The organism is Streptomyces cinerochromogenes, assembly GCF_014648635.1.
Classification (GTDB): Bacteria; Actinomycetota; Actinomycetes; order Streptomycetales; family Streptomycetaceae; genus Streptomyces; species Streptomyces cinerochromogenes.
Genome location: NZ_BMRM01000001.1, coordinates 285,011 through 399,677, shown reverse-complemented (window position 1 = coordinate 399,677; position 114,667 = coordinate 285,011). Strand labels below are relative to the sequence as shown.

The window sequence follows — 114,667 nt, the reverse complement described above, 5'->3', positions numbered from 1 at the left end:
TCGTCTGATCGTCTGATCGCCTGATTCAGCACCGAACGCTTTCGCGAGGCGGACCTCACTTCCCGGTCGGGAAGGCGGGTCCGCCTTTCGCGTGTTAACACAGGTAAAACCCGTCATCTTTCTGGAGGCACCCCACCATGACCACCTTCGTGGACCGCGTCGAACTGCACGTCGCCGCGGGTAACGGAGGCCACGGCTGTGCCTCCGTCCACCGTGAGAAGTTCAAGCCGCTCGGCGGCCCCGACGGCGGCAACGGCGGCCGTGGCGGTGACGTCATCCTGACCGTCGACCAGTCGGTCACGACGCTGCTCGAATACCACCACTCCCCGCACCGCAAGGCCACCAACGGCAAGCCCGGCGAGGGCGGCAACCGCTCCGGCAAGGACGGCCAGGACCTGGTCCTGCCGGTGCCGGACGGCACGGTCGTCCTGGACAAGGCGGGCAACGTGCTCGCCGACCTGGTCGGCCACGGCACCTCGTACGTCGCCGCGCAGGGCGGCCGGGGCGGCCTCGGCAACGCGGCGCTGGCCTCCGCCCGCCGCAAGGCCCCCGGTTTCGCGCTGCTCGGCGAGCCCGGCGACGTCCAGGACGTCGTCCTGGAGCTGAAGACCGTCGCGGACGTGGCCCTCGTCGGCTACCCGAGCGCCGGCAAGTCCTCGCTGATCTCCGTGCTCAGCGCGGCCAAGCCGAAGATCGCCGACTACCCGTTCACGACGCTGGTCCCGAACCTGGGCGTGGTGACCGCCGGCTCCACCGTCTACACCATCGCCGACGTGCCCGGCCTCATCCCCGGTGCCAGCCAGGGCCGTGGTCTGGGTCTCGAGTTCCTGCGGCACGTGGAGCGGTGCAGCGTGCTCGTGCACGTGCTGGACACCGCCACGCTGGAGTCCGACCGCGACCCGGTCTCCGACCTCGACATCATCGAGGAGGAGCTGCGGCAGTACGGCGGTCTGGACAACCGGCCCCGGATCGTCGTCCTGAACAAGGTGGACGTGCCGGACGGCAAGGACCTCGCCGAGATGGTCCGCCCCGACCTGGAGGCCCGCGGCTACCGGGTCTTCGAGGTGTCGGCCGTGGCGCACATCGGGCTGCGCGAGCTGTCCTTCGCCCTCGGTGACCTGGTCGGCCAGGCGCGCGCCGCCAAGCCGAAGGAGGAGGCGACCCGGATCGTCATCCGGCCCAAGGCCGTGGACGACTCCGGCTTCACCGTCGTACGCGAGGAGGTCGGCGGCGAGCCGCTGTTCCGGGTGCGCGGCGAGAAGCCCGAGCGCTGGGTCCGCCAGACCGACTTCAACAACGACGAGGCCGTGGGCTACCTCGCCGACCGGCTCAACCGCCTCGGTGTCGAGGAGCAGCTGATGAAGGCGGGCGCCCGCGCGGGTGACGGCGTCGCCATCGGCCCCGAGGAGAACGCGGTCGTCTTCGACTGGGAGCCGACGGTCATGTCCGGTGCGGAGATGCTCGGCCGCCGTGGCGAGGACCACCGCTTCGACGAGCCCCGGCCCGCGGCACAGCGCCGACGCGACAAGCAGGCGGAGCGGGACGAGTCGCTGCGCGAGTACGACGAGTTCGACCCGTTCGAGTAAGACGCCGGACCGGCCCGTCCGGGCAAGGCGCCGGTGCGGCCCGTCCGGGCAAGGCGCCGGTGCGGCCCATCCGGGCAAGGCGGCGGTGCGGCCCATCCGGGCAAGGCGCCGGTGCGGCCTGTTCGGATGAGGCGCCGGTGCGGCCCGTCCGGGTAGAGCGGCGGCTCGGCCCGTCCGGGCACGGCGTCGACCGCATCCGACGGTGCGGCACGCGATGGACCACGGTCCGCCGCGTGCCGCTTTTTTCTGCCCGCGACACCCGCCCTCGATAGCGCACTCGGTACCCGCCCGCCACATCACCCGGCGGCTGACCACCCTTCAGGAGCACGAGGGCGCCGAATCCCTGCGGTAGGACGCATTCCGACCTACCGTCAGAACCCGTGCGGCGCCACGGTGTTCTCGTGCCGTAACGCGTCTCCTGTTGTCTCCCTATTTGTCATGCCCGCGATGTACGCGGTTCAACAGGCGGACCGTCCGGCCATGGGAACTTCCGCATGTCCGACCCACCTGTCCAAGTGGCCACTGTGGCAAAGGGAGTCAGCGCATGACCGCACCATCGCCCGACCGCCGCCGCTTTCTGACCGCCGGGGCCGCTGTCCTCGGGGCCGCGGCCTCCGCCCAGTTGTGGCTGCCCGGCACCGCCCGCGCCGCCGAAACCCCGCTGCCCGACGGGGTGTTCACCCTCGGCGTCGCCTCCGGGGATCCGCTGCCCGACGGCATCGTGCTGTGGACCAGACTCGCCCCCGACCCGCTGAACGGCGGCGGCATGCCCGACGCGGTCTTCCCCGTGGAGTGGGAGATCGCCGAGGACGAGCGTTTCCGCCGTACCGCCCGCCGCGGCTTCGCCGAGGCCCGCCCCGAACTCGGCCACAGCGTCCACGTGGACGTCCGCGGTCTGCGCCCGGACCGCCCGTACTGGTACCGCTTCCGGGCCGGCACCCAGCTCTCGCCCGTCGGCCGTACCCGCACCGCGCCCCACCCGCACCAGCGGGGCGGCTCGCTGCGCGTCGCCCTCGCCTCCTGCCAGAACTGGCAGCACGGCTACTTCACGCCATACGCCGACATGCTCGCCCGGGACCCCGACGTCGTGCTCTTCGTGGGCGACTACATCTACGAGTCCGCGCCCTCGGCGACGGCCGTACGGCGGCACGAGGGCAAGGGCGAGCCGTACACCCTCGTGCAGTACCGCAACCGGTACGCGCAGTACAAGACCGACCCCGACCTCGCCGCGATGCACGCGAACGCCCCCTGGGTGGTCACCTTCGACGACCACGAGGTGGACAACGACTGGGCCGGCGAGATCCCGCAGGACCCGGACAAGCAGCCGCACGACAAGTTCGTGGCCCGGCTGACCGCGGCCTTCCAGGCGTACTACGAGCACATGCCGGTGCGCGCCACCGCCGTCCCCACGGGTCCGCACATCCAGATGTACCGCCGGCTGGAGTTCGGCCGGCTGGCCCGGCTCAACGTCCTCGACACCCGGCAGTACCGCAGCGACCAGGCCACCACGCAGGAGGGCGCCGAGTCGCCCTCGATGACCATGCTCGGCGCCGAGCAGAAGCAGTGGCTGCTCGACGGGATGTACGACTCCCCGGCCCGCTGGAACCTCGTCGCCTCGCAGATCATGATGGCCGAGACCGATCTGCTGCCCGGCGACGGCAAGCTCTGGTACTACGACGCCTGGGACGGCTACCAGGTCGAACGCAACGCCCTCCTGGAGGAGTTCGCCGACATCCGCAACCCGGTCGTGCTCAGCGGCGACCGCCACCTGACGATGATCAGCGACCTCAGGACGGACTACGCCGACCCCGACTCCGACGTGGTCGGCGCCGAGTTCGTCGGCACGTCCATCTCCAGCAGCGGCGACCAGGACCAGGACGCCTTCCACTGGCAGTGGGACCCGCTGATGGCGGACAACCCGCACTGGAAGTTCATCGACGCCCACCGCGGCTACCACCTGTTCGACATCCGCCGCGACGGCATCGACGCCCGGGTCCGTGCCGTCGACACGGTGCTGAAGCCGCAGGCGACGGCGAGCACCCTGGCCCGGCTGCGGGTGGAGTCGGACGAGCCGGGCGTCCGGCTGGTGTGACGTCCGGGTGAGCCTGGGACCCGTCCGGGTCCCAGGCTCCTCTCAGCCTGACCCCAGGCGAAACTCCTGCGGTCCGTCGACCATGGAGACGGACCGTACGACCCCACGCCCGGCCGGTGAGACGAAGGCCACGCCCCTGCCCGTCGGCACCCGGCCGCCGCACATCGGCCCGCACACCACCGGAACCACCGCCGTCCAGGGCGCCCTCTCGCGGCGAGGGAGCGGCTGCCCGAGCACGGCGCCGAGTTCCCGGCTTCCGGCGGCGGCACCGGCACGACCGGCCGGCCGATCGCTGGGCCGGGGCCGTCGGTGCGGAGCGGGTCACCGCGGTCGTGGTGGACGACCGCGACCGGGGCGGGCTGGTGCGCGCCTTCGAGACGCTGCCCGGACTGCCCGGGAATCCCGCGCGGCCGGTTCCGGACACCGCGAATCGGTCACTCACCCTGGCCGAGACCGAAATGCTGCGGAACCTTAATGTCGAATTCCACGGCAATGGCCTCCCCGGCGCGCCGTATTCCCGCCTTGTAGGGGGCGGAGCCGTGCCGCATATGAAGAACGCGTGCAGCCCACGTCCCGGGACGTGAAGATCCCGGCACCCCGCTGGGCGGTGGAGGAGGCCTGCGCGATCGGGGCCGAGCCCCGGATCGCGACGGAGGCCGCGGCTGGGGCGCCGCTGAACCCCGTTCGCGGGGACCTGTGGACTTACTCACAGCAAATTCACGGGGGTTCACAGGGCCCGCTGCCAATCACCAGGAGTGCCAGGTGAATGACAGGTAGCGCGCACATATGCAGCGGAGGTCACTCACCTTGCACTGCGGTTACCGGAAGTGGGACCATTTCACGGTTCCCTGTCGCCCCAAGGTAGGTCACCTGTGTCCCAGCACATAGCCAAGCCCCGTACCACCGCAGTGATCCTGGCCGGTGGCACCGGTCAGCGGGTGGGTCTGTCGATCCCCAAGCAGTTGCTGAAGATCGCCGGCAAGGCAGTCATCGAGCACACCCTGACCACCTTCGAGAACGCCGACTCGATCGACGACGTCATCGTGCTGATGGCCCCGGGCTACGTGCCCGACATCGAGAAGATCGTCGCCAAGGCGGGCTTCACCAAGGTGAAGAAGATCATCGAGGGCGGCTCGACGCGGAACGAGACCACCGAGCGCGCCATCGCCGCCCTCGGCGAGGGCCTGGCCGAGGGCGAGGACCTCAACGTCCTCTTCCACGACGCCGTACGCCCCCTGCTCTCGCAGCGCGTCATAGACGACTGCGTGGCCGCGCTGGACCGCTACCAGGCCGTCGACGTCGCCATCCCGTCCGCGGACACCATCATCGTCACGCGCACGCACGGCGAGGACGGCGAGTTCATCACCGAGATCCCGGACCGCTCCCGGCTGCGCCGCGGCCAGACCCCGCAGGCCTTCAAGCTGTCCACCATCCGCCGCGCCTACGAGGTCGCCTCCAACGACCCCAACTTCCAGGCCACGGACGACTGCTCGGTGGTCCTCAGGTACCTGCCGGACGTGCCGATCCACGTCGTCGCGGGCGACGAGTACAACATGAAGGTGACCCAGCCGGTCGACGTCTTCATCGCCGACAAGCTGTTCCAGCTCGCCTCCACCGCCGCGCCCGAGCAGAACGGCGAGGACGCCTACCGCGAACTCCTCACCGGCAAGACCGTCGTCATCTTCGGCGGCTCCTACGGCATCGGCAAGGACATCGCCGAACTCGCCGGGTCCTACGGCGCGAACGTCTACGCGCTCGGCCGCTCCACCACCGGCACCCACGTGGAGAACCCGGAGGAGGTCGACGACGCGCTCTCCAAGGCGTACGCCGAGACCGGCCGGATCGACTACGTCGTCAACACCGCGGGCGTGCTGCGCATCGGCAAGCTCGCCGAGACCGACAACGCCACCATCGAGGAGGCGCTGAAGGTCAACTACCTGGCCCCGGTGCAGATCGCGCGCTCCTCCTACAAGTACCTGGCGGAGACCAACGGCCAGCTGCTGCTCTACACCTCCAGCAGCTACACCCGCGGCCGCGCCGAGTACTCCCTGTACTCCTCCACCAAGGCCGCCATGGTGAACCTCACCCAGGCGCTGTCCGACGAGTGGGCCGGCGACGGCATCCGCGTCAACTGCATCAACCCCGAGCGCACCGCCACCCCGATGCGCACCAAGGCCTTCGGCCAGGAGCCCGCGGGCAGCCTGCTGTCCTCCGAGGCCGTGGCCCGTACCTCCCTGGACGTGCTGCTGTCGGAGCTGACCGGGCACGTCATCGACGTCCGCCAGCAGGACCCGACCGCGGGCGCCGCGCAGGCCTCCGGCTTCGAACAGGCGCTGGCCGCCGTGCTGGACCGTCAGGACGGCGTGTAATAATCAGAGGTAATTAGGACGTTGGGAATTCAGGCCTCTGCGGGTACCCGTTCACCGGGTATTCGCAGAGGCCTGTATCCGTACCCCACCCAATTACCGGCCTCTCTCGGCATTTCTGTACAAAACCGGCACTCCCCCCTCCCAGAGCAGGTTTCTCCGTGATATCCACCGCTATTCGCGTCGCCCGGGTGGGCAGCGCGGCCGAGCTTGCCGCGGCGGCCCTCGTGATGCTGGGCTTCCCCGCGCTCATGCTGGCCGCGCTCGTCCCGAGCGTTCCCGCCTTCGCGGCCCTGGCCGCCGTGACGTACCTGGCGGATCACTATCTGCACCGCAAGGGCAGCTACCTGATCAACCGCCTCAGCAAGGTCCGCGCGGGCCTGTCGATCCGCTTCCTGATCCGGCAGCTGCTGCTGGTTCTGCTGCTGGCCCGGCTGTCCCTCTCGGACGACCTGCTCTTCTACGGCGCGGTCGCCTGCTTCATCGCCTTCTACGGCCTCCAGGCCCCGCACGGTGCCCTGGTCACCCTCATCCGCAACCGCCGCCGGATGCCGGTCGCCACCCGCAACATCGACCTGAAGTCCCGCATCCGCATCCCGGACGCCCCGCCGCGCGGGCTGCTGCACCGCTCCGCGGAGAAGATGCTCCACCTCGACCTGTTCGCGGTCGCCGGCATCCTCCTCTCGGCCGAACTGGGGTCGGCCGGCTTCGGCTTCCTCGGCATCGGTCTCACCGTCGGCGGCGGCACCGGGTACGTCCTGCGCCTGCTGCCGTACGTGCGCGGCCGGCGGACCCCGCCGAGGGCCGACGTCGTCCTCGCCGCCGTCGACGACTGGCTGGCCGCCTACAAGCCCGAGACGGTCCTGTACTTCTCCGGCTCCAAGGACTCCGCGTACCAGGTCAACATGTGGCTGGAGACGATGGAGCAGCTGGACACCCGGCCGCTGATCATCCTCCGCGAGCGGGTCATCCTGAACAACCTCGCGCCCACCACGGTCCCCGTCATCTGCGTGCCCGGAGGGGTGCACCTGATGAACCTGGACCTGTCCACCGTGCGGGTCGCCCTCTACGCGGCCAACGTCGGCAAGAACATCCACCTGCTGCGCGTCCCCACCATGAAGCACGTCTTCATCGGCCACGGCGACAGCGACAAGCTCGCCAGCGTCAACCCGTACAGCAAGGTCTACGACGAGGTGTGGACGGCCGGCCGGGCCGGCCGCGACCGCTACGCCATCGCCGACGTCGGCGTCCGCGACGACGACATCGTGGAGGTCGGCCGCCCCCAGCTCGCCCCCATCCAGAGCTGGCAGGGCGTGCCGGAGGGCCCCCGCGGCGGAGCCGCTGACGAGCGCTGCCCGACCGTGCTGTACGCGCCCACCTGGGAGGGCTGGGACGGCAACCCGGGCAACACCTCGATCGTGCTCGCCGGCGAGAACATCGTGAAGAAGCTGGTCGCGGCCGATCCGCCGGTCCGCGTCCTGTACAAGCCGCACCCGTTCACCGGCACCGTCAGCAAGGACGCCAAGGCCGCCCACCAGCGCATCACCGCCCTGGTCGAGAAGGCCGCCGCCGAGCGCGCGACCGATCCGCGCTTCGTCGCCGACAAGGCGGCACAGGCGGAGGCGGCGTCGGATCTGGCCCGGATCGAGGCGCGGATCGCCGAACTGACCGGCAAGGGCGGCGCCAGGGGCGACGAGGCCGAGGCCACCCGCGACGGCATCGTGGACGTGCACCGGCACGAGGAGATCGCCCGGCTGCGCGCCGAGTGGAACGAGGCCTACTGGCGCTCCTTCCCCTCGTACGAGCACCGCGTCATCACCGGCGCCGAGCCGCGGCTGTACGACTGCTTCAACGTCTCCGACGCGATGGTCTCCGACATCTCCTCCGTCGTCTCCGACTTCATCGCCAGCGGCAAGCCGTACGCCGTCACCGACTCCGGCGAGCTGGGTGCCGAGGAGTTCAAGCGGCAGAACACGGCCGTGCGCGCCGCGGTCATCCTGTCCAACAGCGCCGCCGAGCTGGGCGGGCTGCTGGACGCCGTACGCGACCCGTCCGCCGACCCGCTCGCGGACGCGCGCAAGGAGCTGAAGCAGTACCTGCTCGGCCCGGACGAGCCGAAGTCGATCGACCAGTTCAACGCCGCGGTCGCCGACCTGGCCCTGAAGGCCGAGGCCCGCAACGTCGGCCAGCAGTCCCGGCTGGGGGCGGCGAACGCCGACGTCGCCGAGGCGGCCGAGCTGACCAACGCGGTCCCGGGCCAGCGCACCGCGTCGGCCGGGGAGACGGACGGCGTGAACGCCGTCTGACCGACCCAGCGAGACCACCGGGCCCCCGAGGAGCACTCCTCGGGGGCTCTCTCGTGCCCCGCTCTCCTCGATCCATCCGCCCCCGTTCAACGCTTTGCTGTGAGGTGCACCACTCTTTGCCTTCCGTAGGGCAACCGCTTGCGCCGGGCACCCGTCTAACACATTGCGATTGAGGTGATACGGGGGAAATATTCCGTGACTAGGGGGAAGAGTGACCGTCGTGACGCAGCCTGATGTGACTGTGATCATCGGGGCGTACGAAGCGATGCCGTACCTGGTGGAGTGCCTGGCATCCGTCGAGGCGCAGACCATCGGCCCGGCGCGCATGGAGGTCATCGCGGTCGACGACGGCTCGACCGACGGCACCGGCGAGTGCCTGGAGGAGTTCGCGGCCCGCGCCCCCATGTCCGTCACCGTCATCCGCCAGGAGAACTCCGGCGGCCCCAGCGGGCCGCGCAACGTCGGCCTGGGCAAGGCGACCGGCCGCTACGTCTTCTTCCTCGACGCCGACGACCGCCTCGGCCCCGAGGCCCTGGAACGCATGGTCGCCATGGCCGACAAGAACGGCACCGACGTCGTCCTCGGCAAGGTGGAGGGCGTCAACCGCAGCGCCCCGAAGTCCATGTGGGGCAAGACGCTGGACCGGGCCGACGTCTTCACCTCCAACATCAAGTTCACGCTCAGCGCGCAGAAGCTCTTCCGCCGCTCCCTGCTGGAGCAGCACGGCATGCGCTTCGACGAGTCGCTGTTCACCGGCGAGGACGCCCTGTTCACGCTGGAGGCCTACCTGCGCGCCGACGGCGTCTCCGTGGTCGCCGACTACACCTGCTACTACCTGGTCGGCCGCGACGACGGCAAGCAGGTCACCAAGACCGGCAGCTACACCCTCCGCTTCGACTCCGCGCGCGCCCTGATGAAGCTGATCGCCGACATGGTCCCGGCCGGCGAGAAGCGCGACCTCCTCATGGTCCGGCCGTTCCTCATCACGCTGCTGCCCCAGTTCGGGCCCAAGTTCCTCACCGACAGCGAAGAGGTCCGCCGGCACAAGTTCGAGCTGGCCAAGCCGCTGATGGACGCCTACTGGACGCCCGGCGTGGCCCGCCGCCTCAAGGTGAACGAGCGGCTGCGGCTGCACCTGGTCGCCATGCAGCGGCCCGAGCTGCTGCTGGACGTCGTCACGTTCGTCAAGGCGAAGAAGCAGGCCGCGGCCGTGCTGGAGAAGCGCGGCACCCGCCTGTACCTGATCTACCCGCACTTCCGGTCCAGGAAGGCCGGCATCCCCGACGAGATCTACCTCGCCGACCCGCGTGAGGCCCGCGCCTTCCTCGGCTACCGGGAGGCCGCCGCCAACTCCCTCCCGCGCCGCGTCCTGCGCAAGGCCCGGCGGACCCTGCGTCGCGTGCTGCCGGGGAAGGGCTTCGGAGCGGCGGCGGCCTGAGCGGCCGGGCCCGGGGTGGCCTGAGTGGCCGGGCCCGGGGTGGCCTGAGCGACCCGGACCGGGGTGGCCTGAGCGGCCCGGCCCGGCGTCATCACGGCGCCCGGGCCGATGGGCCCTGGACGGATGAGCCCTGGGCCGGTGCGGCCCGGGCGGACGCGCCTCCGGCGGATGCGCCGGGCCTCGTGCCGCCGCAGGTCCGCTACTGCTTGCCCGCCTGCAGCGCGCGCCGCAGGGGCCGGCCCACCACGCGCCGCGCGCGCCGGTAGACGGACGCGGCCGGGGCCGGCACCGCCGCCGCGGCCTTCTGCTTCGCCTTCTGCGCCTTCGCCAGCTCCCGCCGCAACTGGGCGTTGTGCCGGCTCAGCTCCGTCACCTGGCTCTGCAGCCAGCCGAACCGGCTGCTGAGCGAGGCCAGATCGGCGTCGTTCCACGGCCGCACGCCCGGCGGGAACGACAGCGCGCGCATCCTCTTGTCGAAGGCCGCCCCGCCGTCGCCGTGCGTGAAGGTGTTCCGCAGCCCGTTCTTGTCCAGGAACCCCACGAACCGGTCGAAGCGCTCCCCGTGGCCGCCGACCAGCCCGCTCGGATCGGCCTGCTCGTACAGCCGCGCCGGATCCGCCGCCTCCGGGTCCTTCGCGGCCTTGTCCAGCCGCATGTGCGGGATCTCGAAGTACCGGCACAGCTCCAGCGTGCGCGAGTCCCCGCACAGCACCGTCGCCGGCGTCCCCGCGAGCAGCGCCGCGATGTTGCCGTGGATGCGCGAGCCGAAGGAGAAGTCGAAGTCCCGCAGGTCGTCGATCCAGGTGATCGGGTCGACGTACACCCGCACCTTGCCCTCCCGGTACATCGGGTGGTCCGGATGCGTCGGCATCGCCGTCACCAGCGCGTTCGGGTCCGTCAGGTCCCGCCAGTGCAACTGCCGCGCGTCGCTGATGTTCTGCCCGACGAAGCACAGGTTCGGGTAGCGGGCGTGGGTGCGGCTGATGATCCGGTCCAGGCCCTGCTTCTGCACCGCGCTGTGCGAACCGTTCACCGCGATCCGCGCGTCCGAGGTCAGCTCCGGCAACCGCTTCCGCACGTCGAGGTCGCGGCCGTACAGGAACAGGGACGGGCAGCCGATGACCTCCACGTCCCGGAAGCCCAGGTCCCGCAGGTACTGCTCGGTGAACTCGCCGCGCACCCCGATCGAGGCGCTGCGCTCCAGCACCGCCGCGCAGAACTCGCGCACGGTCTGCTCCATCGGCTTCAGCCGCGCCGGGTCGTAGCTCAGTCCGGTCTGCGCGCCGACGCCCAGCACCACCACGGGGATCCGCAGCTTGCTGATCAACCGGGTCATGCGCTTCAGCCCGTTCTCGAAGGACGGCCGGAAGGCGTTGGCCAGCGGCACGACGAAGGCGTCGTACTCCTCGTTGATCCGGGCCGCCGCCGACACGTCGGTGCCGATGCCGTTCGAGACGACCTCGGTGCCCGGCGTTTCGAGGATCTTGTGGGCGGCGTCGCTGAAGATCAGATTGCCCGCGTTGGTGGCGATGACGTCCCGGTGGAGGGCCTCTTCGAGGGAGAGGACGTCGTACGGGCTCTTGCCCGACCGCAGCAGGATGCGGTTCACAGGGGGAACAGTAGGTGACACAAACTTCAACTTATGTTGGCGAGACCTTTTATTTCTACAGGCAACCAATACAACCTTTTTGCCGTACGCAAATGGTGAGCGAACGACTACGCAGCGCCTGTCCGGGAGGTGGACCGGCGCGCACCGACCGATCCACTTCGCGTAGATTGCCGGACAGGCAGCCGGAACGCGCGAGGGGACAGAAGGCACCGTGTCAAGGGCAAGGCAGGCCGTGGGCGAGGCCCGCAGGATCGTCGTCAAGGTGGGCTCCTCGTCGCTGACCACCGCCGCGGGCGGCCTGGACGCGGACCGCGTCGACGCGCTCGTCGACGTCCTCGCCAAGAGCCGGAGCGGCGGCGAACGGGAGATCGTCCTCGTCTCCTCCGGCGCCATCGCCGCCGGCCTCGCCCCGCTCGGCCTGCGCCGCCGCCCCAAGGACCTGGCGCGCCAGCAGGCCGCCGCCAGCGTCGGCCAGGGCCTGCTCGTCGCCCGCTACACCGCCTCCTTCGCCCGCTACGGCGTCCGGGTCGGCCAAGTCCTGCTCACCAGCGACGACATGAGCCGCCGCGCCCACCACCGCAACGCCTCCCGCACCCTCGACAAACTGCTCGCGATGGGCGCCTTCCCGATCGTCAACGAGAACGACACCGTCGCCACCGACGAGATCCGCTTCGGCGACAACGACCGCCTCGCCGCCCTCGTCGCCCACCTCGTCCACGCCGACCTGCTGGTCCTCCTCTCCGACGTCGACGGCGTCTACGACGGCGACCCCAGCAAGCCCGGCACCTCCCGGATAGCGGAGGTGAAGGGCCCGGAGGACCTCGCCGGCGTCGAGATCGGCAGCGCGGGCAAGGCCGGCGTCGGCACCGGAGGCATGGTCACCAAGGTCGAGGCCGCCCGGATCGCCGCCGCCGCCGGCATCCCGGTGGTGCTGACCAGCGCCGTCCACGCGGCCGAGGCCCTCGCCGGCGGCGACACCGGCACCTACTTCCACCCCGCCGGCAAGCGCTCCGCCGACCGCCTCCTGTGGCTCCAGCACGCCTCCACCCCGCAGGGCGCCCTGATCCTGGACGACGGGGCCGTGGACGCGGTCGTCAGGCGGCGCAAGTCGCTTCTGCCCGCCGGAATCGCTTCCGTGGAGGGCGAGTTCAGCGCGGGCGACCCCGTCGAACTGCGGGACGCGTCGGGCCGCGCGGTGGCCCGGGGGCTCGTCAACTTCGACGCCAGGGAGATCCCCCGGCTGATCGGACGGTCGACCCGGGAGCTGGCGCGGGAGCTGGGCGCCGCGTACGAACGCGAGGTCGTACACAGGGACGACCTGGTCCTGCTCCACACCTGACTCTCGCAAAACAGCTCGTAAAACAGGGCGTAAGGAACGCCCCCGGTGGGGGACGTTCCGTAAAACCCCCACGCGGAGCCCGGCGGCCTGCTCAACTTTGTCTCGGGGACATGTCGATGGGAACACGTTCCGTCAAGGGGCCATGCGAGCCATACGAGCCAGTACGAGCCATGCGCGCCGCGCACGCCACGCGAGCCGTGCGCGCCATGCAGGTTGTGCGCGCCATGCAGACCATGCGAGCCATGCGTGAAGGAGGCCGTCGTGAGACGAGTGCGCCCGGGGGCGGCGTCCCGCGGTGCTCTGACGAGCGTCGCGGCCGGGGACACCTATGAGGAGCCCAAGGACCTGCCCAGGCTGTGGCACGTCACCCTCAGCGTCTCCGGGGAGAAGGTGCCCCTGCCCGAACTGCGGCGGGCCCTGGAACAGCTCGCCCACGACCACCCCTTCCTGCTGACCAGCAGATATGCGACCGACCACGCGGAGATCCGGTACTGGGAAGAGGCCCGCGACCTGCACGACGCCGCCGCCGTGGCGCTGCGCCTGTGGGGCGAGCACCGGCAGAGCTCCGGCCTGCCGCCCTGGGAGATCGTCGGCCTGGAGGTCATCGACCGCGAGACCTACCACCAGCGCATCGCCGAGGGCTACGGCCCACCGCCGGCGACGCCGGTGGGGGTGCATCCGTTCTGAGCCGGGACGGGGAACCGGCGGATCCGGGGGTCCGGGAGCTGGGATTTGGGGGCCCGGGGGAGTCGGAGGGCCGGGGGATCCGGGAGCCGGGGCGTCGGCAGGGGCTTGGGCGGGTCGCGGGAGACGCGGGGCCGGGGTCGGGGCCGGGGCCGGCGGTCGATCTGGGCCGGAGTGAGGGCGAGGCGCGGGCGGAGGCCGGCCGGGCCGGGGCGCGGGCGCGGAGGCCGGGCGCGGAGGCCGGCGGTCGAGGCCGGGCGGGACGGGCCGGGGCGCGGGCGCGGAGGCCAGCGGTCGGGGCCGGGCGCGAGGCCGGGCGGGAGTGAGGGCCGAGTGCGGGCGGAGTGCGGGCCGAGGTGCGGGCCAGGGCTGCGGTTCGCCCGGTTTGGGGTATCACGGGGTGTCTCGGGGTGTGGGACGTCCGCTGAACCGCCCCGTCCCGCGCACTACCCTTCCCTCATGACCACGCTCTCGCCGTACGACTCGATGTCCCCGGTCACCCAGGCCGCCTACCGGGCCAAGGCCGCCGCCGCCGACCTCGCACCGCTCCCGCGCGCGGTGAAGGACGACGCGCTGCTCGCCATCGCCGACGCCCTGGAGGTCCGGACCGCCGAGATCGTCGAGGCCAACGCCAAGGACGTGGCCAAGGCCCGGGAGAACGGCACCAGCGAGGCCATCGTCGACCGGCTCACCCTCACCCCCGAGCGGGTCCGCGCCATCGCCTGCGACGTCCGCGACGTCGCCGGGCTGCCCGACCCGGTCGGTGAGGTCGTCCGCGGCTCCACCCTCCCCAACGGCATCGACCTGCGCCAGGTCCGCGTCCCGCTCGGTGTCGTCGGCATCATCTACGAGGCCCGGCCGAACGTCACCGTCGACGCCGCCGCCCTCTGCCTGAAGTCCGGCAACGCCGTCCTGCTGCGCGGCTCCGCCTCCGCCTACGAGTCCAACACCGCCCTCGTCCGGGTGATCCGCGACGCCGTCGGCGGCGCCGGGCTGCCCGCCGACGCCGTCCAGCTGGTGCCGGGGGAGAGCCGCGACTCCGTCCGCGAGCTGATGCGGGCCCGCGGCCTGGTCGACGTCCTCATCCCGCGCGGCGGTGCCTCCCTGATCCAGACCGTGGTCAACGAGTCGACGGTCCCCGTGATCGAGACCGGCACCGGCAACTGCCACGTCTACGTCGACGCCCAGGCCGACATCGACACGGCCATCGAGATCCTGATCAACTCCAAGGCCCAGCGGGTCAGCGTCTGCAACGCCGCCGAGACCCTCCTCGTCCACCAGGACATCGCCCCCGAGTTCCTGCCGCGCGCCCTGGACGCCCTCGCCGAGGCCGGCGTGACCGTCCACGCCGACGAGCGGGTCATGGCCTACGCCAAGGACTCCAAGGCCACCGTGGTCGAGGCGACCGCCGAGGACTGGGAGACCGAGTACCTCTCCTACGACATCGCCGCCGCGGTGGTGGACTCACTGGACAAGGCCGTCGAGCACATCCGGCTGTGGACCTCCGGCCACACCGAGGCCATCGTCACCACCTCCCAGCAGGCCGCCCGCCGCTTCACCCAGCTGGTCGACTCCACCACCGTCGCCGTGAACGCCTCCACCCGCTTCACCGACGGCGGCCAGTTCGGCTTCGGCGCCGAGATCGGCATCTCCACCCAGAAGCTCCACGCCCGCGGCCCGATGGGCCTGCCGGAGCTGACCAGCACGAAGTACATCGTCACCGGCGACGGACACGTACGCCGCTGACCCGCTCACCCGTCCGGGCGAGCCGGACGGGGTGCGGCCGGTGTCCTGAACGCCGTCTCACCAGGCAGACGAATTTCCATACCGTCTGCCCAAATTGACCCCCCAGGTCTACTCTGGACCCGTGCCGGAGGACGTGGGGGGCACGCCGTTCCCGGACGGCTGGGAGCCCGACGACGACCACGACCACGGGGTGTCGGACGACGAGTTCGCCTCCGTGGTCTTCGACGAGGCCTTCGTGCAGGCGGCCACGGTCCATGAGCCGACCGCCGTCGAACGCCTCCTGGCCGCCGCCCAGGCCAGGGCCGAGGCCTCCGAGGCGGAAGCCCGCCGCGCCCACGCCCGCGGCGAGCACTACGACGACTACGGCCCCGACGGCACCGCATTCGGCCAAGATCAGGACGACGACGAGCTGGACGACGCCCACGTCCTCGGCGACCGCCACGGCGTCTTCGGCCCCTACGGCAAGCAGGTCCGCTGGCACCGACCCGTGGCCTGGGTCCTCGCCGTCGTGATGGGCATCGGCATGGTCGCCCTGGCCTTCGCCGCCGTCTACCGGGGAGGCTCCTCCGGCACCCGCGACCGGGTACCCGCCCCCGCCTCGACCGGCCTGGAACAAGGCGGCGTCTCCCCGCCCGGCGCCCCCGCCGACCACTCCCGGCCGGCCGTCTCGGCGATCCCGCACGCGCCCTGAACGCCCGCTCCCGCTTGGTGAGAACCTGTCAGAAGTTGTCGCACGGCAGGGCGTTTACCCGGGCTCCACGAGACCTACTCTGAAGATATGGGCGGGCCTGGAGACCCACCGGAGGGGACACCCGAGGGCGGCCCCGGAGGTGCGGAGGACGAATACCGATCCGTCGTCTTCGACGAGTCGTTCGTCCGCGCTGCCCGCCTCCAGGAGTTCTCCGCCAAGGAGCGGATGGCCGACCACACGCCCGCCGTCCGCCGCCGCCCGCCCCTGCACCGCGGACTCGGCCGGCAGGCCCTGCTCCTCGTCCTGCTGATCGCCGTCGCCTTCGGCACCGCGATCTACATGGGCGTCCGTCACCCGTACGGCTCCGCGCAGACCCGGCGGCCCGTGGAATCCCTGCGGATCACGGTCATCCCGCTCGCCCCGCAGGGCAAGGTGCCCGGCGCCGCCGACGCCGAGAGCCTGTACGCCCGCAGCCCCGCCGCCCCGTTCGAGACCGGCGCCAAGGGCATACCCCTGCCGCCCTCGCGCAGCACCGCCCACTTCTCCGACAGCCAGGTGGTGACCGCCCTCACCACCGTCAAGGACTACATCGTCCGCTCCTCGCTCTACCCGGAGGTGCTCACCGGCCGCGAGGTGCGCCCCGCCCGGTCCCTGATCGACTCCGACCAGCTCGACCAGTTCGACCAGAGCTTCGACCACCCGGCGGCCGACGGCCGGCACGCGCCCACCGGCTGGGTGATCCGCATCGATCCCGCCCGGGCCCAGCTGGCCGACGACCGGATCCGTGTGCTCGGCTCCCTGGAGGTCACCGAGGCCGACTCGGCGACGCTGGAGATCACGGCCGACCACACCTTCGTCTACGCCCTGCGCCCCACCGGCGCCGCCGACGCCCCCGCCTCCCTCTTCACGGTCCGTCGCGCGCTGACCTTCCACCTCGACCGCGACGACCTGCGCACCCGCCAGGTCCAGCTGATCACCTCCTACGTCCAGGCGGGCCCCCTCGCCTGCGCCGAGGACTCCGCCGCCTACCTCCGCCCCCTCCTGGCCGGCCAGACAGCCCGCTCGGGTGCCCCCGCGGGAACCAACCCCTACGAGACGGACAGCCCCACGGCCCTGTGCGGGACGCTGGCCACGGGGGCTCAGCCGAGGGTGTGAGCGCTGCTGAAGGTGCGCGCGCCGCCGAGGGTGCCCGCGCTGCGGAGGGTGTGAGCGCTGCCGCAGCGGTCGGCGGTCCAGGCGTGGTCCCCGGTTACTCCTCGTCCCCGCCCGGGGCGTCCCCCTTGGCCGGCGGGGGGCTCCGGAAGCCGTCGAAGCCTCGGCGGACCCGGCCGCCGATGTCGCCCGCGCCGCCCGCGAGGTCCGTGACCAGCCTCATCAGCGGGTCCTTGGAACTCTTCACATCGCTCGCGTAGCTGGCCGCCGACTCGCGCAAGGAGTCGCTGACGGAGGTGTCCTGGTCCTCGCTGCGCCGCGGATAGTGGCCGTCCATGAGCCGCTGGTAGTCCCGCGACTCGGCCCACTTCTTCAGCTCGGCGGCCCGCACGGTGGTGAACGGGTGCGAGCGGGGCAGCACGTTCAGAATCTTCAGCACGGAGTCGCGCAGATCGCCCCCGGACTCGTACTCCTCGGCCTGCTCCAGGAACGCGTCCACGTTCATCTCGTGCAGATGGTTGCCACCCGCGATCTTCATCAGGCCCCGCATCGAGGCCCGGACGTCCTGGCCCACCAGCAGCCCCGCCCGGTCGGCGGACAGCTCCGACTTGCGGAACCACTCCCGCAGCGCCGTGATGATCGCCATGATCGCGAGGTTGCCCAGCGGGATCCACGCGACCTTCAGCGCGAGGTTCGTCAGGAACAGCAGGATCGTGCGGTAGACCGCGTGCCCGGACAGCGCGTGCCCCACCTCGTGGCCGATGACCGCCCGCATCTCCTCCTCGTCGAGCAGCTCCACCAGCCCCGTGCTGACGACGATGATCGGCTCGTCCAGCCCGATGCACATCGCGCTCGGCTGCGGGTCCTGCGTGACGTACATCGGCGGGACCTTCTCCAGGTCCAGGATGTAGCACGCGTCCAGCAGCATGTCGTGCAGGTGCGAGAACTGCCGCTCGGAGACCCGCACCGAGTCGGACAGGAACAGCAGCCTCAGGCTCCGCTCCGGCAGCAGCCCGCTGAGCGCCTTGAAGACGGTGTCGAACCCGCTCAGCTTGCGCAGCGCGACCAGGGCCGAGCGGTCGGCCGGGTGCTCGTACGCGCGCGAGGAGATCCCCGGGAAGCGCCTGCGCTGCCTGCTCGGCACCCGCTCGTGCCCCGTGTGCTGGTGGCCGTCGTCGGACATGTCTTCCCCCATGTGCGTATGAGTGCCCCACTGTGCCCCCGAGGCGGGGCCCAGCCTAGGCGGCGATACCGTGGACGGGCAGTACACCCGAAGGAGTCCCGCCATGGAGCACCACCCCGCAGCCGCCCGGCTGACCGAGGCCGCCGCCGGCGCCGTCCAGCAGCACGGAACGGGAAACCTGCTCCGCATCGTGCTGATCGTGATGGTCCTCGGCTGCGTCCTGACCGCCTGGTTCCTGCTGCGCGGTTACAAGCAGAAGGACGACTGACGAGTGGGGAAAGTTCCCCACCGCAAGGCAGCGGACGGCCCCATGGAGCCCGAGCCGCCGGCGCCCTCCGTCCCCAACGGCGGAGTCGGCGTGATCGCCGCAGCGCCGCCCGCTTACGATGAGCCGACATCTTTATTCCGCCCACACGCGATAGGTCCTGCCGAAGATGAGCTTCCACAGCGCCGCAGCCCAGTTGGTCACCCTTGCCGCCGAGGGCGAGGAGCACGGCGGAAACCACAACAGCCTGAACCCGGCCATCACCGGCGGCAGCGCCCTGGTCATCCTGCTCCTGCTGCTGTGGATCACCACGCGCTTCAACCGCGACCGCTGAGCGGGGACCCCGTCCCCGGCCGGACGTCCGAGACCGGGCCGGTAGGGTCTGCACGCATGGGAGAGCAGGACATGCCTACCGGTCCGGCGCACAAGACCGCCGACGACACGGTGAAGCATCCGCAGTACGGACCGGGCCACGGCCCCGCCCACACGGGCAAGCGGCGCCTGGGCGTCATGGGCGGAACGTTCGACCCGATCCACCACGGGCACCTCGTGGCGGCCAGCGAGGTCGCCGCGCAGTTCCAGCTGGACGAGGTGGTGTTCGTCCCCACCGGCCAGCCCTGGCAGAAGTCCCACCGCAAGGTCTCCCCGGCCGAGGACCGCTACCTGATGACGGTCATCGCCACCGCCGAGAACCCGCAGTTCTCCGTCAGCCGCATCGACATCGACCGCGGCGGCCCCACCTACACCGTCGACACCCTGCGCGACCTGCGCGCCCTCAACCCCGACACCGACCTCTTCTTCATCACCGGCGCCGACGCCCTCGGCCAGATCCTCACCTGGCGGGACTCCGAGGAACTCTTCTCCCTCGCCCACTTCATCGGCGTCACCCGGCCCGGCCACCACCTGGCCGACCCCGGCCTGCCGGAGGGCGGCGTCTCGCTCGTCGAGGTGCCGGCGCTCGCCATCTCCTCCACAGACTGCCGAGCGAGAGTCGCCAAGGGAGACCCCATCTGGTACATGGTGCCGGACGGAGTCGTGCGCTACATCGACAAGCGCGAGCTGTACCGCGGCGAGTGAGCCGAGAGGGGCACCGGTGAACGACCGATACGACGCGGGTGACGCAGGCTACGGCGCCGGCCCGTACGAAGTCGTCGGCTACGACGAGTACGGCCGGCCCGTGTACGGGCAGGTCCCGGCCCAGCAGGCTCCGCAGGCCCAGCAGGCCACCTACGACCCGTACGCCCAGCAGCAGGGCTACGGCTACGACCCCTACGCCACCGGCCGGCAGCCGGCCCACTCCTACGACCCCGGCCAGCAGCCGCCCGCCTACGACCCCTACGGCTCCCAGACCCCGTACGACCCGTACGCCACCGGCACCCAGGACGCCACCGGCTACGACCCCTACGGGCAGGCGGCGAGCAGTGGACAGCAGCCGCGGGTCGCCGAGCAGACCGCCTACATCCCGCAGCAGGCCGGACCGGCGGAGGACGTGCGGGTCCCGCAGGAGACCGGGCCCGACCCGGGCGAACCGGAGTACCGCACCGAGCAGTTCGCCTTCGTCGAGGAGCCGGACGGCGACTCCGAGGACGTCATCGACTGGCTGAAGTTCACCGAGAACCGCACCGAGCGCCGTGAGGAGGCCCGCCGCCGCGCCCGCAGCCGGATCATCGCGCTTCTCGTCGTCCTCGCCCTCGTCGTGACCGGCGGTGTCGGCTACCTCTGGTACGCCGGGAAGCTGCCCGGTCTGTCCTCCTCCGACGGCACGACCGGCAGCGGCACCTCGGTCGCCGCCCAGAAGCGGGACGTGCTCGTCGTCCACCTGCACAACACCGCCAAGGGCGGCACCTCCACGGCGCTGCTGGTCGACAACACCACCACCAAGCAGGGCACCACGGTCCTGCTGCCCAACTCGCTCGCGCTGACCGGCGACGACGGCTCCACCACGACCCTCGCCAAGTCCGTGGACGACGACGGCTCCTCCGGCACCCGCGACCAGCTCGACACGGTCCTCGGCACCAGCATCCAGGGCACCTGGCGCCTCGACACGCCCTACCTGCAGAACCTCGTCGAACTCGTCGGCAACATCGAGGTCGACACCGACACCGACGTGCCCGACCCGGACGCCAAGAAGAAGGGCGCCGCACCGCTCGTCCACAAGGGTCAGAACCAGACCCTCAGCGGCAAGATGGCCGTCGCCTACGCCACCTACCGCGCCGCCGACGAGTCCCAGAACGCCCAGCTGGAGCGGTTCGGCCAGGTCATGCAGAGCGTGCTGCGCAAGATGTCCTCCGACCCGTCGTCGGCCACGACCACCGTGCAGACCCTCGCCCAGATCCTCGACCCGCCGCTCACCGACAAGGACCTCGGCGCCTTCCTCGCCAAGCTCGCCGACCTCGCCAAGAGCGGCGACTACAAGACCGCCCTGCTGCCCGTGCAGGCGGACGGCACCCTCAGCGCGCAGACCAGCGACAGCGTGGTGAAGGGCATCCTCGGCGGCACGGCCAAGAGCCCCGACGCCGGCTCCGCGGTCCGGGTCTCCGTGCAGAACGCCACCGGTGTGAAGGACGACACGGAGAAGGCCCGCGTCGTGCTCCTCAACGGCGGCTTCACCTTCCTGGAGGGCGGCAGCGCCTCCGGCACCCAGGCCACCTCGAAGGTGCTCTACGCGGACGCCGCCGACAAGGCGGACGCCGCCGAGGTCGCCAAGACCCTCGGCCTGCCCGCCGGCTCCGTGACCAAGGGCAGCGTCTCCTCCGGAGCCGACATCTCGGTGATCCTCGGCAGCGACTACAAACCGTCCTCCTCCTGACCCCGGCCGCCTTCCCGGCGGGAGGGCGGCCGGGGCACCCCACGTGCTGCCGTAATCACGTGGGGTGCGCCGTGCGGTCCGTGAGACCCTTGATGACAAAAGACCGCCGACGGAAAGCCAAGTAGTGACCGCCACCGATCGTTCCCTTGAGCTCATCAACACCGCCGCCCAGGCGGCGGCCGACAAGCTCGCCCACGACGTCATCGCCTACGACGTGAGCGACGTACTGTCGATCACGGACGCCTTCCTGCTGGCATCCGCCCCGAACGACCGCCAGGTCAGGGCCATCGTCGACGAGATCGAGGAGCGCCTGCTGAAGGAACTCGGCGCCAAGCCGGTCCGCCGCGAGGGCGACCGCGAGTCCCGCTGGATCCTGCTCGACTACGTCGACATCGTCGTCCACGTCCAGCACAGCGAGGAGCGGGTCTTCTACGCTCTGGAGCGGCTGTGGAAGGACTGCCCCGAGCTGGAGCTGCCCGCCGATGCCAAGGCCACCCGGGGCAAGGCCGAGGAGCACGCCCGGGCCCAGGCCGCCGAGGCCGACCAGGAGCCGGGCGGGGAGTGGTGATGAGCGCCACAGGTGAGGTGACCGACCGCAAGGGCCGGGGCCGCCGCATCATCCTGTGGCGCCACGGCCAGACCTCCTGGAACGTGGAGCGCCGCTTCCAGGGCACCACGGACGTCGAGCTGACCGAGGCGGGCCTCGAGCAGGCCCGCCGCGCCGCGCGGCTGCTGGCCTCCCTGCGGCCCGACGCGATCGTCTCCTCGGATCTTCAGCGGGCCGTGCACACGGCCGCCGAGCTGGCCTCCCTGACCGGTCTCGACGTCACCCGCGACGAGAGCCTGCGCGAGACCTACGCCGGCGTCTGGCAGGGGCTGACGCACGAGGAGATCATCGCCCGGTACGGCGAGGAGTACGCCGCCTGGAAGCGCGGCGAGGCGGTCCGCCGCGGCGGCGGCGAACTGGAGACCGAGGTCGCCGACCGCTCCGCCCCCGTCGTGCTGCGGCACGCGGAGAAGCTGCCCGAGGACGGCACCCTGGTCGTCGTCAGCCACGGCGGCACCATCCGCACCACCATCGGCCGGCTGCTCGGCCTGGAGGCCCGGCACTGGGAGAGCCTCGGCGGCCTCTCCAACTGCTGCTGGTCCGTGCTCGGCGAGGGCGCCCGCGGCTGGCGTCTGCTGGAGCACAACGCGGGCACCCTCCCGGAGCCCGTCCTCGGCGACGACGACTGACCGTCCCCAGGGCCCCCGACCCCGGATTTCACTTTCTGGCAGGTCACAGGCTAAAGTTCTTCTTGTTCGCCCCGCCGAGCGGGAAGAACACAAGGGGCTATAGCTCAGTTGGTAGAGCGCCTGCATGGCATGCAGGAGGTCAGGAGTTCAATTCTCCTTAGCTCCACTGATCGACACTCTGTTGAGTTGTCAAAGATCGGTGATGAGGATCCCGTCCCCGTAGGGGGCGGGATTTTCTGTGTCCAAGCCGCTGCGTCCGGCCACTGTGTCCAAGCCGCTGGGTTCAGCTGCGGACGCCTTCCTCGACCTCCTCCCCGTGTACCGGCGGCCACAGCCGCTCCCTCTGCTCCCGCAGCAGCGCGATCTTCGTGCGCGCGTCCTCGTCCTCCGGGCTGTAGACCACGATCCGGCACTCGGGCATCCCGTCGATCGACAGTGACTGGGAGGTCATCCGCATCTCGCCGACCGCCGCGTGCCGGAACGTCTTCACCCGGGGTCCCGGAGGTGCCACCTCACCGCTCGCCCACAGCTCCGCGAACCAGGGGCTCGCCGCCGCCAGGCCGCGTATGTACTCCTCCCAGGCCGGCTCGCCCACGTGTCTGCCGTAGGAGGACCGCAGTGTCGCCACCATGAGCGGCAGCTCCTTCTCTCGGTGCACCAGCGGGCAGGCGCCGTCCGGCAGCGTGAACAGCGTCCACAGCACGTTGGGCAGGCCGATCCTGGCCGTCTCCGGCACCAGGAACAGGTCCCGGTAGGCCGCGTTGGTCGCCAGGACGTCGTACCGCGAGTTGTAGACCACCGCCAGCATCGGGTCGAGGGCGTCGATGATGCCCTGTACCGCCGGGCTGATCCGCCGGATCAGGCCCTCCGGGTCCGGCTGGAACGGCACCTCGGCCAGCCGGTACAGGTGCTCCCGCTCCGGCGGGTCCAGCCGCAGTGTCCGCGCGACCGCGTCCAGCACCTGCGGCGAGGCGTTGATCGGCCGGCCCTGCTCCAGCCAGGTGTACCAGGTCACGCCGACGCCCGAGAGCTGCGCCACCTCTTCCCTGCGCAGGCCGGGTGTGCGCCGCCGCAGGCCCGGCGGCATCCCCACGTCGGCCGGTGTGACCCGCGCCCGCCTGGTGCGCAGGAAGGCAGCCAGCTCCGGCCTGCGCCGCTGTGTCCTCGTCCCCATCGTCATCCCCCGTCGTTCCCCCGGTAGCCCGGTAGCCCCCGTAGCCCCGTCGTCCCCGTCTCATCGTCGGCACGCGGACCCGACCCTGCCAGGTGCTGGCAGTACCAGCATCGGCGGGCACTCGGCACCCGTACCGCCGCGTCGTCACGCTCGACGTCATGACGACGACATCCCGGACCGGTCCGGGCACCGAGCCCCTTCCGCGTCCTGCGATCAGTGAACCATCCACCACTGACAGTGACGCCCCGGCCGTCGGCCGAGCCGCATCAACCGTCACGGACAGTGAAGCACCCGCCACTGACAATCGGCCTCGGCTGCTGCTCGGCGTCCTGCTCGCCGCCCTGTTCATGGCAGCTCTCGACGTCTTCATCGTGAACGTCGCGGCCCCCACGATCGGTTCCGACCTGCACGCCTCCGGCGCCGACCTCCAGCTGGTGATCGCCGGCTACACCATCACCTACTCCGTGCTGCTGATCACCGGGGCCCGGCTCGGCGACCGGCTCGGCCACGGCCGCGTCCACCTCGCGGGGCTGGCCCTGTTCACCGCGGCCTCGCTCGCCTGCGGACTGGCGCAGGGCTCGACCGAGCTGATCGTGTTCCGGCTCGTGCAGGGGGCCGGGTCGGCGCTGATGATCCCGCAGGTGCTCAGCCTCATCCAGCGCACCTTCACCGGGGAGGCCCGGGCGCGGGCGCTCAGCGCCTACTCGGCGGTCCTGGCCGTCGGCGCGGCGGCCGGGCAGGTCGCAGGCGGTGTCCTGGTCAGCGCCGACCTGTTCGGCACCGGCTGGCGGCCGGTCTTCCTGGTCAACGTCCCGGTGGGCGCCGTGCTGCTCGTGCTGGGCCGGCGGGTCCTCCCCCTCGGCGCCGCGGGCGGCCGGGAGCGGGCCCGGGCGCTCGACCTGCCCGGCCTGGTGCTGCTCGGCGCCGCCGTGTCGCTGCTGACGGTGCCGCTGGTGCTGGGGCAGGAGGAGGACTGGCCGCTGTGGTCCTGGCTGTCGCTGGCCGGAGCGGTGGTGCTGTTCGCCCTGTTCTGCGGTTACGAGTCCCGGCTGGCCCGGCGCGGCGGCGCCCCGCTGATCACCCCCCGGGTGCTGCGCCACCCCGGCATCGGGAAGGCCGTCTTCCGGATCCTCGCGGCGATGTCGGTCAACGCCGGCTTCCTCTTCGCGCTGACCCTGCACGTCCAGGGCGGCCTCGGCTACAGCGCCCTCAGGGCGGGACTGAGCTTCGCGCCGACCGCGGCCGTTTTCGGCGCCGTCAGCCTGACCTGGCGGAAGTGGCCGGCCGCCTGGCAGCGGGCGCTGGCGCCGGCCGGGTTCGCGCTCACCGCGGTGTCCGTCGCCGTGGTCGGACTGGCCTTCCACGGCGGCGGTGACGGGGGAGCGGCTCTGTACGCGGGATACGCGGGCACGGGTGCGGGGCTGGCGCTGGCCTTCAGCCCGACGCTCACCGGCGCGCTGGCCACCGTACGGCCCGAGGACGCGGCGGACGCCAGCGGTCTGCTGGCGACGGTCGCGCAACTCGGACAGCTGATCGGTGTGGCCGCGTTCGGCACACTGTTCCTGAACCGGCTTGAGTCATTCGGGGCTCTGCACGCGTACACCTCGGCGGAGGCGTTCTCGGTGAGCGTCTGGGCGCTGGCCGGGACGGCCGCGGTGGGAGCTGTGTCCGGACTGGTACTGAGGCGTCGCTGACCGTATTGCTCCGGCCGTGGCAGAATCAAACGGCCGGAAGGGGGCGCGGCCCGACGGGAGGGAGTAGCGATGCCTGCGAGCATCCTTGAGGAGGTCGGCCACCTCCTCGGTGCGGCCTTGATACGGGACACGACCACCCGGCTGAGCTGCCCTTCCTGTGGTTCCGCGCATGTGGCCCAGGTTCTCGGCGACAACGGCGGAATCTCCTACGTGTGCACGGCCTGCGGCCACAGCTGGAGCTGATCGATGGGTGCACACCGGCGAAAGTGCGACTGGTGCGGGAGCGGTACTCCGATCGTCCGTGACATGGAGCCGATCAATCCCGACTACCAGTACTGGTGCGAGGAATGCGCGCGGGCGCTGATCATAAAAGGCGACCCGATCGAGACGTACCGGGAACTGGAGGGCGAGCCGATCTACGGCCGCCTCCTGGAGGAGCACTGCACGCTCAAGCGGTTCTACCAGTTCGTCACGGCCTGACACGGACCTCGCCGCCGGACCTCGGCAACGATGTCCGGGCCAGCGCGAGGAAGAGCGCACCGGTCGCTCCGTAGACCGCTGACAGAGCCAAGCCCCCGCAGCCCAGGTGCAGTTCGGGCCGGCCTTTCCCGTGCGGCACCCACCAGGGGGCGTACGAGCAGAAGACCAGCAGGGTGCCCACGGCCGCCGCCCGGTGCCGGCGTGTCCACAGCAGCAGCACCACCGGCACGCACCACACCCAGTGGTGGGTCCACGACACCGGGCTGATCAGCAGGGCGGTGACGGCGCAGGAGCACACCGCCCAGGCCCGCCGACCCCGCAACTCCGCCCGCACGGCCACGGCGAGCCCCAGGGCGGCCACCACGGCCGCGCAGGCCGCCCAGAGGGCTCCCGGGTCCGGCGTGTGCAGCAAGCGGGCCAGGAGGCCGCGCAGGGCCTGGTTGGCGGTCTCCTCGGCGTGCCCGGCCCGGCTCGGGCGGAACACCATGTCCGTCCAGAACCGCCAGGAGTCGTACGGCAGGACGGTCGCCGCTAGCAGTGTCGCCCCGGCGAACGCGACGGCCGCCCCGCGCGCGTGCCGCAGCCACGGCCCTCCGCGCCCGCCTCCGAGGCGGGCCACGACGCCCGTCACGAGCAGGTACACCGGGAACAGCGCGGGCGTCAGCTTGACCGCCGCGGCCAGCCCCAGACCCACCCCCGTCCAGCGGTCGTGCCCGCCGGGCGGCCGGCGGGTCAGGTCCCACAGCACCAGGACGGCCAGCAGCAGGTTGATCTGGCCGTAGCGCAGGGTCGTCCACACCGGCTCGCACCACACCGCCGGCGCCGAGAGCCACCAGGCGGTCTCCACGCGCGTGTGGCCGACGAGTTTCAGGGACAGCCGTACGAACACCACCAGCAGCGCGAGGTTGCCGGCCGTCACCAGGGGACGCAGGAGCGCGGTGTCCAGCAGGGGCAGCGGGGTGAACAACAGGGCCGCGAACGGCGGGTAGGTGGTGGGCAGGCGCGCGGCCGTCGCGCGCAGGGCGTACAGATCGCCGCCGGCCCGCACGGCGGCTCCCTCGGCCCGGTAGACCATCAGATCGATCATCGACACGTGCGCGGCCCGCTGGGCGGCCCAGAACGCCGTGAAGGACAGCAGGCACACCCCCACGGCGACCGGCATCCGGCGGCGGGCGGCGGGAGACGCGATCATGGTCACGAAGCCGACATTAGTGCCCTAATCGGGGCGAGCGAGAAACCGATTTGGTGCTGCACTGCGGGGCCTGTAATGTTTACGTCGTCGCCGGGGGAACCCGGAGAGACACAACAAGGGGCTATAGCTCAGTTGGTAGAGCGCCTGCATGGCATGCAGGAGGTCAGGAGTTCAATTCTCCTTAGCTCCACAGAAGTCGAAGGCGGATCATCCCACGGATGATCCGCCTTCGGTGTGTTGCCCACACATGACGTGCGCGATGCGCACACATGACGCGCGTGAACGGATCGGCGGGTCACCGGCCCGGATGACCCGCCGTTCCCTCGCGCTCAGCGACCGAGCGCCCGCCGGCCACGCCCCTGGGACAGAACCGGAAGGTTCCGCGACGGCGCCTGCCCGCGCGTGTCCTCCTCGATGCGCAGGGCGAGCGCCGGACAGCGGCGCACCGCGCGCAGCGCCTTCGCCTCCGCGTACCGCGGCACCTGCGCCTGGGCGACGGTCGGGAATCCGTCGGCACCCAGCTCGAACACCTCCGGGAGGATGTCCGCGCACAGTCCGTGCCCCCGGCACAGCGTCCAGTCGACGTAGATCTTCTGGCGGCTGGAGCCGGCCTCCTCGGGCTGTCCGCCACCCGGGATGCCCATGGGGGCCTTGCCGCCCTCGAAGAGCGGCAGAACGCCCTCCACGGGCCGTCCGCAGCCGTTCCCGAGGACATGCGCGGCCAGGTCGTCGGTGAAGGCCTTGATGGTCGACTCCAGGAACATCGCCGAGCCGTCCGGGTGCGAACACGCCCCGCGCCGCTTCACGTTCTTCGCGACCTGCTTGAGCGCCTCCAGGGCGGCCGGTCCGCCGCCGTTCAGGATGTCCTCCATCCCGCGCGCTGCGGCGGGCAGTCCCAGGTAGCAGGGCCCGCACTGGCCGGCGCTCTCTTCGGCCAGCCACTGCGCGACCCGCAACGACTCGCCCAGCGGGCACGTCTCCTGGCTGATCGGCAGGATCGCGCCCGCGCCGAGCGAACCGCCCACCGCGTCCAGCGAGTTGCGGGAGACGATCGCCTCGTTCACGGTCGCCGCGTCGATCCACTTGCCGTGATAGCCGCCGGTCAGCACGCCCTGCGGCACCGGCGGGGCGCCCGCCAGCTGCAGCACGTAGCGCAGCGGTACGCCCGTGGGGACCTCGATCACCATCGGGCGGGCCACCGCGCCGGACACGGTGAGCATCACGGTGCCCGGTTCGTCGTACAGGCCGGTGTTGCCGTAGCGCTCCGGGCCGATACGGGCGGCGATGGCCAGCTGCGCGAACGTCTCCGCGTTCGACAGCAGCGTGGGCGCGCCGCCCACGCCGCTCTGCGAGGCGCTGATCTTGCGACCGGGCGGGATCGCCGGGCCGCCGTCGATCGAGCGGATCAGCGAGGCGGCCGCGCCGGTGACCATGCGGACCGGATTGCGCTGCACCCACGCGCGTAGTGCCGATCTACGGCTGTTGCTCAGCCCTCGCTCGGCGAGCGCGGCCTCCATGGAGCGCTGCGTGGACTCCCGGGTGACGCCGATGACGAGGGTGCGCGCGCCGAGGGCCTCGGCGCACAGCAGCGCGCCGTCCAGGATGAGGTGCGGGGCACGGTTGATCAGCACCGTGTCCTTCCGGCAGGCCGGTTCGTCCTCGCTGCCGTTGACCACGACGACCGGCCGCACCCCGCGCTTGATCGCCGACTCGGCGACCGAGCGGAGCTTCTTGTGGAAGGGGAAGCCGGCGCCGCCGCGCCCCTTGAGACTGATGCGTTCGGCCAGCTGGGCGAGCTGTTCGCCGCCCAGTGGATCGAGCGGCCCGTGCACCTTCAGGTGCATGGGCAGATCGAGCCGCTCCACAAGGTCGAAGCCCGACGTGAGCTGGGGAAGCCCGACCACGCGGACTTCGGGGACGTCGGGCAGGGCCTCGTTCACTTAAAGCCTCCGGAAGGCGTGTTCCAAGGTTCGCCCGAACCCGGTGCCTCGTAGGACGAGCCGGGCAGCGTTTCGGTGGCGGGACCGCTGTTGAACGTGTCACTCGGGTTGTACGTGCCGTAGAGGCCGTTTGTCTCACCGGTGTCGTACACGTCACTTCCGCCGTATCCCGTGGCGCCCGGATTGCCATAGACCGGGATGGTGTAGCCGGTGTCCTGGAGCGGGTCGTACGCGGACGGCGGGGCCTCGCCGACCGGCGGCGGGGACGGGATCGGCCAGCTGCCCGAGGTGCTGGAGGGGCCGTCCACGCGCGGCATGGCCTCCGTGGGCTGGAGATCCAGCGGCAGGTCCATCCGGGCCGTCTGACCGGCCGCGAAGGGCTGCTGCGGGCGGCCCGGCGTGGAGACCGCGCGGTAGGCCGCCGCGAAGCCGGAGGCGGGCTCCGTGGCCGGGGCGGCCGGGGTCTGGTACAGCGGGGACGTCGTGGTCTCGGCGGGTGCCGGCCTCGGCTCGCGCCGGCCCTCGAAGCCGGGCAGCGCCGACTCGGCCACCCGGGAACGGCTCGCGTCCAGCTCGTCCAGCCCGGGCCGCTCCGAGCTGCCGAACAGGGCCACCAGCCGGTCGGCGACCTTCCGCTTGACCGGGCGCGGTGCGGCGCGCAGCGCGAGGGCGCCCATCACGCCGAGCAGCGAGAGGCTGTAGAGGATCACGAAGATCGGCTTGGCGGATCGACCCGCGTAGAGGCCGTGGACCAGCGCCGCGCACCAGGCCGGGTACGCCAGCATGTGCATGGCCCGCCAGCGGGCGGCGACCGGTGCCGGCGTGGCGAAGTTGCTGCGCAGGGCGCCGGTGATGCCCACGAAGATCATCAACAGGCCCGCCAGCGAGCCCAGTCCGATCAGGCCGCCGATTCCGGTGAGACCGAGCGAGAACGGGATGATCGCGGCGATCAGCTGCGTGTGGTCCAGCGCGATCTTCGTGGTGATGTGCAGCAACAGGAACGCGATCGAGGCGACCGCGGTCGTCCGGTGCACCGCCTGGCCGATGATCCGCTGCCGGGTGTTCAGGAAGATCCGGTCCTGTGCGAACAGGCCCCAGATCACCGAGCAGCTCAGCGAGACGAGGGACAGCACGCCCGCGCCGAAGTTCAGGAACTCGCGGAACTGGCTGCCTCCGACCAGCACGATCACGGGTATCAGCAGCAGGACGACAGCGGACGCCACCCCATAGGCCGAGCGGCCGGGTTTGGGGAGCGAGCTGGTACTACGACGAGGGTTCATGGGGGCAACTCCGAGCAGTTTCGGGAAAGCGGTCCCGCTGCCGCACTCTAGGTGGCGCCATACCGATCAGTACGGGGTTTGAGTTATTGCGTTGTTATCAACAGACAATGCGACGGGGGCGGTGTCCCATAGGGGACGGTACGCGAAGTAATTGCTGACCTTTGTTCAGTTCCGGGCGGGCTTCGTGACATGTCCATCAGGGATACGGAAGCGCCTCGCAGCTTGCTCAAGGGCTGCGGTACCCTAACGCCATGCGTGCCGTACGCCTTCTGCTTAGCGGGCCGCGCTGATCAGTACCGACCCCGGTCCCACCGTGAGGTCGGCATCGGCGCGGCGTCCCCTCCTGTGCGAGGGGCTTTTTCATTTCCGCAGGCAGAGACGATCGATGGAGCTTTGAGGATCATGAGCGAGACGAACCCCGCTGCCACCGCCGGCGTATCGGCGGAGGCCGCGCCGCACCGCTACACGGCCGCCCTGGCGGCCGACATCGAGGCACGCTGGCAGGACTTCTGGGACGCCGACGGCACCTACGCGGCCCCGAACCCCACGGGCGACCTGGCGGACGACCCCGAGCTGGCCGCCAGGCCCAAGAAGTTCATCATGGACATGTTCCCGTACCCCTCCGGTGCGGGCCTGCACGTGGGCCACCCGCTGGGCTACATCGCCACCGACGTCTACGCCCGGTTCCAGCGCATGACCGGCCACAACGTCCTGCACACCCTGGGCTTCGACGCCTTCGGCCTGCCCGCCGAGCAGTACGCCGTGCAGACCGGCACGCACCCGCGCGTGTCCACCGAGGCCAACATGGAGAACATGAAGGCCCAGCTGCGCCGGCTGGGCCTGGGCCACGACAAGCGCCGGTCGTTCGCCACGATCGACCCGGAGTACTACAAGTGGACCCAGTGGATCTTCCTGCAGATCTTCAACTCCTGGTACGACGAGGAGGCGCGCAAGGCCCGCCCGATCTCCGAGCTGATCGCCCAGTTCGAGTCCGGTGAGCGCGCGGTTCCGGGCTCCACGCGCGCGTGGAACCAGCTGACCGCCGCCGAGCGCGCCGACATCCTGGGCGGGTACCGCCTGGCCTACGCCTCCGACGCGCCGGTCAACTGGTGCCCGGGCCTGGGGACCGTGCTGGCCAACGAGGAGGTCACCGCCGACGGCCGGTCCGAGCGCGGCAACTTCCCGGTCTTCAAGGCCAAGCTGCGCCAGTGGAACATGCGCATCACCGCCTACGCCGACCGGCTGCTGGAGGACCTGGAGGAGCTGGACTGGCCCGAGGCCATCAAGCTGCAGCAGCGCAACTGGATCGGCCGCAGCGAGGGCGCCCGGGTCGACTTCCCGATCGACGGCGAACGCATCACGATCTTCACCACCCGTCCCGACACCCTGTTCGGCGCCACCTACATGGTGCTGGCGCCCGAGCACCCGCTGGTCGACAAGTTCACCCCCCAGGCCTGGCCCCAGGGCACGCACGAGGTGTGGACCGGCGGCCACGCCACCCCCGCCGACGCCGTCGCCGCCTACCGCGCGCAGGCCGCCTCGAAGTCCGACGTCGAGCGGCAGGCCGAGGCCAAGGACAAGACCGGCGTCTTCACCGGCGCGTTCGCGACCAACCCGGTCAACGGCGAGCAGATCCCGGTCTTCATCGCCGACTACGTCCTGATGGGCTACGGCACCGGCGCCATCATGGCCGTCCCCGGACACGACAGCCGTGACTTCGCCTTCGCGCGCGCCTTCGAGCTGCCGGTCCGCTGCGTGGTCGAGCCGACCGACGGCCGCGGCACCGACCCGTCCACCTGGGACGACGCCTTCGTCTCCTACGACGCGAAGATCGTCAACTCCGACAGCGACGACGTGAAGCTGAACGGCCTGGGCGTGGTCGACGCCAAGGCGCGCATCACCGAATGGCTGGAGCGCAAGGGCATCGGCGAGGGCACCGTCAACTTCCGGCTGCGCGACTGGCTGTTCAGCCGCCAGCGCTACTGGGGCGAGCCCTTCCCGATCGTCTACGACGAGGACGGCGTCGCCCACGCGCTGCCCGAGTCGATGCTGCCGCTGGAGCTGCCCGAGGTCGAGGACTACAGCCCGCGCACCTTCGACCCGGACGACGCCGACACCCAGCCCGAGACGCCGCTGTCGCGCAACGAGGAATGGGTCAACGTCACCCTGGACCTGGGCGACGGCCCCAAGAAGTACCGCCGCGAGACCAACACCATGCCCAACTGGGCCGGTTCCTGCTGGTACGAGTTCCGGTACCTGGACCCGCACAACGACCGCAAGCTGGTCGACCCGGAGATCGAGCGGTACTGGATGGGCCCGCGCGAGGGCCAGCCGCACGGCGGTGTCGATCTGTACGTCGGCGGCGCCGAGCACGCCGTGCTGCACCTGCTGTACGCGCGCTTCTGGTCCAAGGTCCTGTACGACCTGGGACACGTCTCCTCCGCGGAGCCGTTCCACAAGCTGTTCAACCAGGGCATGATCCAGGCCTACGTCTACCGTGACAGCCGTGGCATCGCGGTGCCGGCCGCCGAGGTGGAGGAGCGCGACGGCGCCTACTACTACCAGGGCGAGCAGGTCAGCCGCCTGCTGGGCAAGATGGGCAAGTCGCTGAAGAACGCGGTGACCCCGGACGAGATCGCCGCCGAGTACGGCGCCGACACCCTGCGCCTGTACGAGATGGCCATGGGCCCGCTGGACGTCTCCCGCCCCTGGGACACGCGCGCGGTGGTCGGCCAGTTCCGGCTGCTGCAGCGGCTGTGGCGCAACATCGTGGACGAGGCCACCGGCGAGGTCACCGTGACCGACGCCGAGCCGGACGAGGACACCCTGCGCGCCCTGCACAAGGCGATCGACGGCGTCCGCCAGGACCTGGAGGGCCTGCGCTTCAACACCGCCATCGCCAAGGTCACCGAGCTGAACAACCACCTGACCAAGGCCGGCGGCCCGGTGCCGCGGTCCGTGGCCGAGCCGCTGGTGCTGATGATCGCCCCGCTGGCCCCGCACATCGCCGAGGAGCTGTGGCGCAAGCTGGGCCACACCGACTCGGTCGTCCACCAGGACTTCCCGGTCGCCGACCCGACCTACGTCGTCGACGAGACCGTGACCTGCGTCGTGCAGATCAAGGGCAAGGTCAAGGCCCGGCTGGAGGTGCCGCCCGCCATCTCCGAGGAGGAGCTGGAGAAGGTGGCGCTGGCCGACGAGAAGGTCGTCGCGGCGCTGGGCGGCGCGGGCATCCGGAAGGTGATCGTGCGGGCGCCGAAGCTGGTCAACATCGTTCCCGCGTGACAGCCGGGTGACCGGTCCCGCATGACAGCCGGGTGATCGCTCCCGCGTGACGACCGGGTGATCGGGGCTGCGTGACTCGCGGTGATCGGGGCTGCGTGACAACCGGGTGCTGTGCACCGGCTCGGGGTACTCCCCTACGGGCGGGCTCAGGGTCCTCTGGGGGCAGGTTCGGGGTTCTTCCGGAACTCCGGGCCTGCCCGCAGCGTTTACCGTGGAGAGCACAGCGGCTCGCGCCGTACCGGCCGGAGGAGGAGCGTCATGGAAGTAGTGCTGACCGTGTTCGCCCTGCTCTTCCTGCTCTTCGTCGGCCTCGGCGCGTACGCCACCGTCAAGGCGGTCCGCGCCGCCAAGCGCGGGGTGGACCGGACCATCGCCCAGGCCCGCCGCACGGTCGAGGACCACACCCTGCGCGCGAAGTCCTTCGCCCAGAGCGGACCTGCCGCCGAGATCGCCCAACTGCGGCTGGCGCTGCGCACCTCCATGCGGGCCACGCAGGACGCGCTGCACGCGGGTGCGGCCGAGGACGAGTCGCTGAAGGAGTCCCTCGGCCTCTTCGAGCGGCTCAGCGCGCACGGACACGAGCTGGACGGCGACCTCAAGCGCCTGGAGTCCGAGCCGGACCGGGCCACGCTCACCGAGCGCCTGCCCGAACTGCGCAGCCGCACCGAGCGCATCACCCAGTCCGCCGACTCCCTGCGCTGGGCCGTCCGCGACCGGGCCCACCGCTTCGCCGACGACGACCTGGACACCCTCAGCGCCCAGATCGACATCGAAGCGGGCGCCCTGCGCCACTGGACGCGTGCCGAGCCCGGCCAGGCACCCCCGCCGTGGCCCGAAGCTCCCGCCCCGGCCGACAGACAGGCCACCGAACAGACCTGGCCGAAGGCGCCCGGACCCCGCGCCGCCAAGGAGTCCGCTCCCGAGGCGATCGCCCCGCCGTCATGGCGCCCCACTTCCCCGTGGCAGAAGAAGCCCCGCCCCGAGAGCACCACATGAGGGTGCGGCTCCTCGGCCGCAGCACCGGGGCCGGGCTGCCGCGCGCGCACGACGACAGGTAACCTCCAGCTCATGTCCCGCCATGTCGCGATCGTCACCGATTCAACGGCCTACCTGCCGCCCCGGGCGATGGAGCGTCATGGCATCACCGCGGTCCCGCTGACCGTGGTCCTTGGCGACCAGGCCCTCGAAGAGGGCACCGAGATCTCGACCCGCTCCCTGGCCCAGGCGCTGCAGAAGCGGCGTTCCGTCACCACCTCCCGGCCCAGCCCGCAGGTGTTCGCGGAGACCTACCGCGGGGTCGCCGAGTCCGGCGCGAGCGGCATCGTCTCCCTGCACCTGTCCGCCGAGCTGTCCGGCACCTACGACGCCGCGGTCCTCGCCGCGCGCGAGGCGCCGGTGCCCGTGCGGGTCGTGGACACCGGCATGGTCGCGATGGCGCTCGGCTTCTGCGCCCTCGCCGCCGCCGAGACCGCCGAGGCGGGCGGCACCATCGACGAAGCCGTCGCAGCCGCGGAGAAGCGGGCCGCCGGCACCTCCGCCTACTTCTACGTCGACACCCTCGACTACCTTCGCCGCGGCGGCCGGATCGGTGCCGCGCAGGCCCTGCTGGGCTCTGCGCTCGCCGTCAAACCGCTGCTCCAGCTGGGCGACGGGCGGATCGAGCCACTCGAAAAGGTCCGTACGGCGTCCAAGGCGATCGCGCGCCTTGAGGAACTGGCCGCCGAGAAGGCGGGCACCGCCGAGGTCGACATCGCCGTTCACCACCTCGCCGCCCCCGACCGCGCCGCCGCCCTCGCCGACCGGCTGCGGGTCCGCGTCCCTGGCCTGGCCGATCTGCATGTCAGCGAGGTCGGAGCGGTGATCGGCGCACACACCGGGCCCGGGCTGCTGGGCGCGGTCGTCTCGCCTCGCTGACACCGGTCGTTCCGGGGCCGGTCTTCCCACTCGGTTACGGGACCCGACCCGATTCACCCGTCCGGGTGGCGAAGTTTTCCACAACTGCCCGGCCGTCCACGGAAACTCCCCAAGATCATCGCGATGGGATGGAATGCCCCATCCTCGTCGCATGGCACTTCGATCTCGCTCACGCACGGCAACTCCGACCAGCGGCCCCGGCCGTGGCCCCGCCTCCGACGGCCGCGTCCGGCAGCGCCGCACAACCATCCATCCCCGCCGCGTCCACCCCCGCCGCGTCCGTCACCGCCCGTCCGCGCCGGCGGAGGAGCTGCGCCAGCGTGCGGAACTCCTCTTCGGCGAACGGGCCGCGCAGTGGCGGGAGTCGGGAAACGCGCCGCCGGGCCCGGAAGGGTCCGGGAGCGCACCGACGGCCACGGTGACGGGCCTGGCACCCGGCCTGAGTTCGACCCCGGGTTCCAGGCGGACGGTGAGCGCGGTCGAGCCGGCGCCGGGCAGGGCCTGGGAGAGGGCGGCGGCTGCCGCTGCACTTGAACCGGGCGGTGCGGTGAGACTGCCGGGGGCGGGACCGAGGTGGGAGCCGGGGTCGAAGCCGGAGGCGAGGTCTGAACCGGAGCTGGAGTCTGAGTCTGAGCCGGGGCCGGGGCCGGGGCCTGAGCTGGAGCTGGAGCAGGGGCCGAAGTGGAAGCCGGACGCGGAGCACCCGGCGGCACCGGACTGGCGGGCGCGGGCCGGACTGGCTCTGCGCGAGCGGATGCCGGTGTGGCTCCAGACCCGGTACGGAGTGGAGCGGCGGGGAGCCGTGGCGCTCGCCGTGGTGCTCGTCGTCGCCGCCGTCTTCGCAGTGCAGCACTTCTGGGCGGGCCGGTCCCAGCAGGTGAGTGCTCCTCAAGTGGTGCGTGCCCAGGCGCCCTTCGACAGGAAGGGTGGGGGAGCGGCCACCGCACCGGCCGCGGGCACGTCGTCGGCACCCGGTGCGGAGATCGTCGTGGACGTCAGCGGCAAGGTCCGGCAGCCGGGGATCCGGCGGCTGCCGGCCGGCGCCCGGGTGGCCGACGCTCTGCGGGCGGCGGGCGGGGTCCGGCCGGGCGTGAGCACGGAAGGGCTCAACAGGGCCCGCTTCCTCGTCGACGGCGAACAGGTCGTCGTCGGTACCCCGGCCGGCTCCGCCGCCGCACCGGGCCCGGCAGCCGGTCCGCTCTCCGGATCCACCGGCACGGGCCCGACAGCGCCGGTCTCCCTCAACACGGCCACCATAGACCAGCTCGACACCCTGCCCGGGGTCGGCCCGGTACTCGCCCGGCACATCATCGACTACCGCACCCAGCACGGCGGTTTCCGCTCCGTGGACGAACTGCGGGAGGTCAACGGCATCGGCGACCGCCGGTTCACCGATCTGCGCGAGCTGGTACGGCCATGAGCCGCGCACTCGGCAAGGCCGCCCCGCGCACGGAACCCGAGCAGTGTGAAGCCGCGCACACCGGCCGCAGCGGCCCCATGGACCTGCGCCTGGTGCCGCCCGCCCTCGCGGCCTGGGCCACCGCGGCCCTGACCCTGGACGCGCCGGCGTCCTGGGCCGCCGCGACCGCTGTCCTCTGCCTGGTCGGCGGGGCCCTCCTGCTGCTGTCGGTACGGCAGCCGGGAGCAGGCGGGCCTCGTCCCGAGGCCGGCCGTCGGTTCGACTGGGCGCACGGCCGGTCCGCCGGGACGCGCCGTCGGCTCGCCGGGACGCGCCGTCGGCTCGCCGGGACGCGCGGTCGGTTCGGCTGGGCGCGCGGTCGGTTCGGCTGGGCGCGTCCAGCCGTCGCCGCGACGCTGCTCTGTGTCGCCGCGGCAGCCACGTCCGCCGGACTGCACGGGGCCGACGTCCGGCGCGGGCCCGTGCCGGAGCTGGCACGACGGTTCGCGACCGTCACCGCCGAGATCGAGGTGCGCGGTGACCCATGGCTGAGCAGGCCGCAGGTGCGAGGCGATCACGCGGCGCCCGTGGCGGTGCTGGCCCGGGCCGAGCTGCGGACCGTCGAGGAGGCCGACGGAAGGAGTGTGCGGACCCGGACACCCGTGCTGGTGATCGTCGACCCGGACGTCCCGGCACCGCACGGCGACGCGGTGGGGAGCCGGGGTTCCGGGCCGCCGCCCACCCGCGCCGCACAAGGCACCCCGGCCGGGCGGGCCGCCTGGCTCGGACTCCTTCCGTCCACACGGCTGCGGGTTACCGGGCGACTGGCGCCTGCCCTGACCGGAGGCGACCGGACCGCGGCCGTGCTGCGGGTGCGCGGCCGACCGGAGCCGCGGATCGTAGCGGGACCGAACGGAGCACAACGACTGGCGGGCCGGCTCAGAGCGGGCCTGCGGGAGGCGACCGAGGACCTGCCGGGAGACGCGCGGGCCCTGCTTCCCGGGCTGGTCGTCGGGGACACCTCGCGGATCACCCCCGAGCTGGACCACGCCTTCGAGGAGACGGACCTGACGCACACGCTCGCCGTCTCCGGCAGCAACCTCACCGTTCTGCTCGCCCTGCTCATCGGGCCGCCCGGCCTGGCACACCGGGCCGAGCGGCGTGGCCTGGCCCCACGACTGGGGCTCTCCCTGCGGGCGACGGCGCTGCTCTCGGGAGCGCTGACGCTGGGTTTCGTGGTCGTCTGCCGTCCCGACCCCAGTGTGCTGCGGGCCGCCGCCTGCGGCGCGGTCGCGTTGCTGGCCCTGGCCACCGGGCGCCGCAGATCCCTGGTACCGGCGCTGGCCACGGCCGTCCTGCTGCTGGTGCTGTACGACCCGTGGCTGGCCCGCAGTTACGGCTTTCTGCTCTCCGTACTGGCGACCGGCGCCCTGCTGGTGCTGGCGCCCGGTTGGAGCGAGGCGCTGCGGCGACGCCGGGTGCCGCCGCGGCTCGCCGAGGCGCTGGCGGCGGCAGGAGCGGCGCAGGCGGTGTGCGCACCGGTCGTGGCGGTGCTGTCGGCCCGGGTGAGCCTGGTGGCGGTGCCCTGCAACCTGCTGGCCGAGGTGGCGGTGGCACCGGCGACGGTGCTCGGCTTCGCGGCACTCGCGACGGCGCCGGTGGCGATGCCGGCGGCCAAGGCTCTGGCGTGGTGTGCGAGGTGGCCGGCCGGGTGGATCGCCGGGGTCGCCCGGGCCGGGGCGGCGCTGCCCGGCGCGGGAGTGGACTGGCCGGGGAGCTGGCCGGGGGCACTGGCGCTCGCGGCGGTCACCGTGGCCGTCGTCCTGGCCGGCCGGAGGCTGCTGCGACACCCGGCGTGGTGCGGGCTGCTCGGGGTGCTGGTCGTGCTGCTGGTGACGCGGCCGGCGCCGCTGACCCGGGTGATCACGGGCTGGCCGCCTCCGGGCTGGCGGTTCGCGATGTGCGACGTCGGCCAGGGCGACGCGACCGTGCTGGCGGCAGGGGAGGGGGCCGGAGTGGTCGTGGACGCCGGACCCGATCCGGCGCTGGTCGACCACTGCCTGCGGCGGCTGGGCATCACCCGTGTCCCCCTCCTCGTCCTCACCCACTTCCACGCCGACCATGTGGCGGGCCTGCCCGGCGTCCTGCGGGGCCGCTCGGTGGCCGCGATCGAGACGACGGGGTTCGCGGAACCGGCGGAGCAGGCAGCGTTCGTGCGGCGGGAGGCGGCCGAACGGCACATCCCCGTCACGACCGCCGCCGCCGGAGAGGAACGGCGCACCGGCCCCCTCACCTGGCGGGTCCTGTGGCCCCCGCCGCAGAGCACGCGTCCGCCTGACGGGACGGCGGTGCCCCCGGCCCGTCCGGGCACCCTGTTCGAGCCGGAGGGGCCGAACGATGCGAGTGTCGCGCTGCTCGTGCGCACGGCCGGGCTGCGGCTGCTGCTGCTCGGAGACCTCGAGCCCCCGGCCCAACAGGCCCTGTTGCGGTCCCCGGCGGCTGCCGAGCTGGCCGGAGTGGACGTCCTGAAGGTGGCCCACCACGGCTCTGCCTATCAGGACCCGGAGCTGTTACACCTCGCCGCACCCCGGGTGGCACTCGTCTCGGCGGGTGCCGGAAATCCCTACGGCCACCCGGCACCGGCGACCATGGCCGCACTGCGGGCCGGCGGCGCGGCCGTCCTGCGCACCGACCGCGACGGTGCCCTCGCGATCACCGGAACCGGAGGAGTCGAAGGGCGGATACAGGTGACGAGAGAGGACTAGGTACGGAGTCACACAACCAGCAAGGGAGAGAACGGCCTGCCCCAGACTGACCCCATGACATCAGCACAGACCGATACCTGCCCGACCGATACCTGCCCGATCGATACCTGTCCGACTGATACCTGCCCGATCGATGCCTATCTGCGCCGACTCGGCCTGGCCCGCCCGCCGCGGCCCACTCGTGAGGCGCTGCGCGAGCTGCACCTGAGCCATCTGCGGACCGTCCCCTTCGAGAACCTGTCGGTCCACCTCGGAGAGGAGATCACGCTGGAGGAGAAGCGTCTGCTGGACAAGGTGACCGAGGCGCGGAGGGGCGGCTTCTGCTACGAACTGAACGGCGCGTTCGGGACGTTGCTCGTCGCCCTCGGCTACGAGGTCGAACTGCTCGCGGGGCGCGTGTACGACAGCGAGGGGCGGCTCGGGATCCCCTTCGACCATCTCGCGCTGCGGGTACGGACGGCGGACGGGGACACCTGGCTCGCCGACGTCGGGTTCGGGGCGTACAGCCACTACCCGCTGGCCTACGGGGAGCGCGGGGAGCAGGAGGACCCCGGAGGCAGGTTCCGGGTGGTGGAGGCCGGCCCGGACCCGGCCGGGGTGCGCGGCGGCGCCGCACCGGGCGCCGGCGACCTGGACGTCTTCCGGGACGGGGAGCCGCAGTACCGGCTGGAGACCCGCGCCCGGGCGCTCGCGGACTTCGCGGCCGGCGCCTGGTGGCACAGCACCTCGCCGGAATCGCACTTCACGCGGTCGCTGGTCTGCTCTCGGATCACCGGGGACGGAGGACGGATCACCCTCAGCGGGCGCAGGCTGAAGACGACCGCGGTGGACGGCACGCAGGAGACGCGCGAGCTGGAGACGGACGACGAGGTGCTGGCGGTCTACCGGGAGCGCTTCGGGATCGAGCTGAGCTGTGTGCCGACTGTGCGAAACCCTGACTGACCTGGCCGACCGATCCGGCTCAGCCACAGCGCATGCACCGGATGCGCATGCACCGGATGCGCATGATCTGGGCCCGTGGTGCCGCGAATGCCGCCCCGGTGGGCGGTCACCGGAGCGCTGTCGCTGCACGGCGTGACCCGCACGGTCACGCTCGACACCGAGTACCTCGGTCTCGGCAACGGCATGGAGGGCGAGGTGCGGGCCGCCTGCCGGGCCACCACCGAGCTGCCCGGGGACGACTTCACGGTCAGCTGGCAGGCGATACCGGCGCGGGGCATCGCGGGGGTCGGGCCGAGCATCCGGGTCGACCTCGACATACAGATCGTCCCCGAGACCTGACCTGCCCGTTCCGTCCAGGGTTTGACCTGCCTCTTCGCCCCGTCCCCGGTACCGGAGAATGGGCTCGTGAGTGATGTGAGACATGTGCTGGTGCTGCCCGACCGCGACGCCGCCGAGGAGGCGGCCGAGGCGCTCGGGGAGCGGTTCGGTGTCGACGAGGAGCCCCAGCTCGTCCGGGACGCCTTGGCCGGCGAGGACGACGCCGAGGACGCCCAGTGGCTGGTGGTCGTGCACGACGAGCACGAACGCCTCGACCCCGCCGAGCTGGACGCGTTCGCGGGGGAGTGGGACGGCTGGCGCGAGGAGCCCTGACCCCGGCCCTCTATCCCTTATCTCCTGTCCCTGTCCCTGTCCCTGCCTCTGCCTCCTCCCCGCCCCCAACCCGCACCCCTCCCCGTCCCCACCCCGCACTCAGGGTCCGCTCCGGGGCCGGTCAGGGTGGCGGGGCCGCTTCGATGTCGGTGCCGCGTGGGATGCTTTAGGCGATGGCCAGGAAGACTGCGAATGACGACCCTCTCGCCCCGGTGACCCTTGCCGTGGGCCAGGAGGACCTCCTGCTCGACCGTGCCGTGCAGGAGGTGGTGGCCGCCGCCAAGGCCGCCGACGCCGACACGGACGTACGTGACCTGACCCCGGACCAGCTGCAGCCCGGCACACTCGCCGAGCTGACCAGCCCGTCGCTCTTCGCCGAGCGCAAGGTCGTGGTCGTACGCAACGCGCAGGACCTGTCCGCCGACACGGTCAAGGACGTGAAGGCGTACCTCGGCTCGCCCGCCGAGGAGATCACGCTCGTGCTGCTGCACGCGGGCGGAGCCAAGGGCAAGGGGCTGCTGGACGCCGCGCGCAAGGCGGGCGCGCGGGAGGTGGCCTGCCCGAAGATGACCAAGCCGGCGGACCGGCTGGCCTTCGTGCGGGGGGAGTTCCGCTCGTTCGGGCGCTCGGCCACTCCCGAGGCCTGCCAGGCGCTCTGCGACGCCATCGGGAGCGATCTTCGGGAGCTGGCCTCGGCGGTCTCCCAGCTGGTCGCCGACGTGGAGGGCACGATCGACGAGGCGGTGGTCGGGCGGTACTACACGGGCCGTGCAGAGGCGTCCAGCTTCACTGTCGCCGACCGGGCCGTGGAGGGCCGTACGGCGGAGGCGCTGGAGGCGCTCAGATGGTCGCTGGCCACGGGCGTGGCACCGGTGATGATCACCAGTGCGCTGGCGCAGGGCGTGCGGGCGATCGGGAAGCTGTCCTCGGCGCGGGGTGGCCGGCCGGCCGACCTGGCGCGTGAGCTGGGTATGCCGCCGTGGAAGATCGACCGGGTGCGGCAGCAGATGCGGGGCTGGACGCCCGACGGGGTCGCGGTGGCGATGCGAGCGGTCGCCGAGGCCGACGCGGGTGTGAAGGGGGGCGGGGACGATCCCGAGTACGCGTTGGAGAAGGCAGTGGTGGTGATCGCGCGGGCGGCGCGGTCGAGGGGCCGGGGCTGATCCGGTCACCCCGGCGGTCGCCGCGCTGGAGAATCGTACGTATCAGCCGTACATCCGTATCAGCCGTAAACCCGTATCAGCCGTGCATCGCCGGCGAAGATCCGCTGTCCGGTGACTTCAAGGGACAGGACGCGGTCATCGGGGTGTACGGCCGGCTCTTCCAGGAGACCGGTGGCGGCTTCCGGACGGGTCCGCGCAGTGTGTACGTCGACGGCCGGGGGCACGCCGTGGCCCTGCACCTGTGGGGACGGCTGCCTCGCCCGAGTCCGGGCGCATGCCGAAGGCCCCGGCACCCGCCTTGGGGAAAGGAGAGGTACCGAGGCCTTCGGATCAAGCTGGTGAGCCCGTTCCCGCGTGGCGAACGCAGGCCGCGAACAGGCTCGGGGGTGCCGGACGGGGGCGGATGAGAGAGGGCCCGCCCTGGGTCCCTCCGGCGGTCAGATCAGAAAGGGGTTCAGCCCTTGAGGGACGCGACCTTGGAAGCAAGCGCCGACTTCTTGTTGGCGGCCTGGTTCTTGTGGATGACGCCCTTCGAGACGGCCTTGTCGAGCGCCCGCGCGGCAGCGCGCTGCAGCTCGGTGGCCTTCTCGGCGTCACCCGCGGCAGCGGCCTCACGGGCCTTGCGGATCGCGGTCTTCAGGGAGGACTTGACGGCCTTGTTGCGCAGCCGAGCCTTCTCGTTGGTCTTGATCCGCTTGATCTGGGACTTGATGTTCGCCACGAAGGAGCCTTTTCAGGTTCAGGTGCGGGGCCGCGAGGGTCCCGTTCCGGTGATCCAAACTTTTCTGTCGCGCCTCGCGCTGAGAGGGCATGAGGCACAGCCATCTACAGTACCAGTGGCCCTCCGGACGGCCCAAAACGGCCCCCGGTCCCTCCGCGTGGGACCATGGAGACTACGTAACGATCCGACCCGAGGCATAAGGCGCCTCAAGAGACAGGACCCTGCGTGCCCGCGACCCCTAACCATGTGCCCGAGCCGAGCCGTACCGACCCGGCTCTGATCCGCAATTTCTGCATCATCGCGCACATCGACCACGGCAAGTCCACGCTCGCCGACCGGATGCTCCAGCTGACCGGTGTGGTCGAGCAGCGGCAGATGCGTGCTCAGTACCTCGACCGGATGGACATCGAGCGCGAGCGCGGCATCACGATCAAGTCCCAGGCGGTGCGTCTGCCCTGGGCCCCGACCGAGGGCCCCGACCAGGGCACGACCCACATCCTCAACATGATCGACACCCCGGGGCACGTCGACTTCACCTACGAGGTCTCGCGGTCGCTCGCCGCCTGCGAGGGGACCATCCTCCTCGTCGACGCCGCCCAGGGCATCGAGGCGCAGACCCTCGCCAACCTCTACCTGGCGATGGAGAACGACCTCACGATCATCCCGGTGCTGAACAAGATCGACCTGCCGGCCGCCCAGCCGGAGAAGTTCGCCGAGGAGCTGGCGAACCTGGTCGGCTGTGACCCGGAGGACGTGCTCAAGGTCTCCGCGAAGACCGGGCTCGGTGTGGACGCGCTGCTGAACAAGGTCGTCAAGGAGATCCCGGCGCCGGTCGGGGTCGCCGACGCGCCCGCCCGCGCGATGATCTTCGACTCGGTCTACGACTCCTACCGCGGTGTCGTGACGTACGTCCGTGTCATCGACGGCCAGCTCAACAAGCGCGAGCGCATCAGGATGATGTCGACCGGCGCGACGCACGAGCTGCTGGAGATCGGCGTCAGCTCGCCCGAGATGCTCCCGGCGGACGGCCTCGGCGTGGGTGAGGTGGGATACCTCATCACCGGTGTGAAGGACGTGCGGCAGTCGAAGGTCGGTGACACCGTCACCAGCCAGGCAAAGGGTGCGACCGAGGCGCTCGGCGGCTACAAGGACCCGAAGCCGATGGTCTTCTCGGGCCTGTACCCGCTGGACGGCTCGGACTACCCGGAGCTGCGCGAGGCCCTGGACAAGCTGCAGCTCAACGATGCCGCGCTGGTCTACGAGCCGGAGACCTCCGCGGCCCTCGGCTTCGGTTTCCGCGTGGGCTTCCTCGGCCTGCTGCACCTGGACGTGATCCGGGAGCGGCTGGAGCGCGAGTTCGGTCTCGACCTGATCGCCACCGCGCCGAACGTGGTCTACCGGGTGGTGATGGAGGACGGCAGCGAGCACACCGTCACCAACCCGAGCGAGTTCCCCGAGGGCAAGATCAACGAGGTGTACGAGCCGGTCGTGCGGGCCACCATCCTCGCGCCGACCGAGTTCATCGGCTCGATCATGGAGCTGTGCCAGACCCGGCGCGGCACCCTCCTCGGCATGGACTACCTCTCGGAGGACCGGGTCGAGATCCGCTACACGCTGCCGCTCGCGGAGATCGTGTTCGACTTCTTCGACCAGCTGAAGTCCAAGACCCGCGGCTACGCCTCGCTGGACTACGAGCCCACCGGCGAGCAGACCAGCTCCCTGGTCAAGGTCGACATCCTGCTGCACGGCGACAAGGTGGACGCGTTCTCGGCGATCACCCACAAGGACCAGGCGTACGCGTACGGCGTGCGGCTCGTCGCCAAGCTCAAGGAGCTGATCCCGCGGCAGGCCTTCGAGGTGCCGGTGCAGGCCGCCATCGGCTCGCGGGTCATCGCCCGCGAGACCATCCGCGCCATCCGCAAGGACGTCCTCGCCAAGTGCTACGGCGGTGACATCTCCCGTAAGCGGAAGCTGCTGGAGAAGCAGAAGGAAGGCAAGAAGCGGATGAAGATGGTGGGTTCCGTGGAGGTTCCGCAGGAGGCCTTCATCGCGGTCCTGTCCAGCGATGACAGCGCGGGGTCGGGCAAGGGCAAGAAGTAACCGGAGGTAACGGCCGGTCACGCCCGCAAACCGGGCAAGTGAGGGCCCGCCGTGCGAAAGCACGGCGGGCCCTCGCGCGTTCCCGGCGTCATGCTGAGGGGAAAGTGACAGGCCGAAGCCCCTTACGCGGCGGGCGGTCGCCCCTTACCCTGATCCCTGCTCGATAGTTACTCGCGAGTTAAACAAGAGCCTGAATCCCCACCGTGAGTTAACCCAGCCGCACCGAGTAGCCGCACCGTCGCGGGCCCCCGGAGGATGTCGTGAGCGACACACAGACCCTGATCGAGAACCGTCCGCCGTCCGTGGCAGCCCTCTTCCTGGAGCGCGTGGCGGCCACACCGGACGCCGAGGCCTACCGCTACCCGGTCCCGCCGGCCTCCGGCCAGGGCCCCGACGACTGGAAGTCGCTCAGCTGGGCCCAGGCGGCCGAGCGGGTGTACGCCATCGCGGCCGGCCTCATCGACCTGGGCGTCCAGCCCGAGCAGCGGGTGGCGCTCGCCTCCTCCACCCGGGTCGAGTGGATCCTCGCCGACCTCGGCATCATGTGCGCCGGCGGCGCCACCACCACCGTCTACCCGCAGACCAACGCCGACGAATCGGCGTTCATCCTCTCCGACTCCGAGAGCCGGGTGCTGATCGCCGAGGACGCGGCCCAGCTCGCCAAGGCCGTGGAGAAGCGTCCCGAGCTGCCCGAGCTGACCAAGGTCGTGGTCATCGACGCGGCCGGCGTCGAGACCGGCGACTGGGTGATCAGCCTCGCCGAGCTGGAGGAGCGCGGTACCGCCTACCTGGAGCAGCACCCGCAGCTCATCAAGGAACGCGTCGGGGCGATCACCAAGGACCAGCTCGCCACCCTCATCTACACCTCCGGCACGACCGGCCGCCCCAAGGGCGTGCGGCTGCCGCACGACAACTGGGCCTACATGGCGAAGGCCATCGCCGCGACCGGCCTGATCGGCGGCGAGGACGTGCAGTACCTGTGGCTGCCGCTCGCGCACGTCTTCGGCAAGGTGCTCACCTCCGGCCAGATCGAGGTCGGGCACGTCACGGCCGTCGACGGCCGGGTCGACAAGATCATCGAGAACCTCCCGGTGGTCCAGCCGACGTACATGGCGGCCGTGCCGCGCATCTTCGAGAAGGTCTACAACGGCGTCGCCGCCAAGGCCCGCGAGGGCGGCGGGGCCAAGTACAGGATCTTCCAGTGGGCCGCCGAGGTCGCCCGCGAGTACGCCAAGGCCAGCCAGGACAACTTCCGCCGCACCGGCACCGCCTCCGTGCCGTTCGGGCTCGGCGCCAAGCACAAGATCGCCGACGCCCTCGTCTACGGCAAGCTCCGCGAGGCCTTCGGCGGCCGGCTGCGCGCCTGCGTCTCCGGCGCCTCCGCGCTCTCCCCGGAGATCGGCTACTTCTTCGCCGGAGCCGGCATCCACATCCTGGAGGGCTACGGCCTGACCGAGACCTCCGCCGCCTCCTTCGTCAACCCTGGCGAGGCCTACCGCACCGGTACGGTCGGCAAGCCGCTGCCCGGCACCGAGGTGCGCATCGCCGACGACGGCGAGATCCTGCTGCGCGGCCCCGGCATCATGGAGGGCTACCACCAGCAGCCCGAGAAGACCGCCGAGGTGCTGGAGTCCGACGGCTGGTTCCACACCGGGGACATCGGCGAGCTGTCCCCCGACGGCTATCTGCGCATCACCGACCGCAAGAAGGACCTCATCAAGACGTCCGGCGGCAAGTACGTCGCTCCGGCGGAGCTCGAGGGGCAGTTCAAGGCGGTGTGCCCGTACGTGTCCAACATCCTCGTGCACGGCGCCGACCGGAACTACTGCACCGCCCTCATCGCCCTGGACGAACTCGCGATCCAGGAGTGGGCGAAGGAGAACGGCCTGGAGGGCAAGCCGTACGCGGAGATCGTCGCCGCGCCGCAGACGGTGGAGATGGTCGACGGGTACGTGCGGCAGCTCAACGCCGGGCTCCAGCGCTGGCAGACGATCAAGAAGTTCCGGCTGCTGCCGCGGGACCTCGATGTGGAGCACGGCGAGATCACGCCGAGCCTGAAGCTGAAGCGGCCGGTGGTGGAGCGGGAGTACAAGCACCTCATCGACGAGATGTACGCGGGGACGCGGGAGGCGTAGCGCGGTTCCGGAGCGGCGGCGGGGAACGCCCGCCGCCTGCGGGCCGTCCACGGCCCGGCGCGCCCCGCGCCGGGCCCGCACAGCGGCACAGCCCCGCGCCCCGTGGGGAGATTGTGCTCAGCGGCGCTCGAAAGTGTCCGCCTTCCGGCCACTTGAGTAACTCACCGCTTATGGGTGCCCCCGGTCTGTCACCCTGACCGCATGGACATGGCGGCCATACCGACGCAGCGGGAGAGCGGCGCCCAGCCCGGGGAGCGCCGAGGGCGGGCCACGCTGCCCGGGAGCGCCCTCGCCCCGGGTTCGGCCCGCGCGCTGGTGCGGGCCGCGCTCGCCGAGGCACCCGGGGTCACCGCGCGGCTCGCCGACGACGTCATGGCCGTCGTCAGCGAGCTGGTCACCAACGCGGTCGTGCACGCCGGTACCGAGGTGCACGTCGAGTGGCGGCTGGAGGAGACCGGCGCGTTCGTGGTCGAGGTCGGCGACCAGCACCCGTCCCGTGCCCCGCGGGACGCCACGAGCGGTGAGGGGGCGTACGACACCCCGGAGTACGGGCGCGGCCTGCGCCTCGTCGCCACGCTCGCCGAGTCCTGGGGCGTCACCTACCGCACCGGCGCCAAGACCGTGTGGGCGCGGCTGCACCCGGGCGGCGGCGAGGCCCTGGACGGACCGGCCCCCGAGCCCGCCCTGGGCGTCGCCGAGGCCCTCGCCCCGCAGCCGCACCGCGCCGACGGCGACCGGGACTGGCTCGGCCGGGGCGCCCTGTCCTTCCTCGCCGAGGCCTCCGACCTGCTCGCCGGGCAGCTGGACGAGAACCTGGTCGCCGCGCTCACCGGTCAGCTGATCGTGCCCCGGCTCGCCGACTGGTGCGCGGTCTGGCTGGAGGACGAGGCGACCGTGCGCGGCGGCGCCGGCGGCGGGCCCACCCGGGTCTGGCACGCCAGCGAGACCCGGATCGAGGAACTGCGGTGCGCCCTGGAGAAGGAGCCGCCGGGTCCGCCCGACGGGCCGCGCTCCGGCCCCGAGCCCTACCCCTGGCCGGGCCACGCGCTCGGCCCGCAGGGCGCCCAGGGGACGGCGCTGTCGTACCGGCTGATCGCGGGCGGCCGGCCGCTCGGCACGCTGGTCATCGGCCGGTGCGGGCCGGCGGGCTTCCCCGACGAGGTCACCGGGCTGGTGGAGGACCTCGGCCGCAGGGTCGCGCTGGCCATCGGCGCGGCCCGCCAGTACGCCCGCCAGGCCACCATCAGCGCCGTCCTGCAGCGCGGCCTGCTGCCCGGCGCGGTCGCCGAGATCCCCGGCATGCGCAGCGCGCTCGTCTACGAGCCCTGCGACATGGGCGGCCCGAGCGGCGACTTCTACGACCTGTTCCCGGCGGGCGACGGCCGCTGGTGCTTCGCCGTCGGCGACGTCCAGGGCAAGGGCCCCGAGGCCGCCGTGGTGATCGGCCTCGCCCGCCCCTGGCTGCGCCTCCTCGCCCGCGAGGGCTACCGCGTCGCCGACGTCCTGGACCGCCTCAACCAGCTCCTCCTGGACGACGCCACCGAGGCCGCCGACGCCGCCGCCCGCGCCCTGGTCGCCGCCGGCGCCCGGCCGCCGGCCGCCGGGGACGGCCCGCAGACCCGCTTCCTCTCCCTCCTCTACGGCGAGCTGCGGCCGTACGACGGCGGGGTCCGCTGCACCCTCGCCTCCGCAGGCCACCCGCTGCCGCTCGTGCTCGGCCCCGACGGCACCGTCCGCACCGTCGCCCGCCCGCAGACCCTGCTGGGCGTGGTCGAGGACGAGACCTACACCAGCGAGACCCTCGACCTGCGCCCCGGCGACAGCCTGCTGTGCGTCACCGACGGGGTGACCGAGCGGCGCTCCGGGACCCGCCAGTTCGACGACGGCGACGGGCTCGCCCGCGCCCTGTCCGGCTGCGCCGGGCTCAGCGCCGAGCTGATCGCTGAAAGGATCCGCCGCCTGGTCCACGACTTCGGCGGCGGCCTCCCCGAGGACGACCTGGCCCTGCTGGTGCTCCAGGCGGAGTAACACCGCCGGTGCTGGACAATGGAAGGCATGCCTTCCGCACTCCCCGACGGCGAGCCCGTCCCCACCGACGGCGCGCTGCCCGCGCACGCGCTCGCCGGGGCCGCCGACCGCCCGCTCGGTTTCTACCTGCACGTCCCGTACTGCGCGACCCGCTGCGGCTACTGCGACTTCAACACCTACACCGCGACCGAGCTGCGCGGCACCGGCGGAGTGCTCGCCTCCCGGGACAACTACGCGGACACGCTGACCGACGAGATCCGGCTGGCCCGGAAGGTGCTGGGCGACGACCCGCGCGAGGTCCGTACGGTCTTCGTCGGGGGCGGCACGCCGACGCTGCTGGCCGCCGACGACCTCGTACGGATGCTGGGGGCGATCCGGGACGAGTTCGGGCTGGCGCCGGACGCCGAGGTCACGACCGAGGCGAACCCGGAGTCCGTCGACCCCGCCTACCTCGCCACCCTCCGCGAGGGCGGCTTCAACCGGATCTCCTTCGGCATGCAGAGCGCCAAGCGGCATGTGCTGAGGATCCTGGACCGCACCCACACCCCCGGCCGCCCCGAGGCATGCGTCGCCGAGGCGCGGGCGGCGGGCTTCGAGCACGTCAACCTGGACCTGATCTACGGCACCCCGGGCGAGAGCGACGACGACTGGCGGGCCTCGCTGGACGCCGCCCTCGGCGCCGGCCCCGACCACGTCAGCGCCTACGCGCTCATCGTCGAGGAGGGCACCCAGCTCGCCCGCCGGATCCGCCGGGGCGAGGTCCCGATGACCGACGACGACGTGCACGCCGACCGGTACCTCATCGCGGAGGAGATGCTGGGCGCGGCGGGCTTCGACTGGTACGAGGTGTCCAACTGGGCCACCTCCGAGGCGGGCCGCTGCCTGCACAACGAGCTGTACTGGCGCGGCGCCGACTGGTGGGGGGCCGGACCGGGCGCCCACTCGCACGTGGGCGGGGTGCGCTGGTGGAACGTGAAGCACCCGGGCGCGTACGCGGCGGCGCTGGCGTCGGGGAAGTCGCCGGGTGCCGGGCGTGAGCTGCTGTCCGACGAGGACCGGCGGGTGGAGCGGATCCTGCTGGAGCTGCGGCTGCGGGAGGGTGTGCCGCTGTCCCTGCTCAAGGAGGACGGCCTCGCGGCGTCGCGCCGGGCACTGGCCGACGGACTCCTCCGGGAGGGGCCGTACGAGGAGGGACGGGCCGCGCTGACCCTGCGGGGGCGGCTGCTGGCGGACGCGGTGGTACGGGACCTGGTGGACTGATCACCCGGGCGGGGACATCCCCCTGGACGCCGGTTCGGCCCCTGGGTTTGGTGATTTCCGTTCCGTCGGTCCGGTGATTCCGTCCCGTCGGGGTTCCGGGTCCGGCGTCAGGCCCCGCCGCCGTCCGTGACGAAGTCGATCAGCTCCTCCACCCGGCCCAGCAGCTCCGGCTCCAGGTCCTTGTAGGAGCCCACCCGCTTCAGGATCGCCTGCCACACCGCGCCGGTGTTCTCCGCGGGCCAGCCCAGCGCCCGGCACACGCCCGTCTTCCAGTCCTGGCCCTTCGGTACCGTCGGCCAGGCCGGGATGCCCAGCGCCGCCGGTTTCACGGCCTGCCAGATGTCGATGAACGGATGGCCGACCACCAGGGCGTGTTCACTGGTCACCGACTCGGCGATGCGCCATTCCTTCGTGCCCGGCAGCAGGTGGTCCACCAGGACGCCGAGGCGGGCGTCGGGGCCCGGGGCGAAGTCGGAGACGATCGACGGCAGGTCGTCCACGCCCTCCAGGTACTCCACGACCACGCCCTCGACGCGCAGGTCGTCGCCCCAGACCTTCTCGACCAGCTCGGCGTCGTGCCGGCCCTCGACGTAGATGCGGCCGGCGCGGGCCACGCGCGCGCGTGCCTGGGGCACGGCGACGGAACCGGACGCCGTACGGGCGGGACGCGCCGGGGCCGGGGAGGCGGGCCGTACGAGCGTCACCACGCGGCCCTCCAGCAGGAAGCCGCGCGGCTCCAGCGGGAACACCCGGTGCTTGCCGAAGCGGTCCTCCAGGGTCACCGTGCCGGCCTCGCAGCGGATCACCGCCCCGCAGAACCCGGTACCGGGCTCCTCCACCACCAGGCCCGGCTCGGCCGGCACCTCCGGCACGGGCTTCGGCTTCTTCCACGGCGGGGTCAGGTCGGCGGAGTACTGGCGCATTCGGATGACGATAGGAGAACCCGAACGGAGCCGCTCACGACACGCCGGAGATCCGCGCCGGAACAGCGCGCGTCCCGCGCCGAGGACCGGCTCGTCCCGCGCCGGAACACCGCTCATCCCACGCCGAACCGTGCCGCCAGCTCCTCCCGCTGTCGTCGTACGAACCCGGCGTCGACCACCGCCCCGTGACCGGGCACGTACAGCGCGTCCTCGCCGCCGAGGGCCAGCAGGCGGTCGAGGGCGTCCGGCCAGCGGGACGGAACCGCGTCCGGGCCCGCCTGGGGCTCGCCGGACTCCTCCACCAGGTCGCCGCAGAAGACCACCTCAGGATCCCCCGGCACCAGGACCGCGAGGTCGTACGCGGTGTGGCCGGGACCCACGTTGGCCAGCAGCGCCTGGCGGCCGCCGCCGAGGTCGAGGGTCCACTCGCCGGAGACCAGGTGCCTCGGCGGGACCAGGGCGTCCACGGCCTCGTCCGCGTCGGCCACCGGCAGCCCGTTGCGGACGGCGTCCAGACGCAGCTCGTCGCCCTCGTACGCCAGCGTCGCGTCCAGACCCACCGCCCCGTACAGCTCCGCCCCCGCGAACGCCGCCGCGCCGAACACGTGGTCGAAGTGGGGGTGGGTGAGCGCGAGATGGGTCACACGGCCGCCCGCCAGCTCCTCGGCCTGCGCGCGCAGCCGGGCCCCCTCCGCCAGGCTCGAACCGGCGTCCACGAGGAGGGTCGTACCCTCCCCCAGGACCAGCCCCACCGTGCAGTCCCAGCCGGGCAGGCGGCACCGCCCCACCCCGGCGGTCAGCCGTTCCCACCCCAGCTCTTCCCAAGTCACGGTCATACCCGCGACGCTAGCGGTACGACCCGGTACCGCGGCCCGACCTTGCCCAGTGTGTACCCGACAGCCGTACACTGGGCCGGGGAACGTTGGCACTCGCATGCGAAGAGTGCCAGGCCCGACCCGAAGGGACGAGGGGACGACATGCTGGAGGTGCGCGCGAATGCTGAGTGAACGCAGGCTTCAGGTACTGCGCGCCATCGTCCAGGACTATGTCGGCACCGAGGAGCCGGTCGGGTCGAAGGCCCTGACCGAGCGGCACAACCTCGGCGTCTCCCCGGCGACCGTCCGCAACGACATGGCGGCCCTGGAGGACGAGGGGTACATCGCCCAGCCGCACACCAGCGCGGGGCGCATCCCCACCGACAAGGGCTACCGGCTGTTCGTGGACAAGCTCGCGGGCGTGAAGCCGATGACCGCGCCCGAGCGCCGCGCCATCCAGAACTTCCTGGAGGGCGCCGTCGACCTCGACGACGTCGTGGCGCGGACGGTGCGGCTGCTCGCGCAGCTGACCCGGCAGGTCGCCGTCGTGCAGTACCCGTCGCTGACCCGGTCCACGGTCCGGCACGTCGAGCTGCTCTCGCTCGCTCCGGCGCGCGTGATGCTCGTGCTGATCACGGACACCGGCCGGGTCGAGCAGCGCATGATCGACTGCCCGGCGCCGTTCGGCGAGGCCTCGCTGGCGGACCTGCGGGCGCGGCTCAACAGCCGGGTCGCCGGCCGCCGGTTCGCGGATGTGCCGAAGCTGGTCGAGGACCTGCCGGACGCCTTCGAGCCGGAGGACCGCGGTACGGTCTCCACGGTGCTCTCCACCCTGCTGGAGACCCTCGTGGAGGAGAACGAGGAGCGGCTGATGATCGGCGGCACCGCCAATCTCACCCGCTTCGGGCACGACTTCCCCCTCACGATCCGGCCCGTCCTGGAGGCACTGGAGGAGCAGGTCGTGCTCCTCAAGCTCCTCGGCGAGGCGAAGGACCCGGGCGTGACCGTGCGCATCGGCCACGAGAACGCCCACGAAGGACTCAACTCCACCTCCGTCGTGTCGGTCGGCTACGGTTCGGGCGGCGAGGCGGTTGCCAAGCTCGGCGTGGTCGGACCGACCCGCATGGACTACCCGGGAACGATGGGAGCGGTACGCGCAGTGGCACGGTACGTCGGACAGATCCTGGCGGAGTCGTAAGTGGCCACGGACTACTACGCCGTTCTCGGCGTGCGCCGCGACGCGTCGCAGGATGAGATCAAGAAGGCGTTCCGTCGGCTCGCGCGCGAGCTGCACCCGGACGTCAACCCCGATCCGAAGACCCAGGAGCGGTTCAAGGAGATCAACGCCGCTTACGAGGTGCTGTCGGACCCGCAGAAGAAGCAGGTCTACGACCTCGGCGGCGACCCGCTCTCCCAGTCGGGCGGGGCCGGCGCGGGCGGCTTCGGCGCCGGCGGCTTCGGCAACTTCTCCGACATCATGGACGCGTTCTTCGGCACGGCGTCGCAGCGCGGGCCGCGCTCGCGCACCCGGCGCGGTCAGGACGCGATGATCCGGATCGAGGTGGAGCTGGACGAGGCGGCCTTCGGGACCACCAAGGACATCCAGGTCGACACCGCGATCGTCTGCAACACCTGCAACGGCGAGGGCGCCGCCCCCGGCACCTCGGCGCAGACGTGTGACATGTGCCGCGGCCGCGGTGAGGTCTCCCAGGTCACCCGGTCCTTCCTGGGCCAGGTCATGACCTCCCGCCCGTGCCCCCAGTGCCAGGGCTTCGGCACGGTCGTGCCGACCCCGTGCCCGGAGTGCGCCGGCGACGGCCGGGTCCGCTCGCGGCGGACCCTGACCGTGAAGATCCCGGCCGGTGTCGACAACGGCACCCGGATCCAGCTCGCCGGCGAGGGCGAGGTCGGCCCCGGTGGCGGCCCGGCCGGTGACCTGTACGTCGAGATCCACGAGCTGCCGCACCCGACGTTCCAGCGGCGCGGCGACGACCTGCACTGCACGGTCACCATCCCGATGACGGCGGCGGCCCTCGGCACCAAGGTGCCGCTGGAGACGCTGGACGGCATGGAGGAGGTCGACATCCGGCCCGGCACCCAGTCCGGCCAGTCGATCCCGCTGCACGGCCGCGGCGTCACGCATCTGCGCGGCGGCGGCCGGGGCGACCTGATCGTGCACGTCGAGGTGACCACCCCGACCAAGCTGGACCCCGAACAGGAGCGACTCCTGCGCGAGCTGGCCAAGCTGCGCGGCGAGGAGCGACCGCAGGGACAGTTCCAGCCCGGTCAGCAGGGGTTGTTCTCCCGGCTGAAGGACGCGTTCAACGGGCGCTGATCCCCGACCGTGCCGGGGGAAGCCCGGATTCGGACTTGTACGGAGGACGTGACAACATGCGGTCATGTCCTCCGCGCTGACCGATCTCTTCCCCCAGCCGATCGTGCAGGCCCCCATGGCGGGCGGCGTCTCCGTCCCGCAGCTCGCCGCCGCCGTCTGCGAGGCCGGCGGCCTCGGCTTCCTCGCCGCCGGGTACAAGACCGCCGACGGCATGTACCAGGAGATCAAGCAGCTGCGGGGGCTCACCGGCCGCCCGTTCGGCGTGAACGTGTTCATGCCCCAGCCCGAGCATCCCGGCGCGAGCACCGGCTCCACCGGAGCGGCGGGCGCCGTGCCCCCTTCCGGAGCGGTGGAGGTGTACGCGCACCAGCTGGCCGGCGAGGCCGCCTGGTACGAGACCGAGCTGGGCGACCCGGACAGCGGCCGCGACGACGGCTACGACGCCAAGCTCGCCGTCCTCCTCGACAACCCGGTGCCGGTGGTCTCCTTCCACTTCGGCGTGCCGACCCGTGAGGTGCTGGACCGGTTCCGCCGGGCCGGGACCCTCACCCTGGTCACCGCCACCACCGCGGAGGAGGCCCGCGCGGTCGAGCGGGCCGGGGCGGACGCGGTGATCGCGCAGGGCGTGGAGGCCGGCGGCCACCAGGGCACCCACCGGGACCTCCCGGAGAACGACGGCTCCGGCATCGGACTGCTGTCGCTGGTCGCGCAGGTCCGGGAGGCCGTACGGATCCCGGTCGTCGCCGCCGGCGGCATCATGCGCGGCAGTCAGATCGCCGCCGTCCTCGCGGCGGGCGCGAGCGCGGCCCAGCTGGGCACCGCCTTCCTCGCCACCCCCGAGTCCGGGGCGCACGCCCTGCACAAACAGGCGCTGACCAACCCCCTGTTCGCGCGCACCGAGCTGACCCGCGCCTTCACCGGCCGCCCGGCCCGCGCGCTCGTCAACCGCTTCCTGCGCGAGCACGGCCCGTACGCCCCCGCCGCCTACCCGGAGGTCAACCACCTCACCGCGCCCCTGCGCAAGGCCGCCGCGAAGGCCGGGGACGCGCAGGGCATGGCGCTGTGGGCGGGACAGGGCCACCGGATGGCGCGGGAGCTGCCGGCCGGACGGCTGGTGGAGGTGCTGGCGGCCGAACTCGCCGAGGCCGGGACAGCGTTGTCGGCCGGGGGTGGTGCGCGATGACCGCGCCGGTGTTCGTCGTCGACTCGCTGGAGGGCGTGGGCCCCGGCTCGGCCGTCGACGTCCAGGGCCCCGAGGGGCGGCACGCCGTCTCGGTACGGCGGTTGCAGCCGGGCGAGCACGTGGTCCTCACCGACGGCAGGGGCCGGGGCGCGGCCGGGGTCGTCGTCAGCGTGTCCGGGAAGGACCACCTGGTGGTCGAGCCCTCCGAGTTCCCGGTGGAGCCCGAGCCCAGCCCCCGCATCACCGTCGTCCAGGCCCTGCCCAAGGGGGACCGCGGCGAACTGGCCGTGGAGACGATGACGGAGACCGGTGTCGACGCGATCGTGCCCTGGCAGGCGGCCCGCTGCATCACCCAGTGGAAGGGCGAGCGGGGACTGAAGGCGCTCGCCAAGTGGCGGGCCACCGCGCGGGAGGCCGGCAAGCAGTCCCGGCGGCTGCGCTTCCCGGAGGTCGCGGACCTGGCGACCACCAAGCAGGTCGCCGCGCTTCTCGCCGCTGCCGACTTCGCCGCCGTGCTCCACTCCGACTTCGAGCACGTCAGCCTGCCCCTGGCCACCGTCGAACTCCCCACCGAGGGCGAGATCGTGCTGGTCGTGGGGCCGGAGGGCGGCGTCTCCCGGGACGAGTTGGCGCTCTTCGAGGAGGCGGGCGCGAGGGCCTGCGTCCTCGGCCCCACCGTCCTGCGCACGTCCACCGCCGGCACCGCCGCCACGGCCCTGCTGCTGGGCCGTACCGGCCGCTGGTCCTGACCCGTCGGGGAGACACCGTGGAACTCGCCCAGGTCCGGCTCCTGGTCACCGACTTCGCCGCCTGCTACCGCTTCTACGCCGACGTCCTCGGCCTCAAGCCGCAGTCCGGCGCCGCGCACGGCCCGTACGAGAAGTTCAGCCCGCACACCGGCTCCGCCGGGATCGCCCTGCAGGACCGCGCGATGATGGCCGAGGTGCTGGCCGAACTGGAGGACACCGCCACCGGCCACCGCTCCCTGGTCGTCCTGCGCGTCGACGACCTCGACGCCTACTGCGCCACGATCGCCTCCCGCGGCGCCACCCTGCTGCACGGTCCGGCCCCCATGACCGACCGCATGCGCGTCGCCCACCTCAAGGACCCGGAGGGCAACCTGGTGGAGCTCCAGGAGTGGCTGCTGCTGCGCGGCTGACGGCGGGCAGCAGCGCCCACCCGTCCAGCTCACCGGCCACCGGCCCGCCCCGGCCCCGGAGTTCGTCGACGAAGGCCCGGACGACGCGCGGTTCGTGCAGGTTGACGGTGTGTCCGTGCCGGTCGAAGACCAGACCGGAGTGCCCGTGACCGCCGACGACGACGCCGGGGAACACGATGTGCGTCACGGTCCCGTCCCGGTGCAGCGAGAGCACCTCCGTGCAGGGTCCGCCGTCGGCGTGCCGGTGCCGGACCCTCCACCGGTACGTGCTTCCGTCGGGCAGAACGAGCCGTCTGAGCCTGCGTCCACTGCGCACCGGGCCCAGCGTAGGCGGCCGGCCCCCCGAACGGGTGAGTGGCCGTATGCGGGCTTCCGCGGGGTGCCGGGCGGTGGCACGCTGCGCTGTATGGGCGTATCGAGGCGGATACGGCGCGGGGCGCGGACGGCGGCCGTGGTGGGGCTCGTGGTGGTGGGCGCGGGGGCCGTCGTGGCGTGTCAGCCCGGTGGGCTCGGGTCCGCGACCGTCGCCTACACCACCGACCAGACCGCGACCGCCGCGCTGGAGCACCGGCAGGTGAACGTCGCCTGGCTGACCTGCACCGGACGTCAGGGCGACGACGGCACCCGGAGCGCCTCGCCCTCGCCGACGCAGAGCACGCTCGTCTCCGTCGACTGCCAGGGGGAGACGGACGACGGGCGGAAGATCGTCGTCGCCGGGGTGGTGACCAAGGCCGTCGACGGGGCCTGCGTCCGCGGCGACCTGAAGGCCGAGGTCGGTGGCAGACAGGTCTTCCACGTCGACGGGCTGGGCAACTGCTCGGCGGCGCCCGGACCGACGTACCGCCCGCCCACCGGGGGGCAGCCGAGGCCGACGGTGACCGTCACCGTCACGCGGACCGTGTGGCCCGTACCGGGCAAGTGATCGCCGAACCGGCAGCGGAGCACACCGGTCGCTGCGTAGAGTGACGGGGTGACTCAGGGCGCCTATCTCCGATTTCCCCATCTGTACGGCGACTTGGTGACCTTCGTCGCCGAGGACGACGTGTGGCTCGCTCCGCTGGACGGCGGCCGGGCCTGGCGGGTCAGCGCCGACAACACGCCGGTGACCCGGCCCCGGATATCACCCGACGGGCGCCACCTCGCCTGGACCTCCACCCGGGACGGCGCCCCCGAGGTGCATGTCGCCCCGGTCGACGGGGGCCCCGCCGAGCGGCTGACGTACTGGGGCAACCGCCGCACCGAGGTGCGCGGCTGGACCCCCGACGGGCGGGTGCTCGCGCTCGGCGCGCACGGCCGGCACAGCTTCCGGCACTCCTGGGCGCACGCCGTCCCGCTGGACGGCGGACCGGCCGAGACCCTGCCGTACGGCCCGGTCGGCGATGTGGCCCTCGGCCCGGCCACCGTGCTGCTGTCCGCGCCGATGGGCCGCGAGGCCGCCCACTGGAAACGCTACCGGGGCGGTACGGCGGGCAAGTTGTGGATCGACCGGGACGGCGACGGGGAGTTCGTCCGGCTGCACGAGGACCTCGACGGCAACATCGAGTGCCCGGTGTGGGCGGGGGACCGCATCGCCTTCCTCTCCGACCACGAGGGCACCGGCGCGCTCTACTCCTCCCTCGCCGACGGCTCCGACCTGCGCCGGCACACCCCTCTCGGGGGCACCTCCCGCGCGAGCGGAGCCGAGCGCGGGGAAAGCTTCTACGCCCGGCACGCGGCCGGTGACGGCACCCGCGTCGTCTACAGCTCGGCCGGTGAACTCTGGCTGCTGGAGGACCTGGACGGCGCCGAGCCGCGCCGGCTGGACGTACGGCTCGGCGGACCCCGCGTCGACCTGCGGCCCCACCCGGTCAACGCCTCCCGCTGGTTCGGAGAGGCCGCACCCGACCACACCGCGCGCGGCAGCGCCGTCTGCGTGCGCGGCGGCATCCACTGGGTCACCCACCGCTCCGGCCCCGCCCGCGCCCTGGCCGCCACCCCGGGCGTCCGCGCCCGCACCCCGCGCACCTTCCGCGCCGACGGCGAGGAATGGGTGGTGTGGGTGACGGACGCCGAGGGCGAGGACGCCCTGGAGTTCGCGCCCGCCACCGGCACCGTGCCCGGCGCCCCGCCGCGCCGGCTCGCCGCCGGAGAGCTGGGCCGCGTCCTGGAACTGGCCATGGCACCCGACGGCAGCCGGGCCGCCGTGGCCGCGCACGACGGCCGGCTGCTCCTGGTCGAACGCGAGACCGGCGAGGTCCGCGAGGTCGACCGCAGCGACGACGGCGAGGTCTCCGGCCTCGCCTTCTCACCCGACTCCGCCTGGCTCGCCTGGGCCCACCCCGGCCCCCGCCCGCTCTCCCAGCTCCGCATCGCCCACACCACCGACCTCTCGGTCACCGAGGCGACCCCGCTGCGCTTCCAGGACTACGCGCCCGCCTTCACCCTCGACGGCAAACACCTCGCGTTCCTCTCCAACCGCGCCTTCGACCCGGTCTACGACGAACACGCCTTCGACCTCGCCTTCGTGGTGGGTGCCCGCCCGCACCTGATCACCCTGGCCGCCACCACCCCCTCGCCGTTCGGCCCGCAGCGCCACGGCCGCCCCTTCGAGACCCCCGACAAGGACGAGACCCCCGACAGCGAGGGCACCCCGGCCACCCGCATCGACCTGGAGGGCCTCGCCGACCGCATCGTCCCCTTCCCGGTGGAGGCCGGCCGCTACTCCACGCTCCGCGCCGCCAAGGACGGCGTCCTCTGGCTGCACCACCCCGTCGAAGGCGTCCTCGGCGCCGCCCGCGCCCACCCGGAGGACCCCGACCCGCACACCGAGCTGGAGCGCTACGACCTCGCCCAGCGCCGCCTGGAGCACCTCGCCTCCGCCGCCGACCACTTCGAGGTCAGCGGCGACGGCAAACGCGTCCTGCTGTGGAGCGACGGCCGGCTCCGGGTCGTCCCCAGCGACCGCCGTACCGGCAGCGACGACGACGGCGACACCAGCGTCACCGTCGACCTCGCCCGCGTCCGGCAGACCGTCGACCCGGCCGCCGAGTGGCGGCAGATGTACGACGAGACCGGCCGCCTCATGCGCGACCACTTCTGGCGCCCCGACCTCGGCGGCGTCGACTGGACCGGCGTCCTCGACCGCTACCGCCCCCTCCTGTCCCGCCTCGCCACCCACAGCGACCTGGTCGACCTGCTCTGGGAGGTGCACGGCGAACTCGGCACCTCGCACGCCTACGTCACCCCGCGCGGCGGCTCCGGCGGCGCCCGGCACGGCCTGCTCGGTGCCGACATCTCCCGTCACGGGGACGGCAGCTGGCGCATCGACCGCATCCTCCCGTCGGAGACCTCCGACCCGGACGCCCGCTCCCCGCTCGCCGCACCGGGCGTCGCGGTCCGCCCCGGCGACGCGATCATCGCGGTCGCCGGCCACCCGGTCGACCCGGTGAAGGGCCCCGGGCCGCTGCTCGCCGGCACGGCCGGCCACCCCGTCGAACTGACCGTCTCCCCGGCCGGCGGCGGCGAACCCCGCCACACCGTCGTCATCCCCGTCGCCGACGAGGAACCCCTGCGCTACCACGCCTGGGTCGCCGACCGCCGGGCCCACGTCCACGCGGCCTCCGCCGGCCGCCTCGGCTACCTCCACGTCCCCGACATGCAGGCCCCCGGCTGGGCCCAGATCCACCGGGACCTGCGCGTCGAGGTCGCCCGCGAGGGCCTCGTGGTCGACGTCCGGGAGAACCGGGGCGGCCACACCTCCCAGCTCGTGGTCGAGAAACTGGCCCGCCGGATCATCGGCTGGGACCTCCCGCGCGGCATGCGCCCCACCAGTTACCCGCTCGACGCCCCCCGCGGCCCGGTCGTCGCCGTGGCCAACGAGTTCTCCGGCTCCGACGGCGACATCGTCAACGCGGCCGTCAAGGCCCTCGGCATCGGCCCGGTCGTCGGCACCCGCACCTGGGGCGGCGTCATCGGCATCGACAGCCGCTACCACCTGGTCGACGGCACCCTGGTCACCCAGCCGAAGTACGCGATGTGGCTGGAGGGCGTCGGCTGGGACGTGGAGAACCACGGGGTGGACCCGGACGTGGAGGTCGTCCAGAGGCCCCAGGACTGGGCGGCGGGCCGGGACGCCCAGCTGGACGAGGCGATCCGGCTCGCGCTGGAGGCGCTGGAGGACCGCCCGGCGAAAACCCCGCCGGGCCTGCCCGCCTGACCGACTACGATGCCCACGGAATGGATCACAGGAGGCACACGCATGGCCGGAGAACCGCAGGACGACTGCCTGTTCTGCAAGATCGTCGCGGGTGAGGTCCCGGCGACGATCGTCCGCGAGACCGAAACGACCGTGGCCTTCCGCGACATAAACCCCCAGGCGCCCACCCACGTCCTGGTGATCCCGAAGGCCCACTACGAGAACGCGGCCGAGCTCGCCGCCGGCGCCCCGCAGCTGGCCGCCGACGTGCTCGCGGAGACCAGGGCCGTGGCCGACGAGGAGAAGCTCGACAGCTACCGCCTCGTCTTCAACACGGGCTCCGGCGCCGGCCAGACCGTCTGGCACGCCCACGCCCACGTGCTCGGGGGCCGCGGCCTCCAGTGGCCCCCCGGATAGGCGATGTCCGTACGCGAGTTGGTGGTCCTCGGCACCGCCAGCCAGGTCCCGACCCGGCACCGCAACCACAACGGCTACCTGCTGAGGTGGGACGGCGAGGGCATCCTGTTCGACCCCGGCGAGGGTACGCAGCGGCAGATGCTGCGCGCCGGGGTCGCCGCCCACGACCTGAACCGGATCTGCGTCACGCACTTCCACGGCGACCACTCCCTCGGTCTCGCGGGAGTCATCCAGCGGATCAACCTGGACCAGGTGCCGCACGAGGTCACCGCCCACTACCCGCGCTCGGGGCAGCGCTTCTTCGACCGGCTGCGCTACGCGACCGCCTACCGCGAGACCGTCGGCCTCACCGAGGCCCCGGTGGCCGCCGACGGCATCCTCGCGGTGACCCGGTCGTACACCCTGGAGGCCCGCCGGCTCTCGCACCCCGTCGAGTCCTACGGCTACCGGCTCATCGAACCCGACGGCCGCCGCATGCTGCCCGACCGGCTCGCCGCGCACGGCGTCAGGGGCCCGGACGTGGGCCGGCTCCAGCGCGAGGGCCGGCTCGGGGACGTGACGCTGGAGGACGTCAGCGAGGTGCGGCGCGGGCAGCGGTTCGCGTTCGTCATGGACACCCGGCTCTGCGACGGCGTGCACGCGCTCGCGGAGGGCTGCGACCTGCTCGTCATCGAGTCCACGTTCCTCGACGAGGACGTGGAACTCGCCGTCGAGCACGGGCACCTGACGGCCGGGCAGGCCGCCGCCGTGGCCCGGGACGCCGGCGTACGGCACCTCGTCCTCACCCACTTCAGCCAGCGCTACACCGACCCGGAGGAGTTCGAGCGGCAGGCGCGGGCGGCGGGCTTCGAGGGCGAGCTGACCGTGGCGTACGACCTGCTGCGGGTGCCGGTTCCGAAACGGCGGTAAAGCAGCCGTACGATGCTTTGATGCCCCTCCCGAAAGCAGAACTGCACCTCCATATCGAAGGCACCCTGGAGCCCGAGCTGGCGTTCGAGCTGGCCGCCCGCAACGGTGTGACCCTTCCGTACGCGGACACCGAGGCCCTCCGCAAGGCCTACCGGTTCGAGGACCTCCAGTCCTTCCTGGACCTGTACTACGAGCTGATGGCCGTCCTGCGCACCGAGCAGGACTTCGCCGACCTGGCGAACGCCTACCTCGCCCGGGCCGCCGCGCAGGGCGTGCGGCACGCGGAGATCTTCTTCGACCCGCAGGCCCACCTGGCCCGGGGCGTGTCGATGGGCACGGTCGTGGAGGGGCTGTGGCGGGCGCTGGGCGCCGGCGAGGCGCGCCACGGCGTCTCCACCAGGCTGATCATGTGCTTCCTGCGGGACGAGTCCGCCGAGTCGGCCCTCGCCACCCTGGAGGCCGCGAGGCCGTACCTGGACCGGATCACCGGGATCGGCCTGGACTCCGCCGAGGTCGGGCACCCGCCGGTGAAGTTCCGCGAGGTGTACGAGGCCGCCGCCGCGCTCGGGCTGCGCCGGGTCGCGCACGCCGGCGAGGAGGGGCCGCCGGAGTACATCACCGAGGCGCTGGACGTCCTCGGCGTGGAGCGGGTCGACCACGGCCTGCGCTGCATGGAGGACCCGGCCCTGGTCGAGCGGCTGGTCCGGGAGCGAATCCCGCTGACCCTGTGCCCCCTGTCCAACGTCCGGCTGCGCGCCGTGGACACCCTGGCCGACCACCCGCTGCCGGCCATGCTCGACGCGGGCCTGCTGTGCACGGTCAACTCCGACGACCCGGCGTACTTCGGCGGGTACGCGGGCGACAACTTCGACGCGGTGCGCTCGGCGCTGGGCCTCGGCGAGGAACGGCTGCGCGAGCTGGCCCGCAACTCCTTCCTCGCCTCCTTCCTGGAGGACGACGAGGAGCGCAGGGGCCGGTATCTGGCCGAGGTCGACGCCTACAGGTTCGGGGACGCGGTGTCGTAGGCGCGCCGGGCGGGCACGGCGGGCGTCTCCACCGGGACCTCCAGCACCGGGAGCCCGGTGACGGGCAGGGCGCGCCTGCCGGTCCGCAGGGCCACCGCCGTCATCGGTACCGCGACCAGCAGCAGCCCGGCGGCGAGCACCCGCCCCATCGCCGGGAAACCCGCCCCGGCCGCCAGCACACTGCCCGCGAGCGGTCCCGCCGCCGTCCCCAGCGAGGACGCCGAGCCGACCAGGACCGTCCAGCGGCCCCGCGGGTCCAGGGACGCGGCCAGGGCGATGACGTACGACAGCACGACCGGGTAGAGCAGGTTCCAGAGAATCTCGCCGGCCGCGAACGCGGGCAGGTCCGTCGCCGCCGCGCTGAGCGCGACGCAGCCCGCGATGAGGGCCGTACCGGCGCCGATGGGCAGCGCCCGGCCCAGCCGCGGGCCGAGCGCGCCCGCGACCACCACCCCGAGGAGCCCGGCGCCGAGCGCGACCGCGAAGACCGCGCCGACGGTGACCTCGGTGAGATGCGCCTGGGCGAGGCCGATCCGGCCGCTGACCCCCCACAGGGCGTTCTGGGCCAGGGACCAGCAGGGCATCGCCGCGGCCAGGAGGAGCCCGGCCCGGGGGTGGGGGAGACGGTCGTACCCGGCGGTGGTGCGGACCGGCGCGGTACGGGCGGGCAGACGGCCGGTGAGCGGCCAGACGGCGAGCGCGGTCAGCGCCATCGCGGCGAGGGGGAGGCCGTGGCCGGGGCCGAGGCGGGGGATCGTCAGGTACAGCGCGCCCGCGAGCGCGGAGACGCCGAGCAGGCCCAGGGTGGTGACCCGGTGCGGGTCCCTTCCCCACGTCCGAACTCCCTCGCGCCCGGCGGCCCCCACGGCCGCGATGCCGCTCGCGGCGACCGCCGTGACCGTCCCCGACCCGAACCCGCCGAGCACCGCGCCCGCGACCACGGCCGGTACGGCGCCGGTGAGGGCGGCGCCGCCGTAGCCGAGGGCGGCGAGGGCGAGGCCGGCGCGGGCGAGGGCGCGCGGGCCGGTCCTCTCGACGCGGGAGGCCAGCAGGAAGCCCGCCGTCGCGGCGCTCAGCAGCAGCGCGCTGCCGACGGCCCCGGCCTGAGTGGCCGTCAGCGGCAGGCCCGAGTCCAGGCGTCCGACCGTCGTGGGCAGGAGGTAGGGGGCGAGGTACCCGGCCGAGAAGAGGGCGACGAGGGGCCAGGGCAGGGTGCGGGCGGCGGACACGGGCGTTCCCAGGACAGGCGAGAGGTGCGGCGCGGAAAGGGCGTGAGAAGAAGGGGGGATGGGCTGCGACCGTCGACGGACGGGAACGCGCGAGCAAGTTGTATCAAGCACGCGGTTCCGGAAGAAGGCTGGGGGGTGTGATCCGGGCCACGGTTCCGTTTGAGGGTGGTGCAGCGGGGTAGAAGGCTCTAGCCTCTGTTCTCATATGTGGACGGTATTCATAAGGGGAGATGGTCAGTGAGCGGCGACCCGGCTCCGCAGAAAGTGGCGCGGCGACTGCGGGAGGGGATGGCGCGCGGTGTGCTCTCCTTCCCGCTCACCGCGTTCCGCGACGACGGCACCCTCGATCCCGACGGCTTCCGCACCCACGTCGCCGCCCGGCTCGCCGCCGGAGTCGGCGCCCTCTTCCCGGCCTGCGGCACCGGCGAGTTCTTCTCCCTGGACGAGGACGAGTACCGGACCGTCGTCACCGTCGCCGTCGAGGAGGCGCACGGACGCGTGCCTGTGGTGGCCGGCACCGGCTACGGCTGGGCGCAGGCCGCCCGGTTCGCGCGGGCCGCCGAGGAGGCCGGCGCCGACGCCCTGCTCGTGCTGCCGCACTACCTGACCGAGGCCCCGCAGGACGGCCTCGCCGCCCAGCTGGAACACCTCGCCGCCCGCACCCGGCTGCCGCTCATCGCCTACCAGCGCGGCCAGGTCGCCTACACCGCCGGCTCGCTGCGCCGCCTCGCCCGCGTCCCGAACGTCATCGGCCTCAAGGACGGCCACAGCGACCTGGACCGGCTCCAGCGCCTCACCCTGGCCGCCCCCGACGGCTTCCTCTTCTTCAACGGCGCCGCCACCGCCGAGATCCAGGCCCGCGCCTACGCCGCCGTCGGCGTCCCCGCCTACTCCTCCGCCGTGCACGCCTTCGCCCCCGAGATCGCGGGCGCCTTCTTCGCGGCGCTCCGCGACGGCGACCACGGCACCGCCGACAAGCTGCTGCGCGGCTTCTACGTCCCGTTCGTCGAACTCCGCGACCGGGTGCCCGGATACGCCGTGTCCCTGGTGAAGGCGGCGGCCCGGCTGCGCGGACAGCCGGTCGGGCCCGTGCGCGCCCCGCTCACCGACCCCGCGCCCGCCGACCTCGCCGACCTGAAGGCCCTCCTCACCGCCGGACTCGACCTCGTAGGAGCCTCCCTGTGACCCGTGACCTGACCATCGCCGAGGTGCGGCTGACGCCGATCCTGGTCGCCGACCCGCCGCTGCTCAACACCCAGGGCGTGCACCAGCCGTACACCCCGCGGCTGATCGTGGAGATCGTCACCGAAGACGGGATCACCGGGCTCGGCGAGACCTACGGCGACACCAAGTACCTGGAACTGGCCCGGTCGCTGGCCGAGCGGCTCCCCGGACGCTCGGCCATGGATGTGAACGGCCTGTTCGGGATCGACCTCGCCGTGGACGCCTCGCGGGTGGAGGGGGAGGCGGACGCGGGCGGGCTGCGCGGGGTGCAGACCGCCGACAAGCTCCGGCTGTCCGTGCTGTCCGCCTTCGAGGTCGCCTGCCTCGACGCCCAGGGCAGGGCGCTCGGACTGCCCGTGCACGCGCTGCTCGGCGGCAGGGTGCGGGACGCCGTCGAGTACAGCGCCTACCTCTTCTACAAGTGGGACGGGCACCCGGCGGGCGTCGCCGCCGAACCCGACGCCTGGGGTGCCGCGCTCGACCCGGCCGGCGTGGTGGAACAGGCGCGCCGCATGCGGGACCTGCACGGCTTCGGCTCGTTCAAGCTCAAGGGCGGCGTCTTCCCGCCCGACGAGGAGATCGCCGCCGTCCGCGCCCTCGCCGACGCCTTCCCCGGCCACCCGCTGCGGCTCGACCCCAACGGCGCCTGGTCCGTCGCGACCTCGCTGAAGGTCGCGAAGGAACTCGGCGACGTCCTGGAGTACCTGGAGGACCCCACGCTGGGCACACCCGCCATGGCGGAGGTCGCCGCCGGCACCGGCGTCCCCCTCGCCACCAACATGTGCGTGACCACGTTCGGGGAGATCAGGGAGGCGTTCACCAAGGACGCCGTCCAGGTCGTCCTCTCCGACCACCACTACTGGGGCGGGCTGCGCAACACCCAGCGGCTCGCCGCGGTCTGCGCCGCCTTCGGGGTCGGGGTGTCCATGCACTCCAACACCCACCTCGGCATCAGCCTCGCCGCGATGACCCAGGTCGCCGCCACGGTCCCGAACCTGCACCACGCCTGCGACTCCCACTACCCCTGGCAGTCCGAGGACGTCCTCACCGAGCGGCTCGCCTTCGACGGCGGCAGGGTCGCGGTGTCCGACGCGCCCGGCCTCGGCGTCGAACTCGACCGGGACGAACTCGCCCGCCTGCACCGGCGGTGGGCCGAGGACGACGGCGCGCTGCGCGACCGCGACGACGCCGCGGCGATGCGCGTCGCGGAACCGGACTGGCGGACACCGGTCATGCCCCGCTGGTGACCGACGCCGTACGGCGTCCCGGTGCGTGACCTGGTGCACACTGGCCAGAACCGCACCACGCCAGGGAGCGCACCGTGACGTCGTCGCACACCCTCACCGGAGAGGAACCGGAACACCTCACCCAGGCAGCGCGCTGCCAGACCCAGGTGGACCCGCTCGCCGCGCTGCGCGCCCCCGGCGACCCGCCCTGGGACGTCTACCTCACCGGCACCGTCTTCCTCGACATCATCTTCACCGGCCTGGACTCGGCGCCGGTGCGCGGCACCGAGTCCTGGGCCCGCGGCATGGGCTCCAGCCCCGGCGGGGTCGCCAACATGGCCACCGCCCTGGCCCGGCTCGGCCTGCGCACCGCCCTCGCCGCGGCCTTCGGCGACGACCACTACGGCGAGTACTGCTGGGACACGCTGGAACAGGGCGAGGGCATCGACCTCTCCGCCTCGCGGACCGTGCCCGGCTGGCACTCCCCGGTGACCGTCTCGATGGCCTACGAGGGCGAGCGGACCATGGTCTCCCACGGCCACGAGCCGCCGCCCGAGGCCGCGTTCCCCCACGAGGGCGCCCCGGCGCACCCGCCCCGCGCGCGTGCGGCCGTCGCCTCCCTCACCCCCGGCACGCGCGCCTCGTGGATCGCCCGGGCGGCCCGCGAGGGCACCCGGATCTTCGCCGACGTCGGCTGGGACGACACCGGCGCGTGGGATCTGTCCGGGCTGGCCGACCTGGAGCACTGCGAGGCGTTCCTGCCCAACGCGGAGGAGGCGAAGCGGTACACCGGCACCGACTGCCCGCGGCTCGCCGCGCACGCCCTGACCGAGTACGTGCCGGTGGCCGTGGTCACCCTGGGGGAGGAGGGGGCCTACGCCGTGGACCGGCGCACGGGGGAGGCCGCCGAGGTGCCCGCGATCGCCGTGGAGGCGCTGGACCCGACCGGGGCGGGGGACGTGTTCGTCGCCGGGTTCGTGACGGGCTCCCTCGCGGGGTGGCCGCTCGCCGACCGGCTGGCCTTCGCCGGGCTCACGGCCGCGCTGTCCGTGCAGGAGTTCGGGGGCTCGCTGTCGGCGCCGGGGTGGTCGGAGATCGGCGCGTGGTGGCGGCGCGTGCAGTCCCTGCCGGGGCAGTCGCCCGCGGCGCTCCGGCGGTACGAGTTCCTGGAGGACCTGGTTCCCGAGCGACTGGACCGGCCCTGGCCGCTGCGGCGGGCCGTACCGACGATCGGCTTCCGCCGCTCCGGCTGACGACCCCGCCGACGACCGGCCCGCGCCGGTCTCCGGCCCGCCGCGGTCCGCCCCCCGGCGGTCGTATGAAAAGCCCTACGGAGTTGTCGGCCCCCCGTCGTACCCTGGAAGCGCGAGGCCGCCCTCAGCTGTGCGGCCGTGACGAGGAGGAAGCGCAGGCCTTAAGCGCCGGCCCATGACACAGACACCCACAGCTCACACCCCCGCGCAGGAGCAGGCGAGAGCGCAGTTCACCGTCCCCGCCCAGCACCCCATGGTGACCGTGCTGGGTTCCGGCGACTCCCTCCTGCGCGTGATCGAGAAGGCCTTCCCGGCGGCCGACATCCACGTCCGGGGCAATGAGATCAGCGCGGTCGGCGACCCGGTGGACGTCGCCCTGATCTCGCGCGTGTTCGACGAGATGATGCTGGTGCTCCGCACCGGGCAACCGATGACGGAGGACGCAGTGGAACGCTCGATCGCGATGCTCAAGGCGAGCGAGAACGGGACGAGCGACGGCCCGGAGACCCCGGCGCAGGTGCTGACGCAGAACATCCTGTCCTCGCGCGGCCGCACGATCCGCCCCAAGACCCTCAACCAGAAGCGGTACGTCGACGCGATCGACAAGCACACGATCGTCTTCGGCATCGGCCCCGCCGGTACCGGCAAGACCTACCTGGCCATGGCCAAGGCCGTGCAGGCCCTCCAGTCCAAGCAGGTCAACCGCATCATCCTGACCCGTCCGGCGGTGGAGGCGGGCGAGCGGCTCGGCTTCCTGCCCGGCACGCTCTACGAGAAGATCGACCCGTACCTGCGCCCGCTGTACGACGCGCTGCACGACATGCTCGACCCGGACTCCATCCCCCGGCTGATGGCCGCGGGGACGATCGAGGTCGCGCCGCTCGCCTACATGCGCGGACGCACGCTCAACGACGCCTTCATCATCCTGGACGAGGCCCAGAACACGAGCCCCGAGCAGATGAAGATGTTCCTCACCCGCCTCGGCTTCGACTCGAAGATCGTGATCACGGGTGACGTGACCCAGGTCGACCTGCCCAACGGGCAGAAGTCCGGTCTGCGGCAGGTGCAGGAGATCCTCGAAGGGGTCGAGGACGTCCACTTCTCCCGGCTGTCGTCCCAGGATGTCGTCCGGCACAAGCTGGTGGGCCGTATCGTCGACGCGTACGAGCAGTACGACAGCAAGTACGGCACCGAGAACGGCGCTCCCAAGGGCGGCCGTGGCACGTCCGGCGCCAAGGGCACCAAGGGGAAGTAGACCAGCACGACCATGTCGATCGACGTCAACAACGAGTCCGGCACCGAGGTAGACGAGCAGGCGATCCTGGACATCGCCCGCTACGCGCTCGCGCGGATGCGCATCCACCCGCTCTCCGAACTCTCGGTGATCGTCGTGGACGCCGACGCCATGGAGCAGCTGCACATCCAGTGGATGGACCTTCCGGGTCCCACCGATGTCATGTCGTTCCCGATGGACGAGCTGCGCCCGCCGTCCAAGGACGACGACGAGCCGCCGCAGGGGCTGCTCGGCGACATCGTGCTGTGCCCGGAGGTCGCCGCGAAGCAGGGGGCCGAGGCGCCCACGCAGCACTCCATGGACGAGGAGCTGCAGCTGCTCACCGTCCACGGCGTGCTGCACCTGCTCGGGTACGACCACGAGGAGCCCGACGAGAAGGCCGAGATGTTCGGGCTCCAGGCCGCCATCGTGGACGGATGGCGGGCCGAGCGCGGCCTGACCGGGCCCTCCCCGGCGCCGACCGTCTCGTAAGCGGGCCGTATGTCTCCGCAGCTCGTGGTCGGCGCGATCGCGCTGGTCGTCGTCGCCTGGCTCGCCGCCTGCGCGGAGGCCGGCATCGCGCGCGTCTCCAGCTTCCGCGCCGAGGAGGCCGTGAAGTCCGGCCGGCGGGGCAGCGCGCGGCTCGCGCAGATCGCCGCCGACCCCACCCGCTATCTGAACGTCGCCCTGCTGGTCCGCGTGGCCTGCGAGATGGCCGCGGCGGCCCTGGTGACGTACGCCTGCCTGCAGGAGTTCGCCGCCACCTGGCAGGCCCTGCTGGTCGCCATCGGCGTGATGGTGCTCGTGTCGTACGTCGCCGTCGGCGTCTCCCCGCGCACCATCGGCCGCCAGCACCCCGTCAACACGGCGACCGCGGCGGCGTACGTGCTGCTGCCGCTGGACCGCGTCCTGGGGCCGATCCCCTCCCTGCTGATCCTGATCGGCAACGCCCTCACGCCCGGCAAGGGCTTCCGGCGCGGGCCGTTCGCCTCCGAGGCGGAGCTGCGCGCGCTGGTCGACCTCGCCGAGAAGGAGTCGCTGATCGAGGACGAGGAGCGCCGGATGGTGCACTCGGTCTTCGAGCTGGGCGACACCCTGGTGCGCGAGGTGATGGTGCCGCGCACCGACCTGGTCACCATCGAGCGCTTCAAGACCATCCGCCAGGCCCTCACCCTGGCCCTGCGCTCCGGCTTCTCCCGCATCCCGGTCACCGGTGAGAGCGAGGACGACATCGTCGGGATCGTGTACCTGAAGGACCTGGTCCGCAAGACGCACATCAACCGGGAGGCGGAGGGCGACCTGGTCTCCACGGCGATGCGCCCGGCCGTCTTCGTGCCCGACACCAAGAACGCCGGCGACCTGCTGCGCGAGATGCAGAAGGAACGCAACCACGTCGCCGTCGTCATCGACGAGTACGGCGGCACCGCCGGCATCGTCACCATCGAGGACATCCTGGAGGAGATCGTCGGCGAGATCACCGACGAGTACGACCGGGAACTGCCGCCCGTGGAGGACCTCGGCGACGACCGCTTCCGGGTCACGGCCCGCCTGGACATCACCGACCTCGGCGAGCTGTACGGGCTGGAGGAGTACGACGACGAGGACGTGGAGACCGTCGGCGGACTGCTGGCCAAGGCGCTCGGCCGGGTGCCCATCGCGGGTGCCTCCGCCGAGGTCATGCTGCCCGACGGGCGCAGCCTGCGGCTGACGGCGGAGGCCGCGGCCGGCCGCCGCAACAAGATCGTGACGGTCCTGGTCGAACCCCTCCCCGTCCCCGTTCCCGAGGAGGCCGGGCCCGAATGACCCCGCAGCAGCTGCGCGCCTTCTGCCTCTCCTTCAACGCGGCGGTCGAGGACTTCCCGTTCAACCCCGAGACGTCGGTCTTCCGGGTGCTGGGCAAGATGTTCGCGCTGGCCGGCCTGGACGCGCGGCCCCTGACGGTCAACCTCAAGTGCGACCCGGAGGACGCCCTGCGGCTGCGGGAGGAGCACGAGGGGCTGATCGTGCCGGGCTGGCACATGAACAAGCGGCACTGGAACACCGTGACGGTGGACGGCGGGCTCCCCGACCGGCTGGTGAAGGAGCTGATCGAGGACTCGTACGACCTGGTCGTCGCGGGCCTGCCGAGGGCGGAGCGACTGCGGCTGGACCGGCCGTGAACGGCGCGTGGGGGCGGGTGGTGCACACGGGTGCGCGCGGTGGGATCGTGCAGACCCTCGGCTGACTCCCGCCGGGGACTTCGTATGCTCGGGGCATGACCGAGAGCAACGCGCTTGACCCCGAGGACCGCAAGATCGTCACCCTGGCCCGTTCCGCGCGGGCGCGCAACGCGGTGCCCGAGGGCGCGGCCGTACGGGACGACACCGGGCGGACCTACGTCGCCGGGTCGGTGGACCTCGCCTCGCTGAAGCTGAGCGCGCTGCGGACGGCCGTCGCCATGGCCGTGGCCTCCGGGGCCACCTCCCTGGAGGCGGCGGCGGTGGTCAGCGAGGCGGAGTCCCTGCCGGAGGAGGACCTGGCCGCCGTCGCCGACCTGGGGGGCGCCGGGACGCCGGTGCTGCTCGCCGCGCCCGACGGCACGGTGCGGGTCACCGTCTCCGCGGGCTGAGGCGGCACCGCACAGGACTCACCGAACAAAAGGTCGGCTGGAATTCAACCTTGTTGGGTTCCCGTCGCCGCGCGTCAATGGGGCCATACGATCCGACGGGCCGTCAGATCCGCACCCCCGCGCAGTGTGCCCGCACCCGCCTGCGCAGGCCTTCCCGTCCGTCGGCCGTCCCCGCACGGCACTCCCCACCAGGAAAGGGAAGCGGATCCCCATGAGAGGCATGCGCACGGCAACGGGTGCGGCACTGGCCGCCGGGGCCCTCGCGGTCACCGGACTCGCCTTCGCCCCCACCGCGGCCGCCGTCACTCCCCAGTCGGCGACCATCACCGCGAACTGCGGCATCTTCGGCGGTGGCACGGCCACGCTCACCGCCACCCAGGTCGGCACCTCGGCCACCCTCACCCTCACCTCCACCGCGATCAAGACGCCGGTCGCGGTGGCACAGGACTCGATCGCCTCCACGCTCACCGTGGTCAAGGCGAGCGGCGGCACCACCGTCTTCAGCGGCACGAAGAACCCGGCCATGGCGAGCGGCTCGGCGGTCACCGTCGGCCCGCTGCCCGGCATCGTGGCCCCCGGCGACCGCCTGGAGGCGTACGGCGGCTCGCTGAAGATGGTGATCTTCGGGGTCACCGTGACCTGTACGGCCTCGGCCAAGCAGTCGCCCGGCCCGTTCGTGTTCGACTGACCGAACTGAGTGATGTGTTCCGGATGCCGCAGAAACTGATGATCCGTCAGATTTCTGCGGCATCTCCATTGACTTCTCACCCCAGCTCCACATCAATGCCCCCTGTCGGCGCAGACGAGCCGCTGCGCCAGCAACCCTCAGGAGGGGGCCCATGGGTCCGACACCCCGAAGAGCCCGACGGTGGCGCTGGGCGTCACTGCTCGGGGCGACCGCCCTCGCGGTCACCGCGGGCGGCGCGCTGGCCTGCCCGGCCGGCGCCGCCGGCACCGACGTGGACTTCGCCACGCACTGCATTCCGCCGGCCGTCGCGGGCATCCCGCCCATCGACGGCACCACCACCGGGAACGTCACGGTGGACAACACCAGTCCCAAGGTCGGCGACACCGTCACCGTGACCTACACCGTGGTCAAGGCCGCCGCCAGCAACCCCACCGACCTGGCCCTGCCGGCCGACATCATGACCCCGACCGGGAAGGTCACGCTCGGCGGCGCCCAGAGCGGCGCCGTCACCGTCGCCGGACCGAAGAAGAACCCGCCGGTGCCGGGGAAGGCCGCCTTCCCGTCCTTCTCCATGACCGGCACGTTCACCGTCACCAAGGCCGGGCAGATCACCCTCTCGCCCGGCGACTACAACATCCACACCAGCTACATCCTGGAGCTGGACACCCCCTGCACCGTCATCACCCCGCCCGCCCCGGTCTCCCAGACCATCACCGCGACCGACGGCACGCCCGCCAACACCCGCGCCATCTCGCTCGGTTCGGCCTCCGGTGACCCCGGGGCCGGCGTCACCGTCAGCGGCAGCAACTTCACACCGGGCGCCACCGTCACCCTGGCCGGGCGGGCCGGCGGCACCCAGACCGCGGACACCGCGACCGTGACCGCGAACGCCCAGGGCTCCTTCAGCGGCACCCTCGTCGTCCACGACAAGGCGACGACCGGGATCGTGGCCTACGAGGGTGGCTCCTGGAACCCGGACAAGGGCGCCGGCCCCGCGGCCTACGTCGTCAACGACAACACACCCGTCCCGGCCGGCGGCCAGAAGCTGACCACCACCGTCAAGGCGGGCACCCTCTCCATGTCCCAGGCCGGTGACTCCGTCGCCCTGTCCGGGGTCGACTTCGGCCAGGGCGGAGCCTCCACCGGCAGCCTGAACACGGTGACCGTCAAGGACTTCCGCGGCGGACCCGCGGGCTGGTCCCTGACCGGCAAGGTCACCGACTTCACCGGCCCCGGCGGCAGGATCGACGCCGGCCGGCTGAGCTGGACCCCCGCCTGCGCGACCAGGCCGGGCAGCCCCAGCACCTGCAAGGCCGGCTCGGCGGGCACCGTGGGCAGCGCGGGCGCGACCCTCGCGTCCACCTCCGACGGCACGCTGACCGGCGGTGAGTTCACCGTCGACGCCGGGCTCTCCCTGGACGTACCGGCGTTCACGCCGCCCGGCGCGTACTCCGGGGTGCTCACGCTGACGCTCACCTGACCGCACGGGCGTCCGCACCCGCCCGTCCCCCTGCCCGCGCCGTCTCCCGTGCCTTCGGCGCCTTCCGTGTCTTCCGTCCATGGGGGTCCGCACCCATGCGCAAGCTGCACGTCCTCCTGAGCCTGACCGTCCTGCTCCTCGGCCTGCCCACGGCAGCGGCCCGCGCCGCCGACAACGGCAGCTGGTCCGTCTACCCGGTCGCCTCGAAGATCGCCGCGCGGCCCTACTTCACCTTCTCCGCCGAGCCCGGCCAGACCCTCACCGACAAGGTCGCCGTCCGGAACAGGACCGCCCGGCCGCTCACCTTCCGGCTCTACGCCGCCGACGCCTACAACACCGCCCGCGACGGCGGGTTCGCCGTACGCACCCGGAACGAGCCGATGCGCGGGGTAGGCGCCTGGGCCAGGCCCGCGAAGTCCCGGATCACCGTACCCGGGCACCGGACGCTCACCGTGCCCTTCACCCTGCGCGTCCCCGACGGGGCCGGACCCGGCGACCACCCCGGCGCGATCGTCGCCCTGGACGAACGGGTCGACCACGGCAGCGGCAGCCTCGCGCTCGGCGTGCAGCGGGCCGTCGGCGCCCGGGTCTACCTGCGGGTCGGCGGTCCCACGCTGCCCGCGCTCTCCGTCGGCGACCTGCGCGTCAGCCACCACCAGCCGCTCGTCCCCGGCCTCGGCGACAGCACCGCCACCGTCTCCTACACCCTGCGCAACACCGGCAACGTCACCCTCCACCCCAAGGCGGAGCTGACGGCGCGCGGACTGTTCGGCCGTACGCTGCTCGACCGGGAGCTGACCCGGGTGCCCGCCGAACTGCTGCCGGGGCAGCGGGTACGGCTCACCGAGAGCTGGCGCGGGGCACCCCAGTTCGACCGGGCCGACGTGACGCTCACCGCCAGCGCCCAGGACAGCCGCGAGTCGGCGAGCGCCGGCTTCCTCGCGCTGCCCTGGCTGCCGGTCGCGCTGGTGTCCGCAGCCGGAGCGCTCACCGGGGTACTGCTGGTCAGAGCGCGTCGGGCCCGCGCTCGCCGGTCCGCACCCGGACGACCGTCTCCACCGGAACGGCCCACACCTTCCCGTCCCCGATCTTCCCCGTCTGCGCGGCCCTGACGACCGCGTCGATCACGTCGTCGGCGACGGCGTCCTCCACCACGACCTCGATCCGCACCTTCGGCACCAGGTCGACCCGGTACTCGGCCCCCCGGTACACCTCGGTGTGGCCGCGCTGCCGGCCGTAGCCGCTCGCCTCGGTGACGGTCAGACCGTGCACCCCCAGCTCCTGCAGGGCGGTCTTGACCTCGTCGAGGCGGTACGGCTTGACGATGGCGGTGATGAGCTTCATGCCTGGGTCTTGACCTTCTGGGCGGAGGGGAGAACGGAGTGGGAGACCGGGGCGCCGTGGCCCAGGACGCCGTGATCGTATGCGGTCTCGGCGTGCACCGTAAGGTCCAGGCCGGTGTGCTCCTGCTCCTCGCTCGCCCGGAAGCCCATCGCCTTGTCGAGCAGCCTGCCCAGGCCGTACGTCACCGCGAAGGCGTACACCGCCACGGCCGCCACGGCCAGCAGCTGCTTGCCGAGCGGAGCGAGCCCGCCGCCGTAGAACAGGCCCTCCACCCCGCCGGTCATCGCCTTCTCGGCGAACAGGCCGATCAGCAGGGTGCCGATGATCCCGCCGACCAGATGGACACCGACGACGTCCAGGGAGTCGTCGTAGTTCAGCTTGAACTTCCAGCTCACGGCGTAACTGCAGACGACACCGGCGGCGAGGCCCACGACCAGGGCGCCGAGCAGGGACACCGTGCCGCACGACGGGGTGATCGCGACCAGGCCGGCCACCGCGCCGGAGGCCGCGCCCAGGGTGGTCGGGTGGCCGTCGCGCCGCTGCTCCACGAAGAGCCAGCCGAGCAGACCGGTGCAGCCGGCGGCGAGCGTGTTGAGGAACGCGGCGGCGGCGAGGCCGTTCGCGCCGAGCGCGGAGCCCGCGTTGAAACCGAACCAGCCGAACCAGAGCAGACCGGCGCCGAGGATCACCATCGGCAGGTTGTGCGGGCGCATCGCGTCCTTCTTGAAACCCAGACGCGGCCCGAGGATCAGGCACAGGGCGAGCCCGGAGGCACCGGAGGTGATCTCCACGGGCAGACCGCCGGCGAAGTCCAGCGCGCCCAGCCCGTCGAGGATCCAGCCACCGGGACCCCACACCCAGTGCGCCACCGGGACGTACACGAGGAGCGTCCACAGCGGTACGAAGACCAGCCACGCCGAGAACTTCGTCCGGTCGGCGACCGCACCGCTGATCAGCGCGGCCGTGATGATCGCGAAGGTCAGCTGGAAGGTGGCGAAGAGGGCGGTGGGGACGGTGCCGTGCACGCTGTCCGGGGTGATGTGCGCCATGCCGGCGTGGTGGAGGCCGCCGATCAGCCCTCCGCCGAGGTCGTCGCCGAACGCCAGCGAGTAGCCGGCCGCCAGCCACACCACCGTGACCAGGGCGATCGACACGAAGCTCATCATCAGCATGTTGAGGACGCTCTTCGTGCGGACCATGCCGCCGTAGAACAGGGCGAGACCCGGGGTCATCAGCAGGACGAGGGCGGTCGCGGCGAGCAGCCAGGCGGTGTCGCCGGTGTTCACGGCGGCGGCAGCGAGGGTCACGGGCTTCTCCAACGGTGTGCGGACTGCGTCAGAGGGTCACCGGTGCCGGTTTCCGGACGCGTACGGCCGTGTTTCCGTGACGTTTCGTTGCGTGAGGGTTACCGAAACCTCACGGTACGGCGGTGCCTCGTGGATCAGGGACAATGAACGGCATGAGCGTTCGCACCCAGTCATCCGACCAGCCGGCCGAGACCGTCCACCGCGCCGGCTTCGCCTGCTTCGTGGGCCGCCCCAACGCGGGCAAGTCCACCCTCACGAACGCTCTGGTCGGGCAGAAGGTGGCGATCACCGCGAACCAGCCGCAGACCACGCGGCACACGGTGCGCGGCATCGTGCACCGGCCGGACTCCCAGCTGATCCTGGTGGACACGCCCGGTCTGCACAAACCGCGCACGCTGCTCGGCGAGCGGCTCAACGACGTCGTGCGGACGACGTGGGCCGAGGTCGACGTGATCGGCTTCTGCCTCCCGGCGAACGAGAAGATCGGTCCCGGTGACCGCTTCATCGCCAAGGAACTGGCCGGGATCCGGAAGACCCCCAAGGTCGCCATCGTCACCAAGACCGACCTGGTCGACTCCAAGACCCTGGCCGAACAGCTGATCGCGATCGACCAGCTGGGCAAGGACCTGGGCATCGAGTGGGCCGAGATCGTCCCGGTGTCGGCGGTGGGCGCCAAGCAGGTGGATCTCCTGGCCGACCTGCTGATCCCGCTCCTCCCCGAGGGCCCGCCCCTCTACCCCGAGGGCGACCTGACGGACGAGCCCGAGCAGGTCATGATCGCGGAGCTGATCCGTGAGGCCGCGCTGGAGGGCGTCCGCGACGAGCTGCCGCACTCCATCGCCGTGGTCGTGGAGGAGATGCTCCCGCGCGAGGACCGCCCCGCCGACCGGCCGCTGCTGGACATCCACGCCAACGTCTACATCGAGCGCCCCAGCCAGAAGGGCATCATCATCGGCCCCAAGGGCAAGCGCCTGAAGGAGGTCGGCATCAAGTCCCGCAAGCAGATCGAGGCGCTGCTGGGCACGCCCGTCTTCCTGGACCTCCACGTGAAGGTGGCCAAGGACTGGCAGCGCGACCCGAAGCAGCTGCGCAAGCTGGGCTTCTAGCCGACGGCTCCCTGGGGGGTCATGTCCTGCAGGCCCACCACCCTCAGCAGCCGGAGTCTGTCGTGGGAGTCCGTGCCGGGGCGGGCTGTGTGGATGATGAGGTGGTGGTGCGCCTCGTGGCTCAGGAGGACCTCGCAGTCGAGTTCCAGGAGGCCCACCACCGGGTGCAGGAAGCGTTTGGTGGCGGGGCGGCGCAGGGACACCTCGTGGTTCTCCCAGAGCCGGGCGAACTCCTCGCTGTGCGCGCGGAGTTCGGTCACCAGGGCCGCCGGGTCCGGGTCGTCGGGGCGGGCCGCGGTCACCGCGCGGAGGTTGGCGACGTGGTCGCGGGCGTGCGCCGGGAGGTCCTCGGGCGGGAACAGGGCGCGGGCCGTCGGATCCAGGAAGAAGCGGCGGGTCAGGTTCCGCTCCCGCGCCGGCCGGGAGGACACGTCGCCCACCAGGGCTTTGGCCAGCGCGTTCTGCGCCAGCACCGTCCCCCAGTCCGTGACCACCTGCGCCGGTGAGTCGTACAGCCGGTCCAGGACCAGCAGCAGGCCGGGCCGGACATGGGGCGAAGCCCCCTCCCGGCGTGGCGGCTCCTCGCCCACCAGGTGGAAGAGGTGGTCCCGTTCGTCCTCGGTCAGCCGCAGCGCCCGCGCCAGCGCCGTCAGCATCTGGCGGGACGGACGCGGGCCCCGCGCCTGCTCCAGGCGCGTGTAGTAGTCGACCGACATCCCGGCCAGCGACGCCACCTCCTCCCGGCGCAGTCCGGGCGTACGACGGCGGGCGCCCGCCGCGAGGCCCACGTCGGACGGTTCCAGCCGGGCACGGCCGCGGCGCAGGAAGTCGGCGAGTTCTGCTCGGTTCACCCCTCCAGCGTGGGGCAGCCCGCCCGGGTTATCCAGGGACTGCCGATCCCACGATCAGGAGGTCTCTCCCGGTCCGCGCTCCGGCCGCCGAGGGTGGAAGCCGTCCACCGAGAGGAGCACCACCATGTCCACCACACTCGTCACCGGCGCCACCGGCCAGGTCGGCACCGGGTTCCTGCCGAGGCTGCTGGCCCAGCGGCGGCCGGGGGAGCAGGTCCGGGTCCTGGTGCGGGACCCCGCCCGCGCCGACCGGCTCTCCGACCTCGGCGCCGAACCCGTCCTCGGCGACCTGCGCGACACCGACGTCCTCGGCAAGGCCCTCACCGGAGCCGACGCGGTCGTCAACATCGCCGCCTCCTTCCGGGGCGTGACGGACGAGGAGATGCGGGCCGTCAACCGCGACGCCGCGCTGGAGCTGGGCCGGGCGGCCCTCGCCTCAGGGGTACGGCGGTTCGTGCAGGCCGGCACCATCCTGGCGTACGGCACCGGCCGCGGCCGGCCGCTCGTCGAGGACGACCCCACCGTGCCGGGCGGCCCGCTGTGGATGGCGTACCCGGAGGCCAAGGCGGAGGCCGAGCGCGGACTGCTGGCGCTGGACGGGCTGGACGTCCGCGTCGGCCGCCTCGGCTTCGTCTACGGCGAGGGCGACCCGCACCTGCCGGGTATCACCCGCTGGACCGCCGCCCAGCCCGCCACCAAGCGGCACCACCTGGTGCACGTCGCCGACGTCGCCCAGGGCCTGCTGCGCCTGCTGTACGCCCCCGGCGCCGACGGCCGCACCTACAACATCGCCGACGACGCCCCGGTCACCGTCCTGGACATCCACCGGATCCTCGGCGTGGAGCCGCCCGCGGACGGCCCCGACCCCGACCCCTGGTACGCCATCGCCTCCACCGACCGCATCCGCCGCGAACTGGGCTACCGGCCCCACTTCCCGACCCTGTGGTCCGCCCGGGACGCCGGCGCCCTCTAGGAGCCCTGCTCCCGCAGCACGTCCCGGAACCAGCGGTACGACGCCTTCGGTGTCCGCCGCAGCGTCTCGAAGTCCACGTGCACCAGGCCGAACCTGCGGGCGTAGCCCTCGGCCCACTCGAAGTTGTCCATCAGCGACCACACGAAGTAGCCGCGCACGTCGACGCCGGCCTCGACCGCCCGGTGCAGGGCCCGGATGTGGGCGTCCAGGTAGGCGATCCGGTCCTGGTCGTCCACGCCCTCGTAGGAGCAGCCGTTCTCGGTGATGACGACGGGCGGGAGCCGGTCGCCGTAGCGCTCGCGGAAGCCGGTGAGCAGTTCCGTCAGGCCCTCCGGCACGACCGGCCAGCCGAAGTCCGTCACCGGGCGGCCCTCGATCCGGCGGACCGAGAAGGGGAGCCCGGCCGGCATCGTCAGGCCGCCGTACTCGGTGTCGCCGCCCTGCGGGGCGCCGACCTGCGTCGGGGCGTAGTAGTTGATCCCGTACCAGTCGACCGGTTCGGCGATCACCTTCAGGTCGGCCTCCACGTCCCCCGGCATCAGGGCGCCCATGCCCTCGGGGTACTCGCCCAGGATGACCGGCTCGGCGAAGAGGCGGTTGAGGAGGACGTCGTAGAAGCCGGCCGCCTCCAGGTCCGCCTGCTCCCGTGAGGCGGGCCAGGTGGGGCCGTGGGAGTTGGCGATGCCGATGTCTCCCGCGCCGGCCGCGCGCAGCGCCCGTACCGCGAGGCCGTGCGCGAGGAGCTGGTGGTGGGCGACCGGGAGGGCGTCGAAGAGCAGCTGCCGGCCGGGGGCGTGGGCCCCCAGGGCGTGCCCGAGCAGCGTGTGCTCGGCGGGCTCGTTGAGGGTGATCCACTTCCGTACCCGGTCGCCGAGCCGGTCCGCGACCACCGTCACGTGGTCGGCGAACCGGGCCGCCGTGTCCCGGTCCAGCCAGTCCAGGTCCGCCGGCAGGTCCCAGTGGAAGAGGGTCGGGACCGGGCGGACGCCCGCCGCGCACAGCTCGTCCACCAGCCGGTCGTAGAAGTCCAGGCCGCCGGGGGAGTTCACCCTCGGCCAGGAGACCGAGAAGCGGTACGCGTCCACGCCGAGGCCGGCGAGGAGGGCCACGTCCTCCCGGTAGCGGTGGTAGTGGTCGCAGGCCACCGCCGCCGTCGAGCCGTCCTTCACCCGGCCGGGCGCGGCCGTGAACACGTCCCACACGGACGGCTCCCGCTCCTCGGCCGCGCCTTCGATCTGGTGGGCCGAGGTCGACACGCCCCACAGGAAGCCGGGCGGGAACCGGGGGACCGGGGTGCCTGCGTCAGTCGCCATGGGCGGATCATCCGTACCGGCGGTAACGGAAGTCAACGCCCCTGCGCGAAGCGGCCGTCAGGCACCCTCCTTCAGCACCCTGGACACCAACTCCCGTTCGTCCTCGCTGAGTCGGGGGTCCGCCGCGTACACCGTGCGGCCGTCCACCGAGATCTCGTAGGCGAAGCCGTCCGGGACCCCGGCCGGAGGGGTGCCCCGGCCGGACGCGAGGACGCGTCCGGCCAGGGCCTGCCAGTCGGGGGCGTCGGGCCGGGCCGAGGTGTCCACCTCGGCCCGGCGCTCGATGCCCGCGAAACCACCCGTGCGTCGCACTCGAATCCGCATGGGTCCGTGTCTAGTACGGAACTACAGCGTCCGCACCCCTACCTGTTCCCACGCCTTCTGCACGGCCTGGAGTTCGCCCCCGGCGCCGTACCGCTCCCGGGCCGCCTTCACCGTCAGTGTGGCGAAGTCGGCGAAGAGGGCGTCCTCCTTCAGCTCGCCGCCGGTCAGCACGTCGTACCAGACCTGCCCCGCCTTCTCCCAGGCGTAGCCGCCGAGGGCGGTGGCGGCCAGGTAGAAGGCGTGGTTGGGGATGCCGGAGTTGATGTGCACGCCGCCGTTGTCGCGGCCGGTGCGGACGTAGTCCTCCATCTTGGCCGGCTGCGGGTCCTTGCCGAGGACGTCGTCGTCGTACGCCGTGCCCGGGGCCTTCATCGAGCGCAGGGCCACCCCGGTGACGCGCGGGGCGAGCAGGCCCGCGCCGATCAGCCAGTCGGCCTCGGCCGCGGTCTGGCCCAGCGTGTACTGCTTGATCAGCGAGCCGAAGACATCGGAGAGCGACTCGTTGAGCGCGCCGGGCTGGCCGAAGTAGGTCAGGTTGGCGGTATGCTGGGTGACGCCGTGGGTCAGCTCGTGCCCGATGACGTCGACCGGGATGGTGAAGTCGAGGAAGATCTCGTTGTCGCCGTCGCCGAACACCATCTGCTCGCCGTTCCAGAAGGCGTTGTCGTAGTTCTCGCCGAAGTGCACGGTGGCGTCCAGCGGCATCCCGTTGTCGTCGATGGAGTGCCGGCCGTAGGCCTTCAGGTACAGCTCGAAGGTGGCGCCGAGGCCCGCGTAGGCGCGGTTGACGGTGGCGTCGGAGCCGGGGTCGGAGCCCTCCTCGCGGACCTTGGTGCCGGGCAGGTCCTGGGTGTGCTCGGCGTCGTAGACGGTGCGGTGCGGCTGGTCGGCGGCGGCACCGGCGGGCGGGGCGACGGCGGGCGCGCCGAGCACCGTGGTCAGGCGGCGCTTGGTGCGCTGGTAGGCGTCGTGCTCCAGGGACCGGCGGGCCGGGCCGGAGAGCGCGGGGTCCTCGTGACGGGCGAGCCTGTCGAGGACGTGCGGCGGGACGATCGTGCAGAAGACGGGCTGGAAGCCCCCGTTGGTCGTCATGTCCGCACCATCGCACTGCGTAACGCCGATGTCACTAGGTGCCACCATGATTGGTGAAATACCGGGACAGGGAGCGCCACGGTCCGTGACGCTGTGGTACGGCGATGTGGTGCGGCGCACTTTTTGTCCCTTTTCGCCGTGCGGTCCCGCATACTGGGACAGGCCCGCGCACCCGGAACGGCTCGGCTAGGCTGCGGAGCATCATGCGTTTCTGGCTGCTTCTTCTTAGCTGCCGCGGCGAGGGCCTGTAGTCGAGGCCGACTCCCTCCCCGCGGAGCTCGGCGTTGCGTCGTCGGCCGTCCACTCGGATACCGGACATCCTGAGGAGCCCACGCCACCATGGCCAACCGCCAGCAGCCCAGCCCCATGCCGATCCGCAAGTACGGTCGCTACGAGCAGGTCGACATCCCGGACCGCACCTGGCCGAACCAGCGGATCACCACCGCCCCCCGCTGGCTCTCCACCGACCTGCGCGACGGCAACCAGGCCCTGATCGACCCCATGTCTCCCGAGCGCAAGCGGCGCATGTTCGACCAGCTGGTCAAGATGGGCTACAAGGAGATCGAGGTCGGCTTCCCCGCCTCCGGCCAGACCGACTTCGACTTCGTGCGCTCGATCATCGAGGAAGAGGGCGCGATCCCCGAGGACGTGACGATCTCCGTCCTGACCCAGGCCCGCGAGGACCTGATCGAGCGGACCGTGGAGTCCCTCAAGGGCGCCCGCCGGGCCACCGTCCACCTGTACAACGCCACCGCGCCGGTCTTCCGACGGGTCGTCTTCCGCGGCTCCAAGGACGACATCAAGCAGATCGCCGTCGACGGCACCCGCCTGGTGATGGAGTACGCCGAGAAGCTGCTGGGCCCGGAGACCGAGTTCGGCTACCAGTACTCCCCGGAGATCTTCACCGACACCGAGCTGGACTTCGCGCTGGAGGTCTGCGAGGCGGTCATGGACGTCTGGCAGCCCGGCCCGGGCCGCGAGATCATCCTCAACCTGCCCGCCACCGTGGAGCGTTCGACCCCCTCCACGCACGCGGACCGCTTCGAGTGGATGCACCGCAACCTCTCCCGCCGCGAGTACGTCTGCCTGTCCGTCCACCCGCACAACGACCGCGGCACGGCCGTCGCCGCCGCCGAGCTGGCCCTGATGGCCGGCGCCGACCGCGTCGAGGGCTGCCTGTTCGGTCAGGGCGAGCGCACCGGCAACGTCGACCTGGTCACCCTGGGCATGAACCTGTTCTCGCAGGGCGTCGACCCGCAGATCGACTTCTCCGACATCGACGAGATCCGTCGCACGTGGGAGTACTGCAACCAGATGGAGGTCCACCCGCGCCACCCGTACGTGGGCGACCTGGTCTACACGTCCTTCTCCGGCTCCCACCAGGACGCCATCAAGAAGGGCTTCGACGCCATGGAGGCCGACGCCAGGGCCAAGGGCGTCACCGTCGACGACATCGAGTGGGCGGTGCCGTACCTGCCGATCGACCCGAAGGACGTCGGCCGTTCCTACGAGGCCGTCATCCGCGTCAACTCGCAGTCCGGCAAGGGCGGTATCTCCTACGTCCTGAAGAACGACCACAAGCTGGACCTGCCGCGCCGGATGCAGATCGAGTTCTCCAGGATCATCCAGGCGAAGACCGACGCCGAGGGCGGCGAGATCACGCCGAAGGAGATCTGGGCGGTCTTCCAGGACGAGTACCTGCCGAACCCCGAGAACCCCTGGGGCCGCATCCAGGTGCGGACCGGCCAGTCGACCACCGACACCGACGGCGTGGACACCCTCACCGTCGAGGCCACGGTCGACGGCGAGGACCGGATCCTGTCCGGCTCCGGCAACGGTCCGATCTCGGCCTTCTTCGACGCCCTGCAGTCCATCGGCATCGACGTACGCCTGCTGGACTACCAGGAGCACACGATGAGCGAGGGCGCCTCCGCGCAGGCCGCCTCCTACATCGAATGCGCGATCGACGGCAAGGTCCTGTGGGGCATCGGTATCGACGCGAACACGACGCGTGCGTCGCTGAAGGCGGTCGTCTCCGCGGTGAACCGCGCGGCCCGCTAGACCCCGTCCGACCGGCACTTTCGGCGCCCCGACCGCGGAACACAGCGGTCGGGGCGCCGTCATGTATCGGCCATCGTGCCCCTCAGGTCACGGAAAGGTCTCTCACGGGGTACTGACTCCGCCTCGCCGATGTGGCTAACATCACGCCAGCGCGGCGATGTTGCCGCGCCGTTACGGAGGTGCGACGTGCTGCCAGTACGGGGACGAGACGGCCGTGCCACCAGGGCTGTGCGCATCCTGGGCACCCGCACCGTGTGGACACCCGTCTCGGACGGCGAGTTCTACTGCCCCGGCTGCGGCGGCGACCGCAACTACCAGCGCCTCACCGGCCGCCGCCGGCTCACCCTGCTCGGCGTGCCGGTGCTGCCGCGCGGGACCACCGGACCGGTGGTGGAGTGCGCGGCCTGCGGACACCACTTCGGCACCGAGGTGCTGGACCACCCCACCACCCGCCGCTTCTCCGCGATGCTCCGCGACGCCGTGCACACCGTCGCCCTCGCCGTGCTCGCCGCGGGCGGCACCGGCTCCCGCACGGCCCTGGAGACGGCCGCCACCGCGGTCCGCGCGGCCGGCTTCGCCGACTGCACCGAGGACCAGCTGGCCGCCCTGGTCGAGGCCCTCGCCGCCGACACCGGCCGCTACTTCGAGCAGCCGTGCGGGGCCGGGCTGACCATAGAGCTGCACGAGGCCCTGGACCCGCTGGCCCCGCACCTCGCCCCGGCCGGCCGCGAGTCCCTGCTCCTCCAGGGCGCCCGCATCGCCCTCGCCGACGGCCCCTACACCCCCGCCGAACGCGACGCCCTCGCCACCGTCGGCGCGGCCCTCACCATCTGCTCCGACGACGTCACCCGCCTGCTGGCCGCGGCCCGCACCCCGTCCTGACCACCCGTACGGAGTAAGACCGCCCCGGCGAGCGCGGGCAGCCTCAGGGAGTGACCCCGCGCAGCCGCTCGCTCCTCACCGGCCTGGTGCTCCTCGCCTCGCTCGCCGCCCGGCCGCCCGCGCACGCCGCGCCCGCGACCGGCGGCTGCGACTCCTCCGTGCCCTACGTCTCCGGGCAGGGCGGCTACGCCGTCTACCGCATCCCGGCCGTGGTGACGACCCGGCAGGGCACGGTCCTCGCCTTCGCCGAGGGCCGCCGCTCCGGTCCCGCGGACACCGGGGACATCGACGTCGTCCTGCGCCGCTCCACCGACGGCGGCTGCACCTGGGGCCCGCTGACCGTCGTGGCCGCCGGACACGGGCACACCCGGGGCAACCCGGCACCCGTGACCGACCCGCACACCGGCGCGATCGTCCTGGTGACCTGCGCCAACAGCGGGACGGTGACGGAGGCGCAGATCATGCGCGGCCAGGTCACCCCGCGGCAGGGCCGCCGGGTCTACGTGCAGCACAGCCGGGACGACGGCCGCCACTTCACCGCCCCCCGCGACATCACCGCCCAGGTGACCCGGCCGGGCTGGCGCTGGTACGCCACCGGCCCCGGCCACGCCCTCGCCTTCACCCACGGCCCCCGCACCGGCCGCCTCCTGATCCCCGCCGACCACTCCGCGGCCCCGCCGCCCGGCTCCCCCGACACCGGCCAGGAACCCAGGTACTACGGCGGCCACGCCCTCTACAGCGACGACCTCGGCCTCACCTGGCACCTCGGCTTCACCGACGACACCCACGACGGCCGCACCAACACCAACGAGACCAGCGCCGCCCAGCTCCCCGACGGCCGCGTCTACCTCGCCGCCCGCGACCAGAACGGCACCGCCCCCGGCAACCGCCTCGACACCTACTCGGGCGACGGCGGCCGCACCCTGGACCGCCCCTTCACCGCCCAGCCGGCCCTGAACGCCGTCCCCGTGGTCCAGGGCAGCGTCCTCCAGGCCCGCGGCCCCGGCGCGCCCCTGCTGTTCTCCGCGCCCTCCGTACCGGACGCCCGCCGCGCCCTCGCCCTGTGGGCCAGCACGGACGCCGGACGCACCTTCACCAGGCTCCGCACCCTCTCCGACCGCCCGGCCGCCTACTCCGACCTCGTCCAGCTCACCCCCGGCACCATCGGCGTCCTCTACGAGACCGGACGGCAAAGCCCGTACGAGACGCTGGAGTTCCGCAGGATCCAGCTGCCCTGACGGCCCCGGGTGTCACAGCCGCGCCCGGCTGTCTCGTCGTACGGGGTGCACGCACCGACCGGTACGAGGAGTGGATGACGATGAACCTGGTCCTGTGGATCGCCGCCGGACTGCTGGCCGCCGTGGCCCTGCTCGGAGGCGTCACCAAGACGTTGGTGCCGAGGGAGAGGCTGGCCGCCGTGCACGGCGGGGGGTGGACCGGCGAGGTCGGCGCCGGCTTCGTGAAGACACTCGGGGTGCTGGAGCTGCTGGCCGCGGCGGGACTGGTCCTGCCCGCCGCGCTCGGTGTCGCACCGGTACTGGTGCCGGTGACCGCGATCTGCTGGATGCTCCTGATGGCCGGTGCGATGATCACACACGGGCGGCGCGGCGAGTTCGCGCTCGTGCTGCTGAACGTCGTCTATTTCGCACTGGCCGCATTCGTCGCAGGGGGGCGCTTCACATGAGTACGACCAGGACCAGGACCGAGGAGTTCCAGGAGCTGCGGCCCCTGCTGTTCTCGATCGCCTACCGGATCCTCGGCAGCGTCAGCGAGGCCGAGGACGCCGTCCAGGAGACCTGGCTGCGCTACGTCGACTCCCCGACCGAACCCCGGTCGGTCAGGGCCTTCCTGTCGGCCACGGTGACCCGGCTCTCCATCGACGTGCTGCGCTCGGCCCGCGTCCGGCGGGAGGCGTACGTGGGACCGTGGTTCCCGGAGCCGCTGCTCGCCGACCCCTACGAGGACCCGGCGCGCTCGGCGGAGCTGGCCGACTCGGTGTCCCTGGCCGCCCTGCTCCTCCTCGAACGGCTCAGCCCGCTGGAGCGGGCCGTGTTCGTGCTGCGCGAGGTGTTCGACTTCGGCTTCCCCGAGATCGCCTCGGCCGTCGGCCGCTCGGAGGCCGCCTGCCGCCAGCTCGCGGTGCGGGCCCGCCGCCACATGACCGAGGGCCGGCCCCGCTTCGAGGCCGACCGCACCGCACGGGAGGAACTGGCGTCCCGGTTCTTCGACGCCCTCCGCGAAGGCGACGTCACCGGGCTGCAGGACCTGCTCGCCGCCGACGCGTCGATGGTCGGCGACGGCGGCGGCAAGTCGCCGCAGCTGGCCCGGACCGTCCTCGGCGCCGACAAGGTGGCCCGGCTGCTCGGCTCCGTCATCGCCCAGCTGGCCCTGGTCGACGCGACCTTCCAGACCCACGAGATCAACGGCCAGCCCGGCGCCATCTTCCGCGACCGGGACGGCAAGGTGCTCCAGACCCTGGCCCTCGACGTGCTCGACGGACGGATCCACGCGATCCGGCTGGTGGGCAACCCCGACAAGCTGGGGCACGTGGGCCCGGTCGCGGACGCCTGGGCGATCCACCGTCAGCTGCAGCAGCTGCGCCGGGACGCCCGGCCCACACCGTGACCGCCGCCCTCAGTGCCGGTGCGTCCCCTGCGCCCCGAGCCCCAGCAGTCCGGCCGCCGCCAGGAACTTGCCGACCTGCTCGACCTCCGCGCCGGACAACGGGACCTGCGGCTCCGCGGTCACCGGGCAGTCGATGATCCCGCGCAGGTGCAGCGCCGCCTTGAACGCGCCCAGCGCCGACGAGCTGCCGCCCATCCGCGCGGGATCCCCGGCGCCCACCATCCCGAACAGGGCGCACAGCCGCTCCTGTTCGGCCCGCGCCCCGTCCTGGTCGCCCGCCCGGCACAGGCGGTACAGACGGACGTACCCGTGCGGGTCGACGTTGGCCAGGCCCGGCACCGCCCCGTCCGCGCCCAGCGCCAGCGCCGCGTCGGCCACCAGCTCCGAACCGGTCAGCACGCTGAACCCGGCGTGGGCCCTGGCCCCCGTGACGACCTCACGGAACGCCGCCAGATCCCCGCTGGAGTCCTTGATCCCGGCCAGCACCCCGTCCCCGGCGAGCCCCAGCACCAGCTCGGCGGGGAGCTTGGTGTGCACGGCGACCGGGATGTCGTAGGCGATCACCGGGACCGGGCTGGCGGCGGCGACCCGGCGGTAGTGGTGGACGATCTCGGCGGGATGGGTGCGGGCGTAGAAGGGGGCGGTGACGACGACGGCCTGCGCGCCGGCCGACGTGACCGCCCGGACATGGTCCAGGACACGCGGGGTCGTCATGTCGATGGCACCGGCGAGCACGGGCAGCTGACCGCCCACGTGCCCGGTGACGGCCTCCACCACCCGCCGGCGCTGGACGTCCGTCAGAAAGGCCGCCTCCGACGTCGAGCCCAGCAGGAACAGCCCGTGCACCCCGGCCTCCACCAGGAAGTCGACCAGCCGCAGCAGCGAGGGCACGTCCACCTCGCGCTCCGGTGTCAGGGGCGTGCAGACGGGCGGGACGACACCGGTCAGCGGGGCGGGGAACGTCATCACGGCTCCTGGCGGGCTAGGTCTCGGGTCGGCTGGTCCTCCTCCACAGGATGGTGACACCGGTAGCGGTGTCCGGGCCGTGACGCGGCCGAGAAGTCGGGCATCGACCCGGCGCAGACCCCGTCCGCCTTCCAGCAGCGGGTGCGGAACGGGCAGCCGCTCGGCGGGCGGGTCGCCGACGGCACCGGCCCGGTCAGCGGGATCGGGTCGATCGGGTCCAGCAGACCGGGCGTGGCCGAGAACAGGGCGCGGGTGTACGGGTGCCGGGCCGCGTCGGTGACCCGGTCGGCCGGGGTCTCCTCCACGATCCGGCCCAGGTACATGGTGATCACCCGGTCGCTCATCCGCCGTACCGTCTGGATGTCGTGCGAGACGAACACCAGGGCCAGCCCGAGCCGCTCCCGCAGATCGAGCAGCAGGTTCAGGATCTGCGCGCGCACCGAGACGTCCAGTGCGCTGGTCGGCTCGTCCGCGACGACCAGCGCCGGTTCCAGGGCGAGCGCGCGGGCGATGGCGACCCGCTGCCGCTGACCGCCGGACAGCTGCCCCGGCAGCGCGTCCGCGAGCGCCCGGTCCAGCCCCACCAGTGCCATCAGCTCCCGCACCCGCTCCTCCCGCTCGGCCCGGGAGCCGCGCCGGTGGACGTCCAGCGGATCACGCAGGATACGGCGGACGGTCAGCCGGCGGTTCAGCGCGGTCGACGGGTCCTGGAAGATCATGCCGGTGCCCGCGCCGACCGTGGCCCGGCGCTCGGCGGCCGGCATCGCCCACAGGTCCCGCCCCCGGAACGACACCGACCCGGACACCGGCCGCTCGACGCCCACCAGCACCTTCGCCAGCGTCGACTTCCCGCACCCCGACTCACCGACCACCCCGACCGTCTCACCCGCCGCCACCGACAGATCGGCGCCGGTCAGGGCGTACACCCGGTCGCGCCGGAACAGGCCGCCGCTGCGGGCCCTGTGCACCACGTGCGCGTCCCGCACCTCCACCACAGCGGTCACTGCACCGCCTCCTCGCTCTCCGCCGACGTCAGCCGGACCGCCGGGTGATGACAGGCCGCCGAGTGCGCCGGGATCCCCGCGAGAACCGGGGCGGTCGCGTGGCACACCTCGGTGGCGAGCGGGCAGCGGCCGGCGAACCGGCAGCCCGCCGGGAAGTCGGCCGGCGCCGGTACGACCCCTCTGATCTGCGTCATCCGCTGCTCCGCCGATTCCAGCGAGAGCACACTGCCGAGCAGCCCCCGTGTGTAGTGGTGGGCCGGCGCCGCCACCAGCTCGGCGGTCACCCCCGTCTCCACGATCTGCCCGCCGTACATCACCACCACCCGGTCGGTGACGTCGGCGACCAGCGCCAGATCGTGCGAGACCAGGATCAGCGCGAACCCCAGCTCCTCCCGCAGCCGCAGCAGCAGCTCCATCACCTGCGCCTGCACGGTGACGTCCAGCGCCGTCGTCGGCTCGTCGGCGACGATCAGCTTCGGATCCCGGGACAGCGCCATCGCGATCAGCACCCGCTGCCGCTGCCCGCCGGACAGCTCGTGCGGATAGCTGCGCAGGGTGCGCTCCGGATCCAGCCCGACCAGCTCCATCAGCTCGCGCGGACCGCGCCTGCCCCCGCGCCGGACCAGCTGCCTCAGCTGGGCGCGGATGGTCATGGCCGGGTTCAGGGAGGACAGGGCGTCCTGGTAGACCATGGCCATCTCGTGGCCCAGCAGCCGCCGCCGCGCCCGCATCGGCTCGGCCAGCAGGTCCCGCTGCCGGAACCGCACCTGCCCGCTGACCCGGGCCCCCTTCGGCTGGAGCCCCATCACGGTGAGCGCGGTCAGCGACTTCCCGCAGCCCGACTCGCCCACCAGCCCCAGCACTTCACCCGGGAACACCTCGAAACCGACCCCGGCCACGATGTCCACACCCCGGTGCCGGTCCGGGAAGCCGATGGCGAGGTTCTCCACCGCCAGCACCGGCTGCCCGCCGGGGGCGGGGCGGGGGCGGGCCCGGGCCCGCAGCCGCCGGGCGGCCTCGGTGAGCTGGGGCAGCGGCAGCACCTCGCCGGTACCGGGCCCAGGGGCCTCCAGCCGGTCCTCCGGCGCGTGCGTCTCGCGGGGCGCGGGTGCCGCCCAGGCGTCCGAGACGCCCTCGGAGAGGATGTTCAGCGACAGCACGGTGCACAGGATCAGCAGTCCCGGGAAGACGGTCGCCCACCAGCCGCCGGTCAGCACCATGTTCTTGCCGTCGGCGATCACACTGCCCCAGGACGGGTCCGGGGGCCGTACGCCCGCGCCGATGAAGGACAGCGAGGCCTCGAAGACGATGGCCTCGGCGACCTGGACCGTGCAGAACACCAGCACCGGGGCGGCACAGTTGACGGCCACGTGCCGCAGCACGATGTGCGGGGTGCGGGCACCGATGACCCGCTCGGCGGTGACGTAGTCCTCGCCGTACTGATCCAGCACGTTGGCCCGTACGACCCGGGCCACGGGCGGGGTGAAGAGAAAGGCGATGGCGCAGACCAACACCTCGATCCCGCCCCCGAACACGGCCACCAGCACGGCCGCGAGCGCGATCCCCGGGAACGCCATCACCACGTCCAGACAGCGCATCAGCGTCTCGTCGACGGCCTTGCGGGAGGTGGCGGCGACCGCCCCCACGACGGCCCCGACGACGAGCGCGAGCGTGGTGGCGCCCAGCCCGATGGCGAGGGACCAGCGCGCCCCGTACATCAGCCGGCTGAGGATGTCCCGGCCCAGGCTGTCCTGCCCGAGCCAGTGCGCCGCCGACGGCCGCCCGGACCCGCCGACCGGGTCCTGCTGGTCGAGCGGATCGTCCGGGGCGAGGACGGGGGCGAGTACGGCGACGAGGACGACGACGGCCAGGAAGCAGACGGCGACCCGCGACAGCGGCGGCAGGCGGCGCCAGCCGCGCAGCCGGATGCCGCCGGGCCGGGTGAGCCGCTCGGTGAGCCTCGCGCGCGTGACCATCAGCCCGCCCTCAGACGTGGGTTGACCAGCAGATACAGAAGGTCGATGACGAGGTTGACGACGACGAACCCGGTCGCCGTGGTCAGGACGACCCCCTGCACGACGGCCGGGTCCCCGTTCTGCACGGCGTCGATCATCAGCTTGCCCATCCCGGGCAGCGAGAAGATCGTCTCGATGACGACCGCACCGCCGAGGAGGTAGCCGACCCGCAGCCCGAGCACGGTGAGGGGATTGACGAGCGCGTTGCGGAGCACGTTCCGCCCGACGACCACGCGCGGCGGCAGGCCGCTCCCGATCGCCGTCCGGACGTAGTCCTTGTCCAGTTCCTCCACCACGGAGGTCCGCACGATCCTGGTCAGCTGGGCGGCGACCGGCAGGGACAGGGCGACGGCCGGCAGCGCCATGGTCCGCAGCCAGCCGGTGACCGAGTCGGCCGGGTTGACGTACCCGCCGGTCGGGAACCAGCCCCGGTCCACCGCCAGGTACTGGATCATCAGCAGCGCCAGCCAGAACCCGGGCGCCGCGACCCCGACCAGGGAGACGACCCGGATGACCTGGTCCGGCAGCCGGTCCCGGTACACGGCGGCCGTCACCCCGCCCGCCAGCGCCAGCACCACCGCGACGGCCAGGCCGAGGAAGGTCAGCTGGAGGGTGAGCGGCAGCGCGGTGGTGACCTGGTCGGCCACCGGCGCCCGGGTCAGGACGCTGGTCCCCAGGTCGCCGTGGAGCAGATCGCCGACGAAGTGGACGTACCGCAGGGGCAGCGGATCCAGCAGCCCGTTGCGCTCCCGGAACTCGTGCAGCTGCCGCGGGGTCGGATTGGCACCCTGGAAGAACGCGGACGCGGGGTCCACGTCGGAGAACCGCATCACCAGGAACACGAACAGCACGATGCCGAGCAGCAGCGGCACGAGCAGGGCGACACGGCGGAGCAGGATCCGTACGACGGTCGTCATGCTGTCAGACCCACTTGGCCTGGAGGAGGTTGAGCCCGGGGTAGGGCTGTGCCCTTATCCCGGTGAGCCTGCGCGGATCCCAGGCGGTCATCAGCTCGTTGTGGACCACCGGGTACAGCACGGCCTGCTCGGCGACCACGTCGATGTAGTCCTGGACCATCGCCTTCTTCCTCGCGGCATCCGGCTCCCGCGTCGCCCGGTCCATGTCCCTGAAGAGCCGCTTGGCGACGGGGTCGCCGGCCCACCGCGTGTACTGCATCCACAGGTTCCCGGGCCCGTAGTTGTAGTGCATGACCAGATCGGCGTCGAGCCCGAACTGGTTGGGGTTGGAGGCGGCGGCGACGACCTGGTAGTCCCGCTTCTGGTCCATCTTCGTGAACACGGCGGTGGTCTCCTGCGGCGCGAGGGAGGTCTCCACACCGATCGCGTCCCAGGAGGCCTTGATGGTCGGCAGACAGTCCACGATCCAGCTGACGTTGACGGCGAGGAGCTCGACCTTGAGCCCGCTGACCCCGGCGGCCCTCAGCAGCGCCTTCGCCTTGCCGGGGTCGTGGTCGTAGACGGTTCTGGCCCGCCGGTAACTGGGATTGCCCTCGTTGAGGAACGAGGAGGCGGGCTTCCCGTGCCCCTTCAGCGCGACGCGGACCATCTTCTCGGTGTCGATGGCGTAGTGCAGGGCCTGGCGGACGCGGACGTCGTCGAAGGGCTTGTGCCGGGTGTTGAACATCAGGAAGAGGTTGTTCATCCCGGCCCCGCCGGCGACCTTCAGCCCGCCCTGTTCCAGCCGGGGGATGTTGGCGTACGGGATGTTGTCGGCGATCTGCGCCCCGGCCCCGGTACCGGAGATCTTCGCGACACGGGGAGCCGCGTCCACGATGGTGAGCCAGTTCATCCTGCGGAAGGCCGGCCTGCGGGGCCCGTTGTAGCCGTCGAACGCCTCGAAGGTGGTGTTCGACTTCGGGTGGTGCGCGGTCTGCCGGTACGGCCCCGAGCCCACGGCCAGCCCCTTGACCGCGTCGTCCCAGGCACCGGGCCGGGAGAAGACGTGCTTCGGCATGATCTTGGCGAGCGTGAGCCGGGCGAGCCCGTCCGGGAAGGGGAACTTGAGGACGAGTTCGACGGTCCGGGCGTCGACCTTCCGCACGGAGTCCAGCCAGGAGGCGAAGAACCCCTTGGCGAGGGTCTGGGTGCCGGGGTCCAGGATCCGGTCGTAGACGAACACGACGTCATCGGCGGTGACGGGCTTGCCGTCGTGGAAGGCGGCACCGGCGCGGAGCGAGAACCGCCAGGTGGTGGCGGAGGGGTCGCGGGGCACCGTGGTGGCGAGCGCGGGATAGGGCGCCCGGGTGATCGGATCGGTGTCCAACAGCCCCTCGTAGATGTGGTTGTTGGCGGCCATCGCGAACGCCGACGCCGTCTGCGTCGGATCCCAGCTGCCGTCATTGCCGTAGCCGATGACGGCGGTCAGCGTCCGGTTCTTCCCGGTGCCGCCGTTCCCGGTCTCGTTGGTGGACTCGGGACCGGCGGAACAGGCGGCCAGCGCGGGGGGAGCGGCGACGGCCGCACCGAGCACGCCGAGGCCTTTCAGGAGGGAGCGGCGGTGGGGGCTGGACGTGCCGGGCAGGCCGGCCGCGTGGGGCGACCGCGGCGCCCCGGCTCCGTCGGCGGTCACGTCGTCGTCGCGCACGGGTCCTCCAGCGGGTGGAAGGGAGGGGAGATACGACGTCCTACGTCCTACGTCCGGTCGGTAGCGCGACCATAGGAGGGGCTGTGGGGGCGGTCAAGACGGCACACACGAATGGCGTAGCCGCCCGAGGCCGGACGCGCTCCGGCCGCTCCCGGGCATGGGCGAGAATGGGTGTCATGAGTCTGTTCCGCGACGACGGCATCGTGCTGCGCACCCAGAAGCTGGGTGAGGCGGACCGGATCATCACGCTGCTCACGCGCGGTCACGGACGCGTCCGGGCCGTGGCGCGCGGGGTGCGGCGCACCAAGTCGAAGTTCGGGGCCCGGCTGGAGCCCTTCTCCCACGTGGACGTGCAGTTCTTCGCGCGGGGCAGCGAGCTGGTCGGGCGCGGCCTGCCGCTGTGCACGCAGAGCGAGACGATCGCGCCCTACGGCGGGGGGATCGTCACCGACTACGCGCGGTACACCGCCGGGACGGCCATGCTGGAGACGGCCGAGCGGTTCACCGACCACGAGGGTGAGCCGGCCGTGCAGCAGTACCTGCTGCTCGTGGGGGGGCTGCGGACGCTCGCCCGGGGCGAGCACGCGCCCCACCTCGTCCTCGACGCCTTCCTGCTGCGCTCCCTCGCCGTGAACGGGTACGCGCCCAGCTTCGGCGACTGCGCGAAGTGCGGGATGCCCGGTCCGAACCGGTTCTTCTCCGTGGCCTCCGGCGGGTCCGTCTGCGTCGACTGCCGGGTGCCCGGGAGTGTCGTACCGTCGCCGCAGACCCTGGTACTGCTCGGGGCGTTGCTTACGGGAGACTGGGAGACGGCGGACGCGTGCGAGCCGCGGTACGTCCGCGAGGGCAGCGGGCTGGTGTCCGCCTACCTGCACTGGCATCTGGAGCGCGGGCTGCGTTCGCTCAGGTACGTCGAGAAGTAAGAGGGAGACGAGAGGCACATGGTCGTACGCGGGATCCTGGGGCGCCAGCGGCGCGAGTACAGGGCGCCGGAGCCGCATCCGTCGGGTGCGCGTGCGCCCAAGCTCCCGGGTGAGCTGGTCCCGAACCATGTGGCGATCGTCATGGACGGCAACGGCAGGTGGGCGAAGGAGCGGGGGCTGCCGCGCACCGAGGGGCACAAGGTCGGCGCCGAGCGGGTGCTCGACGTGCTCCAGGGGTCCATCGAGGTCGGCGTGCGCAACATCTCGCTGTACGCCTTCTCCACCGAGAACTGGAAGCGGTCGCCCGACGAGGTCCGCTTCCTGATGAACTTCAACCGCGACTTCATCCGCAGGACCCGGGACCAGCTCGACGCCCTCGGGATCCGGGTGCGCTGGGTGGGCCGTATGCCCAGGCTGTGGAAGTCGGTGGCGAAGGAGCTGCAGGTCGCCCAGGAGCAGACCAAGGACAACGACCTGCTCACGCTGTACTTCTGCATGAACTACGGCGGCCGAGCGGAGATCGCCGACGCGGCGCAGCGGCTCGCGGAGGACGTGAAGGCGGGCCGGCTCGACCCGTCGAAGGTCTCCGAGAAGACGATCCAGAAGTACCTGTACTACCCGGACATGCCGGACGTCGACCTGTTCCTGCGGCCGAGCGGTGAGCAGCGCACCTCCAACTACCTGCTGTGGCAGAGCGCGTACGCCGAGATGGTCTTCCAGGACGTGCTGTGGCCCGACTTCGACCGCCGTGACCTGTGGCGGGCCTGCATGGAGTTCGCCTCCCGCGACCGCCGCTTCGGCGGAGCCGTGCCGAACGAGGAACTGCTCGCCATGGAGGCCGCCATGAAGGGCGATTCCACCTCGTAGCCACCGGGGGTTCACGCGGGCCGCCGAGCATACGGGATCATGAGACGTCTCACTCCTGTCCTCGCCCTCGGCGCCCTGCTGCTCACCGCGCTGCCCGCGCACGCGGCCGACGGGCCCGCGCACCGCGAGAGCTACGGCACCAAGGCGCCCTACGCGCCGCAGCGGAACCCGCACGGTTACCAGCGGCCCCCGGCCGGGTTCGAGCCGGTCTTCACCGAGAACGTCTCCCGGCACGGCTCCCGCGCGGCCACGGACAGCGAGGACGGGGATCTGGTCCTCGCGCTGTGGGACCAGGCCGAGGCGGAGGGGCAACTCACCGACACTGGCGAGGAGTTCGGGCCGACGGTCCGCGCCCTGGAAGCCGCCATGGCCAAGGTCGGCTACGGCAGCCTCAGCGGGCGCGGCAAGCGGGAACTGGCGGACACGGCCGTACGCATGGAGCGGCGGCTGCCCGCCCTGTTCCAGGAGATCGCGGACGACGGGGAGAAGATCGACGTCGTCAGCTCCGGGCAGGGGCGGGCCGTGGACAGCGGCACCGCGTTCACGGACGCCCTCGCCGGGGCCGACCCGGCGCTGGAGCCGCTCATCGGGCCGGCCCGCACCGACAAGGACCTGCTGTACTTCCACAAGGCGGCGGGCGGTGCCGCCTACCGGGACTACATCGCCCACGACCAGCGGCTCAAGGACACCCTGAGCCGGATCACCGGCCAGCCCCGGACGCGGCAGGCCGCCCGCGGGATACTGCGGAAGATCTTCAAGGACGCCTTCGTGGAGCGGATCGGCGACCAGGTGGGGGCCGCCGAGGCCGTCTACAACCTGTACGCCATCGCCCCCGCGATGAGCGAGGAGAGCCCGGGCGGCGCGGGCTGGGGCATGGAGCGGTTCGTCTCCCGTACGGACGCGGCCTGGTTCGGGTACCTCGGGGACGCGGAGGACTTCTACGAGAAGGGTCCCGGCTTCGACGACAGCGACATCACCTACCAGATGGCGGGCGTCCTGCTGGACGACCTGTTCCGGCAGGTCGAGGCCAAGCGGGCCGGCACCAGCCGTCTCGGCGCCGAGCTGCGCTTCACCCACGCCGAGGAGATCATCCCGCTGGCCGCGCTGATGGGCCTGCCGGGCAGCACGGAGCCGGCGGCGCCGGGGGAGCCGTACACCTACGCGGACAACCCGTGGCGGGGCGCCGCCGTCTCCCCGCTGGGCGCCAACATCCAGTGGGACGTCTTCCGCAAGGGCGACCGCTGGCTGGTGCGGATGCTCTACAACGAGAAGGAGACGGCGTTCAGGGCGGGGTGCCGTCCGGTCGCGAAGGGCAGCGCCTTCTACGACCTGGACGAGCTGGAGCGCTGCTTCGGGCGGAGCTGAGCCGGAGCGGGCGCCCCGGCGGTCAGGCCCGGGCGCAGCCGGCGCAGTCGGCGCACGTGCCGAAGATCTCCACCGTGTGCGCGACGTTCACGTAGCCGTGCTCCGCCGCGATGGCCTCGGCCCACTTCTCGACGGCCGGGCCCTCCACCTCCACCGCCTTGCCGCAGGCGCGGCAGACCAGGTGGTGGTGGTGCTCGCCGGTGGAGCAGCGGCGGTAGACGGACTCGCCCTCGGAGGTGCGCAGGACGTCGACCTCGCCGGCCTCGGCGAGGGACTGGAGGGTGCGGTAGACCGTGGTCAGGCCGACGGAGTCGCCCTTGTGCTTGAGCATGTCGTGCAGTTCCTGCGCGCTGCGGAACTCGTCGACCTCGTCCAGGGCCGCCGCCACGGCTGCACGCTGTCGGGTCGCGCGGCCCTTCACGGGCGGTCCAGCGGTCGTCACCCTTGCCTCCTCAACGTCTCGCGTCTGCCCGGGCCATTGTGCCAGCCCGGACTGTCAGCGGTCAGACGCCGACCTCGTCGCCGGCTCCCCGCGCGGCCGGAATGGAGCACTCCGCCGGGTCGCCGGCGGGCTGGGCCGCGGCGGCGGCGCGGGCGCGTCGCCGGGCCAGCGGGCCGGCCAGCGCGGTCAGCACGATGAACGCGGCGATGGTCAGCAGGACGATCGTGGCGCCGGGCGGAACGTACTGGTAGTACGACGTGACCGTGCCGCCGACGGCCACGGTCACCCCGATCGCCACCGCGATCACGAAGGTGACGGTGAAGCTGCGGCTGAGCTGCTGCGCCGCGGCCACGGGGACGACCATCAGCGCGGACACCAGCAGCAGGCCGACGACCCGCATGGCGACCGTGACGGTCACGGCCGCGGTGACGGCCGTCAGCAGGTTCAGCGCGCGCACCGGCAGGCCGGTGACCCGCGCGAACTCCTCGTCCTGGCTGACGGCGAACAGCTGGCGGCGCAGGCCCAGCGTGACCAGCAGCACGAAGGCGGCGAGCACGCAGATCGCGGTCACGTCGGACTCGGACACCGTCGACAGGGAGCCGAACAGGTACGACATCAGGTTGGCGTTGGAGCCGCCCGGCGCGAGGTTGATCAGCATCACACCGCCGGCCATACCGCCGTAGAACAGCATGGCGAGGGCGATGTCACCGCGCGTCCTGCCGTACCAGCGGATCAGTTCCATCAGGACCGCGCCGAGGACGGAGACGGCCGTCGCCATCCACACCGGGGAGGTGGAGAGGAGGAAGCCGAGGCCGACGCCGGTCATGGCGACGTGTCCGATGCCGTCGCCCATGAGGGCCTGGCGGCGCTGGACCAGGTAGATGCCGACCGCGGGCGCGGTGATGCCGACCAGGACGGCGGCCAGCAGCGCCCGCTGCATGAAGGCGTAGTTCAGGAAGTCCATCAGCTCAGCAGTCCCGTGCGGATCGGTTCGGCGCCCGCGGGTGCGTGCGGGTGTACGTGGTCGTGGCCGGGCAGCGCGTGCTGGCCGACCGCGCGCGGCGGCGGGCCGTCGTGCAGCACGCAGCCGTCGCGCAGGACGACCGCCCGGTCGATCAGGGGCTCCAGCGGGCCCAGTTCGTGCAGCACGAGGAGGACCGTCGCACCGGCCTCGACCTGCTGCTTCAGCGTCCGCGCCAGGATCTCCTGGCTGGCCAGGTCGACGCCCGCCATCGGCTCGTCCATGATCAGCAGTTCGGGTTCGGCGACCAGCGCGCGGGCGATCAGCACCCGCTGGTGCTGGCCGCCGGACAGGGCGTTCACGGAGTCCTTGGCGCGGTCCGCCATGCCGACCAGTTCCAGGGCCCGGCGCACGGCCTCCCGGTCGCCCTTGCGGAAGACGCCGAAGCGGGTGCGGGACAGGCGCCCGGAGGAGACGATCTCGGTGACCGTCGCCGGGACCCCGCCCGCGGCCGTGGTGCGCTGCGGTACGTAGCCCACGCGCGCCCAGTCCTTGAAGGACCGGCGGGGGGTGCCGAACAGCTCGATCGTGCCGCCGCTGACCGGGACCTGGCCGATGATCGTGCGGATCGCCGTGGACTTGCCGGAGCCGTTCGCGCCGAGCAGCGCGACGACCTCGCCGCGGCCGACGGTGAGGTCGATCCCGCGCAGTACGGGACGCGCGCCGAGTTCGGCGGTCACCCCGCGCAGGGCTATGACGGGCTCGGTGGCTGCCATCTCTTCTCCCCTCACCGGGCGCCCAGTGCCTGCTGGAGCGCCTTGAGGTTGGCGTCCTGGACGGCGAGGTAGTCCTTGCCGCGGGACGCGTCGGTGATGCCCTCGATCGGGTCGAGGACGTCGGTCTTCAGGCCCGCGTCCTTCGCGAGGGTCTTCGCGGTCCTGTCGCTGACGAGCGTCTCGTAGAAGACGGTGGAGACGCCGTCGGCCTCGGCCGTCCTCTCCAGGTCCCTGATCCGGGCGGCGCTCGGCTCGGACTCGGGGTCGAGGCCGCTGATGGCCTCCTCGGTGAGGCCGTAGCGCTCGGCGAGGTAGCCGAAGGCGGCGTGCGTGGTGAGGAAGACCTTGCTCCTGGTGTGCGCGAGGCCGTCCTTGAAGCGGGTGTTCAGCGCGTCCAGCTGCTTGACCAGGGCCGCGGTGTTCTTCCGGTAATCGGCCGCGTGCTCGGGGTCGGCCTTCTCGAAGGCCTTGCCGACGCCCTCGGCGACCTGGGCGTAGCGCACCGGGTCGAGCCAGATGTGCGGGTCCTTGCCGGCGGCTTCCCCGCCCTCGTGGCTGTCGTGCCCGGCCGCGTGGCCGCCGACCTCGGTGCCGTGCTCCTCCAGCGTGGTCAGGGAGGCCGCGTCGATCTTCGTCCCGACCGGGGACTGGGCCACCGCGTCGTCGACGGACGGCTGGAGGTTCTTCAGGTACAGGACCGCGTCGGACTCCTGGAGCGCCGCGATCTGCCGGGGGCTGATCTCCAGGTCGTGCGGCTCCTGGCCGGGCGAGGTGAGGGTGGTGACGTGGACGTGGTCCCCGCCGATCCGCTCGGCGAGGAACTGCAGGGGGTAGAACGACGCGACGACGTCGAACTTGCTCGTGTTGGCCGCGACCGCCTTGTCGCCGGAGCAGGCCGAGAGCGTGCCGACGCCGAGGGCGGTGGCCACGGCGACCGCGGCGGCGGGTATGAGGCGGTGCGCGCCGGACCGGGCGCGTCGTCGTACGTTCATGACAGTCATTTTCAACAAACATGGAAACCGTTGTCAACAACGCTCGTCAGGCGGTCCGGACAGGGGCCGATTTGGTCGTGGGGGAGCCTGCGCCGGTAACCTGAATCATTCGCTGGAAGCATCTCGCTTCAACGCCCGTCGTCGTAATGAAGAGAGCACCGTGGCCGCCGACAAGATCGACACCATCGTCAGCCTGAGCAAGCGCCGTGGCTTCGTTTTCCCTTGCAGTGAGATCTACGGCGGACAGCGTGCCGCCTGGGACTACGGACCGCTGGGTGTCGAGCTCAAGGAGAACATCAAGCGCCAGTGGTGGCGCTACATGGTGACGTCCCGCGAGGACGTCGTCGGTATCGACTCGTCCGTCATCCTGGCTTCCGAGGTCTGGGTGGCCTCCGGTCACGTCGCCACCTTCACGGACCCGCTGACCGAGTGCACCTCGTGTCACAAGCGGTTCCGCGCGGACCACCTGGAAGAGGCGTACGAGGAGAAGAAGGGCCACGCCCCGGCGAACGGCCTCGCGGACATCAACTGCCCGAACTGCGGCAACAAGGGCCAGTTCACCGAGCCCAAGCAGTTCTCCGGCCTGCTGTCGACGCACCTCGGCCCGACCCAGGACTCCGGCTCGGTCGCCTACCTGCGCCCCGAGACCGCCCAGGGCATCTTCACCAACTTCGCCCAGGTGCAGACCACCTCGCGCCGCAAGCCGCCGTTCGGCATCGCCCAGATGGGCAAGTCGTTCCGCAACGAGATCACGCCGGGCAACTTCATCTTCCGCACCCGCGAGTTCGAGCAGATGGAGATGGAGTTCTTCGTCAAGCCGGGCGAGGACGAGCAGTGGCAGGAATACTGGATGGAGCAGCGCTGGAACTGGTACACCGGCCTGGGTCTCCGTGAGGAGAACATGCGCTGGTACGAGCACCCGAAGGAGAAGCTCTCCCACTACTCCAAGCGCACCGCCGACATCGAGTACCGCTTCCAGTTCGGCGGCTCGGAGTGGGGCGAGCTGGAGGGCGTCGCCAACCGCACCGACTACGACCTCTCCGCGCACTCCAAGGCCTCCGGCCAGGACCTCTCCTACTTCGACCAGGAGGCCGGCGAGCGCTGGACGCCGTACGTCATCGAGCCGGCGGCGGGTGTCGGCCGCACCATGCTGGCCTTCCTCCTCGACGCCTACGTCGAGGACGAGGCGCCCAACGCCAAGGGCAAGATGGAGAAGCGCACGGTGCTCCGCCTGGACCACCGCCTGGCCCCGGTGAAGGTCGCCGTCCTCCCGCTGTCCCGCAACCCGGAGCTGTCCCCGAAGGCCAAGGGCCTCGCCCAGGCCCTGCGGCAGAACTGGAACATCGAGTTCGACGACGCGGGCGCCATCGGCCGCCGCTACCGCCGCCAGGACGAGATCGGTACGCCGTACTGCGTGACCGTCGACTTCGACACCCTCGAGGACAACGCCGTCACGGTCCGTGAGCGCGACTCCATGAAGCAGGAGCGCGTGTCCCTCGACCAGATCGAGGGCTACCTGGCCAGCCGCCTGGTCGGCGCCTAGTCACAGCCCCGGATGCCGGACGGGCCGAGCGAGTCGGCCCGTCCGGCATCCGTGTGTCCGCGCCCGGTCAGCGCTCCTGGAGCGCCCTGACGTTGTCGCCGAAGGTCCAGTTCCTCGCGCCGTCCCAGTTGACCGACCACGTCATCAGGCCCTTGAGCGCTGTGCCGTAGTGCTTCCAGGACTGGGAGACCAGGGACGGGGTCATGTAGCCGCCGCCCGCGCCGGACTGGGCGGGCAGGCCCGGGACCTGCTTGTCGTACGGCACCCTGATCGTCGTGCCCTGCACCACCAGGCCCTTGTCCAGGCAGTCGGTCTGGGCGGTGAAGCCCTGGACGGTGCCGGCCGCGTAGGAGTCGCCGGAGCAGCCGTACATGCTGCCGTTGTAGTACTGCATGTTCAGCCACCACAGCCGGCCGTTGTCCGCGTACTTCTTGATGACGGGCAGGTACGCGCCCCAGATCGAGCCGTAGGTCACGCTGCCGCCGGTGACGTACGCCGTCTCCGGCGCCATCGTCAGGCCGAAGCCGGACGGCATCCGGGCGAGGATCCCGTCGATGATCCGGATCAGGTTGGCCTGGGACGTGGAGAGCTGGTTGACGCTGCCGCTGCCCACCAGCCCCGTCTCGATGTCGATGTCGATGCCGTCGAAGTTGTACTGCTTCAGGATCGGGACGATCGTCGCCACGAACCGGTCGGCCACGGCGGAGGACGACAGGTCGATGCCGGCCGCCGCACCGCCGATGGAGAGCAGGATCGTCTGCCCGGACGCCTTGGCCGCGCACATCTCGGCGGGCGTGGCCACCTTCACGCCGGCGTCCATGCCGTCCTCCCACAGCGCCGTCCCGTCGGAGCGGATCACCGGGAAGGCCGCGTTGACGACGTTGTACCCGTGGGCGGCGATGCGGGAGTCGGTGATCGGCGTCCAGCCGAAGGGCGGGTGGACGCCGCTCGTGGCGCCGTCCCAGTTCTCCCAGTAGCCCTGGAGCACCTTTCCGGCCGGCCTCGGTTTCACCGCGCAGGTGTCGGCGGCGGACGCGGCGGGTGCGGTGGCGAGGCCCAGGGGGACGAGGAACACCGCGGTGAGCGCGGTGACGAGCAGACGTCTGATCATGCGAGGCCTCCCGGTGGGGGTGCGGCGAGGTGTCGTAGGCATGACAATGCTCTGGTCCAGACCTCTCGTCAATAGGTCTGGACCAACCTGCCAGTCGGGGGGGCGTCCAGGGGGTGACATCCACGAGGTGACAGCTATGGAATGACAGATATTGAAATCTGTCATTCGTCATGGCAGGCTGGAGCCATGACGACGCGAACCCGCACCCTCGGAACCACCGGCCCCCAGGTCTCCGCCCTCGGCCTCGGCTGCATGGGCATGTCAGGCATGTACGGCGACGCGGACCGCCCCGAGTCGATCGCCACCCTCCACGCCGCCCTGGAGGCCGGCGTGACCCTGCTCGACACCGGCGACTTCTACGGCATGGGCCACAACGAACTGCTGATCGCCGAAGCGCTGCGCACCGCCCCGGCCGCCTCGCGGGAGAACGCGGTGCTGAGCGTGAAGTTCGGTGCCCTGCGCGACCCGGACGGCGGCTGGTCCGGCTTCGACGGCCGCCCGGCCGCCGTGAAGAACTTCGCCGCCTACTCGCTGCAGCGCCTGGGCGTCGACCACATCGACATCTACCGCCCCGCCCGGCTCGACCCGGACGTCCCCATCGAGGAGACCGTCGGCGCGATCGCCGAACTGGTCGAGAAGGGCTGGGTCCGGCACATCGGACTGAGCGAGGTCGGCGCCGACACCATCCGCCGGGCCGCCGCCACCGCCCCGATCGCCGACCTCCAGATCGAGTACGCGCTCGTCTCCCGCGGCCCCGAGCGGGAGATCCTGCCCACCCTGCGCGAGCTGGGGATCGCCGTCACCGCATACGGCGTGCTCTCCCGCGGACTGATCTCCGGCCACTTCACCCCCGACCGGCAGCTGGCCGCGCACGACTTCCGCGCCCACTCGCCCCGCTTCCAGGGCGAGAACCTCCGGCACAACCTCACGCTCGTCGATTCCCTGCGGAAGGTCGCGGAACAGAAGGGCGTCACCGTCGCCCAGATCGCCATCGCCTGGGTGCTCTCCCGTGGCGAGGACATCGTGCCGCTGGTCGGCGCCCGCACCCGTGAGCGGCTCGGCGAGGCGCTGGGCGCCCTGGACGTGACCCTGGACGCGGCCGACCTCGCCGCCATCGAGAGCGCCGTACCGGCGGACGCGGCGGCCGGCGACCGCTACGCCGCGGAGCAGATGGCCATGCTCGACAGCGAACGGTGAACACCGCGCCGGGTACCGTCTAGGCATGCCACCGACCAGCGAGATCCTGACCGCCGAGCGCATCCTCGAAGCCACCGAGGAGGTGCTGCGCCGCCACGGCCCGGCCAAGGCCACCGTGGTCGACGTCGCCCGCGCGCTCGGCGTCAGCCACGGCAGCGTCTACCGGCACTTCCGCACCAAGGCCGCGCTGCGCGAGGCGGTCACCAAGCGCTGGCTGGACCGCACCTCGGAGCGGCTCGCCGGGATCGTCACGGCCGAGGACCGCGACCCGGAGCAGCGGCTGCGGGACTGGCTCGCCGCCCTCTTCGCCGCCAAGCGGCACAAGGCCGGCGACGACCCCGAGCTGTTCGCCACCTACACCGTCCTGGTCGAGGAACTCGGCGGTGTGGTCCGCGAGCACATAGCCGATCTCACCGGCCAGCTCACCCGGATCGTCGCCGCCGGCACGGAGACGGGCGCCTTCCGGGTGACCGACCCCGCCGCCGCGGCCCGCGCCGTCTTCCAGGCCACCGGCCGCTTCCACGACCCGTGTTACGCCCGCGAGTGGACCGCCGCCGGCGTCGACGAGGAGTTCACGGCGGTGGTGGACCTGCTGGTGCGGGGGCTGAGGGGCTGAGGGGACAGGGGGTCTCCCGGCCCGGCGGGGCCGTCACCCCGGGACGCGGGGCAAGCGCAGGCTCAGCAGTCCCGTCAGCACCGGAAGGCCCAGCTGCACCAGCAGCGTGACGAGCAGCGCGTCCCGCATGCCCAGGTGCGGCACGAGGGTCAGGAACAGCGTGCCCAGCGTGGCCACGCCCAGGGCCAGCGCCGACTGCTGCGTGGTCACCATCACCCCGCTGCCGACGCCGGCCCGGGCGGGCGGCACCTCGGACAGCACGATCCGCATCACGTTGGGCAGCTGGAGCGCCTGACCGGCACCGGCCACCGCCGTCCCCGGCAGCAGCGCGAGGACGTCCAGCCGCGGCCAGTCCCGCCACACGGTCAGCAGGATCAGCAGCAGGCCCACACCCTGGAGCACGGCCCCGGCGGTGACCACCCGGGTGCCGTGGCGGGCGATCAGCCGGGGCCCGGCCAGGGAGACGAGCAGGTACGCCACCGCCATCGGCGCGAGCGCGAGCCCGGCCGGCACCGGACCGAGCCCGGCGCCCTGCTGCAGGGCCAGCGCGATCATGAACATGAACCCGCTGAAGCCGATGGAGAACGGCAGCAGCAGCTCCAGACCGCGCCGCATCGACGGCACCCGGAACAGGCTCGGCGGCACCAGCGGCGTACGCCCCGACCGGTCCGCCCGCCGCTCCACCACCCAGAACGCGCCCGCCGCGCACGGGAACGCGGCCAGCGACAGCCACGTCCACAGCGGCCAGCCCGCGGCCCGGCCCTCGGTGAGCGGCACGAGCAGCGTCAGCAGCGACACCGCGAGCAGCACCGTGCCCGGCCCGTCCACCGGCTCCGGGTGCTGCGACCGGGTCTCCGGCACGTACCGCGCGGCCAGCGCCAGCCCGACGACCACGACCGGCACATTGACGAGGAAGATCGCCCGCCATCCGGTGCCGGCGACATCGGCGGCGACCAGCACCCCGCCGAGTATCTGCCCCGCCACCATGGCCAGCCCGGCCGTGGCGCCGTACAGGCTCATGGCCTTCGCCCGGCGCGCGCCGCTCGTGGCGGACTGGATGGTGGCGAGCACCTGCGGCAGCATCGCGGCGGCCGAGGCGCCCTGCGCGACCCGGGCCGCGACCAGGCTCCAGGCGCCGGGCGCGAGCCCGCAGGCCAGCGAGGTGAGTCCGAAGGCGGCCATTCCGCCGAGGAACAGCCGCCGGCGGCCGAACAGGTCCCCGAGCCGCCCGCCGAGCACCAGCAGCACGGCGTACGCGACCCCGTACCCGGCGACGACCAGCTCCAGCACGGCCTCGCCCGCGGCGAGATCGGCGCCGATGGCCGGCAGGGCCACGTTGACGATGAAGAAGTCGACCAGCGGGAGCGCCGCGGCCAGCAGGACGGTGAACAGCCCGGGCCCGCCGAGCGCGGGCGGCGCGGCCGCCGGACGGACGGCCGGGACGGTGACGGTGGTTTCCCTCATGCCCCCGAGCCTGCGGGACCGCCCAGACGGGTACCAGAGTCTCCCTCTCCTGGTACAAGAACTACCCGGCAACAGGCTGACCCCGCCCGGCCGCCGGCCGGCCCCTGCCCCGGCCCTGTGGCCCAGCCTGGTGGCGAGGCGCCGTCATCCTGGTACCAGGAGCACCTGGAAACAGGATGCCCGGCGCGGCACCCTGGCCCTATGACGACCACCGTCCAGGAGACCGCCCCGCCGCAGCGGGCCCGGGGAGCGGCGATCCGCCGGCACGAGCTGGCCGCGTTCCTGCGCAGCAGGCGCGAGCGCATCACCCCGGAACAGGTGGGCCTGCCGCGCGGCACCCGCCGCCGTACCCCCGGGCTGCGCCGCGAGGAGGTCGCCCAGCTCTCCGCGGTCGGCGTCACCTGGTACACCTGGCTGGAACAGGCCCGCGACATCCAGGTCTCCGTGCAGGTCCTGGACGCCCTCGCGCGCGCCCTGCGCCTGGACGCCAGCGAACGCGCCCACCTCTTCCAGCTGGCCGGCACGACCGACCCGACCCCGGCCGCGAACTGCCCGAGCATCACCCCCGCCCTGCGCGAGATGCTGACCCGGCTGGAACCGATACCGGCCTGCATCCAGAACAGCCGGTACGACATCCTCGCCTACAACCGCACCTACGGCCGTCTCCTGGGCGACCTGGACGCGGTCCCGCCCGAGGACCGCAACTGCATGCTCCTCGTGCACACCCACGAGGAGTGGCAGGAGGCGGTCGTCCACCTGGAGGAGACCCAGCGCCTGATGGCCGCCCGGCTGCGCGCCGCCCTCGCCGGACACCTCGGCGAGCCCGCCTGGAAGATGCTCCTGAAGCGACTGCAGGAGTCGGCCGCGTTCCGCGAGAACTGGCAGCGCTACGAGGTGGTCGCCACGCGCTCCCGGTACAAGGAGTTCCGCAACCCCTACGTCGGTCTCCTCACCCTGGAGCACACGGACCTGTGGCTGTCCCCCGAGTCGGGCGCCCGGATGGTGACGTACACCCCGAGGGACGAGGTGACCCGGGAGCGGCTGGAACGGCTGTACGCGCTCGCGTGCGGGGCCCGCTAGCTCACCCGGCTCAGCCGGACAGCCGGGACCGCAGCAGCTTCTTGTCCGGCTTGCCCGCCGCCGTCAGGGGGATCTCGGGGAGCAGGTGCAGGGCGTCGGGGGCGTAGAGGCGTCCCTTACGGGTGGTGACGAAGTCACGGATGCCCTCCAGGGACGGGCGCCGGCCGGGCGCGGGCACCACGGCGGCGTGGACGTGCTCCACCGACTCCTCGTCCCGGACGCCGTACACCGCGCAGCGGGCCACGTCCGGATGGCCCAGCAGCAGCTCCTCCAGCTCCGCCGGATACACGTGACCGCCGACCACCACGATCATGTCCTTGATCCGGTCCACGATGTAGAGGTAGCCGTCCTCGTCGAGATAACCGACGTCACCGGTGTGCACCCAGCCGTCCCGCAGCACCTCGGCGGTCAGCTCGGGCTGCTTCCAGTAGCCGGACATCACATAGGGCGAGCGCACCTGCACCTCGCCCCACCGCCCGGGCGGCAGGGTCGTACCGGCGGTGTCCCGGACGGCGATCTCCACACCGGGCAGGGCCCGGCCGACCGTCAGCTGCCCGCCGGCGCCGGTCACCTCCAGGTCCCCGGGCCCCGACGCCGTGATGTGCTGGGCCTCGGCCTGCCCGTACAGGCCGTACAGCACGGGACCCAGGACCTCGGCCGCCTGCCGCATCCGGGCCGGTGACGCGGCGGTGCCGCCGTAGCTGATCCGGCGCAGGCAGGACAGGTCGGTGCCGGGCAGGTCCGGGTGGTCCAGCAGCCGGTAGAGCAGCGGCGGCAGCAGCCAGGTGTCGGTGATGCGCTCGCGCTCGATCGTGGCCAGCACGTCCCCGGGATCGAACCCGTGCCGCAGGACCACCGAGCCGCCCTGGAGCAGGGCCATGTCGGCGAAGATCCCGGCGAGGTGGGCGAGGGCGGTGCAGGCGAGGTAGCGGGGCGGCGGCGTACCGGCGTCGGCGGTCTGCCGGTCCAGGGCGATCCGGTAGGAGCCGTGGCTCATGCGGATGCCCTTGGGGATCCCGGTCGTCCCGCCGGTGTGCCGGATGCACCAGTCGTCGTCCGGGCGCACCCGTCCGCTCATCGGCCGGGCCGGTCGGCGAGCGGCCCGGGCCAGTACGTCCTCGGCGAACCCGCCGGGCCCCAGCGAGAGCGTCCCGGGGATGCCGGGTGACACCTCCCGGGCCGTCCCGTGCCCCTGGTCGTCCACCAGCAGCAGGGCGCAGTCCACGCTCTCCAGCACGCGGGCCATGACGGGCGGGCTCATCCCCTCGTAGAGGGAGACCACGCGGGCACCGGCCAGGTTGGCCGCGTACCGGGCGATCAGGGCCTCGGCGGTGTTGCCGGTGAGCAGGCCGACGGTGGTGCCGCGGCCCACCCCGCGGTCCGCCAGTTCCCCGGCGAGCCGGAGGACCTGGTCCCGTAGCTCCGCCGCGCCGATCACCCGCCCCTCGGCGGTCGTGACGACCGCCCGGGCCGGCTCCACGCCCAGAGCGTCCACCAGGACCTCCACGTAACTGCGGAAACCGGCCTCGCCGTACTCCATCCCGCTCTCCTCCACCCTGACTCGGAACCGCTGGACGCCGCCGACGCTACTGTCCGGCCGCTCATGCCTTCCACGACCGGTTCCGCCATATGCTCATGGCGCTTTGGGCATGAACTGTTCCTCGGCCAGTCGGCGGAAGTCCCGGGCGGCGGGGGAGAGATAGGCGTTGTCGCGCCACACGAGGGTCAGGATCCGGTGGCAGTCGTCGGCGTCCAGCCGCACCCAGGCGACCAGGCCGTCCCCGCCGAGGGCCCGCCGGGCGACGGCCGGCATCAGCCCGACGCCCAGCCCGGCGCCGATCAGCCCCGGAGTGGCGGCGGCCTCGTCCCCCTCGCAGACGACGCGCGGGGTGAGCCCCTCCCGCGCGAACAGCCGCTCCAGAAGAGCCCGTTGCCAGTGCCCGGTCCGCGTGCTGACGAAGTCCTCACCGGCCAGCTCGGCCACCGCGACACGCTCCCGCCCGGCCAGCCGGTGTCCCGGCGGCACGGCCAGCAGCACCTCCTCCCGCACCAGCTCCACCGCACACAGCCCGGGCCCGGCCAACGGCTGCGACGCGATGGCGAAGTCCACCTCGGCCGCCCGCAGATGCTGCCGCATGGACTCCACCGGTGCCTGGAACAGGCGCACCTTCACCCCGGGCCGCAGCTCCCGGAAGGCGGACAGCACACCCGACAACTGCAGCAGCGTCTCGGCGGCCACGGCGACCCGCCCCGGCCCCGTCCCCGCGGCATCGGCCAGCTCGCGCCGTCCGTCGTCGAGTTCCGCCAGCGCCCGCTCGACCCGTGCCAGGAAGGCGGCGCCGTGCTCGTTGAGCCGTATCCGACGCCCCTGCCGGTCGAACAGCGGCGTCCCCAGCTCGGCCTCCAGCCGGATGATCGTCCGGCTCACCGAGGGCTGCGCGACACGGAGTTCCGCGGCGGCCCGGCTGATGTGCTGGTGGCGGGCCACGGTCTGGAAGTAGCGGAGGGAGAGGAGATCCATGGGGGCAGTGTCGCCCGGCGTGGCGGGCGGGCCGGCCCTGGCTCCGAACGGAGGCGTGCCGTCGTCGGACAGCACGCCCCGGGCCCCTGGCGGGCGGCCCCTACGCCCGCTCCGCGCCCCCGGCCACCCCCACGGCCTCCCGGATCTCGCCCGCCTCCAGGCTCTCCGCCGTCCGTTCGGCGGTGCGGCGGGCCCAGCGGCCGCTGGTCAGGAGGCCCAGGACGAGGACGGACAGGCCGCAGGCGGTGAGGATCCACCAGCCGGGGCGGGCTGCCGGGACGAAGGCGTGGCGGTACGGGGACGAGCCGATGCCGGAGGCCAGGACGGCGCCGACCACCGCGACGCCGAGGGTCTGGCCCAGCTGCCGGCTGGTGGAGGCGACGGCGGCGGCGACTCCGGCCTGGGCGCGGGGCATGCCGGAGACCGCCGTGTTGGTGATCGGCGCGTTGACGAAGCCGAAGCCGATGCCGAAGAGGACGTAGCCGAGCAGCAGGGTGGAGTTCGTCGTCTCCGCTTCGAAGGCGGCGAAGAGCACGCTGCTCGCGGTCATCGCCGTACCCGCGATCAGGAGGGGCAGGCGCGGGCCGCGGCTGCCGACCAGGCGGCCCGAGAGCGGGGCGCACAGGAACGTCGGTACGGCCATCGGCAGCATCCACAGGCCCGCGTGCAGGGCGTCGAGTCCGCGCACGTTCTGCAGGTACAGGGTGGAGAGGAAGAGGAAGCCGCCGAGGGCCGCGAACGCGCTGATCGCGATCATCGTGGCGCCGCTGAACGGTGCCGAGCGGAAGAAGCGCAGCTCGATGAGGGGTTCCTGGCGCCGGGGTTCGTACCGGAGGAGAGTCAGGAGGGCGGCCGCGGCGATCACCGCGAACGGTGCCACCGGGGCGGCGCCCGACTCCGGCGCCTCGATGATCGCGTACGTCAGCGAGCCGAACAGGGCGATCACCAGCAGCTGCCCGACCGGGTCGGGGCGGCGGGCCCGGGGTGCGCGGGACTCGGGGACGAAGCGGAGGGTGAGGAGGAGGGCGGCGAGACCGACGGGCAGGTTGACCCAGAAGATGGCGCGCCAGCCGACCGACTGCACCAGCAGGCCGCCGACCAGGGGGCCCGCCGCCATGGAGATGCCGACCACCGCGCCCCACACACCGATCGCGCGGGCGCGTTCGCGGGGGTCGGTGAAGGTGTTGGTGATGATCGACATGGCGACCGGGTTGAGCATCGAGCCGCCCACCGCCTGGACCATGCGGAACACGATGAGCAGTTCCAGGTTCGGGGCGAGGGAGCAGAGCAGGGAGCCGACGGTGAACACCGTCAGGCCGGCCATGAAGACGCGTTTGCGCCCGATCCGGTCGGCCGTGGAACCCGCGAGCATCAGCAGCGAGGCGAGGACCAGCGTGTAGGCGTCGATCGTCCACTGCAGGCCGGAGGTGGTGGCGTGCAGGTCGCGCTGCATCGAGGGCAGGGCGACGTTCAGCGCGGTGTTGTCGAGGCTCACGATGAGCAGGCTCATACAGCAGATCGCGAGCACGAGCAGGCGTCGGCGAGGACTCAACTCGGGCATGGTCCCATCCTACGCCCAACTCAATAGTGCGTCTAACTAATGAGTCATACATGATCCTCCGCCGGACGACCGGAGGAGCGGGCCGGGCCCGGTGCGGAACGGGTCGGGCCCAGTGCGGAACGGGCCGGTCCCAGTGCGGCCAGCGCCGCGAGGCCCGCCGCCTGCACCGCCAGCACCACCGCCAGCGCCTTCCGCATCCCCGCTCCCGGCACCAGGGACAGGAACAGCGAACCCAGCGTCGCGACCCCGACGGCCAGGCACGACTGCTGGAGCGTGGCCGCCAGCCCGCTGCCCGCGCCCGCCAGCCGGTCCGGGATCGCCGCCAGCAGGAAGCGGAAGTACAACGGCAGCTCAAGGCCCTGGCCCACCCCGCACAGTGCCAGTCCGGGGGCGAGCGCGAGCGGGCTCAGGCGCGGCCACGGCCCCAGCAGCGCGGTCGCCGCCAGGGTCGCGAGGCCCGCGATGTGGACGACCGCCGCCAGCGTCACCGCGCGCCCGCCGAACCGCCGTACGGCACGTGGCGCCAGCATCGACGCGGCGAACTGCGCCACCCCCATCGGCACCAGCGTCAGCCCCGCCCGCAGCGCCCCGTACCCGAGGCCCTGCTGCAGCGTGACCGCCGTCACGAACATCCAGCCCGCGAAGCCGACGAACACCGGCAGGCCCAGCAGCAGCCCCCGGCGCACCTCGCCGGCCGCGAGGAGCGACGGCGGCAGCAGCGCGCCGCCCGTCGTACGTTCCACCCGCCGTTCCACGACGTGGAAGGCCACGGCGATGAGCGGTGCCGCGCACAGCAGCCGCACCGACCACACCGGCCAGCCCGCCGCCCGGCCCTCGGTCAGCGGCAGCAGCAGCGCGGTCAGCGCCGCCGCCAGCAGCGCCGTACCGGCGAGATCGGCGCGCGCCGGCCGCTCCGCCCGGCTGTCCGGCACCGAGCGCAGCGCACAGCCGAACGCGGCCACCGCCACCGGCACGTTCACCAGGAACACCGCGCGCCAGCCGGTGCCCGCGGGATCGGCGGCGACCAGCACCCCGCCCAGCACCTGCCCGAGCACGACGGACACCCCGCCCACCGAGCCGTACAGGGCGACCGCGCGGGCCCGGCGCTCCCCGGACGTCGTGGCGTGGAGGGTGGCCAGCACCTGCGGCAGCAGCGCCGCCGACGCGGCACCCTGTGCCACCCGCGCGGCCACCAGCCACCAGGCGCCCGGCGCCAGCCCGCAGGCCAGCGAGGTCAGCCCGAAACCGGCCACCCCCCACAGGAACAGCCGCCTCCGGCCGTACGAGTCCCCGAGCCGGCCGCCGAGGACGAGGAGCACGGCGTACGCCACCGCGTACCCGGCCACCACCATCTCCAGGGTGGCCGGGGGTGCGTGCAGGTCCCGTTCGATCGTCGGCAGCGCCACGTTCACGACGAAGAAGTCGATCATCGGGAGCGCGGTGCCGAGGAGCAGGGTGAACAGGCCGAGGGGGCTCAGGGCCGCCCGGGACGGGGCGGCGGTCATGGGCGAGGTCGTCGTGGTCACGCCACGACCCTGCGGCAGGCCCCAGCCGGGTACCAGGCGGCGGTTGTCCAGGTACCGGCACCAACTGGAACGGGGTGACGACCGGACGGCACCCTGGTGCCATGACCACCGCAGCGCCCGAGCAGACCGAGGGGACCGACGAGACAGCCGAGCAGGAGCCGTGGGCGGCCCGGACGCCTGAGCCGTCCGAGGTGCCGCGGGCGTCCGGGACGACCGGGGTGAGGCCGGCGCCCGCCGAGCGGACCACCGTGATCCGGCGGCGGGAACTGGCCGCCTTCCTGCGCAGCCGGCGCGAGCGGATCACCCCGGAGCAGGTGGGCCTGCCCCGCGGCCCCCGCCGCCGTACCCCCGGGCTGCGCCGCGAGGAGGTCGCCCAGCTCTCCGCGGTCGGCGTCACCTGGTACACGTGGATCGAGCAGGCGCGGGCCGCCCACGTCTCCGCGCAGGTACTGGACGCCGTCGCCCGCGCCCTGCTCATGGACCCCACCGAGCGCGCCCACCTGTTCGCCCTCGCCGGGACCGCCGACCCGCGCACCGAGGCCGAGTGCCCGGTCGCGTCGAAGACCGCGCTGAAGGTCGTTCAACGCCTCGCCCCCTACCCGGCCTCCCTCCAGAACGCCCGCTACGACGTCCTCGCCGCCAACCGCCCCTTCGCCCAGCTCTTCGGCGACCCCGCCGTGCTGCCCCCGGCCGACCGGAACTGCCTGTG

Annotated in this window: 99 protein-coding genes, 2 tRNA genes and 1 pseudogene (1 of these 102 only partly in view); 71 read left to right on the top strand and 31 right to left on the bottom strand. The window is 72.3% G+C overall.

What is annotated here, in order from left to right:
* Nucleotides 1-137 precede the first annotated feature (137 nt).
* From obgE to IEZ20_RS01715, 6 genes are all read left to right on the top strand, one after another.
* Complete coding sequence (gene obgE / locus IEZ20_RS01740; RefSeq protein ID WP_189294256.1) at nt 138-1,586, top strand: GTPase ObgE; 1,449 nt, start codon at nt 138-140, stop codon at nt 1,584-1,586.
* Between the two features lie 544 nt (nt 1,587-2,130).
* Entirely contained in the window at nt 2,131-3,678 is a 1,548-nt protein-coding gene (locus IEZ20_RS01735; protein WP_189294255.1) for an alkaline phosphatase D family protein, read from the top strand.
* Nucleotides 3,679-4,013: 335 nt separating this feature from the next.
* A complete protein-coding gene (locus IEZ20_RS01730) occupies nt 4,014-4,262 on the top strand; it encodes a hypothetical protein (protein WP_189294254.1) in 249 nt (82 codons plus the stop codon).
* Nucleotides 4,263-4,550: 288 nt separating this feature from the next.
* Nucleotides 4,551-6,047 carry a bifunctional cytidylyltransferase/SDR family oxidoreductase gene (locus IEZ20_RS01725; protein ID WP_189294253.1) on the top strand — a complete coding sequence of 499 codons (1,497 nt, stop codon included), beginning with the start codon at nt 4,551-4,553 and terminating at the stop codon, nt 6,045-6,047.
* Between the two features lie 188 nt (nt 6,048-6,235).
* A complete protein-coding gene (locus IEZ20_RS01720) occupies nt 6,236-8,350 on the top strand; it encodes a hypothetical protein (protein ID WP_189294630.1) in 2,115 nt (704 codons plus the stop codon).
* A gap of 265 nt (nt 8,351-8,615) precedes the next feature.
* Entirely contained in the window at nt 8,616-9,788 is a 1,173-nt protein-coding gene (locus IEZ20_RS01715; RefSeq protein ID WP_189294629.1) for a glycosyltransferase family 2 protein, read from the top strand.
* Nucleotides 9,789-9,987: 199 nt separating this feature from the next.
* Here IEZ20_RS01715 and IEZ20_RS01710 read toward each other — a convergent pair whose 3' ends face one another.
* On the bottom strand, nt 9,988-11,397 hold the full coding sequence (locus tag IEZ20_RS01710) for a polysaccharide pyruvyl transferase family protein (RefSeq protein ID WP_189294252.1): 1,410 nt from the start codon (nt 11,395-11,397) through the stop codon (nt 9,988-9,990).
* A gap of 232 nt (nt 11,398-11,629) precedes the next feature.
* Between IEZ20_RS01710 and proB the strand changes: the two genes are divergently transcribed.
* The 5 genes from proB (at nt 11,630) to IEZ20_RS01685 (ending at nt 17,012) form a co-directional block, all read left to right on the top strand.
* Complete coding sequence (gene proB, locus IEZ20_RS01705) at nt 11,630-12,736, top strand: glutamate 5-kinase (protein WP_189294628.1); 1,107 nt, start codon at nt 11,630-11,632, stop codon at nt 12,734-12,736.
* 261 nt (nt 12,737-12,997) lie between these two features.
* On the top strand, nt 12,998-13,423 hold the full coding sequence (locus tag IEZ20_RS01700; protein WP_189294251.1) for a DUF8830 family protein: 426 nt from the start codon (nt 12,998-13,000) through the stop codon (nt 13,421-13,423).
* 456 nt (nt 13,424-13,879) lie between these two features.
* Complete coding sequence (locus tag IEZ20_RS01695) at nt 13,880-15,166, top strand: glutamate-5-semialdehyde dehydrogenase (protein ID WP_189294250.1); 1,287 nt, start codon at nt 13,880-13,882, stop codon at nt 15,164-15,166.
* A 121-nt stretch (nt 15,167-15,287) separates the two neighbouring features.
* A complete protein-coding gene (locus IEZ20_RS01690; protein WP_444545251.1) occupies nt 15,288-15,857 on the top strand; it encodes an SCO2584 family spore wall biosynthesis protein in 570 nt (189 codons plus the stop codon).
* A gap of 87 nt (nt 15,858-15,944) precedes the next feature.
* Complete coding sequence (locus IEZ20_RS01685) at nt 15,945-17,012, top strand: SCO2583 family membrane protein (protein WP_189294248.1); 1,068 nt, start codon at nt 15,945-15,947, stop codon at nt 17,010-17,012.
* A gap of 94 nt (nt 17,013-17,106) precedes the next feature.
* Here the strand turns inward: IEZ20_RS01685 and IEZ20_RS01680 are convergent, their stop codons facing one another.
* Nucleotides 17,107-18,192 carry a M48 family metallopeptidase gene (locus IEZ20_RS01680; RefSeq protein WP_189294627.1) on the bottom strand — a complete coding sequence of 362 codons (1,086 nt, stop codon included), beginning with the start codon at nt 18,190-18,192 and terminating at the stop codon, nt 17,107-17,109.
* A 103-nt stretch (nt 18,193-18,295) separates the two neighbouring features.
* Between IEZ20_RS01680 and IEZ20_RS01675 the strand changes: the two genes are divergently transcribed.
* From IEZ20_RS01675 to IEZ20_RS01645, 7 genes are all read left to right on the top strand, one after another.
* On the top strand, nt 18,296-18,460 hold the full coding sequence (locus tag IEZ20_RS01675) for a hypothetical protein (RefSeq protein ID WP_189294247.1): 165 nt from the start codon (nt 18,296-18,298) through the stop codon (nt 18,458-18,460).
* Nucleotides 18,461-18,626: 166 nt separating this feature from the next.
* A complete protein-coding gene (locus IEZ20_RS01670; RefSeq protein WP_094221154.1) occupies nt 18,627-18,791 on the top strand; it encodes a hypothetical protein in 165 nt (54 codons plus the stop codon).
* A 56-nt stretch (nt 18,792-18,847) separates the two neighbouring features.
* On the top strand, nt 18,848-19,534 hold the full coding sequence (nadD, locus tag IEZ20_RS01665; RefSeq protein WP_189294246.1) for a nicotinate-nucleotide adenylyltransferase: 687 nt from the start codon (nt 18,848-18,850) through the stop codon (nt 19,532-19,534).
* A 16-nt stretch (nt 19,535-19,550) separates the two neighbouring features.
* A complete protein-coding gene (locus IEZ20_RS01660) occupies nt 19,551-21,266 on the top strand; it encodes an LCP family protein (RefSeq protein WP_189294245.1) in 1,716 nt (571 codons plus the stop codon).
* Between the two features lie 124 nt (nt 21,267-21,390).
* A complete protein-coding gene (rsfS, locus tag IEZ20_RS01655) occupies nt 21,391-21,834 on the top strand; it encodes a ribosome silencing factor (protein WP_189294244.1) in 444 nt (147 codons plus the stop codon).
* Entirely contained in the window at nt 21,834-22,502 is a 669-nt protein-coding gene (locus IEZ20_RS01650; RefSeq protein WP_189294243.1) for a histidine phosphatase family protein, read from the top strand. Before rsfS ends, IEZ20_RS01650 begins: the two co-directional genes overlap by 1 nt.
* A gap of 93 nt (nt 22,503-22,595) precedes the next feature.
* Nucleotides 22,596-22,668, top strand: a tRNA-Ala gene (locus tag IEZ20_RS01645).
* A 117-nt stretch (nt 22,669-22,785) separates the two neighbouring features.
* Here IEZ20_RS01645 and IEZ20_RS01640 read toward each other — a convergent pair.
* Nucleotides 22,786-23,676, bottom strand: coding sequence for a helix-turn-helix transcriptional regulator (locus tag IEZ20_RS01640; protein ID WP_189294626.1), 891 nt, complete (start codon nt 23,674-23,676; stop codon nt 22,786-22,788).
* 329 nt (nt 23,677-24,005) lie between these two features.
* Between IEZ20_RS01640 and IEZ20_RS01635 the strand changes: the two genes are divergently transcribed.
* The 3 genes from IEZ20_RS01635 to IEZ20_RS01625 all read left to right on the top strand — a co-directional run bounded on the left by IEZ20_RS01635 (nt 24,006) and on the right by IEZ20_RS01625 (nt 25,850).
* Nucleotides 24,006-25,370 (top strand): MFS transporter, encoded by a 1,365-nt coding sequence (locus IEZ20_RS01635; protein ID WP_268253025.1) that lies wholly within the window; start codon nt 24,006-24,008, stop codon nt 25,368-25,370.
* A 69-nt stretch (nt 25,371-25,439) separates the two neighbouring features.
* Nucleotides 25,440-25,613, top strand: coding sequence for a hypothetical protein (locus IEZ20_RS01630; RefSeq protein ID WP_014672673.1), 174 nt, complete (start codon nt 25,440-25,442; stop codon nt 25,611-25,613).
* Between the two features lie 3 nt (nt 25,614-25,616).
* Nucleotides 25,617-25,850 (top strand): hypothetical protein, encoded by a 234-nt coding sequence (locus tag IEZ20_RS01625; protein WP_030653820.1) that lies wholly within the window; start codon nt 25,617-25,619, stop codon nt 25,848-25,850.
* Here the strand turns inward: IEZ20_RS01625 and IEZ20_RS01620 are convergent.
* Nucleotides 25,840-27,042: a glycosyltransferase 87 family protein gene (locus tag IEZ20_RS01620; RefSeq protein ID WP_189294625.1), complete on the bottom strand. Its 1,203-nt coding sequence runs from the start codon at nt 27,040-27,042 to the stop codon at nt 25,840-25,842. The genes IEZ20_RS01625 and IEZ20_RS01620 overlap by 11 nt on opposite strands.
* A gap of 117 nt (nt 27,043-27,159) precedes the next feature.
* On the opposite strand from IEZ20_RS01620, the gene IEZ20_RS01615 reads away from it, so the two are divergent.
* Nucleotides 27,160-27,232, top strand: a tRNA-Ala gene (locus IEZ20_RS01615).
* A gap of 139 nt (nt 27,233-27,371) precedes the next feature.
* Here the strand turns inward: IEZ20_RS01615 and IEZ20_RS01610 are convergent.
* The gene (locus IEZ20_RS01610; RefSeq protein ID WP_189294241.1) at nt 27,372-28,982 is read right to left on the bottom strand and encodes an NADH-quinone oxidoreductase subunit NuoF family protein; all 1,611 of its coding nucleotides are present in this window, start codon (nt 28,980-28,982) and stop codon (nt 27,372-27,374) included.
* Nucleotides 28,979-30,262, bottom strand: coding sequence for a ferric reductase-like transmembrane domain-containing protein (locus tag IEZ20_RS01605; RefSeq protein ID WP_189294240.1), 1,284 nt, complete (start codon nt 30,260-30,262; stop codon nt 28,979-28,981). Before IEZ20_RS01605 ends, IEZ20_RS01610 begins: the two co-directional genes overlap by 4 nt.
* Before the next feature lie 402 nt (nt 30,263-30,664).
* Between IEZ20_RS01605 and leuS the strand changes: the two genes are divergently transcribed.
* The 9 genes and pseudogenes from leuS to holA all read left to right on the top strand — a co-directional run bounded on the left by leuS (nt 30,665) and on the right by holA (nt 42,381).
* Entirely contained in the window at nt 30,665-33,547 is a 2,883-nt protein-coding gene (gene leuS / locus IEZ20_RS01600; protein WP_189294239.1) for a leucine--tRNA ligase, read from the top strand.
* A 258-nt stretch (nt 33,548-33,805) separates the two neighbouring features.
* The gene (locus tag IEZ20_RS01595) at nt 33,806-34,543 is read left to right on the top strand and encodes a hypothetical protein (RefSeq protein WP_189294238.1); all 738 of its coding nucleotides are present in this window, start codon (nt 33,806-33,808) and stop codon (nt 34,541-34,543) included.
* 72 nt (nt 34,544-34,615) lie between these two features.
* Nucleotides 34,616-35,461, top strand: coding sequence for a DegV family protein (locus IEZ20_RS01590; RefSeq protein WP_189294237.1), 846 nt, complete (start codon nt 34,616-34,618; stop codon nt 35,459-35,461).
* A gap of 547 nt (nt 35,462-36,008) precedes the next feature.
* On the top strand, nt 36,009-36,881 hold the full coding sequence (locus IEZ20_RS01585) for a ComEA family DNA-binding protein (protein WP_308434633.1): 873 nt from the start codon (nt 36,009-36,011) through the stop codon (nt 36,879-36,881).
* Entirely contained in the window at nt 36,878-39,625 is a 2,748-nt protein-coding gene (locus tag IEZ20_RS01580; protein WP_189294235.1) for a ComEC/Rec2 family competence protein, read from the top strand. The genes IEZ20_RS01585 and IEZ20_RS01580 overlap by 4 nt, the downstream gene beginning before the upstream one ends.
* A 54-nt stretch (nt 39,626-39,679) precedes the next feature.
* Nucleotides 39,680-40,567, top strand: coding sequence for an arylamine N-acetyltransferase (locus IEZ20_RS01575; protein ID WP_189294234.1), 888 nt, complete (start codon nt 39,680-39,682; stop codon nt 40,565-40,567).
* Between the two features lie 96 nt (nt 40,568-40,663).
* Nucleotides 40,664-40,906, top strand: a pseudogene (locus tag IEZ20_RS01570) (YceI family protein); the annotation flags it as partial.
* A 66-nt stretch (nt 40,907-40,972) separates the two neighbouring features.
* Nucleotides 40,973-41,218 carry a hypothetical protein gene (locus tag IEZ20_RS01565; protein WP_189294233.1) on the top strand — a complete coding sequence of 82 codons (246 nt, stop codon included), beginning with the start codon at nt 40,973-40,975 and terminating at the stop codon, nt 41,216-41,218.
* A gap of 173 nt (nt 41,219-41,391) precedes the next feature.
* Nucleotides 41,392-42,381, top strand: coding sequence for a DNA polymerase III subunit delta (gene holA, locus IEZ20_RS01560; RefSeq protein ID WP_189294232.1), 990 nt, complete (start codon nt 41,392-41,394; stop codon nt 42,379-42,381).
* A 454-nt stretch (nt 42,382-42,835) separates the two neighbouring features.
* Here holA and rpsT read toward each other — a convergent pair whose 3' ends face one another.
* A complete protein-coding gene (gene rpsT / locus IEZ20_RS01555) occupies nt 42,836-43,102 on the bottom strand; it encodes a 30S ribosomal protein S20 (protein WP_030735567.1) in 267 nt (88 codons plus the stop codon).
* A 225-nt stretch (nt 43,103-43,327) separates the two neighbouring features.
* On the opposite strand from rpsT, the gene lepA reads away from it, so the two are divergent.
* The 4 genes from lepA to hemW all read left to right on the top strand — a co-directional run bounded on the left by lepA (nt 43,328) and on the right by hemW (nt 50,625).
* Nucleotides 43,328-45,202 carry a translation elongation factor 4 gene (gene lepA, locus IEZ20_RS01550; protein ID WP_189294231.1) on the top strand — a complete coding sequence of 625 codons (1,875 nt, stop codon included), beginning with the start codon at nt 43,328-43,330 and terminating at the stop codon, nt 45,200-45,202.
* Nucleotides 45,203-45,462: 260 nt separating this feature from the next.
* The gene (locus tag IEZ20_RS01545; protein WP_189294230.1) at nt 45,463-47,337 is read left to right on the top strand and encodes an AMP-dependent synthetase/ligase; all 1,875 of its coding nucleotides are present in this window, start codon (nt 45,463-45,465) and stop codon (nt 47,335-47,337) included.
* Nucleotides 47,338-47,544: 207 nt separating this feature from the next.
* Nucleotides 47,545-49,365, top strand: coding sequence for a SpoIIE family protein phosphatase (locus IEZ20_RS01540; protein WP_189294624.1), 1,821 nt, complete (start codon nt 47,545-47,547; stop codon nt 49,363-49,365).
* A gap of 27 nt (nt 49,366-49,392) precedes the next feature.
* The gene (gene hemW, locus IEZ20_RS01535; RefSeq protein ID WP_189294229.1) at nt 49,393-50,625 is read left to right on the top strand and encodes a radical SAM family heme chaperone HemW; all 1,233 of its coding nucleotides are present in this window, start codon (nt 49,393-49,395) and stop codon (nt 50,623-50,625) included.
* A 107-nt stretch (nt 50,626-50,732) separates the two neighbouring features.
* On the opposite strand, the gene IEZ20_RS01530 is transcribed toward hemW, so the two are convergent.
* Together IEZ20_RS01530 and IEZ20_RS01525 are read right to left on the bottom strand one after the other, a co-directional pair.
* The gene (locus IEZ20_RS01530; protein WP_189294228.1) at nt 50,733-51,548 is read right to left on the bottom strand and encodes a DUF3097 domain-containing protein; all 816 of its coding nucleotides are present in this window, start codon (nt 51,546-51,548) and stop codon (nt 50,733-50,735) included.
* A 113-nt stretch (nt 51,549-51,661) separates the two neighbouring features.
* Nucleotides 51,662-52,384, bottom strand: a complete 723-nt coding sequence (locus IEZ20_RS01525; RefSeq protein WP_189294227.1) for an MBL fold metallo-hydrolase — start codon at nt 52,382-52,384, stop codon at nt 51,662-51,664.
* A gap of 160 nt (nt 52,385-52,544) precedes the next feature.
* Between IEZ20_RS01525 and hrcA the strand changes: the two genes are divergently transcribed.
* The 10 genes from hrcA (at nt 52,545) to IEZ20_RS01475 (ending at nt 63,565) form a co-directional block, all read left to right on the top strand.
* The gene (hrcA, locus tag IEZ20_RS01520) at nt 52,545-53,561 is read left to right on the top strand and encodes a heat-inducible transcriptional repressor HrcA (RefSeq protein WP_189294226.1); all 1,017 of its coding nucleotides are present in this window, start codon (nt 52,545-52,547) and stop codon (nt 53,559-53,561) included.
* Nucleotides 53,562-54,698, top strand: a complete 1,137-nt coding sequence (gene dnaJ / locus IEZ20_RS01515; RefSeq protein ID WP_189294225.1) for a molecular chaperone DnaJ — start codon at nt 53,562-53,564, stop codon at nt 54,696-54,698.
* A 64-nt stretch (nt 54,699-54,762) separates the two neighbouring features.
* Nucleotides 54,763-55,881: a nitronate monooxygenase gene (locus tag IEZ20_RS01510; protein WP_189294224.1), complete on the top strand. Its 1,119-nt coding sequence runs from the start codon at nt 54,763-54,765 to the stop codon at nt 55,879-55,881.
* Entirely contained in the window at nt 55,878-56,630 is a 753-nt protein-coding gene (locus tag IEZ20_RS01505) for a 16S rRNA (uracil(1498)-N(3))-methyltransferase (protein ID WP_189294223.1), read from the top strand. Before IEZ20_RS01510 ends, IEZ20_RS01505 begins: the two co-directional genes overlap by 4 nt.
* A gap of 17 nt (nt 56,631-56,647) precedes the next feature.
* Nucleotides 56,648-57,040: a VOC family protein gene (locus IEZ20_RS01500; protein WP_189294222.1), complete on the top strand. Its 393-nt coding sequence runs from the start codon at nt 56,648-56,650 to the stop codon at nt 57,038-57,040.
* Nucleotides 57,041-57,446: 406 nt separating this feature from the next.
* Nucleotides 57,447-57,962, top strand: coding sequence for a hypothetical protein (locus IEZ20_RS01495; RefSeq protein WP_189294221.1), 516 nt, complete (start codon nt 57,447-57,449; stop codon nt 57,960-57,962).
* A 48-nt stretch (nt 57,963-58,010) separates the two neighbouring features.
* A complete protein-coding gene (locus IEZ20_RS01490; protein ID WP_506004953.1) occupies nt 58,011-61,235 on the top strand; it encodes a S41 family peptidase in 3,225 nt (1,074 codons plus the stop codon).
* A 42-nt stretch (nt 61,236-61,277) separates the two neighbouring features.
* Nucleotides 61,278-61,631 carry a histidine triad nucleotide-binding protein gene (locus IEZ20_RS01485; RefSeq protein ID WP_189294220.1) on the top strand — a complete coding sequence of 118 codons (354 nt, stop codon included), beginning with the start codon at nt 61,278-61,280 and terminating at the stop codon, nt 61,629-61,631.
* Between the two features lie 3 nt (nt 61,632-61,634).
* On the top strand, nt 61,635-62,540 hold the full coding sequence (locus IEZ20_RS01480) for a ribonuclease Z (protein WP_189294219.1): 906 nt from the start codon (nt 61,635-61,637) through the stop codon (nt 62,538-62,540).
* Nucleotides 62,541-62,560: 20 nt separating this feature from the next.
* Nucleotides 62,561-63,565: an adenosine deaminase gene (locus tag IEZ20_RS01475; RefSeq protein WP_189294218.1), complete on the top strand. Its 1,005-nt coding sequence runs from the start codon at nt 62,561-62,563 to the stop codon at nt 63,563-63,565.
* Here IEZ20_RS01475 and IEZ20_RS01470 read toward each other — a convergent pair.
* Nucleotides 63,538-64,794, bottom strand: coding sequence for an MFS transporter (locus IEZ20_RS01470; protein WP_189294217.1), 1,257 nt, complete (start codon nt 64,792-64,794; stop codon nt 63,538-63,540). The two genes, IEZ20_RS01475 and IEZ20_RS01470, sit on opposite strands and share 28 nt — an antisense overlap.
* 288 nt (nt 64,795-65,082) lie before the next feature.
* Here IEZ20_RS01470 and IEZ20_RS01465 point away from each other — a divergent pair, with 288 nt between their 5' ends.
* From IEZ20_RS01465 to IEZ20_RS01415, 11 genes are all read left to right on the top strand, one after another.
* Entirely contained in the window at nt 65,083-65,979 is an 897-nt protein-coding gene (locus tag IEZ20_RS01465) for a 5-dehydro-4-deoxyglucarate dehydratase (RefSeq protein ID WP_229895856.1), read from the top strand.
* A complete protein-coding gene (locus IEZ20_RS01460; protein ID WP_189294215.1) occupies nt 65,976-67,265 on the top strand; it encodes a glucarate dehydratase family protein in 1,290 nt (429 codons plus the stop codon). Before IEZ20_RS01465 ends, IEZ20_RS01460 begins: the two co-directional genes overlap by 4 nt.
* Before the next feature lie 74 nt (nt 67,266-67,339).
* Complete coding sequence (locus IEZ20_RS01455; protein WP_189294214.1) at nt 67,340-68,497, top strand: carbohydrate kinase family protein; 1,158 nt, start codon at nt 67,340-67,342, stop codon at nt 68,495-68,497.
* Nucleotides 68,498-68,672: 175 nt separating this feature from the next.
* Nucleotides 68,673-69,752, top strand: coding sequence for a PhoH family protein (locus tag IEZ20_RS01450; RefSeq protein WP_189294213.1), 1,080 nt, complete (start codon nt 68,673-68,675; stop codon nt 69,750-69,752).
* 12 nt (nt 69,753-69,764) lie between these two features.
* Nucleotides 69,765-70,262 (top strand): rRNA maturation RNase YbeY, encoded by a 498-nt coding sequence (gene ybeY, locus IEZ20_RS01445; RefSeq protein ID WP_030657030.1) that lies wholly within the window; start codon nt 69,765-69,767, stop codon nt 70,260-70,262.
* A 9-nt stretch (nt 70,263-70,271) separates the two neighbouring features.
* A complete protein-coding gene (locus IEZ20_RS01440) occupies nt 70,272-71,573 on the top strand; it encodes a hemolysin family protein (protein WP_189294212.1) in 1,302 nt (433 codons plus the stop codon).
* The gene (locus IEZ20_RS01435; protein WP_189294211.1) at nt 71,570-71,929 is read left to right on the top strand and encodes an MmcQ/YjbR family DNA-binding protein; all 360 of its coding nucleotides are present in this window, start codon (nt 71,570-71,572) and stop codon (nt 71,927-71,929) included. The genes IEZ20_RS01440 and IEZ20_RS01435 overlap by 4 nt, the downstream gene beginning before the upstream one ends.
* A 95-nt stretch (nt 71,930-72,024) precedes the next feature.
* Nucleotides 72,025-72,378 (top strand): cytidine deaminase-like protein, encoded by a 354-nt coding sequence (locus tag IEZ20_RS01430; RefSeq protein WP_189294210.1) that lies wholly within the window; start codon nt 72,025-72,027, stop codon nt 72,376-72,378.
* Between the two features lie 211 nt (nt 72,379-72,589).
* Nucleotides 72,590-73,066 carry a hypothetical protein gene (locus tag IEZ20_RS01425; protein WP_189294209.1) on the top strand — a complete coding sequence of 159 codons (477 nt, stop codon included), beginning with the start codon at nt 72,590-72,592 and terminating at the stop codon, nt 73,064-73,066.
* 151 nt (nt 73,067-73,217) lie between these two features.
* Nucleotides 73,218-74,546, top strand: coding sequence for a WxL domain-containing protein (locus tag IEZ20_RS01420; protein WP_189294208.1), 1,329 nt, complete (start codon nt 73,218-73,220; stop codon nt 74,544-74,546).
* 95 nt (nt 74,547-74,641) lie between these two features.
* Nucleotides 74,642-75,658, top strand: a complete 1,017-nt coding sequence (locus IEZ20_RS01415; RefSeq protein ID WP_189294207.1) for a WxL protein peptidoglycan domain-containing protein — start codon at nt 74,642-74,644, stop codon at nt 75,656-75,658.
* On the opposite strand, the gene IEZ20_RS01410 is transcribed toward IEZ20_RS01415, so the two are convergent.
* Both IEZ20_RS01410 and IEZ20_RS01405 read right to left on the bottom strand, forming a co-directional pair.
* Nucleotides 75,552-75,890: a P-II family nitrogen regulator gene (locus IEZ20_RS01410; RefSeq protein WP_189294206.1), complete on the bottom strand. Its 339-nt coding sequence runs from the start codon at nt 75,888-75,890 to the stop codon at nt 75,552-75,554. The two genes, IEZ20_RS01415 and IEZ20_RS01410, sit on opposite strands and share 107 nt — an antisense overlap.
* A complete protein-coding gene (locus IEZ20_RS01405) occupies nt 75,887-77,197 on the bottom strand; it encodes an ammonium transporter (RefSeq protein WP_189294205.1) in 1,311 nt (436 codons plus the stop codon). Before IEZ20_RS01405 ends, IEZ20_RS01410 begins: the two co-directional genes overlap by 4 nt.
* Before the next feature lie 152 nt (nt 77,198-77,349).
* Between IEZ20_RS01405 and era the strand changes: the two genes are divergently transcribed.
* A complete protein-coding gene (gene era / locus IEZ20_RS01400) occupies nt 77,350-78,303 on the top strand; it encodes a GTPase Era (protein ID WP_189294204.1) in 954 nt (317 codons plus the stop codon).
* Here era and IEZ20_RS01395 read toward each other — a convergent pair.
* Nucleotides 78,300-79,154 carry a helix-turn-helix transcriptional regulator gene (locus IEZ20_RS01395; RefSeq protein ID WP_189294203.1) on the bottom strand — a complete coding sequence of 285 codons (855 nt, stop codon included), beginning with the start codon at nt 79,152-79,154 and terminating at the stop codon, nt 78,300-78,302. The genes era and IEZ20_RS01395 overlap by 4 nt on opposite strands.
* 124 nt (nt 79,155-79,278) lie before the next feature.
* Here IEZ20_RS01395 and IEZ20_RS01390 point away from each other — a divergent pair, with 124 nt between their 5' ends.
* Entirely contained in the window at nt 79,279-80,127 is an 849-nt protein-coding gene (locus tag IEZ20_RS01390; RefSeq protein ID WP_189294202.1) for an NAD-dependent epimerase/dehydratase family protein, read from the top strand.
* Here IEZ20_RS01390 and IEZ20_RS01385 read toward each other — a convergent pair.
* The 3 genes from IEZ20_RS01385 to IEZ20_RS01375 are packed head-to-tail and all read right to left on the bottom strand — an operon-like array spanning nt 80,124 to nt 82,856.
* Complete coding sequence (locus IEZ20_RS01385) at nt 80,124-81,440, bottom strand: GH1 family beta-glucosidase (RefSeq protein WP_189294201.1); 1,317 nt, start codon at nt 81,438-81,440, stop codon at nt 80,124-80,126. The two genes, IEZ20_RS01390 and IEZ20_RS01385, sit on opposite strands and share 4 nt — an antisense overlap.
* Before the next feature lie 57 nt (nt 81,441-81,497).
* Nucleotides 81,498-81,764, bottom strand: a complete 267-nt coding sequence (locus IEZ20_RS01380; RefSeq protein WP_189294200.1) for a protealysin inhibitor emfourin — start codon at nt 81,762-81,764, stop codon at nt 81,498-81,500.
* 21 nt (nt 81,765-81,785) lie between these two features.
* On the bottom strand, nt 81,786-82,856 hold the full coding sequence (locus IEZ20_RS01375) for a M4 family metallopeptidase (protein ID WP_189294199.1): 1,071 nt from the start codon (nt 82,854-82,856) through the stop codon (nt 81,786-81,788).
* A 339-nt stretch (nt 82,857-83,195) separates the two neighbouring features.
* Between IEZ20_RS01375 and leuA the strand changes: the two genes are divergently transcribed.
* The 5 genes from leuA (at nt 83,196) to IEZ20_RS01350 (ending at nt 88,424) form a co-directional block, all read left to right on the top strand.
* A complete protein-coding gene (gene leuA / locus IEZ20_RS01370; RefSeq protein ID WP_189294198.1) occupies nt 83,196-84,917 on the top strand; it encodes a 2-isopropylmalate synthase in 1,722 nt (573 codons plus the stop codon).
* A 186-nt stretch (nt 84,918-85,103) separates the two neighbouring features.
* A complete protein-coding gene (locus IEZ20_RS01365; RefSeq protein WP_189294197.1) occupies nt 85,104-85,799 on the top strand; it encodes a tellurite resistance TerB family protein in 696 nt (231 codons plus the stop codon).
* Nucleotides 85,800-85,849: 50 nt separating this feature from the next.
* Nucleotides 85,850-87,037, top strand: coding sequence for a sialidase family protein (locus tag IEZ20_RS01360; protein ID WP_189294196.1), 1,188 nt, complete (start codon nt 85,850-85,852; stop codon nt 87,035-87,037).
* Between the two features lie 74 nt (nt 87,038-87,111).
* On the top strand, nt 87,112-87,483 hold the full coding sequence (locus tag IEZ20_RS01355) for a DoxX family protein (protein ID WP_373303875.1): 372 nt from the start codon (nt 87,112-87,114) through the stop codon (nt 87,481-87,483).
* Complete coding sequence (locus IEZ20_RS01350) at nt 87,480-88,424, top strand: RNA polymerase sigma-70 factor (RefSeq protein ID WP_189294195.1); 945 nt, start codon at nt 87,480-87,482, stop codon at nt 88,422-88,424. The genes IEZ20_RS01355 and IEZ20_RS01350 overlap by 4 nt, the downstream gene beginning before the upstream one ends.
* Before the next feature lie 9 nt (nt 88,425-88,433).
* Here the strand turns inward: IEZ20_RS01350 and IEZ20_RS01345 are convergent, their stop codons facing one another.
* Genes IEZ20_RS01345 through IEZ20_RS01325 form a run of 5 tightly spaced genes read right to left on the bottom strand, consistent with a single transcriptional unit; the run spans nt 88,434 to nt 94,950 of the window.
* Nucleotides 88,434-89,390: a dihydrodipicolinate synthase family protein gene (locus IEZ20_RS01345; RefSeq protein WP_189294194.1), complete on the bottom strand. Its 957-nt coding sequence runs from the start codon at nt 89,388-89,390 to the stop codon at nt 88,434-88,436.
* Nucleotides 89,390-90,394: an oligopeptide/dipeptide ABC transporter ATP-binding protein gene (locus IEZ20_RS01340; RefSeq protein ID WP_189294193.1), complete on the bottom strand. Its 1,005-nt coding sequence runs from the start codon at nt 90,392-90,394 to the stop codon at nt 89,390-89,392. Before IEZ20_RS01340 ends, IEZ20_RS01345 begins: the two co-directional genes overlap by 1 nt.
* Nucleotides 90,391-92,370, bottom strand: a complete 1,980-nt coding sequence (locus IEZ20_RS01335; RefSeq protein WP_189294192.1) for a dipeptide/oligopeptide/nickel ABC transporter permease/ATP-binding protein — start codon at nt 92,368-92,370, stop codon at nt 90,391-90,393. The genes IEZ20_RS01340 and IEZ20_RS01335 overlap by 4 nt, the downstream gene beginning before the upstream one ends.
* Nucleotides 92,370-93,326: an ABC transporter permease gene (locus tag IEZ20_RS01330; protein ID WP_189294191.1), complete on the bottom strand. Its 957-nt coding sequence runs from the start codon at nt 93,324-93,326 to the stop codon at nt 92,370-92,372. Before IEZ20_RS01330 ends, IEZ20_RS01335 begins: the two co-directional genes overlap by 1 nt.
* Nucleotides 93,327-93,330: 4 nt before the next feature.
* Nucleotides 93,331-94,950: an ABC transporter substrate-binding protein gene (locus IEZ20_RS01325; protein WP_189294621.1), complete on the bottom strand. Its 1,620-nt coding sequence runs from the start codon at nt 94,948-94,950 to the stop codon at nt 93,331-93,333.
* A gap of 239 nt (nt 94,951-95,189) precedes the next feature.
* Here IEZ20_RS01325 and recO point away from each other — a divergent pair, with 239 nt between their 5' ends.
* Genes recO through IEZ20_RS01310 form a run of 3 tightly spaced genes read left to right on the top strand, consistent with a single transcriptional unit; the run spans nt 95,190 to nt 98,168 of the window.
* Complete coding sequence (gene recO, locus IEZ20_RS01320; protein WP_189294190.1) at nt 95,190-95,936, top strand: DNA repair protein RecO; 747 nt, start codon at nt 95,190-95,192, stop codon at nt 95,934-95,936.
* Between the two features lie 18 nt (nt 95,937-95,954).
* Nucleotides 95,955-96,803, top strand: a complete 849-nt coding sequence (locus IEZ20_RS01315) for an isoprenyl transferase (protein ID WP_189294189.1) — start codon at nt 95,955-95,957, stop codon at nt 96,801-96,803.
* 39 nt (nt 96,804-96,842) lie between these two features.
* The gene (locus tag IEZ20_RS01310; RefSeq protein ID WP_189294188.1) at nt 96,843-98,168 is read left to right on the top strand and encodes a histidine-type phosphatase; all 1,326 of its coding nucleotides are present in this window, start codon (nt 96,843-96,845) and stop codon (nt 98,166-98,168) included.
* A gap of 22 nt (nt 98,169-98,190) precedes the next feature.
* On the opposite strand, the gene IEZ20_RS01305 is transcribed toward IEZ20_RS01310, so the two are convergent.
* The 4 genes from IEZ20_RS01305 to IEZ20_RS01290 all read right to left on the bottom strand — a co-directional run bounded on the left by IEZ20_RS01305 (nt 98,191) and on the right by IEZ20_RS01290 (nt 101,339).
* Nucleotides 98,191-98,610: a Fur family transcriptional regulator gene (locus tag IEZ20_RS01305; RefSeq protein ID WP_189294187.1), complete on the bottom strand. Its 420-nt coding sequence runs from the start codon at nt 98,608-98,610 to the stop codon at nt 98,191-98,193.
* 61 nt (nt 98,611-98,671) lie between these two features.
* Nucleotides 98,672-99,574: a metal ABC transporter permease gene (locus IEZ20_RS01300; RefSeq protein ID WP_189294186.1), complete on the bottom strand. Its 903-nt coding sequence runs from the start codon at nt 99,572-99,574 to the stop codon at nt 98,672-98,674.
* A complete protein-coding gene (locus tag IEZ20_RS01295) occupies nt 99,574-100,347 on the bottom strand; it encodes a metal ABC transporter ATP-binding protein (protein WP_189294185.1) in 774 nt (257 codons plus the stop codon). Before IEZ20_RS01295 ends, IEZ20_RS01300 begins: the two co-directional genes overlap by 1 nt.
* 11 nt (nt 100,348-100,358) lie before the next feature.
* The gene (locus IEZ20_RS01290; protein ID WP_189294184.1) at nt 100,359-101,339 is read right to left on the bottom strand and encodes a metal ABC transporter substrate-binding protein; all 981 of its coding nucleotides are present in this window, start codon (nt 101,337-101,339) and stop codon (nt 100,359-100,361) included.
* Nucleotides 101,340-101,499: 160 nt separating this feature from the next.
* On the opposite strand from IEZ20_RS01290, the gene IEZ20_RS01285 reads away from it, so the two are divergent.
* A complete protein-coding gene (locus IEZ20_RS01285; RefSeq protein ID WP_189294183.1) occupies nt 101,500-102,882 on the top strand; it encodes a glycine--tRNA ligase in 1,383 nt (460 codons plus the stop codon).
* Between the two features lie 67 nt (nt 102,883-102,949).
* Here IEZ20_RS01285 and IEZ20_RS01280 read toward each other — a convergent pair whose 3' ends face one another.
* On the bottom strand, nt 102,950-103,993 hold the full coding sequence (locus IEZ20_RS01280) for a chitinase (RefSeq protein ID WP_189294182.1): 1,044 nt from the start codon (nt 103,991-103,993) through the stop codon (nt 102,950-102,952).
* A gap of 186 nt (nt 103,994-104,179) precedes the next feature.
* Here IEZ20_RS01280 and IEZ20_RS01275 point away from each other — a divergent pair, with 186 nt between their 5' ends.
* Nucleotides 104,180-105,190, top strand: coding sequence for an aldo/keto reductase (locus tag IEZ20_RS01275; RefSeq protein ID WP_189294181.1), 1,011 nt, complete (start codon nt 104,180-104,182; stop codon nt 105,188-105,190).
* A gap of 25 nt (nt 105,191-105,215) precedes the next feature.
* Entirely contained in the window at nt 105,216-105,806 is a 591-nt protein-coding gene (locus IEZ20_RS01270; RefSeq protein WP_189294180.1) for a TetR/AcrR family transcriptional regulator, read from the top strand.
* 33 nt (nt 105,807-105,839) lie between these two features.
* On the opposite strand, the gene IEZ20_RS01265 is transcribed toward IEZ20_RS01270, so the two are convergent.
* Nucleotides 105,840-107,270 (bottom strand): MFS transporter, encoded by a 1,431-nt coding sequence (locus IEZ20_RS01265; RefSeq protein WP_189294179.1) that lies wholly within the window; start codon nt 107,268-107,270, stop codon nt 105,840-105,842.
* 201 nt (nt 107,271-107,471) lie between these two features.
* Here IEZ20_RS01265 and IEZ20_RS01260 point away from each other — a divergent pair, with 201 nt between their 5' ends.
* Nucleotides 107,472-108,350, top strand: a complete 879-nt coding sequence (locus IEZ20_RS01260) for a helix-turn-helix transcriptional regulator (protein WP_189294178.1) — start codon at nt 107,472-107,474, stop codon at nt 108,348-108,350.
* A gap of 10 nt (nt 108,351-108,360) precedes the next feature.
* Here the strand turns inward: IEZ20_RS01260 and IEZ20_RS01255 are convergent, their stop codons facing one another.
* From IEZ20_RS01255 to IEZ20_RS01240, 4 genes are all read right to left on the bottom strand, one after another.
* The gene (locus tag IEZ20_RS01255; protein ID WP_189294177.1) at nt 108,361-109,890 is read right to left on the bottom strand and encodes an AMP-binding protein; all 1,530 of its coding nucleotides are present in this window, start codon (nt 109,888-109,890) and stop codon (nt 108,361-108,363) included.
* Nucleotides 109,891-109,983: 93 nt separating this feature from the next.
* Nucleotides 109,984-110,871, bottom strand: a complete 888-nt coding sequence (locus tag IEZ20_RS01250; RefSeq protein ID WP_189294176.1) for a LysR family transcriptional regulator — start codon at nt 110,869-110,871, stop codon at nt 109,984-109,986.
* A 100-nt stretch (nt 110,872-110,971) separates the two neighbouring features.
* A complete protein-coding gene (locus IEZ20_RS01245; RefSeq protein ID WP_189294175.1) occupies nt 110,972-112,432 on the bottom strand; it encodes an MFS transporter in 1,461 nt (486 codons plus the stop codon).
* A gap of 44 nt (nt 112,433-112,476) precedes the next feature.
* Nucleotides 112,477-113,958, bottom strand: coding sequence for an MFS transporter (locus tag IEZ20_RS01240; protein WP_373303874.1), 1,482 nt, complete (start codon nt 113,956-113,958; stop codon nt 112,477-112,479).
* 101 nt (nt 113,959-114,059) lie between these two features.
* Here IEZ20_RS01240 and IEZ20_RS01235 point away from each other — a divergent pair, with 101 nt between their 5' ends.
* Nucleotides 114,060-114,667, top strand: the 5' portion of a protein-coding gene (locus IEZ20_RS01235) for a helix-turn-helix transcriptional regulator (protein ID WP_189294174.1). Its footprint extends 379 nt past the window's final position; only the first 608 of its 987 coding nucleotides appear in the window; it begins with the start codon at nt 114,060-114,062; its stop codon lies beyond the right edge, outside the window.

Bases quoted from the DNA above. Each gene is read 5' to 3' on its own strand.
- IEZ20_RS01315 (WP_189294189.1), top strand. From the start codon at position 95,955: ATGGTCGTACGCGGGATCCTGGGGCGCCAGCGGCGCGAGTACAGGGCG.
- IEZ20_RS01280 (WP_189294182.1), bottom strand. From the start codon at position 103,993: ATGATCAGACGTCTGCTCGTCACCGCGCTCACCGCGGTGTTCCTCGTC.
- IEZ20_RS01540 (WP_189294624.1), top strand. From the start codon at position 47,545: ATGGCGGCCATACCGACGCAGCGGGAGAGCGGCGCCCAGCCCGGGGAG.
- IEZ20_RS01575 (WP_189294234.1), top strand. From the start codon at position 39,680: ATGACATCAGCACAGACCGATACCTGCCCGACCGATACCTGCCCGATC.
- IEZ20_RS01380 (WP_189294200.1), bottom strand. From the start codon at position 81,764: ATGCGGATTCGAGTGCGACGCACGGGTGGTTTCGCGGGCATCGAGCGC.
- recO (WP_189294190.1), top strand. From the start codon at position 95,190: ATGAGTCTGTTCCGCGACGACGGCATCGTGCTGCGCACCCAGAAGCTG.
- hrcA (WP_189294226.1), top strand. From the start codon at position 52,545: ATGCTGAGTGAACGCAGGCTTCAGGTACTGCGCGCCATCGTCCAGGAC.
- IEZ20_RS01475 (WP_189294218.1), top strand. From the start codon at position 62,561: ATGCCCCTCCCGAAAGCAGAACTGCACCTCCATATCGAAGGCACCCTG.
- leuS (WP_189294239.1), top strand. From the start codon at position 30,665: ATGAGCGAGACGAACCCCGCTGCCACCGCCGGCGTATCGGCGGAGGCC.
- IEZ20_RS01530 (WP_189294228.1), bottom strand. From the start codon at position 51,548: ATGCGCCAGTACTCCGCCGACCTGACCCCGCCGTGGAAGAAGCCGAAG.
- IEZ20_RS01590 (WP_189294237.1), top strand. From the start codon at position 34,616: ATGTCCCGCCATGTCGCGATCGTCACCGATTCAACGGCCTACCTGCCG.
- IEZ20_RS01385 (WP_189294201.1), bottom strand. From the start codon at position 81,440: ATGGCGACTGACGCAGGCACCCCGGTCCCCCGGTTCCCGCCCGGCTTC.
- IEZ20_RS01440 (WP_189294212.1), top strand. From the start codon at position 70,272: ATGTCTCCGCAGCTCGTGGTCGGCGCGATCGCGCTGGTCGTCGTCGCC.
- IEZ20_RS01640 (WP_189294626.1), bottom strand. From the start codon at position 23,676: ATGGGGACGAGGACACAGCGGCGCAGGCCGGAGCTGGCTGCCTTCCTG.
- IEZ20_RS01250 (WP_189294176.1), bottom strand. From the start codon at position 110,871: ATGGATCTCCTCTCCCTCCGCTACTTCCAGACCGTGGCCCGCCACCAG.
- IEZ20_RS01300 (WP_189294186.1), bottom strand. From the start codon at position 99,574: ATGGACTTCCTGAACTACGCCTTCATGCAGCGGGCGCTGCTGGCCGCC.
- IEZ20_RS01450 (WP_189294213.1), top strand. From the start codon at position 68,673: ATGACACAGACACCCACAGCTCACACCCCCGCGCAGGAGCAGGCGAGA.
- leuA (WP_189294198.1), top strand. From the start codon at position 83,196: ATGGCCAACCGCCAGCAGCCCAGCCCCATGCCGATCCGCAAGTACGGT.
- IEZ20_RS01485 (WP_189294220.1), top strand. From the start codon at position 61,278: ATGGCCGGAGAACCGCAGGACGACTGCCTGTTCTGCAAGATCGTCGCG.
- IEZ20_RS01480 (WP_189294219.1), top strand. From the start codon at position 61,635: ATGTCCGTACGCGAGTTGGTGGTCCTCGGCACCGCCAGCCAGGTCCCG.
- IEZ20_RS01505 (WP_189294223.1), top strand. From the start codon at position 55,878: ATGACCGCGCCGGTGTTCGTCGTCGACTCGCTGGAGGGCGTGGGCCCC.
- IEZ20_RS01735 (WP_189294255.1), top strand. From the start codon at position 2,131: ATGACCGCACCATCGCCCGACCGCCGCCGCTTTCTGACCGCCGGGGCC.
- IEZ20_RS01580 (WP_189294235.1), top strand. From the start codon at position 36,878: ATGAGCCGCGCACTCGGCAAGGCCGCCCCGCGCACGGAACCCGAGCAG.
- obgE (WP_189294256.1), top strand. From the start codon at position 138: ATGACCACCTTCGTGGACCGCGTCGAACTGCACGTCGCCGCGGGTAAC.
- IEZ20_RS01355 (WP_373303875.1), top strand. From the start codon at position 87,112: ATGACGATGAACCTGGTCCTGTGGATCGCCGCCGGACTGCTGGCCGCC.
- IEZ20_RS01390 (WP_189294202.1), top strand. From the start codon at position 79,279: ATGTCCACCACACTCGTCACCGGCGCCACCGGCCAGGTCGGCACCGGG.
- IEZ20_RS01430 (WP_189294210.1), top strand. From the start codon at position 72,025: ATGACCGAGAGCAACGCGCTTGACCCCGAGGACCGCAAGATCGTCACC.
- IEZ20_RS01255 (WP_189294177.1), bottom strand. From the start codon at position 109,890: ATGGAGTACGGCGAGGCCGGTTTCCGCAGTTACGTGGAGGTCCTGGTG.
- IEZ20_RS01265 (WP_189294179.1), bottom strand. From the start codon at position 107,270: ATGAGGGAAACCACCGTCACCGTCCCGGCCGTCCGTCCGGCGGCCGCG.
- nadD (WP_189294246.1), top strand. From the start codon at position 18,848: ATGGGAGAGCAGGACATGCCTACCGGTCCGGCGCACAAGACCGCCGAC.
- IEZ20_RS01425 (WP_189294209.1), top strand. From the start codon at position 72,590: ATGAGAGGCATGCGCACGGCAACGGGTGCGGCACTGGCCGCCGGGGCC.
- IEZ20_RS01350 (WP_189294195.1), top strand. From the start codon at position 87,480: ATGAGTACGACCAGGACCAGGACCGAGGAGTTCCAGGAGCTGCGGCCC.
- IEZ20_RS01620 (WP_189294625.1), bottom strand. From the start codon at position 27,042: ATGATCGCGTCTCCCGCCGCCCGCCGCCGGATGCCGGTCGCCGTGGGG.
- IEZ20_RS01650 (WP_189294243.1), top strand. From the start codon at position 21,834: ATGAGCGCCACAGGTGAGGTGACCGACCGCAAGGGCCGGGGCCGCCGC.
- IEZ20_RS01415 (WP_189294207.1), top strand. From the start codon at position 74,642: ATGCGCAAGCTGCACGTCCTCCTGAGCCTGACCGTCCTGCTCCTCGGC.
- holA (WP_189294232.1), top strand. From the start codon at position 41,392: ATGGCCAGGAAGACTGCGAATGACGACCCTCTCGCCCCGGTGACCCTT.
- IEZ20_RS01465 (WP_229895856.1), top strand. From the start codon at position 65,083: ATGGCGCGCGGTGTGCTCTCCTTCCCGCTCACCGCGTTCCGCGACGAC.
- IEZ20_RS01245 (WP_189294175.1), bottom strand. From the start codon at position 112,432: ATGCCCGAGTTGAGTCCTCGCCGACGCCTGCTCGTGCTCGCGATCTGC.
- IEZ20_RS01695 (WP_189294250.1), top strand. From the start codon at position 13,880: ATGACCACGCTCTCGCCGTACGACTCGATGTCCCCGGTCACCCAGGCC.
- ybeY (WP_030657030.1), top strand. From the start codon at position 69,765: ATGTCGATCGACGTCAACAACGAGTCCGGCACCGAGGTAGACGAGCAG.
- IEZ20_RS01685 (WP_189294248.1), top strand. From the start codon at position 15,945: ATGGGCGGGCCTGGAGACCCACCGGAGGGGACACCCGAGGGCGGCCCC.
- IEZ20_RS01675 (WP_189294247.1), top strand. From the start codon at position 18,296: ATGGAGCACCACCCCGCAGCCGCCCGGCTGACCGAGGCCGCCGCCGGC.
- IEZ20_RS01595 (WP_189294238.1), top strand. From the start codon at position 33,806: ATGGAAGTAGTGCTGACCGTGTTCGCCCTGCTCTTCCTGCTCTTCGTC.
- IEZ20_RS01260 (WP_189294178.1), top strand. From the start codon at position 107,472: ATGACGACCACCGTCCAGGAGACCGCCCCGCCGCAGCGGGCCCGGGGA.
- IEZ20_RS01680 (WP_189294627.1), bottom strand. From the start codon at position 18,192: ATGTCCGACGACGGCCACCAGCACACGGGGCACGAGCGGGTGCCGAGC.
- IEZ20_RS01270 (WP_189294180.1), top strand. From the start codon at position 105,216: ATGCCACCGACCAGCGAGATCCTGACCGCCGAGCGCATCCTCGAAGCC.
- IEZ20_RS01310 (WP_189294188.1), top strand. From the start codon at position 96,843: ATGAGACGTCTCACTCCTGTCCTCGCCCTCGGCGCCCTGCTGCTCACC.
- IEZ20_RS01335 (WP_189294192.1), bottom strand. From the start codon at position 92,370: ATGGTCACGCGCGCGAGGCTCACCGAGCGGCTCACCCGGCCCGGCGGC.
- IEZ20_RS01275 (WP_189294181.1), top strand. From the start codon at position 104,180: ATGACGACGCGAACCCGCACCCTCGGAACCACCGGCCCCCAGGTCTCC.
- IEZ20_RS01510 (WP_189294224.1), top strand. From the start codon at position 54,763: ATGTCCTCCGCGCTGACCGATCTCTTCCCCCAGCCGATCGTGCAGGCC.
- IEZ20_RS01525 (WP_189294227.1), bottom strand. From the start codon at position 52,384: ATGACCGTGACTTGGGAAGAGCTGGGGTGGGAACGGCTGACCGCCGGG.
- IEZ20_RS01410 (WP_189294206.1), bottom strand. From the start codon at position 75,890: ATGAAGCTCATCACCGCCATCGTCAAGCCGTACCGCCTCGACGAGGTC.
- IEZ20_RS01630 (WP_014672673.1), top strand. From the start codon at position 25,440: ATGCCTGCGAGCATCCTTGAGGAGGTCGGCCACCTCCTCGGTGCGGCC.
- IEZ20_RS01420 (WP_189294208.1), top strand. From the start codon at position 73,218: ATGGGTCCGACACCCCGAAGAGCCCGACGGTGGCGCTGGGCGTCACTG.
- IEZ20_RS01290 (WP_189294184.1), bottom strand. From the start codon at position 101,339: ATGAACGTACGACGACGCGCCCGGTCCGGCGCGCACCGCCTCATACCC.
- IEZ20_RS01295 (WP_189294185.1), bottom strand. From the start codon at position 100,347: ATGGCAGCCACCGAGCCCGTCATAGCCCTGCGCGGGGTGACCGCCGAA.
- IEZ20_RS01715 (WP_189294629.1), top strand. From the start codon at position 8,616: ATGCCGTACCTGGTGGAGTGCCTGGCATCCGTCGAGGCGCAGACCATC.
- IEZ20_RS01375 (WP_189294199.1), bottom strand. From the start codon at position 82,856: ATGACGACCAACGGGGGCTTCCAGCCCGTCTTCTGCACGATCGTCCCG.
- era (WP_189294204.1), top strand. From the start codon at position 77,350: ATGAGCGTTCGCACCCAGTCATCCGACCAGCCGGCCGAGACCGTCCAC.
- IEZ20_RS01330 (WP_189294191.1), bottom strand. From the start codon at position 93,326: ATGACGACCGTCGTACGGATCCTGCTCCGCCGTGTCGCCCTGCTCGTG.
- IEZ20_RS01345 (WP_189294194.1), bottom strand. From the start codon at position 89,390: ATGACGTTCCCCGCCCCGCTGACCGGTGTCGTCCCGCCCGTCTGCACG.
- IEZ20_RS01495 (WP_189294221.1), top strand. From the start codon at position 57,447: ATGGGCGTATCGAGGCGGATACGGCGCGGGGCGCGGACGGCGGCCGTG.
- IEZ20_RS01670 (WP_094221154.1), top strand. From the start codon at position 18,627: ATGAGCTTCCACAGCGCCGCAGCCCAGTTGGTCACCCTTGCCGCCGAG.
- IEZ20_RS01605 (WP_189294240.1), bottom strand. From the start codon at position 30,262: ATGAACCCTCGTCGTAGTACCAGCTCGCTCCCCAAACCCGGCCGCTCG.
- hemW (WP_189294229.1), top strand. From the start codon at position 49,393: ATGCCTTCCGCACTCCCCGACGGCGAGCCCGTCCCCACCGACGGCGCG.
- IEZ20_RS01625 (WP_030653820.1), top strand. From the start codon at position 25,617: ATGGGTGCACACCGGCGAAAGTGCGACTGGTGCGGGAGCGGTACTCCG.
- IEZ20_RS01435 (WP_189294211.1), top strand. From the start codon at position 71,570: ATGACCCCGCAGCAGCTGCGCGCCTTCTGCCTCTCCTTCAACGCGGCG.